Below are 115343 nucleotides of genomic sequence, written 5' to 3'. Positions count from 1 at the left end.
ATCTTGCTGTGGCTGGGGATTGTGCGGCCTGCCACACAGAGGAAGGCAAAGCGCCGTTCAGCGGCGGCCATGCCATCGGTAGCCCTTTAGGCATTATTTTTAGCACCAATATCACGCCCTCGAAAACAGCCGGTATTGGTCACTATACTGAAAAACAGTTTGCCGATGCGCTACGCAGAGGCATTCGTGCCGATGGCAGTCATTTGTATCCGGCTATGCCTTACACCGCCTATGCCAAAGTGAGTGATAGCGATGTGTCTGCGCTTTATGCTTACTTTATGCATGGTGTGAAAGCGGTCGATAGCCAGCCAGAAAAAACCGATTTGCCGTTTCCGTTTAATCTGCGCTTTAGTATGGCGGCGTGGAATTTCCTCTTCCTGGACACAAAACCCTTCAAGCCCGATCCCAGCCAGTCCGCGGAATGGAACAGGGGGGCTTACCTGGTCGAAGGGCTAACGCACTGCAGCACCTGCCATACGCCGCGCAATTTTTTGATGGCTGAGCAGCAGAGCAAATCGTTACAGGGCGCCTCTTTAGGGACGTGGTTTGCGCCTGACATCACCGCCAATACCTTACAGAGTGACGATCAGTGGTCACGGGAATCGCTGGCAGCTTATCTGGCGAGCGGTCACGCCGATAACGGTGCGACGGCAGCGGGGCCGATGCTTGAAGCGATAGACAAGAGTTTTTCGCGTATGACGCCGGAAGATCGGGCGGCCATAGCAACCTACCTGATGCCTGCCGCCGATCAGGAAGAAGGCGAGGCTGACGCGGATTCAGATGTTCAGGAACCGGCTAGCGGACTCACGCCGGTGACCGGAGATGATACGCCAGACATGCTGTCCGATTTAACGGATGGCGAGCGCGTATACCGCAACAACTGTGCCGCCTGCCATAACCTTGAGGGACAGGGCCTGAATGGTTTACCTGCCCTGAGTAAACATCCGATCCTGGAAAAGCCTACGGCCGATAACGTTGCCATGGCCGTGCTTGAAGGTGTCTGGCCCGCAAACGGTCAGGGCATGATTGGTTTTGCCCATACGCTGGATAATACGCAAATTGCCGACGTCACGAATTATGTCATGCAGGATATAGGCAACAGTGCCGTGCGCATTACCCCGGAACGGGTGAAATCACTGCGTCAGGGCGGCGAGCCGTCACTGCTTTTACCGATAGCCCGCGCAGGGTTGGCAGTAGTTGTGCTGATGATCGGACTGCTGCTGTTTTGGTGGTGGCGCCGCCGACGTTAACCTCTCCTTCTCCATGTCATGGATGACGTGGAGCGCTGCCTCGACATCTGCGCGTTCCCCGATACGCCCGACCGGTGAGGCTGGCACCATCAGCCTGCTATCAGAGCCTGCTGCCTGTACTCTGAACAGGCGCAAGGCGATGCCGGCGTTCCTGTCTTAATCTAAACTGAAAACGGCAGATATAAATGGCCTGTCAGGATGTTATTGATAACACGTTGTTTCTGATATGTTGCATTATCCCGTGGCGAGAGAAGGGTTAACCAGCATGGAATTACGTCGAAAAAAAGATGCGGCGATGATGCGCCTTTCACCACTGCTCAGAAGCATTACCCTGGCGGGAAGTTTATTGACGATTGGCGTTATTGTGATCAATGTCTGGACGCTTTACCAGGACTGGCAAAGAACGGTTCGTATCACTGAAGAACGCGCCATTGATCTTTCTTTGGCTCAGGCCCGTCAGGCCGAAGATACCTTTCTGCAAACGGAACTGTCGCTGCGTGAAGTCCAGCGTGAAATCGAGTCTCAGGCAGAGACGGGCGGAAATGTCTCAACCCTCAACGACATTATGCGGACGTTACAGAGCCGCCTGCCGCAGCTGGAGGGTATTTTCTATTACGATGCGCAGGGGCGATGGGTCGCCAGTTCGTTAATGCAGTCGTTTTCAGGAAATAACGCCGACCGGGAGTATTTCAGCTATCATCGCAACAATCCACGCAACAGCCTGCACGTGGGGCCTGCATTACGAAGCCGCAGTTCGGGCCGCTACGTTATTCCTGTTTCGCTGCGCGTCAGTGATACCTACCAGGGATTCCGTGGTGTACTCCTTGCCACGGTGAGCATCGATTACTTTCGTCACTACTACGATTATTTTGTTATTGGTCCCAAGGACTTACTGGCGCTGATGCTGGCAGACAGCACCGTGCTCTATGCTCGTCCTTTGTCGAACAGCTACATTGGTAAAAATCTCTCCTCCAGCCCGCTTTTTCACCAGCTGTTAGCCAATGCCGAACGCGGCAGCGGCCAGTGGAAAGCGAAGGTTGACGGCGTAACCCGCATTTTTGGTTTCGCCAGTTCAAGCCGTTACCCCTTGGTTGTCGCTGCAGGATTTGACAAAGAGGGGCTTTTGATTAGCTGGGCCGAAAGCCGGGTTCAGGGCGTAGTATTAAGCCTGGTGCTTCTGATGGCGATCATTCTGCTGTGGATGTTGATACGGCATGAGGCCAAACGTAGCTTACGCTATCAAATTGAATTAACCCATCTCAGGGATGAACTGACCGAAGCGAATCATTCACTGGAGAATCTGGCAAACGGCGATGGGCTTACGGGGCTGGCTAACCGCCGGTACTTTGACCACTTTCTGATAAAAAGCCTGCTGCACGGCCGCAGTAGCGGTGGGCCGGTATCATTAATCCTTTTCGATATCGATTATTTCAAACGCTACAACGATACCTACGGCCATGTCGCGGGTGACGCCTGTTTACAACAAGTAGGACGCTTACTGAAGACGTTTGCCCAGCGCCGCATCGATATCGCCGCACGCTATGGCGGAGAAGAATTTGCCATCGTGTTAGCCGACACCTGCGCCGCGGATGCGTTAAAAATAGCCTCAAGCGTGGTTGAGGCCGTCAGGAAGTTAGCGATACCGCACAGCTCGACAGGGCTGGAAACCGGGTGCGTCACGCTGAGTGCCGGCGTGGCAACAACGGTGGCAGGGGAAGGGCCAGAAAGGGCGGAACGATTAATTAAACGGGCGGATGAAGCGCTCTATCGTGCTAAACACGAGGGGCGAAACGGGGCAAGGGGTTAGCCTGTGAGAGTTGAGCCAGAGGGAAAGACATCGCCCGGGCATTGCCCGGACGAATGACGGTTATTTGTCGCTACCAAATCCCTGTTTGTGCAGTGCAGGCAGGACTTTTGGGAAATAGATGTGCTGATAGTATCCGCTCACGCTGTCGCTCCAGCTTTCGCCGTCAGCTCGCCCGGTGGCTTGCCAGTGCTGAACCATTTCGGCATTGTAAGCGGCGATCTGCTGTTCCAGACCTTCGGTGTGATAGCTTTCTTCGTGACGGAAGGTCTGCAGAGGCAGGCGCGGCTTCTGGAAAGCGGGCTGGTCGACGTAACCGATAACGACGCCCGCGACAGGGAAAGTATATTCCGGCAAATTAAGCAGTTCGATCATCGCGTCCGGATCGCGGCGAATTCCCCCGATGGGCACGATGCCTAAACCTTCCGCCCGCGCAGCGGCCATAATACTGCCTAGTGCAATGCCTACGTCAGTCGCGCCAGAAACAATACTTTCAATGCTGTCCTGAGCAACCTGCTCTTTGCCCACAGCCGCCATGGCGACCCGGGATTTATGCATATCGAGAACGACGGTAATAAAAACGGGCGCTTTGGCAATCCAGGGCTGTCCACCGGCAATCTCTGAAATGGCCTGACGTTGAGCGGCATCCCGCGTAACCACCAGTGAAACCTGTTGTGAGTTAACGGAGGTAGGGGCGCGATAGGCGGTGCTGATAATGCGATCAAGGATGGCATCGTCAACAGGTTTATCGGTAAAGCTGCGCTCACTTTTATGGCTGGTGAACAGATTAATAATATCGCTCATTATTGCTCCAAAAAGGGTAACCCAAGAATTCGTTTCCCAAGGATAGCAAATACAGACTGGCACCTCTTTAACCGCACTGGCTTTAAGCTGCCGATTAATAACAAATTTAACAGGTGAGTCAGGCTGTTCGTGGGTAACCAGCAAAGGTATTAAACAGATGCGCCTGGGTGGTGAGCGATGAACGATAGTGACGAGCAAGAAGCTGCTTCATCGGGCCTGTTTCGTTTTCGAATCCCGGAGACAACACAATCCACCCTGTGAAAACGGATCATTTCCTTTAGAATAGCCGCTCTGATTATTCCCTACCGAGGTCCAGGATGTTGATTTCAAGCCTTATGGCCATTGCTGCCGTTCTGATTATGGGGGTGATAAGCCCCGGCCCAAGCTTTATCTATGTTGCCAGAAATGCTGTTGTGCATTCTCGTCTTCACGGAATCGTGACCGCTTTAGGCACTGGCGTTGGTGCTGCGATTTTTGCCCTGGTCGCGATGCTTGGGCTACAGAGGCTGCTACTTTTGGTGCCGGAACTGTTTGTGGTTATGAAGGTGGCGGGCGGGTTTTACTTATTATGGCTGGCTTTTAACATCTTCAAAGGTGCATCTCAGCCTGTACACCTCGCGTTGAATGGACAAAATGGGCACAGCAAGACATGGCTAAAAACATTCAGAGATGGGTTATTAACACAACTGAGCAATCCCAAAACAGCCATTATCTTTGCCTCTATTTTTAGTGCCCTTTTGCCTAAAAATATCCCGTTACTGTTTTATGTCGTCATCCCTCTGATGAGCTTTTTGATCGATTTTGTCTGGTACTCCATCGTTTCTGTCGCGCTGTCTGCCGAGAAACCGCGTCAGGTATATTTACGTATCAAGACGTCAGTTGATCGCGTTTCCTCAGCGGTCCTGGGCATACTGGGTATCAAACTAATCTCCTCATCATTCACCAAATAAGCAGCCTGACTGTTTACCCTGGGCGCGCTTAATCATTCGTTCTTTCTCCTGTGGCTCGCCGGAAAGGGAAACCGTGGGTGAGAGGACACAGATGGGTTGATTTGAGGGTAACGACCCGTCCCGGCATAAAGCGGACATGCGTAACAGTCTAGAGCCGCGCTCAGCGAAAGGCTGACTTCACAGGATGGGGAGAGTCAACCGCCATATCTGTAGATCAAGGTATCGTCAGTCATTCCCATGCTGTCGAGGCGCTCGTTAACCAGTCTGGCTTCCAGTTTGAAACCGCATTTTAATGCAACGGACTGACTCCGCACATTACGTCCCGCGACACGAATTTCAATTCTCTTTGCGTGCAAAAAATCGGAGGCTATTTTAGTGGCCAGTTTGCACGCTTCGGGCATGATGCCTTTGCCCAGTGCATTGGTTGCAAGCCAGTAGCCGATTTCGACGTAAGAGATAGCCTGATTGCGGATGAACAAGCTTATGCAGCCTAAGAGTTCATCTGACTTGCGTTCAATGATTAAAAACTTATATTCGTCTCTGTCATTCAGGAAGTTATCTGCGGCATCTGCCATGTTTTTCTCAACTGAATCAATAGAGTGAAAACCCGGAGACCAGAGTAAGAACTCATGATGAAGTGAGCTGAACGCATTCAGTTTTCGTTGCATTTCTTCTGCACGGCCCAGGTCAGGCGCTGTCAGATAAAGCATGTCATGCTGCCGAAAAGAAGAAGGAATATCATCCAGATACATAAAAATCTCCTTAGTGCGGGTTATCTTTTTTATCATAAGCGATGAAAAGCTGCATTAGCCTAACTGAGTGAAAAGGGTGAGCCGTGCCCATTCAGGCAAAAAACAGCCAGCTTATTGCGCAATGTCCACATTCAGCAGAAAGCGAAACTTGAGCAGCCTTTCGCGGCTTTGTTAGCCCTGGGTTTTACGCGATATTCACGTTTATGTTCAGGCCCTGCACATTCTCACTCTACTCATCTCCATAACTCACCAGCCTCTCTCTAAAAAAATCAAGTTTTCGTTGATTTCGACGATTTACTAAGCGTTGGTTTTTTATTTTTTAAATACACACAGGGTGAGTTATGACAATTTCACAGCGACTTTATCTTACGTTTTCTATGCTCTCAGCTTCTCTCGTTTCTATGGTTATTATTTCCATCGTGGTCGTTACTGGCTTCCAGTATCGCTTTCACTATGTTCAGATTAACGCCATACCTTCGATCATCGACTTAAACGTACTGATTGATGAGAACAATGAACTTCTCATTAAGCTATACGACTATCAGGGCGCAAAAGACCCTGCCAGGCAGGGGCAAATTGAATCAGAAATGAACAAAACGGTTGAGCGCCTTAATACCCTCAATCAGCATTATCTTGAGAATGATATATCCAGCGACGAAGATCTGCGGCTGACCAAAGAGGCGTTCGTCATGATTAAAAACATTCATGACAGGCTGCTGCCTTTCCTGCAGACCAACAGGATTCCCCAGTCATCATCGACGGCGAACTCAGATGAAAGCAGTAAAAATCTGAGTGAAGCCATTCGCACGCTTACAAGCAGTTACCGTAAGCAACTGCAGATAAATATTGATATCGGCACTCAACTGGATGAAACCAATACCCATATCTACTATACGACTCTATGGGGACTGATTGCCGGCTCTGGCGCCGTCATCCTTGTATTGGGTTTTTTCACGATCAAAACCATCATGTCTATACGCCGTTAGTTGAACGGCATGCGTCAGACCATGGAAGAGGCCAGTGAAAAACTCGACCTGACTCTCAGGGTTGATGAGTCACGTCATGATGAAATCGGCCTGACGGCAAGGGCCTTCAACCATCTGATTGAGAATGTTTCAGATTCACTGTCTAAGGTGGAAGCTTCTGCTCAGTCGGTAAGCTCTGCTTCTGCACAGATTTCGGCGGGTAATGAAGACCTGTCCTCCCGTACGGAAGAGCAGGCGGCCTCCCTGGAGCAGACAGCAGCGAGTATGTCCGAGCTTAGCGAAACCGTCCGTCAGACCGCTGAAAATACGCGTCTTGCCAGTCAGTTGGCGAAAAACGCCCGGGATATCTCAGAAGACAGTGCTGGTCGTGTCCGCACACTACTGTCCACTATGAGTGACATCAGGGCAAGCTCAGCCAAAATCACTGACATCATTGCACTCATTGAAGGGATTGCCTTCCAGACCAACATCCTGGCGCTGAATGCCGCCGTTGAGGCTGCACGTGCTGGTGAGCAGGGGCGGGGATTTGCGGTCGTGGCGGGTGAGGTTCGTAATCTTGCACAGCGCTCATCCTCTTCAGCTCGTGAAATCAAGGAGTTGATTGAGTCATCAATGGGCTTTGTCGAGGCCGGTTCTGAGCAGGCGGAAGGGGTAGGCTCTAACATGTCACGCATGAATGATGCGGTGCGGCAGGTCACTGATCTGGTGGATGAAATATCCGTAGCCGCCGGAGAACAGTCGCAAGGCATCAGCCAGGTCCATCAGGCCGTAAATCAGATGAATGGAGCGACACAGCAAAACGCCGCACTGGTTGAGCAGGCCTCCGCAGCATCGCGTTCTCTGATAGATCAGGCCTCCACGCTGGGTCATTTAGTGGGTGCCTTCACGATTACGCTTGCGGGTCAGTTAGCCAGTAATAATCGGGAGCAAAACCGCGCCGCAGCGGTATCGTCGCCGGTTTTTAAGAAACCGCAGACCGCAGTGGTTGGCGGACAGGATCAAAACTGGGAGCAGTTCTGATAAAAGTAGGCCATAAAAGGTTCTGATAAGGATCGAAATCTGGCAGCTTTTAAACGCCTGATGCCCTGCAACAGGCGTTTTATATTTGATAAGGGCAGACCGAGAGGGCTGAGACATCGCTGCTGATGTTGGTAATGTCAGCCATGAGCAAAAAGCGAAAGGTATCGTCCCGCCTGAACCCTCGGAGACGCCAGGCAGGAGAACATTCGATTTCTCTGGTCCTGTCTTCATCGTACCCGGACTGACTATGCAGATTACCCTGGGGCCCTGTAAATCCTGGACGTTATTGTTGATACAGGCGCCACATGACACCTCTGCTCAGGTTCAGGGACGGAGTCAGTTATCATTCTCCAGGCGGGTTTTGCTTTCCTCAAGCTTAATGAGAGCGCCCGTGCGTATGTCGAGAGCCCAGAATGCATCGAAGGCCGCTTTTTCCTCCTTTTTCCTGCCCCCAGATTAAAGGTTATCAGCCCGGCGTTGGGCTGAAGGGGAGGCGCGCTTGCCCGCTGGAAAGGTGATCACACCCAGGCAGGCAATAATGAGTCCTACACCGGCCCAACCTGAAAGCGGCAGCCTTTCCCCGACAAGCAGAACGGCCAGCAGAGCGGCGACGACCGGCTCCAGCAGCGTGATCGTGGTTGCCATGCTGGCCGGGATGCGCGCCAGTCCGTAGCCATAGCAGAGATATCCCAGAAACATTGGAACCAGCGCCATATATATCCCGACGGCGGCATTATTCCAGGTTTCCAGAAGCGGTGCGCCGGTCATCAGAAGGACAGGGACAAGCAGGATACCGCCCGCTCCAAAGGTCGCCCCCATTGCCGCGCGTGGAGCTATGCCGCCCTGCATTAACCGCCGCGCAGACCACGAATAAAGGGCATAGGTAAAACCAGCCAGCAGCCCCAGCGTAATGCCCGTCATTGCAGAACCTTGTCCATTACTGTGCCCACCGCTTTCCGCAAGGCAAAGCAGGATCATGCCGGCAAGCCCTGTAGCGGCACCGCCTGCCCACTGCTTTGTGAGGCGTACGCCTTCAAGACGGTACTCAATGAGGGCTGACAGTAGCGGGGCAGAGCCGATGGAAATGACAGTGCCGACAGTGACCCCGGCATAGCGCATAGACGCATAAAAAGCGAGCGGATAAACCGTCACTGCGAGGGCACCCGTCAGCAGAAAAGGCCAATGCCGAAAAATCAGTCGCCGCTGTCGAATAAGCGGGGTTGCAGCGATAAGTCCCTGGAACAGTCCACCGATACCCATTGCCACCGAGCCCACGGCGAGCGGGCTTAAAGCCGGGGCAAAGGTGGCGGCTGTACCGGTCGTTCCCCAGAGCGCAGCCGCGATAATGACGGCCGTTGCGCCACCCGTTTGGTGTACGGATGCAGGCATCAGTATGCCTCCATCAGTTGTTCAGCAATCATACCGGCCTGACTCACGCAGTCGCTGTTACCTTCCAGCCCGGCTCGTGAAATGCTGCCTTCCAGTAGAAAAGCGAAGTGCCGTGCCATCTTGCGCGCGCTTTCTGCATCACCCATCATCAGGTCTGTCAGATGCGCGGTCAGAATCGCCTCCACTTCCTCCTTGTGCTCACGAACGGCCTGTCGTCCCGGCGCGCTGGCGGGCAACTCTGCTGCTGCGTTCAGCAGGCCACATCCGCGAAAACCGTTTTCATAGGCAAATTCAGCATGGTCCTCATAAGCCGCGAATACGGCCAGTACCCGTTCTTTCGGCGTCATGGCAAGGTCCAGACGATTTTTGTACAAGGCAAGCCATTCCTCGTGACGAACCCTGAGATAAATCGCGACCAGCTCATCTTTAGAGGCAAAGTTGTTATATAAGCTTTTTTTGGCGACCCCGGCCCGCTTTACGATGGCATCGATACCTGTCCCGTTAATGCCGTGGTTGTAAAACAGCACGCGCGCCGCACTGAGCAACTTATCATAAGCAGTTTCTGCGCTGGCAGATTGAGTTGGCATGACGATAACCTTTGTTAGTGGTATGTATACCAGTCTACCTACTAAGCGGAAATATTCAACCTGTGTCTGTTTCCGGCAGTGAACAGTCGTTGCAGCCCTTTCTCTGTGGCTGCAGCGAGGATTCCAAGACGTTGTGTGAGTCTCTGGCGCTTTGCATGCGTCTGGTCATTTCTTATAGCATCCGGGGTGCCGCCGAACGTATTACGTTAGCCCTGGCCCTGTCGTGCAGCAGAATCGCATGCAGTCTCGGCTGGTCAATCAAGACGTTCAACGTCACTTATGGGCAAAACAGGTTGTCAGGATGCCGCTTTCTGCGTTCATTCGCTGTCAGGAACAAGAGGAAAAGCTCGGTCGCGACGGCGGCCTGGTAAGGCAGGGAAGGATAAGCCCGCATGATTAATCAATGGGTGCATCTTTTTTCTGTCATTTTTCAGCCATAAATCGTTCATTTTTCTCGGCTAGCTTACTGCAATTCTTATTTGCAAAGCGGCGCATGTATGAGCCATCTGGCGCTTCATCACATCACCAAGAGCTGGGGCGAGAAAATCGCACTGGATAATATCCATTTTGACGCCGCCGAAGGGACGTTCGTTGCTCTGTTGGGGCCTTCAGGCTGTGGTAAATCGACGCTGCTGCGCACTATTGCCGGCCTGGAGACGGCCGACACGGGTTCGGTGAGTTTCAATCATGTGGATATCACCCATTTGCCCCCCTCCCAACGCAAGCTCTCCATGGTGTTTCAGTCTTATGCGCTTTTTCCTCACCTGAGCGTTAAAGAAAATTTGTTATTTGGCTTAAAAGCCCGCGGTGAAGATAAGCTCACGTTTGCCGATCGTCTGAGTCGGGTCAGTAAGTTGATGGAACTGGAGGCGTTGCTGGATCGCTTGCCGTCCCAGTTGTCCGGTGGTCAACAACAGCGTGTGGCACTGGGGCGAGCCGTTATCGCCAACAATACGCTCTGCCTGATGGATGAACCCCTTTCTAACCTTGATGCCAAGCTACGCCAAAGCATGCGCCGTGAGATCCGTGCCTTACAGAAGAAGTTGGGTCTGACAATGATCTATGTCACTCACGATCAGACGGAAGCCATGAGCATGGCGGACAGCATTATTTTGCTGAACGCGGGACGAATTGAGCAGCACGACACACCTGATAATCTCTACAACAACCCTGCCAGCGTGTTCGCGGCACAGTTTATTGGCGCACCGCCCATGAACATCCTGCCGCTCGCCTGCCACAACGCGAACCACTATCTGAGTCCGCTCAGGGAGCCTGTCGTCGAAGGTTTCACCGCCGGCGCACTCAGTCTGGGCATTCGGGCTGAAGATATTCAGCTTATTAACGCTGATGGCGCGGTGCTGACGGCCAGCGTGGTGAGTTACGAATATATGGGGGCTGATACCTTATTAATGTGCCAGCTTGCTCACAGCCACGAAACATTAACGGTGACGGTAGCAGGGATGAAACGGTTCAGTGAGGGAAGCCTGGTGGGGCTGCAATGGCCTGCTGATAAGCAATACCTGTTTTCCACCGATAACGGTAAACGCTGTTTGCATGCAGAACAGCTGATGTCTGTTTCGTCCAAAAAATACGCGGTTTAACGATCTTTTTACCTAAGGGAAAATCATGTCTGCTATTCGTCTGTCACATCTGCTTCCTGCATTGCTTATCGCAACCAGCGCGTCAGTTTTTGCTGCCGATCCGGTAAAACTGCAAATGTATTATCCCATCGCAGTGGGAGGCGAGATCAGCCACACCGTTGAAGCACTGGTTGCCGATTTCGAAAAAATTCATCCCGAAGTCAGTATTCAGCCGGTCTATACCGGTGACTACGCCACGACGGTGACCAAAGCATTGACCGCTTTTCGTGGCGGTAATGCGCCACAAATGGCCGTTATTGGCGATATCGAAGCTTATTCACTGATGGATGCGGGGGCGATTGTCGCGGCCAGCGATCTGGCCAAAGACGATGAGGGTAAGAAATGGATCGACAGTTTCTATCCTGCTTTCTTACGCCATATCAATGGAAAAGTCTGGGGCGTTCCTTTTCAGCGCTCGACCGTGGTGCTGTACTGGAATAAGCAGGCGTTTGAAAAAGCGGGTCTGGATGCTGATACGCCGCCTGCGAACTGGCAGCAGGTGGTGGACTTTGGCAAAAAGCTGGTCGTGAAAGACGGGCAAAACGTCAGCCAGTGGGGCATCGAAATTCCGACTACGCCAAATGGCTATTGGGTGTTTCAGGGGTTTGCTGCGACCAATGGCGCGCATCTTGATAATGGCAAGGGCACGGCCGTGTATTTTAATAAGCCCGGGAACATTGAAACGCTACAGTGGCTAACCGATCTCGGTCAGAAAGAGGGCGTTTCACCTAAAGGCGCCGTGGCATGGGGCACCACGCCACAAGATTTTTTGAGTGGCAAAACCGCGATGATGGTGACCACCACGGGTAATCTGAGCGTGGTGCGTAAAAATGCGACGTTCCCGTTTGGTGTCGCGATGCTTCCTGAAAAGACACAGCGCGGAAGCCCGACCGGTGGCGGTAATCTGTATGTCTTCAAAAATGCATCCCCGGCACAGCAGAAAGCCGCCATGGCGTTTATCCGTTGGGTCACCGCCCCTGAACAGGCTGCTCGCTGGAGTATTGCTACCGGTTATGTCGCGACTTCACCCGCCGCCTGGGAAACGCCAGCCATGAAAGACTATGTGAAACAGGTTCCGCAGGCGCTGGTGGCACGTGAGCAACTTAACTATGCCCAGCCAGAACTCTCGACCTATAACAGCGTGCAAATTCAGGAGGCGCTGAACCACGCCATTGAAGCCGCGATAACCCAGACGAAAACCCCGGCAGAAGCACTGGAAGCTGCCCAGAAGCAGGCCGATCGTTTGCTGAAGGCTTACCAGTAATACGATGGCGATGAACACACTTGCAACAGCATCCCCTGCTTTACGCTCAGGCGTCGGATCATTACAGCTGTGCGGCTATTTGCTGATCTTACCGGCACTGGGTTTTTTATTGCTGTTTACCCATTATCCTGCTCTGGCGACGGTGTGGGAAAGTCTGTTCAGCGCCTCACGTAACGGTCATCCGGCCCAGTTTGTTGGGCTGGATAACTACGCTGCGCTGCTGGATGACGATGTGTTTATCCGGTCGTTGTGGAACAATCTGCTCTATGCCCTGGTCACTATCCCTTTGGCGGTGATGCTGGCTCTGCTCATGGCATTGGCCGTTAACCGACGACTGGCGGCTAACGCCGTGATACGTGCGGCTTTTTTTATTCCCTCTCTTCTGCCAATGATTGCGATTGCTAACCTGTGGCTGTTTTTTTACACGCCACAGTTGGGCTTACTGAACAAACTTCTGTCGCTGTTTTCCATTGCTCCGGTTAACTGGCTTGGCGAGCCGGGCACCTCCCTGTGGTGCCTGATGGCGGTCTCCGTCTGGCGTGAGGCCGGTTTCTTTATGATTTTCTATCTTGCTGCCCTGCAGCAAATTGATCCGCGCGTGCGTGAAGCGGCGGAAATCGAAGGGGCATCAAAGGGCTATTTCTTCCGGCGCGTCCAGTGGCCATTGCTGATGCCGACCACGTTATTTGTCTTGATCAATGCATCTATGAATGCGTTTCGCATTGTCGATCAGGTTATTGCGATGACGAATGGCGGCCCGGACAACAGCAGTAGCCTGCTGCTGTTTTACATCTATCGCACAGCATTCAGTTACTGGGATTTACCGGCAGCCGCGGCCATGACCGTGGTGTTGCTGCTGATTTTGGCGGCGATTGCGCTAGTTAAATTTAAGTTGATGGATAAACGAGCCCACTATCAATGAAGCCTTCCTTTTCTGTTGGCCGCCTCGGCCTGAATCTGATTATCTGGTTAGCGGCGCTGCTATGGCTGCTCCCTATCCTGGTGGCGCTGTGGGTTGCGGTGCATCCCGCGGCAGAGCAGGGCAGCTTCAGGCTTTTTGCGCCGCTGACGCTGCAAAATTTTATTAACGCCTGGCATGCTGCCCCCTTTGCCCGTTACTTCATGAATACGATTTTGCTGGTGACGATGATCGTTACAGTCCAGCTGGTGTTGGCCACGATGGCGGCTTACGCACTGGTCCGTTTTCGCCTGAAGTATTCGGGCATGTTGTTTGCCCTTATCCTGTTGCAGCTCATGATCAGCCCCGATGTGCTGATCCTGAATAACTATAAAACCATTGGCGCACTGGGCCTGCGCGATACATTGACCGGCATTGCCTTACCGTATTTTGCGTCTGCCTTTGCCATCTTCCTGCTGCGCCAGACGTTTAAAAGCATCCCCTTAGTGCTGGAAGAGGCGGCGATCGTGGAAGGCGCCAGCCGGTTTTATATCTTACGTAAGATCTACATCCCGCTGGCCAGACCGATTTATATCGCCTTTGCGTTAGTCTCTGTCAGCTTTCACTGGAATGATTTTCTCTGGCCGCTGGTGATTACCGACTCGGTTAAGGTACGGCCCTTAACCGTCGGGCTGCAGCTATTTTCCGCGCCAGAGCAGGGCGTGCAGTGGGCGCTTATTGGTGCAGCAACATTGATGACAACGCTGCCGCTTTTGCTGCTCTTTCTGATATTTCAGCGTCAGTTTATTCAGTCTTTCATGCGTGCCGGTATACGTTAAGGTGAACGCCAATGTTAACGCCTCACTCGCTTAGTCTGCAGCAGCGCGAACTGCTGGCGGAGGTCGTACCGCTGTATCAACCGCCGTTGCTGCGTCCCTTACCTGCGCGGAACAACGTTGTTCGTTTTGGTTTGATCGCCGACCCGCAATATGCGGATATCGAACCGGATGTTGACAACCATCTTTACTATCGCAACGGACTACAAAAACTGCACCAGGCCATCACGGCGCTCAACGCTCAGCCGCTCGATTTTGTGGTGACCCTGGGCGATCTCGTCGATCGCGACTGGTACAGCTATGCTGCGGTATTGCCGGTATATCAAGAATTAAAGCATCCCCATGCCGTGGTGCTGGGTAATCATGATGCGCAGACGATTGCCACACGACTTGAAGGTAAGGTTCCCCTACCCAAGAGCTATTACGCTTTCCGTTTTAACGGCTGGCGCTTCATTGTCTACGATGGCAATGATATGAGTCTTTACTGCAATGCGCTCAACGGCACCGATCGCCAACAGGCGGCAGCGTTGCTGGCCCGGCTGCAACATGAGCATCAACCCCACGCGCAGCCCTGGAACGGTGCCGTGGGCGCGCAACAGTTGGTGTGGATAGAGCAGCAGTTACAGGCGGCACAGCAGTGCGGAGAAAGCATCGTGGTATTCGGGCATTATCCGCTGGCTCCCGGGAATACGCATATGTTAATGAACGCCGACGCGCTGGTGAATTTATTCACCCGCTACCGGGTGCGCGCCTGTTTTGCCGGACACGATCATCGCGGAGGCTATGCCCGTATTCTGGACACCGACTTTTTTATCATGAAGGGCATGCTCGACGGCCCTTCAGTTGTGCCCTTCGCGTGGGTGGAAGCAGACGGTGATACGCTCAGCGTAAAAGGCTATGGTGGAGAGATAAGCCGGGGGTAAACAGCATTGGCGATGGATGTCACAAAAGTGTGAGCACAGTATTTTTTGTAACGATTTTAGTTACAGCATACTGTAATTGGCCTTACTCAGGTGCCCGCGTCAAGATTAGCGCAGCAAGCAGGAGAGGTGCCAAAGCCGGGCCGGACAAAAAGCAGGGCGTTGTTTAAACGACCACAATCTGACAGCCCTGTGCTCAGCCTCAACCGCCAGAAATACCTGCCTGTCCGGTCATCGATTGATGCTGTCTATTGGCTGGATTTCTTCAGGCGCGGTAGTTGGCTTATGTGCCATGAAAGTGCGTTTTTATCATCTGGCAAAGCGAGGCTGCTGCGGCTGATACATTTTTTTCAGACTGATGCAGACAAACGCCAATCGCGCCAGTATCTGGCAATTTTTGCTGGTCAAATATCGCGAGTGATGACGGCATGCCCGTTTGTGTTCGCAACGTCATTCCGAGCCCGGCCGCCGCGGCCGCCCATATCCCGCTCAGGCTTCTGCTGGTAAACGCAATGCGCCAGGGGATATTCATGCTGTCCAGGGCCGCTGTCGCCGCGCTACGCATCAGACAGGGTGCTTCAAAAACCAGTAACGGCAGAGGTCGGTTCCGATCGATAAATGCGCCGATATCGAAATCTTTTGCGCCAATCCAGCAGAGTGGTAATGACCCGAGCGACTCGCTGTAAGCGGTGCTCTCGTCACCCTGCCAGCTCAGGGCAACATCAAGTTCATTGTGACGTATTGCATCCAGCAGAGGCTTGTTGCGGGTCACGGTCGCGGAGACCTGTACGTCGGGGTGCGCACGTGAAAATTGCCCAAGAAGAGAGGGGAGAAGTGATTCTCCAAAATCTTCCTGCAATCCCAGCCGAACCTCGCCACGGATGCCCACCGATTTCACCGCCTGGTAAGCTTCGTCGTTGAGACTCATCAGCCTGCGCGCATAGGCAAGCATCATTTCCCCCTGGGCAGTAAGGACCAGATGTCGTCCTGACTTTTGCACCAGTGCGGCGCCTGCCTGCTGCTCAAGCTTTTTAAGCTGAGCGCTTACCGCCGATGTTGAACGCCCCAGGCGCTCTGCAGCAGCAGCAAAACTTCCCAACTCAATACCGGTGACAAAGGTTCGTAATGTTTCAGCATCGAACGTAACGGGTCTTTTCGCCATTTTTCATCCCGTTTTATGGGATTCAGGGTCCCAATATTTCTGATTTTATAGATCGTCAAAGCATCCTATCTTTCTACCACATCCTCAAGGAGAAACAAAAATGAACACGATAAAGGTGAGTCGGGAAAATATGGCCGGAATAGCACCCAAGCTGGCACGTCTCAGTGAAGAGGTCTTATTTGGCGATATCTGGCAGCGGGACGGGCTTTCACCGCGTGACAGAAGTCTGATTACGGTCAGCGCCCTCATTGCACTGTATCGAAATGAACAGCTGGGCTGGCATCTGGAATTTGCTCGCCAAAATGGCATTTCAGACGATGAAATTATCGAAGTGATAACGCATCTTGCCTTTTATTGCGGCTGGCCCAACGCCGTTTCCGCGTTGACCGTCTTCAAAAACACACAGCCTGAGTGAGGGATACCGATGCCTGTAAGCCATATAGCCATCTCAACAGCGCGTTTTCAGCAGTGGAGAGAGAAAATTTCTGCTGCGTTACAGCAATCGCTTGAAGCTTCATTTTCCGTACCGCGCGGAGACTGCTTTCAGTTTTTTGATTGTTATGACGCGCACAGCCGGATTTTTGATCGGCATTATCTTTGTGGTGCTGAGGCGGGCCGCAGCAATGACTTTCTTCTGTTTACCATTACCGCAGGTAAAACGCGTAATACGCAGCAGAAACAGGCCTTTTATCAGGATCTGACCCGGCGTCTTGAAAAATCGATGGGTATAAAGCCCCATGATGTCATGATCGTTCTTCATTTCACTCAGCCAGAAGACTGGTCTTTTAGTCATGGGAAGATGTTTAACCTGGCGGATATTCCCCAACTTTAAGGAGAAAACCATGCTTGCTATGCAATACCGTTTTGTTCTTCCCGCCGATTACGACATGACGATTATTCAACGCCGGATTGATGACAACGGATATAAGATGGCGGGATTTCCTGGTCTCATATTCAAAGCCTGGCTTTATGCGTGCAAAGCCAAAGGTCCCACAAACACGGATGAAAATGTGTATGCGCCCTTTTATCTTTGGCAGGACGCAGAGAGCATGCACTGTTTTTTGTCTGGGGCAGGTTTTAAAAAGCTTACTGAGGATTTTGGCTGGCCGCAGGTGCATACCTTCCCGGTGTTATCGGCCAGGCTGTCGCCAGAGATGGTTCAAGCCGGTTTTGCTTCCCTGAACGTCAGCACCGTTCCTGCTTACGCCGATCTCGCCGGGTTAACACAGCCCCCAAAACAAGCCGGGGCGTTAGCACGCGTATCGGCTCTGGATACCTTTCACTGGCGCCACATAGATTTTTGTCTCTGGACAACGGCGCCCGCGCAAGATTCGGGCCATTTTCAGCGTTATCAGGTAGGGCATCTCTCTGTTCCCTGAATATTTACCGTCTGACACAAAATTATCGCCTAACCGCATATCTAAATGATCGGTTGTAAGACTATCTTACTGTAGATGCCAGACACGTTTGCATTAACGCTCTGGTGACGCTATCGCGTTATTCCATGACGCAAACTTTTTCATTTTTAGTGAATGAACCTAGTATTAACGTGCAAGGGGCACTTATGCCTGCTTGTCGACGGAGAAAAGAGAATGCGTATCAAGAATCACCTGAAAATGCTGACGGCTGCATCATTACTGGCACTGAGCCTTCCAATGACCTCCGCGTTCGCGGCACTGCCGGTGGGTGCAAAGGCGCCGGATTTCAAACTGGAAGCCGCACTGGCAGGTAAAGAAACCACCTTCTCTTTACAGCAGGCACTGCAAAAAGGCCCGGTCGTTCTTTATTTTTTCCCGGCGGCGTTTAGTGCAGGCTGTACCTTAGAGGCGCATGCCTTTGCAGAAGCGACAGATGACTTTAAAAAAGAGGGCGCAACGGTAATCGGCGTCACCGCAGGTAATACTGACCAGATTGAGAAATTTTCTAAACTTGAATGCCGCGATAAATTCACCGTTGCTGCCGATCCGGGTGCAAAAGTGGCTGCAGAATACAAAAGTACGATGGAGATGAAAGGTAAAACGCTTTCCGATCGTACGTCTTATGTTATTGCACCGGATGGCAAAATCCTGCTGAGTTATACGGATAAAAATCCAGAATCACACATTCAGAAAACGCTGGATGCCGTGAAAAAATACCGCCAGGCCAACCCGGCTTAATTCCCGATCTGGACAAATAAATCATGTTGACTGCTATCGCCGCCGCTTTTCTGGGCGGCATCATACTTAATCTCATGCCCTGTGTGTTCCCGGTCATTTCGCTCAAGGCGTTGAGTCTGATACGGCATCACGCCAGGCCCGCACAGGCTCGTGCAGAAGGGCTCGCTTTTCTGGCTGGCGTAGTGGTCACCATGATGTTACTGGTTGGTCTGCTGTTGCTGGCGAGATTCGGTGGGTCATCAGTGGGCTGGGGTTTTCAACTGCAGTCACCGCTGGTGATTGCGTTGCTGGTTCTGGTGATGCTGGCATCCGCACTTAATCTGTTTGGCCTGTTCGAGGTGGGATTATCACTTCAGCGGGCCGGCGAAGTCGGGGGCGAGCGGGGTGGATTGACCGGGTCCGCATTAACGGGGGCGCTGGCTATTGTTGTTGCTACCCCGTGCAGCGCGCCCTTTATGGCCAGCGCCATAGGTTATGCGCTTGTACAGCCCCCCGTTATCAGCTTTATTATCTTTCTTTCTCTGGCGTTGGGCTTTGCTGCGCCTTTCACCTTGATTTCCTTTTTCCCTGTCGTTGCCCGAATACTGCCGTCGCCGGGTGCCTGGATGATCACCCTAAAACATGGCCTGGCGTTTCCGATGCTGGGTGCGGCGGGTTGGTTAATCTGGGTGCTGGAACGGCAGGCTGGCTCGACGGCGCTGGCAGCGATACTGACCTGTTGCCTGCTGCTGGGTTTTGCCGCCTGGCTGTATGGCCTGGCTCAGAAGCGGCAGATGATGGGAAGGCGGCACTGGGCTCTGCACATCGCCACAGCTGTTGTAATTATCCTGTTGGTACCACCGTTATTTACGCTGAAAACCTCGACGGCAGCCCCTGATTCTTCGGATGTTGTGGCAGCGGCTGCGGTGGCATGGTCGCCCCAAAATGTGGACGCTATAAAAGGCCAGGGTAAACCGGTTCTGGTGAATTTTACCGCCTCCTGGTGCATTACCTGTCAGGTTAATGAACGTACCTCGCTGTCAACCCAGGCAGTAAAGACGGCTATGGCGCGCACCAACACCATTTATATGATTGCTGACTCAACAAAGTACAATCCTGACGTTGAGCAGGCACTCAGTGATTTTGGCCGTGGTGGTTTGCCGCTGTATGTGGTTTATCCTGCTGACGGCGGAAAACCCGTTGTCCTGCCTCAGGTGTTAACGCCGGGGATCGTCATCACGGCATTGCAGCAGGCGAGTGAAAAAGGCAATAAAACGTGATGGTAGATCCCTGCCGGGCATTGGATTTCCGCTGCCCGGCGGCGGTAAGGCTCTGGCGGTAACGGGTTAGCGCAACGCCTGAAAACACGCGGCTAACCCGTCATAATCCTTTCAGGCAACGCGCAGTTTTATTATCCTCGACAGGCTTTGGCAGTGATCTATTTCAAAGGAGAGTGATGAAAACAATCGGCCTTATAGGCGGCATGAGCTGGGAATCAACGCTCCCTTATTATCGGTTGATCAATGAGGGAATCAGAAGCAAATTAGGCGGTTTACACTCGGCAAAGCTGCTTCTGCACAGCGTGGATTTTCATGAAATTGAAGCCTGCCAGCGCAGTGGCGACTGGGATCGGGCTGGTGAACTACTGGCTAAGGCTGCCGTGGGTCTGGCGGGCGCCGGTGCAGACGCAATCGTCTTATGTACCAACACGATGCACAAGGTTGCCGGGGCGATTGAATCTCGCTGTCACTTGCCTTTTTTACATATCGCGGATGCGACGGGCAGGGCGATAACGAGCAAAGGCATGACCCGAGTAGCCTTGCTGGGCACGCGTTATACCATGGAGCAGGACTTCTATCTGGGCCGCCTGAATAAACAATTCTCAATTGCTACCCTGGTACCACCGGCAGAACAGCGTAACGTCATCAACCAAATCATTTTTGATGAACTCTGCATGGGGACATTTACGGAAGGCTCCCGCCAGTATTATCTTGAGGTGATACAGGAACTGGCTTCACAAGGTGCAGAAGGAGTCATATTTGGCTGCACGGAAATTGGTTTGCTGGTTTCAGAAGCACAAAGCGCGCTACCGGTATTCGATACAACGCGCATTCATGCGAACGATGCCGTCGATTTTATGCTGTCCTGATTCATCCTCAGTGGGATGAATCAGTGATCGAATTTTTACAGGGTGTCGAAAATCACATAAAGCTTGCGCATGGTGGTCTCCATGACCCATGTCCCTTCTGTATTCGCTTCAAAGAACAAGGTATCGCCAGGTTTGAAATGCTGTGGTGCTTCGCCATCCGCTGTGAAGGAACCCGTTCCTGACAGGAAATGCATCATCTCTGCTTGCTTAACGCCGCGACGATAACTGCCCGCCGTACATTCAAAAATGCCCATATCTGTATTCTCATGACCGGGGATCACCGTCTGCAGCCCTGCCAGTGCAATCTCGGGCGATCCCGGAAGGCCCTCAACGGTCCCCCATGATTCCAGCGTCTTGATTGAAGCGGGTTGATCAAGTTTTTGTACTTTCATTTCATGCTTCCTGAGCAGTCGTTAACGATGCAGCGTGGTCTGAATTGATACGTCAGCGTATACAAAAACAGAAAAACAAAGCGCGTCTTAAACGCTTCGGCATGAAAGTTATGCGCAGAATACATTGCGCTAAAAGCATGAAATTTCTGGCCGCGGCCTGCACAGGTTTTTGAGTATGGTGCTATCGATGCCAGGTTTAGACAGTTAGAGAGAAAGTGCAGCCAGTTACCGCTCATCCGCTCGTCATTGGTTAATGCTCTGCTCAGACAGGATTTGAAAAATGTGTAAGTAAGGGGGGATGTTGCAATATCAACGAACAGAATGAGGTAAATAAGATAATGATCTTAATCTTTATTATTTCCCTCCGCCTGGTGTTTTCTGTATCAGGCTGGCAAGGAGTAATCTGGTTTATCAGGTCCGTCTTAAAATGGAAATATATAGATTCTATTTTTACACTGCTGAGTTTGAATACAGCACAGAGCAGAACGGCTAACCGTTCTGTCCTTCCTGCGTAATCTCTAAAGGGCAAGTTATGAAAATGTTATCCGTAAAAGTGCCACTGCAAACAACGGCGTTCACCATCGCGACCTTGATTACCTTTCAGAATGCAGCACTGGCTGTATCTGTACATGAACAACAGTCAGCTTCTTCGCTGCAAAAGAACAATGCGGGCAGTGCGGGGAACATCAAACTTGCTGCTCATCAAAAGCCTTCAGGCGGTTTGCGCATTAATCCTGCCTGTTATGACACCGGCGAACCTTGCCCACACGATGAAACTCAGGATGATATGTCCTGAACCTGCTCGGTTTTACATCCTGAACTGATTGTTTAGCCTTTTAATTATGCTCAACCCCCTCAAAGAACTGCACCTCAAAAGCTGGACGTTTGACTGAGTAAGGTGCAGTTTTTTATATTCTCTTACATCTCCTTCCCGTCGTTATCGATAAGCGTTAAGGACTGAATATTGTGCTAAAAAGCGCCTGTTATGATATCGCTATCACTCCCGGAACGTTAAATGCTTAACGGCGGGTAAACGGTTTCAAGATTTACTGACTTCGGCCAGCAGAAGCGTCCTGACTAACTATGCTCAGTAGATATTAATGCGTATTCGCTATTTATCAGGGAGTCATTCGATGAAAAAATTGTCAGTTGTTCTTGTTACCGCGGGTCTGCTCATGGCGATGAGTTCACAAGCTGAAGCCAAAGGCTGTCTAAAGGGCGCGGCCGTGGGCGGCGTGGCAGGGCATCTTAAACATCACGGTGTCGCTGGGGCCGCAGCAGGCTGCGCTGTTGGACATCATATGGCCAAAAAGAAACAGAAAGAAGCGGCCAGTCAACAGCAAGGGCAACAGCAGCAGGGCGGTTAATTTTTCTCGCAGTCTCTGCACCCTTTCAAAGAGGGTGCAGCTTCCCGTCGCACAGGCTTTAAGCGGTAAATTCCCGTAACAGTCAATGCGCTTCTCTGCTGGCTATCGTCGCAGGCAGACTCTCAACTTAACAAACTGGCTGCCACATTCACGGACAGTCCCAGAATCGCCAGATTAAAAATAAAAGAGATAACCGACTGCAACAAGGCGATCTTGCGCATTTCTGTCGTGCCCGTCGCCACATCCGCCGTCTGGGATGCCACCGCGATGGTGAAAGAGAAGTAGAGAAAATCCCAGTAACCCGGATGCGTCGGTTTCTCCGGAAAGATCATCGGCGTGATACTGTTGCTGCGAAGCAGGTAATGCTGATGGGCATAATGCATGGCAAATGCGCTGGGTAGTAAGGCCCATGAGGCGATGAGCGTCATGGCAGTCAAAAGCAGATGCAGGGCCCGCGACGAGCCCGTCAGGCTTTTTAACGTGGGAAGCTCGCTCATGATGGCCACCATACTGATCATACAGGCCACGATGACCAGCCCCAGCACCAGCGCGGCACTTTGATCCTGCATCTGGGCGATTCGTTTAATCTCATCTGGCGCGGTACGCAACATGCGAAACCAGATAAACCACAGATAGAGCCATGCCAGCACGTTCCAACTGATTAACAGTCTCTGCATTTGCCCCAGATGCTCAGGCAGTAAAACATAGCAGACGAGACCTGCCACCACAGAGATCAGCAGGCGCAACCGGGCAAACAGATTTGAGCGAAGGGAAGAGGACATGGTCGTGTTTTTGCTGGTTACTGAGTCAGTTAACTGTAGTGCAGGCCGGATGACCCTGCTGCAAAAAACGCGCGACGTTTATGGTGGGTTAAAGAACCGGCAGAACGCAAAGCCAGTCTCTGTGTAGCACGCCACTGCCATACCCGCGTGCGGGCATCAACAGCAGTAATGGAGGGTCAACAAACGAGAAGTGCGGATGGTCACCGTTGAAAGCGTGTACGTTCCCTTAAACTACAAGGATGGCTATCGCCTAATAGTGGCTCCTTGGCCGCGCGACATGTACAGGATTAAAGCACCTCGCGCCATCAGCGGTATTGCGTCAGGCGTTATACCGTCACGCCTCGTCAGGATGGACACTACCGCTGCAACGTCGCCCAGAAACCGCGCTTATGCTTATGATGTAAGGACTGCACAGCATATTTCGTGTTCCAGTCAGCACTGATTATGTGCAATGCCCCTCGGTCACTCATCATTCTGGTGCTTCGTCACCAGGAATAATTATAAGTAACTGATTTTTATCGTCATTAATTCTGGCACGTCAATTGCAAAAACCTGATCGGTAAGCAGCGCAACACATAATCTGAATTAAATAGCTGGCTAGGGTTCCGGTTCACGCAGGTGAATGTCTGGTCCGAGAGCTGGCGACCTCTGAGAGGTTACACGGCGGGACAAAAGCCCGGGAGACAGCAGCACCGTCAGGTGTCGCGCTGCTCCTTTTTTGTGCCAACCAGAGGTTAACCATGAAAACAACGCCGTTCATCCGCACGCTTTTGCTGTCACTCACCTTGCTGATCAGCTTTTCTTCCTTCGCCACGGTTAAAAAAGAGTTCAACATCTGCTGGACGATCTATGCGGGCTGGATGCCCTGGGGCACCATCAGCAATGAAAAAATTATTGATAAATGGGCCAGCAAATACGGCATCAAAATCAATATTGTTCAACTCAACGACTACATCGAATCCATCAACCAATACACGGCAGGGCAGTTTGACGGCTGCACCATGACCAACATGGATGCGCTGACTATCCCGGCGGCAGGTGGGGTAGATTCGACAGCACTCATCACCGGCAGCTATTCCGATGGCAACGACGGCGTCGTGCTAAAAGGGATGAATAAAAAACTCAGCGATCTGAAAGGTATGTCGGTTTATCTGCCCGAACTCTCGGTATCGCACTATCTCCTGGTTCGCGGACTGGAAAAAGCCGGGCTGCAGGAAAAAGATGTGAAAGTGGTTAATACCTCCGATGCAGATATCGTCTCGGCCTTTGGCACCAGCAATGTGCGGGCAGCGGTAGCCTGGAACCCGCAGTTGTCCGTCATCAAAAAGACGCCACAAACCACCGAAGTGTTTAGCTCCACCCAAGTGCCCGGCGAACTCATCGACATGATGGTCGTGAACACCCAAACGCTGAAAGATAACCCCGCCCTCGGCAAAGCGCTGACCGGTGCGTGGTTTGAAATGATGGCAAAAATGCAGGCGGGTGATAAACAAGCGCTGAGTGCAATGGCGGCAGATTCCGGTACCGACCTCGCGGGCTATCAGGCTCAGCTTAAAACAACGCATCTGTTCTGGACGCCTGCTGAGACATTGGCCTTTATTTCTTCGCCTGATCTGCCAAAGACCATGCAACGCGTGGCGAACTTCTCGTTTGACAAAGGTCTGCTGGGTCAGGGCGCACAGAGCGCTGATTTTATCGGCATGACATTCCCGGGCAACGTCACCGTTGGCGATAGGGCTAACAGCAAACTGCGCTTTGACGACAGCTATCTTAAGCTGGCCGCTGCGGGCAAGTTGTAACCACTGACCACGGGAGTTCATGTCATGCGCTACATCAACCGCTATCCCCGCCAGGGCATGCGCCTGACGCTAATGCTGTTGCCCTTCGTGCTGATCATCGCCGCCTGGTTTATCGGATCAGCGGTGCGGCTGGAGGCCAATCCGCAGGACAAACTGCTGCCCGGACTGTCGCAGATGATTGAGGCGATTGATCGGATGGCCTTCACGCCAGATAAGCGCAGTGGTGAATACCTGCTGTGGGCCGATACGTTTATCAGCCTGAGTCGTCTGCTCATGGGGCTGGCGCTCTCCTCGCTGATTGGTCTGTGCCTCGGCATTGCCGCGGGCGTTTTTCCGATGTCCCGCGCCGCACTGTCACCCCTGATGACGGTTGTCTCAATGGTGCCGCCGCTGGCGATTCTGCCCGTGCTGTTTATTGTTTTCGGCCTGGATGAGCTGTCGAAGGTCATGCTCATCGTCATTGGCATTACGCCGATGCTGGCACGCGATCTTGAACAGCGGGCACGGGAAATTCCGGCGGAACTGTTAATCAAAGCGCAAACCCTGGGAGCCAATAGCTGGACGGTCGTGCTGCGGGTCGTGCTGCCGCAGCTGTTATCACGGCTTATCACCTCGGTACGGCTGCTTCTGGGATCGGCCTGGCTGTTTTTAATTTCCTCCGAAGCGATTTCGGCGACCGCCGGGCTGGGCTATCGCATTTTCCTTGTGCGTCGCTACATGGCGATGGATGTGATTATCCCCTATGTCATCTGGATCACGCTGCTGGCCTGGCTGATGGATCTGGGCCTGCGCAAGCTGCACAACGCCTGTTTCCCATGGGCGGAAGGAGGCCGGGAATGAGTTTTATCAGTATCAACAATATCTGGCAGGAGTACGGTGACCACGTGGTGCTGGAACGCATCAATTTGCAGGTTAAGGCGGGCGAGTTCTGCTCTATGGTCGGTGCATCGGGCTGCGGGAAGTCGACGTTTTTGCGCCTGCTGCTGGGGCAGGAAAAACCCACCCGGGGAGAGATCACCCTGGATGGTAAGGCACTGGCGACAGAACCCAACCGCAGCCGCGGCGTCGTGTTTCAACGCTATTCCGTGTTTCCCCATCTCAATGTACTGGATAACGTCGCGATAGGGCTCGAACTGCCTGCTTCGCCCTTGTCTGGTCGCCTGTTCGGTGCCCGAAAACGCGCGGCCCGGCAGCAGGCACGACAGATGCTGGACAAAGTGGGGCTGGGAAATGCGCTGGATAAATATCCGGCACAGCTCTCCGGCGGAATGCAGCAAAGGCTGGCAATTGCCCAGGCTTTTATCATGCAACCGCGAGTGCTGTTGTTGGATGAGCCCTTTGGCGCACTGGATCCCGGTATCCGCAAAGACATGCACGCGCTGCTGCTTCAACTGTGGAGTGAAACCCGAATGACGGTCTTTATGGTCACCCACGATCTTACCGAAGGCTTCAACCTGGGTACACGGCTACTGGTATTTGACAAAGTCCGCCACGATCCCCAAGCCCCTCATGCCTGGGGCGCGCGTATCACCTATGACATTCCGCTGAATGAGGCGCGAATGGCACAGCTGATGACAGACAGTAAAGACAACGTTTATGCATTAAGGAGACAGCAATGACGGCACGTTTTCACTCAGCGCCCAGCCTGCGCGAAGAGCGGCTTCCCGGCGGGGCGCACACCTCATTCATTCTGCGCAAAGGGCACATCCTGCGCCTGACCGATATTGATGGCGGCGCGAACGTCAGCATGATGATGCTCAATCCGCATGAGAAAAGTGAACGCCTTAATCTACCGGATACGCTGAAGGGCCAGCATACGGCCCGGCTCACTACCGGCCACTGTTTTTATTCCGATATGGGCCGCGTACTCGCCGGGATCGTGGCGGACAGTTGTGGCTGGCACGACCCGTTTGGTGGCGTACTTAACGCGGCGGAAACGCGCGAAAAATATGGCGCAGGGCGCTATCAGGAGCTGCGGAATGGGTTTTACCGCAATGGAGTCGATAATCTGCTGGTCGAGATGGGCAAATGGGATTTGGGTCTTGAAGATCTGCTCATGGTCGTTAACTTCTTTAGCAAAGTCACCGTCGATGAAGATGGCCGCTTCCGCTTCGATACCGAACATAGCCGCGCAGGGGATGTTGTTGAGCTGTTTGCCCCAATGGACGTGCTGATCGTCCTGACCGCGCTCCCCCATCCAATGGATCCTGCCCCTGACTATGCACCGCGTCCCATCCAGCTGAGCTGGTATCAGGCCGATGACGCACAGGCTACCACTGAAGCGCTGTTCATCCGCGATGAAAATCAGCGCGCAATACATAACACCCAACTTTTTGCCCTGTAAGGAGTCAGCGATGATGATTATTTCCAGTGACCGCCGTCCAGAAGATGCGGTTTACCGTCATGTGATTCCGGCGGGCGAACCCTGGCTGTTTGAGGTCAAACAAGGGCAAACATTGCGTCTGCTCGACCTGGAAGGGAATCAGGCGATCGATACGCTGTTCTACAACGCAGATAATCCGCGCGAGCGTTACGATCCCCAGCGTACGCTGCGCCGTCAGGGTAATGCTTACCTGACCACCGGCAGCGTACTTTACTCGAATATGGGCAATCCGCTACTGACCATTGTCGCCGATACCTGTGGCCGCCACGATACGTTGGGCGGTGCCTGCGCGCAGGAAAGTAACACGGTACGTTATGCTCACGACAAGCGCTATATGCACAGCTGCCGGGATAATTTTCTTTGTGCCTGCCTGCATGACGGTCGCCTGCGTAAACGCGATATCGGCGCCAACATCAACTTTTTTATGAACGTTCCCGTCACGCCGCAGGGTGGACTGACCTTTGAAGACGGTATTTCCGCCGCCGGCAAATATGTTGAACTGCGCGCCGAGTGTAATGCGGTGGTCTTAATCTCAAACTGTCCGCAGCTGAATAACCCCTGTAACGGCTGGAATCCCACGCCCGCCGAGGTATTGGTATGGAACTGAGCCTGGTGCGACTGAACAATACGCACGCCTGAAAAGGAGAAGCCCCGGGGACGGCCCCAGGGGACATGTCGACTTTCTGCGGGACGACCCGCTTTCCTGAGAGTTCCGCTTATGTTTGATACCTTACTGATTGCTAACCGCGGTGCGATCGCCTGCCGCATCTTGCGCACCCTGCGCGCCATGCAGGTCAAGGGGGTGGCTGTCTATGCCGAGGCCGATCTGGGCAGCCTGCATATTCGTGATGCCGATGAAGCGTTGTCCCTTGGCGACGGCCCGGCGGCACAAACGTATCTGGCCGCTGAAAAAATTATTGCCGCAGCGCAGCAAAGCGGTGCACAGGCGATTCACCCGGGCTACGGTTTTCTCTCTGAAAACGCCGGGTTCGCTGAGGCCTGCGAGGCCGCAGGGCTGATTTTTGTTGGCCCAACGCCACAGCAGTTGCGGACTTTTGGTCTGAAGCACACGGCCCGTGCTCTGGCGAAAGCTGAAGGTGTGCCCTTGCTGGAAGGCAGCGAATTACTGGCCGATGCCGCCGAAGCCTGCCGCGTCGCCGAGACCGTTGGTTATCCGGTGATGCTGAAAAGTACGGCGGGTGGCGGCGGGATTGGCATGCGCGTTTGTCGCGATGCGCATGAACTGACGGAAGCGTTTGATACCGTGCAGCGGCTGGGGCAGAACAACTTTAGTGATGCCGGCGTGTTTCTCGAGAACTATATCGAACGCGCACGTCATCTTGAGGTGCAAATCTTTGGTGACGGGCAAGGAGACGTTATCGCGCTGGGCGTGCGTGACTGCTCGGTGCAGCGGCGTAACCAGAAGGTCATCGAAGAAACACCTGCCCCCAATTTGCCTGAAGGCATGGCACAGGCGCTCTGCGAGGCGGCAGTTGCGCTGGGTAAAGCAGTGAACTATCGCAGCGCGGGCACCGTGGAGTTTGTCTATGACAGCCTGAACCAACAATTTTACTTCCTGGAGGTCAACACTCGCCTTCAGGTCGAGCATGGCGTAACAGAACAGGTCTGGGGCGTTGACCTGGTGAAATGGATGATTGAACTGGCTGCGGACACCTTGCCGCCCCTGCGCGAGCTGGCTGCCGGGCTTGCGCCACAAGGCCATGCTATCCAGGCACGCATTTTTGCGGAAGATCCGGGACGGCAGTTTCAGCCTTCACCGGGCCTGCTGACAGACGTTGCCTTTCCCGACCAACAGGATGCTCGCCTGCGCATTGATCACTGGATTGAAGCCGGTTGCGAAGTGCCGCCCTTTTTTGATCCGCTGCTGGCGAAAACGATCGCCTGGCGGCCCAGCCGCCCGGAGGCCATTGCCACACTGGCGCAGGCGCTGGCAGAAACGCGTTTATACGGTGTTGAAACCAACCGCCTCTATCTGCAGCAAATTTTAGCGTTTGCGCCCTTTGTTCAGGGAGAACCCTGGACCCGTTGTCTGGAACAGCTGAGCTATCAGGCAGCGACGGTTGAGGTGCTAGGCGCCGGTACGCAAACCAGCGTGCAGGATTATCCGGGCCGTCTGGGCTACTGGGCGGTCGGCGTACCGCCATCGGGGCCGATGGACGACCGCGCCCTGCGTTCAGGCAATCGGCTGCTGGGCAATGACGAGGGGGAAGCCGCACTGGAAATGACCCTCACCGGACCCACTCTGAAATTCAATACCGCCATCCAGGCCGTCATCTGCGGTGCACCACTGAGCGCTATCCTGGATGGCCAGCCCGTGCCGATGGATTGTGTTTTTACCATTCCCGCCGGGGCGACGTTAAAGCTGGGTGCTGTGAGTGGGGCGGGCGTGCGAAGCTATCTCTGCCTGAGCGGCGGCATTCAGGTGCCAACGTATTTAGGCAGTAAAAGCACCTTTACGCTTGGCCAGTTTGGCGGCCACGCTGGACGCGCACTGCGTAGCGGCGATGTGCTGCACCTGGCCCCACAGGCAGCAACGGAAGCTGGCGTGGCACTTCCTGAGGCATTGCGCACGGATCTCCCGCAGATCCGCACCCTACGGGTAATTTATGGTCCACACGGTGCGCCGGAGTTCTTCGCGCCGGACTATATCGCCACTTTTTTTGCCACGGAATGGGAAGTGCATTTTAACTCCAGCCGCACGGGCGTCCGCCTGATTGGGCCCAAGCCCATCTGGAGCCGAGACAGCGGGGGCGAAGCCGGACTGCATCCGTCAAACATTCACGACAATCCGTACGCGGTAGGTGCGGTTGATTTTACCGGCGATATGCCGGTGATTCTGGGCCCGGATGGACCCAGCCTCGGGGGATTCGTTTGTCCGGTCACAGTCATCGAAGCCGATCTCTGGCAGTTAGGGCAGTTGAAAGCCGGTGATAAAGTGCGCTTTACCTCGGTGGATTTAACCACCGCGCGCCAGTTGGCTAAAGCGCGAGGCCAGGAACTGGCAACGCTCTGTGGCCAGGCGACAGCCTGGCAACCTGCGCCGCTGACCTCGCCGATCGTGATGACCTGCGGTGAGGCCGATAAGCGCCTGGTCGCGCGACTTTCTGGCGATACGCATCTGCTACTCGAAGCCGGGGAGCCTGAGCTGGATCTGGTTCTGCGTTTTCGCATTCATGCCCTGATGCAGGCGCTGGAAGCGCATGCAAAAGACGGGGTGATTGATATCACGCCCGGGATTCGTTCGTTGCAGATCCATTTTCAGCCTGAAATCCTCACCCATGACGCGCTGCTGGACTGGGTACGCGGCGAGTGGCTCAGGGTTTGCCTGAGTGATGATCTGCAGGTGCCAACTCGCGTAGTACATCTGCCGCTTTCCTGGGACGATCCCGCCTGTCGCCAGGCGATTGAAAAGTACATGACGACGGTACGCCCTGATGCACCGTGGTGCCCCAGTAACCTTGAATTCATTCGCCGCATTAACGATCTGCCTGACGAACAGGCGGTCTGGGAGACGGTGTTTGAGGCCAGCTATCTGGTTATGGGGCTGGGCGATGTCTATCTGGGGGCGCCGGTTGCGACACCGCTGGATCCGCGCCATCGCCTGGTCACCACAAAATACAACCCGGCGCGCACCTGGACGGCAGAGAACTCGGTGGGTATCGGCGGCGCTTACCTCTGCGTTTACGGCATGGAAGGACCTGGCGGCTATCAGTTTGTGGGGCGCACGCTTCAGATGTGGAATCGCTATCGAGAGGTTGCTGATTTTGCGGGGAAACCCTGGCTGCTGCGCTTCTTTGATCAACTGCGGTTCTACCCTGTATCCGCCGAGGAACTGGTGCAAATCCGCCGCGATTTCCCGCTGGGGCGTTATCCGCTGCGCATTGAGCCCAGTACGCTGCGGTTGAGTGATTATCAGCAGTTTCTCGCTCATGAGGCGCAAAGCATCGCGGCGTTTCGTGACCACCAGCAACAGGCGTTCAATGCGGAACGCGATCGCTGGATCGCCAGTGGTCAGGCCCATTTCGACAGCCAGGAGAACGTGGCAGAAGAGGGCGGTGATGCACCGCTACAGCAGGGCGAGCAGGGTGTCGAAAGCCCGGTTTCCGGCAACCTTTGGCAAGTGCAAACCACGGTGGGAAGTCGGGTTCAGGCGGGGGATGTTCTGGTGGTGCTGGAATCCATGAAAATGGAGATTCCGTTGCTGGCACCCTGCGATGGGATCATCCAGCAGGTTAACGTACAGCCAGGCAGTGCCGTGCGCGCCGGACAGCGGGTTGCGGTGATTGTGGATGATAACACTTGATTTTGCGTTGGCACTGGCAGCGATAATCGCTGGGCCTGAGTGCTTATCGATCATGCCCGTTAGTGATCTTGAACGGGCAGGTGCGCGAGACTGACCTTCTCGTGCACCTGCACGCTGCGTCGGTAACACGCACCACAGTGTGACGTGCATGTTATCCGCATCAATGTTTCAGGGAACAATAACCATCTGTGAAGGAGCGCCTACGGCAACATAGTTCCCGGTAAAGCTGATGGCACCACTCGCTTTATCCACCCTGAAGCTGGTGATGTTATCGCTACGCTGATTCATCACGTAAATCATGCTGCCATCAGGGGATAATGTCAGCGTTCGGGGGTAATCCCCGCGCGTCCACACATCATCTTTATGCGTCAGTGTGCCGTTAGCATTGACCTCAAAGTGCGCAATGCTGTCATGCAGACGGTTGGCGACGTAAAGATTTTTCCCGCCCTTATCAATGACTAACCCGGCTGCAAAACTGGTGCCTTTATAACCGGAAGGCAGCGTAGAAACCGTGGCCTTTTCCTGCAAAGCACCGCTTTGCGGATTAATGAGGTAATGTGTGAGCGTGGAGGCTTCTTCATTCACTAACCAGAGCGCATGACCCTCAGCGCTAAGAACGAAATGGCGGGGGCCTGCACCGGCAGACGAGGCGTTTATCCATGCGGGTTTGCCGGGCGTCAGCGTACCGTCTTTATTCAGGTGGTATTGGTAAATGCGGTCCAGCCCCAAATCCGTCGAGTAAACAAACTGGCCCGTGGGATCGCTGGCGACCATATGTGCATGCGGACCATTGTGATCGCTGATGGCAAAGCTGCCGTCTACCGCTGCGGCCGGTTTGCCTGCGCCAGCCGGGCCGCTGTCCTGATGATGATCGACAGCCTCACTCAGCTTGCCTTCTGGCGTTACCGCAAACACTGTAATACTGCCGCTGACATAATTTGCGACCATCAGGTAACGCTGATCGGGTGTCAGGGACAGGTACACCGGTCCTTTGCCTTGCGTGTCGACCTGATTTAATGCCGTGAGCGAACCGTCCGTACCAATCTGATAAGCGGTGATGCTACCTTTCTCGGTCTCACTCGCCACATAAAGATGTTTACCATCCGCTGACGCCACCATCTGTGCCTGGTTGGGCAGTTGACTCACCAATGTTTTTCCCGACAGTTCACCCTGCGCATTGAGGATAAATCGATAAACCCCTTCGCCATTGGGATTATAGGTTCCCACATACGCGTAAGATGCCTGAGCCATCAGCGGCACAATGGCCGAAGCACTTGCAACGGCGGCTAGCGCCAGAATCGTTTTATTCATCATTTTTCCCTACTCGTCAGTGTCGTTAATTTTTACGGTCGCCTGAACATCCGGGCAATGAATACTTAGTAAGCAAAAGGGCAGAGCGTCGCGTTTCAGTAATACGTTCTTTCTTCACGTCGAAACGGTTGCCAGAAAAGGAAGATGAGCGGTATTCGTTTGCTGTTAGTCGTGTCGCTTTTTGAAATGTCAGAAACGGCCCCTCGTGGCACGAAGCCTTACGTTGATGCTGTTCGTTTTCTGATGCGTCCGTTAAGCGTTTGTCAGCTATGTTAAACCAGAGTCTGGACAAATTATCAGCAATGTCTGGCCGGATACAGAGAGTATTTTTCCAGTACTAAACGGAAATGTTTTGGCAGGGGGTGAGAGATGTCACAGGGGAGGCAAGTACTCCAACTACCCGTTAGCCAGTTGGCATGGATAAGTAATGTCTATATCCTGGGCCTGATGTTGGTCATACCGCTTAGCAGTTGGCTGGCAAGACGTATGGGGGCCAAACGTCTGTTCATGCTCTCAGCACTCCGAATCCTAAGCCGTCATCAGTTGCGTCCTCAGCCGGGAAACCCTGGAAAAAGGACGATAATGCGGACATCTCAATACAGCCAGAGGCGGACATCTGAATTTAGCCGTTACATTAAAGTGCGCATAATACTAATTATGTTAAATAAGGCATCCCGACACGTACCCGGTTACGCACCGGCACCTCACCTGCGTCCCCTCTGGACCTGAAGCCCGTAATCACCGGGCGCGCTACGTGAAAACTGGCGCACAGAACCCCTGCGGGTTATACAGAATTCACGTAGCGTTGCCTGCTTACCCCCTCACATCGGGGCATGCTCAGAATGTTGTCCAGTTTTCTTCCAGCGTTGTCTCTTTTGATCGCATGGAATTGTCATGCGTCGTCGGGGATGCGGTAACCGTTACGGGCGCAACAAGTGCTGTTTTAACGGCGGAGGATGAATGATCTGAAAGTGTAAAAACGGATACAGACTGCATTAGCAGATCGGCCTGTTCACGCAGGCTTGCTGCCGCAGAGGCAGACTCTTCCACAAGTGAAGCATTCTGCTGCGTGACGTCATCTATTTCTGTCACGGCTATGCTGACCTGTTCAATGCCGCGCGCCTGTTCAGCAGTAGCGGCGGTAATTTCCTCTACCCTGTCAGTGAGTTGGCCCACCGAAGAAACAACGGCAGACATCGTGCCAGCAGAACGCGCTACCAGCGTTGAGCCTTCACTGACGCGCTGAGCGTTGGCCTCAATGAGCTGACGAATCTCACCCGCAGCAGTCGCACTGCGCTGCGCCAGTGAACGAACTTCACCAGCGACAACGGCAAAGCCGCGACCCTGCTCACCCGCGCGGGCAGCTTCGACGGCGGCATTGAGCGCCAGAATGTTGGTCTGGAAAGCGATGCTGTCAATCACTGAAGTGATATCCGCAATGCGCCCTGAACTTTCGCCTATGCCCTTCATGGTATCGGTGATATCTGAAGTGATGTCATTACCCTGCCGGGCAACCTCACGTACCGTAACGGCCAGCGTGGCGGCCTGGCTGGCATTATCTGCGTTATTCCTGACCGTGACACCCAGTTCACCCATCGTGGCAGCGGTCTGTTCCAGCGCGCTGGCTTGTTCTTCAGTGCGCTGTGACAGATCGGTGTTTCCCTGAGCTATCTGAAGGCTTGCTGCGGCAACGCTTTCCGCATTCGCCCGAACGGCACTCACGGTTTGCACCAGGGAATGCTGCATGCCACGAATAGCTTCAAGCAGTTTCCCGGTTTCGTCCCGTCCGCTCACCGGCACCTCTGCAGTGAGATCACCTTCAGCAACCCTTACCGCCGCTTCAAGTGCGATATTGACGGGCCTGACGATACTGCGGGTAATAAACCAGGCGAGCGTTGCTGCCAGTACAATGGCAGCCAGGCTGAGTGAAACGAGTAACGTTACGGCGTTGCGCTGCTCTGACGCGGCTTTAGCTCCCGCGGTTTTCATCTGCTCCCCCTGGAAGTTGGCGAGGTCCGTGATAGCCGTTGTGTATTCGTCCTGAGCCTGATAAGCCGGCCCGGTGAGTAGTTGCGTCACCTCATCCCGCTTGCCTTCCATACCCAGTTTTACCGCCTGCTCAGAATAAGATAGATACTGTTTCCCTGCTTTTTTCATGACGTCAATCAGCTCGCGACTTCTGGGAGCGTGCAGTATGTGATCGACTTTGTTGAAAGCCGTTTCAAGCCGGGTGCGGGCCTGCTCATAATTTTGTTTCAGTCTTTCTTTTTGCGCCGGATCGTCGACAAGCGCGATGCTGCGAACCATACGACTCATATCAGTAACGTAAAAGCGAAGATTACTGGCAGCGGTAGCCTTGTCAAAACGATCGCCGGCCAGTTTATCCACGGTGTCGCCCAGTGAGTCGATACGCATTAAACCGGCCAGGGTAATAACGATGAGAAGAAGCAGGATAAAGCCAAATCCGGCACCGAGACGGACGCCGATTTTAATATTGTTCATTATCTTTCCTCGGTTAACACTCGAAAATGAAACAGTAAAGAAAACGGCTTCGTGCCGGGAGCCGATAATACGGGCGTTTGGCAAGATGGTGTTCTTAAATCAGTCCATAGCCCTGCTTAAGCATCTTGATGGCGTGTTCAGAGTGCTACTCCGCCCCACATCCCATGTTCAACCTGACATTTCCACCGCGACGAGAATCAGGGTTTTGCCCGCTTCTGGTTACAGAGCGGGACGAAATCGTGAGGAACTGCATCAGACAGCATCCAGTTCCTCAGCGTTTATTAGCGGAGCAGTGACAGCATGGTCTGTGGCACCTGGTTGGCCTGGGCCAGTACAGAAGAGCCCGCCTGCTGCAGGATCTGCGCGCGGGACATGTTCGACACTTCCGTCGCGTAATCCGCATCCTGAATACGGCTGCGGGCCGCGGTCAGGTTTGTCACGGTATTGTTCAGGTTGCTGATGGTGGACTCGAAACGGTTTTGCGAGGCACCCAGCAGGCTGCGCTGGTTATCGACCGCTTTGATGGCTTTATCAATGTCGGCCAGTGGCGTGGTACCTGACGCTGTGCCGCCTGAACCGCCGGTGACAGCCCCTTTCAGCACGTCGAAGCCGATGGCTGACGTGGTGCGGGCATTGCCGTTGACCGTCTGGCCTGTCGTAGAACTGGTATTCTGAGTGGTGCCTGTAGAAGCGTTGCCCGCTGCAGCCAGGTCAAAACCGTCGCTTGAGCTCAGCGCAATACCAATAGTTTCGCCGTCTTTTGCGCCCACCTGGAAATTGTAGGTGGTGCTGCCGGAGCCGGTGTTCAGCACTTTGATACCGTTGAAATCAGTCTGTTTCGTAACGCGGTCGATTTCCTGCATGCGCTGGTTAACTTCAGCCTGAATCGAGTCGACATCCGAGGCTGAGTTAGAGCTGTTCTGCGCCTGAACGGTCAGGTCACGAACTCGCTGCAGATTATTGTTAATTTCAGTCAGCGCGCCCTCGGCGGTCTGCGACAGCGAAATACCGTCGTTGGCATTGCGGGCGGCAACGGTCATCCCGTTGATGTTGGAGGTGAAACGGTTAGCGATGGCCTCACCGGCTGCATCATCTTTTGCACTGTTGATGCGCAGACCGGAAGACAGGCGCTCAATCGCCGTGCCTAGTGAAGACTGTGACTTTGTCAGGTTATTCTGCGTAACCAGTGACAGCGTATTTGTGTTGATAACGGCCATGTTGACTCCCTGTAGTCAAAGCGTGCAAATCACGCCCTAACGTTATCGTCACGATAGTTGCTTTCTTTAATTGTGACGCAGGTCGATCATTTATCACTGGAATCAATTTGACATACTGACGATGTGTCATGTTGACCATGCAACAGGCCTCTTTTTACTGACCACCTGTCAATCAGCCCAGATGGCCTGCGCCTCCTAAAAAGGGGCATTCATTTCACGTCAAGCCGGGATTGTCTGGTCACGGACTCAGGTAAGTAGAGTAATGGCACGGATTATCGCGGCTTTTCGATCGGGGAGAGATGTTTGTTGGAAAAGGATGTTTAGTCTCTCAATCAACTTATTGTGCGTGACGGATTTCTCATCATAAGGGTTTTCTGAAGGCAACCCCATCAGTGGGGCTGGACGTGACTGAGATGACAGATTCCGACGTCAGGCAAAGCCGTTGCGCAGGCAATTGAAGTACGCAGAAACAATTTTTTTCAGATTATTCTCAGTAATACTGGGGCGAAATAAGCACTAAATGCAAAAACCCATCTAGGATTAATCCGGTCGGACTGCTCTTGACGTCCGGCAAAGATTAACCAACACCAGAACGCCCTATATAACGAGAAAAGACATGAAAATATCGACTCGCCTTGCTGCAGGTTTCGGCCTGCTTATCTTCCTGTTCATCATCTGCACCGGTACTGCGCTGAATGCGCTCTATAAAGCCCGGGAAGGAATGGACAGGATCGTAAACATCAAAATGAAAAAGTACCAAATTGCGCAGGACATGCTCGGTGAACTGAGAGAGATGTCCATAGACGTCAGAACGCTTGGGCTGCTGAGCGATCCTGTGGCAATGAAACCCGTAGCAGAGCGCATGCAGAAAACTCAGGCGCAATATAGCGCTAACCGCCAGGCTCTTGGTGACTTGCTGAAGATCGATTCTCTTCCGGCAGGACGGAACGCTTTCAAGAGACTGACCGATACAGAGGCCTCTTTTTTTGCCATTTTTGCAAAGGCCAGTCAGCTTGGCCTGGCCAATCGCGATAAAGACTTCTTTGAGTGTCTGACAAAAGAGGTCCAGCCCGTGCAGGATAAAATGCTCAGCGATTTGCAGGTTGTGACAGGGATACAGCAGAAGACAAGCTTTGCTGAGGTGAAGGAGAACAGCACTTCAACTTCACGCTCATCTCTCATCCTGATCCTTCTGGCCGGTGCATCCATTTTCATCAGTGTCGGGGCCTGTGTATTGGTTGTCCGTGTACTAATGCGCCAGCTGGGCGGTGAGCCTGCCCAGGCGCAGGCACTGGCCGCCACCATTGCGGCCGGCGACCTCACATCGCCGGTCGTGCTTCGCCGCAACGACACGACCAGCCTGCTGGCGTCGCTTGACAGCATGCAGGCCAACCTGCGCGGCCTGGTGTCGCAGATTAAAGAGACCTCTGCCTCTGTGGCCCTCGCCTCGGACGAAATCGCGCAGGGTAATACTGAACTGTCATCCCGCACCGAACAGCAGGCGGCTGCGCTGCAGGAAACGGCCGCCAGCATGGAGCAGCTGACCGCCACGGTGAAGAGCAACGCGGCCAGTGCGCAGCAGACAGCAGAGTCCGCCCGTGGGACCGCGCAGCTGGCTCACGCAGGCGGGTCGGACGTACAGCGCATGTCAATGACCATGCAGGACATCTCAGCGAGTGCCGCAAAAGTCCGCGACATCACGTCAGTGATTGAGGGCATCGCGTTCCAGACCAACATTCTGGCACTGAACGCCGCGGTGGAAGCGGCCCGCGCAGGTGAAGAGGGACGCGGATTTGCCGTGGTAGCCGGAGAGGTGCGTACGCTGGCACAGCGCAGCGCGACGGCCGCAAAGGACATCAAGACGCTGATTGAGCAGGCCGTCGATCAGATTGAAAGCGGCGTCGGCGTAGCTTCATCGACCGGACAGAGTATCCAGAAGGTGGTCGGCCTGGTCGGTGAGCTCGCTGAGGCGATGGATAACATCTCCCTGGCGTCCGCAGAGCAGATGCAGGGCATTTCGCAGGTGAGTGTTGCCGTGAGTCAGATGGACGGCGTGACGCAGAACAACGCGGCGCTGGTCGAGGAGTCATCCTCGGCTTCGCAGTCACTGTCTGAGCAGGCGCATGCGCTGAGAGGTATGGTGGAAACGTTCCGTGTCTGATGAAAACCAGCCCACTTACGAGGAAAGACTGATTAAGGCCGTCAGGCTAATGAAAGCGGATGTTGACGCGATTTACACGCAACTGAGGGATGGAACCTATGCTGACCCGGACACCTTTATCAATAACTGGACACATCTGATGGACCGGGTAAAAAATATGAAGCCGGTCCTCAGCAAGCCCGGCGTCATGGAGACGCTGATGCGTATGGATGTCCAGCTCACGGCAGAGTTGCTGGCCATAACTTACTCTGTGCAGATAATAGAGAATTTTATAAGATGCCTGGAGCACCAGGCCAGAGAGAATGGCAGCAAGCCCCGATAAACTCTCCCTGCAGCTGAAATACGTCTTTCGCAGAATATTGGTTAACGTTACTCCGTTGTGATGTGTCTGTTGTCAGAAATATTTTCGTCGCCTCCGTGCTGGCCCGTCGCGTTCATGCTGACGGGCCTTTTTTTGTCCGACGACTGATGCCGGGTAAATGCATCATCCGGAAGCTGCACGGTTATCCTTCTCCGGACACGCTTTCCCCGTACCTGACGGGCCTCACGCACACGCGGCCATCCTTTCGGTCTGGTAGCGTGTCTTCAAAGAGAATGTCAGGAAAGTTTCTGTTTGAGCCTGTCGTTGACCGAATATAACCGGATTCAGACAGGGAACTGACAATGCTAAAGGCGCTTGTGACAGGAAAATTAAGTCTGCGAAAACATTCTGGGGATGGGGATTCGGCGGAACCGCGCTGATTGTGGCCATCAGCAAGGCGGGTGTATCTGCACGGTAACGTCATCAATCCGCTGTTTGCGCGTCATGCCCTTTCTTGAGGCGCTAAAAAGTCTCAGGAGTGACAGAATTGCTCCCGTCTCATCCTGTTCCGGACGCAGATGTTCCCAGAACCCGCCGTAGGAAATCTTGCGTGCGCGCCTCCTGAGGGCGCAACAGCACCTGTTCAGCGTGGCCCTGCTCCACAATTTGTCCGCTGTGCAGGAAACAGACGCGATCGGCGACCTCTCTTGCAAACTGCATCTCATGCGTGACCACGATCATGGTCATTCCCTGCTGTGCCAGGTTGCGCATGACCTGCAGAACCTCGCCGACTAACTCCGGATCCAGTGCTGATGTCGGTTCGTCGAAAAGAATGGCTTTCGGCTGCAATGCCAGCGTTCGGGCGATGGCCACGCGCTGCTGCTGACCACCGGAAAGCTGCGACGGCCAGGCGGAGACTTTGTCGGCCAGTCCTACTCTTTCCAGCAACTCTTTGGCTATCTTTTCGGCTTTACTGCGCGATTCACCGTTAACGTAAATCGGACCTTCCATCACGTTTTCCAGCACGCTACGGTGCGGAAAGAGGTTAAATCGTTGGAAAACCATTCCTATCTGGCGCCGAAGCGAATTGATATTTTTACTTTTACTGTCAACATGCTGGTCGAGCACGCGAATGGTGCCGCTTTCATAGGTTTCAAGCCCGTTAATACAGCGCAGCACAGTCGATTTTCCGGAACCGGAGGGCCCCACCAGGCATACCACTTCGCCCTCATCGACGCGGAAACTTACCCCTTTCAGCACTTCGACAGCACCGAACCGCTTATGGACATCACGAATTTCAATCATCTCAGGCTCCTTTTTTCTGACGATTTTCAAGGTGCTTAGTGAAAGCCAGCAGTGGCATGCACAACGTCAGATAAAGTAACGCCACCAGCGTATATACGGTGGTGTTATCAAAGGTTGAGGCGGCCAGAAGCTGTCCCTGCCGGGTCATTTCGGTAACCGCAATCGTTGATGCCAGCGCAGAATCTTTCAGCATCATCACCAGCGTATTGCTATACGGCGGCAGCGCGACATGAAAAGCCTGAGGCAGGATGACGCGCCGCATCGCTTTAAAGAAGCTCATGCCCATCGAGCGCGCCGCTTCAAGCTGACCACGATCGACCGATTCAATACCCGAGCGAAAAATCTCTGCGAGGAAGGTAGAAAAGCAGAAAGCGATACCGACCACGCTGGCCTGAAACGATGTCAGGGTAATGCCGATATCGGGGAAAACGAAATAGATATAAAACAGCACCACAATCATCGGTAAGGCACGCGTGATATTGATGATGACGCTCACGGGCCAGGAGATGATTTTAAAAGGACACATTTTTGCGGCAGCAAACACCAGACCTAACGGCGTGCTGATGAGCAAGGACAAGATCGTGATATAAATTGTCATTTCCGCCCCTTGCAAAAGAAAGGGAAGGTAAACGTGAATACTGCTCCAGTCCATTATGCGCTCCCGCCGGTGTTGAGTGTGAGGCTAAAATTCATTTTAATGAATATGGCTACCCGTAAATATTGTCAAACTTTTCATCGGATGACGTCATAGCATTAACTTATTCATGTAACAAAATGGATTGAAGGCTCACTTTGCCCCGAAATCAAAGGGTTTTATGTTAATTTGTGAGGCGCAGCATTTTTAAAAAGAAAAGATTGACAGGAGGGGATTTAATTTCATTATAGTGAAGTTAATTGTTCGCATGTTAATCAGGAGTGAGTGATGTCTATTCGGTCGCACGTTACTATGGCTTTATTGTCTGTTGCCCTCGGTGTCACTTACAGTGCGCACGCTGCCACACTAACGGCAGGCTCGCCGCCCTCCAGTGCGCCAACGACATTTCTGGATACGAAAACCGGTAAGATTGAAGGCTTCATGCCGGATGTGGCTGCCGAAGTGGCTAAACGTCAGCACCTGGATGTTAACTTTACGGCTGTGCCCTTCTCTACGCTGATTCAGTCTGTGATTGCTGGCAAAATTGACATGATCGTGGCCGGGATGACACCAACACCCGAGCGTGAAAAACGTATCTCGTTCTCACAGCCGGTCACCGCATTCGGACCCGGATTGGTTGTGCGTGATGACAACAAAAAAGTCTATCGCTCTCAGCAGGATCTGAAAGGTGACATCGTTGGCACCATGACAGGCACCGATTACACGCAGGCTCTGATCAAGAGCGGTATCCCGAAAGAGGTGAAAGTGTACGACAGTCCGGCAGACATGATGCGTGATCTGTCGCTGGGTCGTATCGCGGCGGGCATGAACGATTACCCGATCATGAAATATCAGGAAAAATCAGGCGCGTACAAAGGCATGCATGTGGTGGATGGTTATAAGCCCGAGCATATCGCGCCCATGGCCTTTGGTGTGAAAAAAGGCAACGATAAGCTGCTTGCCGATATCAATACCGCCCTGACGGCGATGAAAGCGGATGGCACTTTGCAAAAAATCAAAGCTAAGTGGGGAATGCCCTAATCGCGCTTTCATGCACGGAGGCACGAAACCTTAAGGAACATGGTGATGAAAACAGCGTTAATGCACTCTGAGGATCTGAGTGCCGTCGAGATCAATATTGGCGTACGGTTAAAATTAATACGCAAGTCTCGCAATATGACTATCAAAGAACTGGCGCAACAGGCCAATGTGTCGGCAGGGGCAATTAGCCAGATTGAACGTAATCTGGCTAACCCGACGGTACGGGTACTGGAGCAGCTTCGGGTGGTCTTGAATGTCCCCTTGACCGCTTTTCTTGAACAGCATGAGGTGATGCGGCCAGGTGCTGAACACTATGTTCGTCGCTGGCGTGAGCGACCGCATTTTCAGGTTGGCAAGCAGGGCATTAGCAAAGAGATGTTATCGCCGTCCGGCGAACACGATATCCAGTTCATGTATATCAGCATCCCTCCCCGCACGCGTTCTGAAGAGATGCTGACGGGGATAGGTGAAAAAGCAGGTGTGGTCATGGAGGGCCGGCTTGCGCTTGAGGTGAATGGTGAAACGACCTTCATCGAAGCGGGCGACAGCTTTCAGTTTAAAAGCCATCTGCCGCATAACATTTTTAACGACAGCGATACCGAAGCCCGTGTGTTGTGGATTATGCATATTCCGCCCCGACATCATATTTGAAACAAGGTTAACTCATGCGAATTAAGGTCGATAGCGTTAATGACAGCACCCTCTTCCCCACCTCCGTCGATGTTGTTGTAATAGGGGGCGGCGTTGTGGGGACGTCAACGGCATATGAACTGGCTAAACAAGGCGTATCTGTTGCGCTGTTTGAAAAAGGCGTGATTGCCGGTGAGCAGTCAGGTAGAAACTGGGGCTGGGTGCGCCAACAGAACCGTGATTTGCATGAGTTGCCGATGGCGATACGAAGCCTGCAGCGCTGGGATGAACTCAGTACTGAAATCGGAATGGATCTGGGCTTCAGGCGCAACGGCATCCTGTATGGCACGCTAAATGACGCTGACCTGGCGCGTTGGGAAAAATGGGGCCAGCAGGCAAAGCAGATTGGCTTTACCAGCCAGTTGTTGTCCGCGCGTGAGGCTCAGGAACGTATTGGTGACAAAACAGCCTGGCGTGGCGGCGTGTGGTCGCCGACGGATGGACGCGCAGAACCGTCACAGGCGGTACCGGCCATCGCAAAAGGTGCGCAAAATTTGGGTGCCAGCATTTTCCAGCGTTGCGCGGTACGGGCACTGGATATCAGCGCCGGACGCGTTTCTGGCGTCTGGACAGAGCGCGGGTTAGTCAAAGCCAGCCGGGTGATCTGTTGCGGCGGTGCATGGAGCTCGCGTTTTTGCAGACAATATGGCGTTGAACTCCCCGCCGCCAATATTTTGGGCACGGTGTTTAAAACAACCGCCGCCCCGGAAATTGTAAAAGGTTGTCTGAGCACGCCGCAACTCTGTGTTCGTCGCCGTCTGGATGGCAGTTATACCGTTGCCGTTCCGGGCCTGGGCCAGATCGATTTGGCGCCGCAGAACATCCGATATGCCGCAAAGTTTTATCCTATGTTCCGCAGTAAAGTGGCAAAGAAACTGAAAATCCGGCTGAATGGCTCATTCTTTTCAGGCCCTGAAGCCTCGGGGAGTTGGTCTCATGACACGCCTTCCCCTTTTGAAAAAATCCGGGTTCTCGATCCCACGCCGGATAAACGCATCGTTAATGATGGTCTGGCAGAATTAATCCGCTTGTTCCCCGCGCTGGAGGGAACAAAAGTCGATTATGCCTGGGCGGGCTGGATTGATACCACACCGGATTTGGTGCCGGTTATTGATGAAGTGAGCCAGATCCCGGGCATGTTTATTGCCTCTGGCTTTAGTGGTCATGGTTTTGCCATCGGGCCAGGTGCGGGACTGCTGTGTGCGCAGATGATGACGAACAAGCCCGTTTATACCGACCTTGCCCCCTACCGGCTCTCACGCTTTGATAAAGGTAACGTTATTCGCCAGCCACAAATGATGTAGCGGTGCAGACCACAGAGACAGGCTATGCGAAAGCGCATGGCCTGCATTGGCCTCTCTCGTCAACATAGCGACGATCTGTTAGTGATCTACCGGGCGGTTGCCCCCTTCTGAGCCAGCTTAATTTGCACAGTGTAAAAATCAGCCCTCATTCCCTGATTCTGATTAAGCCTTCTGTGGTAAGGCGTGAGAGAAAAGGTCATCGGTCATTATCGGAGAGAAAGGCGTAAAATCGCTGAACGCAGCGGCAAGCAGGCGAGTACGACAAAGGGGCACCCGACCTTTGTGCGGCTTCAACGGTGCTGATTATGGCCTGCTCTACAGGAAGGCGCTGGCATGCAAATACTGGGAAGGCATATTTTAAAGCCCGGCAGCAATTTTACATGTCACCGGGCACATCACTCATGGATGAGGCGTAAGCAATTCTCGCTCTATCCGCTCGCGGGTTTCCACGGCCTGATACTTCATTTTTTCCGGATAACCAAAAAGCGATGCGGCCACAATAGGCTCTCCCCCTACTTTGAACGTCTGCTCTGCAAACTTCATTTCACGCAACGTTCGGAACAGCGTGTCAAAATCTACTTCGCCTTCGCCGATGCCAACGTGCTGATGAATAGTGGCATCCACGCCTGGTGGGTTAACGATGTAACGGCAATGCTTCGTGTGGTTCATGGTATCGGCAATAAGAACATGGGACAGATCGTGTCCGGCATGACGGAGCATCTTCTCTACGTCGCCTTTTCCTTTATCATAGAAAAAGGTATGAGGAACGCTGTAGACATATTTAACGTTATCACTCCTGAACGACTTGACCATATTGACAGTCTCATCGCTCTCTTCACAGAAGTCCCACGGGTGCGCCTGAATTTCAACACGGATACCCTCACGTTCGAACAGCGGAAGCAGCGTTTCCATTGAGCGGTAAAACATTTCATCGCAGATTTCGGGTTGATTAGGATCGCCCGCCAGTTCGGTATTGATGACCTGTACGCCCATTTCGACGGCGATCTCCACCATACGTTTCCAGTTTTTAACGGCCGCCTGTCGGCGCAGTTCATCGGGACCAGACCAGCGATAAACACAGATAAACGATGAAATTTCCACTCCTGTTTCGCGCAGCGCCTTTTTATACTCAGCCATGATCTCGCGGCTGGCACGAGGATGCTTATAGAAAGGGTTAATTTCCGGATGTGGAGACTGCTCAATGTAGTTGTATCCCCATTCCGACACCTGTTGGACCATTTTGGTGATGCCCAGATCTTTGATTACATCTACATCGAAAGCGATTTTCATTGATGCCACCTTTGCGTTGTCTCTTGCTGCCTGAGTCGGGTTCAGGCAGCGAAAATCTTTAAACGGATCGAATGTCAGGCGTTGTCAACCCTGTGTGACAGGCTGAGTCCGGTTCTCACGACCAGGACCTCAGCATTCCACCCACACCGAGCCGGAGTCGGCTGAACGGACACAGTTTTCCACCCATCTGACGCCAGCCAGGCCGGCATGGACATCGGGATACCAGAAGTTTTTCAGGAATGCGTCGTCGCCCCGATCGGTTGCATCCATTGCCAGCGCGAAACGTCGGTAGAGATTCGACCAGGCTTCGAAAAGTCCTTCCGGATGACCGCCGCCTATCCGGTCATCTTCACGAGCAGCCGGGTGCAGATAGTCCATGCCTCTTTCCAGAATGCGCACCGGCTCACCCTGAATTTCGAAACGCAGCTGGTTTGGCTGCTCATCCCACCACTCAAAACTGGCTCTGGAGCCAACGATGCGGACTTTCTGCCCATGCATTGATCCGCAGTTGACGGCTGAGGCCCACAGATTTCCCACTGCGCCGTTCTCGTATTCCATCAGAACAAATGCGTTGTCTTCGAGAGGCGCCCGACTTTTCACAAAGCTCTGGCGTGAGCAAAGCAGCCGTCTGATTTTCAGTTCGGGTGCCATGGTTTCAGCGATACACAGCGGATGGGTCGCCAAATCACCCAGAACATAACTGGGTCCGACAAAGCGCGGGTCGACGCGCCAGCTGGTGCTGGCGTTATTCTGTTCAACGGCTTCGTGATGAAAACCGTGTGCAAACTGCATGTTGACGATGCGGATGTCACCCAGTAATCCCTGCGCGATCATCTCCCTGGCCTGAAGGATGAGCTGATGACCGGTGTAACCGTAAGTCACGCCGACGATCTTCTTTTTCTCCAGGCTCAGCTTCGCCAGATGTTCAGCTTCTTCCACCGTAAAGCACAGCGGTTTCTCACATATCACATGGAGACCGGCTTCAAGCGCTGCGCAGCAGACCGCAAAGTGCGTGTTGTTGGGTGTGGCGATCGAGACAGCCTGAATGCCATCATCGCGTTTTGCTTCTGATGCAAACAGGGTTTCATAGTCGGCATAGCACCGGTCCGGGGAAAGGCCCAGAGCTTCACCAAAGGCGCGGCCACGTGCCGCATCAATATCGAACGCCCCGGCAACTAAGGTAAATGTGTTATCGCGGAGTGCTGATGAACGGTGAATGTAGCCAATCTGACTGGTACCGCCGCCGCCCACCATGCCCCACCGCAGTGAATTTTTAAGCGGTTTAATGCCGTTAATCATGACCTTTCTCCTTAAAAACCGACTGAGTGCAGATAGTGCAGACTTGCTGTGACGTCACGCAGGCTGGTGTCCGCATCACGCGGATCCCTTTCCTGTTCAATAGTGATCCAGCCCTGATAATGGCGCTGGCGCAGAAATGCGTGGACATCGGGATAGTTGATAGCGCCGCTGCCAAGTGGGCACATGACGCCCTGGGCACAGGCGGTGAAAAAATCCAGCCCTTGTTTGATGGCCTGACGCCAGACAACCTCGTTGACGTCTTTGAAATGAAGGTAATCAATCCGGTCCCAGTAACGTTCCAGCGCAGCAACAGGATCCATGCCGGCGTAATACAAATGGCCGGTATCCAGACAAAGGCCGGCAACGCTATGAGGAATATCGCGAACCAGCCTTTCCAGTTCATCGGCAAACTCAATGCAGCCGCCTGCATGGGGATGAATGACCGGTCTGACACCGTACTCTTTCCAGGCGATCTCACTCAGAACGGTGATATGTCTCATCATGGTCTGCCAGTCGCTGTCGTTCAGTCGTGGCGCTTTTTCAGACTGGCCCGCGGTGGCTGCCCGTTCAGGATCGCCGAAATCGATGATGACGAGATAAGGTGTAGGTTTGCCCTGTTCGGAAAGGAAGCTCAGGTTGTGACAGATTTTATGGGTCAGCGCGATCATGGCCGGAAAGTTCTCTTCACTCACCAAATCGTCGAAAAGGGTGCCAGCAACGATCGACAGCTGGAATTCGGCAAGCGCAGCTTTTAGCGCATCCGGCTGGACGGGCAAATATCCCCACGGCCCCAGTTCCAGGCTTTTATAACCTGCAAGCGCGGCTTCTTTAAGCACGCTCTGCCAGGGGGGAAGAAAAGGATTCTTCGGGTCATCCACTCCCCAGCTGCAGGGCGCAGTCGCGATGGAAATCGTCATGATGTTTTTTCTCCGGATGCGGCAACACTGATGAACACTGAGCGCCCCGACGGCAATCGTCTGGCTCAATGCGCGCAGTATTGCGCCGGTTTTTTAATACCGGCAACCCTTCGAAGTGAGTTATTTGATAGCGATCATGATTTTTTTATATCATTTATTTGATTGTTTTACATCAAATGCAGGCTGCGTAAGCCTTCGGCAGAAGCCGGAGTGATTCAGATATTTTCCCGAGTGATGAGATCGAAAGGCAGGGTAACGTAAACCGGATTGCGATCGTTCTCTTGATATCTGCTGATAAAAACAGAGACGATCTTTTCAGCCACGGCATCAATGCGGTGACGTATCATGATGTCGATCTGTCCCTCAATCAGCGCCATTTCATCGCCGATAAACGGACCATGACAGAGAATTTTTATATCATCCCGCGGGCTTTCAGAAACGGCTTTAATCACCCCTTCCACACCACCACATGGCGCATAAATTATTGTAATGAATGGGTTGTCTTTCAGCAGCTGCGTCGCGGCCAGATAGCCCCCATTGATACATTCAAGCGTCTGGAGAGGCTCCAGAACCACGGCATCTTTTCTGTTTTCACGCAGGTATGAACGAAAGCTTATTTCACAGCTTTCCTGGCAGTTGAAACGGTGGTCACCCAGTAGCACGCCAATCACACTTTCTTTTTCTGTCATGCGTTCAGCAAACCATCCCGCCGTACGTCCTGCTTTGAGGTTATCCAGCCCGATATAGCCCGCCTGACCACAGGGAGAGAGATCAGAAAACAACGTGAAAATTTGCACACCTGAGGCGGAAAGCTGCTTAATCGTATGTCGTATAAGGGGATGATCCAGAGCAACAAGCCCGATGATATCAACACGTTCTGCCAGCGCTTCCAGAGACGATACGACGTTCTCCACATCGTGAATATCGGCCCACATAAACGCCGGTTTCGTCGCCAGTTTTCCCTCTGCGCATCGACTGATTTCTTCTGAAAGTACCTGATAAAAAGAATAATTATTGGGCAGCAGAATGAACCCGATGCGCACGGGGATGTTGGCCGCTGTCGCGTCCGGCGTCATGACCTTAATGAGGTCTTCACGGTAGCCTAAGGCTTCAGCGGCGCGCAGGACCCGTTGCCGGGTTTCCTGTTTAACAGAAGCTCTGTTGTTAAGCACGCGATCCACGGTAGCGACGCCCACGCCGGCTGCTCGTGCCACCGCTGACATAGAGATTTTTTTCATTACTCAGCCTGGTGATGATAGATTTCTATCAATCTAAACACATAAACAGGATAGCGGCAAAAGGCTTCCGCGCTTTTTGCGGGATGATAACCGTATTGGTGAGATCGGTGCCTCCAGAATGCGTACAGCAGATAGCGCTGTTTGGATTTGCATTAAGTCACTTGCGGCAGACTTTTAAAAAATTAATTGTGCGTGAAACGACTGACTCTACAGCGAAAAGCGAACGCTGCTAAGTCCCGTGTGCATTATGATTGGGCTGGTCCAGACAGGTGGCGTAATATGGCCTCTAACTAAATTTTTACAAATTTTTGTCTCTGTTTCTGGCTAACGGCGCCGATAATCGTTTTTAACGCCAGATCATCTCCGAACAGGTCGATGAACTCATCAAGGATAGCCACATGAAATCCGTAACCAATGACCAACTGGGGGCCGCCGTGGCCAGAACGTCTCTTTGTGCGATATATCTGCTGTCTTCCACCGGAGAAGTGATGAGCTGGAATCTTGGATGCCGTGAGATCAAGGGATGGGATAGCCGCGATATCCGAGGGCAGCATATTTCGGTTTTTTATGATGAAGATGAGCAGGCCAGGAATATCCCTGAGGCGAACCTGAGGGAGGCCCGTGAGCGCGGCAAGTTCACAGGAGAGGGCTGGCGCCTGCGCAAAAACGGCAGCGCGTTTCGGGCATCAGTTGAAATAGAATTTCTCAATCCGTCCGATGAAGATAATGCGGCCTTTATCAAAATCGTGCGTGACGTTTCACAAGGCTATCAGGAAAGGGCGGCGCTCCGCATCGCTCAAAAAGTTATCCTGAAAAGGGAAACCGAGTTATCAGACACAAATAAGGTGCTCGACGCCGTATTCAGCCACACGCCTTGCGCGCTCATCCTGTGTGACGTTGCATCGGGGGACATCATACGCGCGAACCCGACGGCCATGAATTTGTCCTGTCTGCAAGAACGGGTACGCAGTGGGAATACCCGAACCGCCCTGCCTGCGGGCCTGCCAGACAATCTCGCGGCTGTGTTCAGGCAGGCATTTGACCTCCTTCCCGACCAGGGCTTTAGTGAAACGGTTTCTTCGGGCGATAATGAGCCGGAATTTTCATTACGGATTTCCGCCGAAAGGCTGAATTCGGGCGGCGGAGATGACTATCTCCTGTATACCATACTGGACGTCACGGCGGAGTATCAGGCTGCGGTCAGAGCGAACCATCTGGCCCTTCATGATCCGCTGACAGGGCTTCTCAACCGCCGTGGCCTGATGCCTGAGCTTGAAACGCTTCTGGACGGTGACGAACCCTTTGCGGTCATGGTGTCTGACATCGACCGGTTTAAAAGCGTCAACGACGTTCTGGGTCACGCGGCGGGCGATACCTTGCTCATTGAGGTTTCAGCACGGCTGCTGTCAGTCCTGCGCCCGGGCGACATTCTGGCCCGCACGGGCGGTGACGAGTTCGTTGCCGTTTTGCCCGGCATTAGCTCGGCAGAAGACGCAAGCGAAACAGCATCGCGCCTGACGATGGTCCTGAAGGAGCCCTTCATGCTGAAAGGGCGGAAAGTCACCTCGGGTTGCAGCTTCGGGGTTTGCCTCTTTCCGGGCTATGCGCGAGATGCCGAAAGCATGTTATCGGCAGCCGATATCGCCCTCTACGCTGCCAAGTCAGCCGGGCGCAAAGGCTGGGTAATTTTTACCGATGAGCTAGCCAGTTCGGCGGCAGAGCGCTTTAGCCTGGAAAATGACCTGCGTGGCGCGCTCGAGAACGGTGAGCTGCAGATTTTTTATCAGCCCGTCGTCTGCAGCATCAGTGAGGAAGTGGTTTCCTATGAAGCCCTGCTGCGCTGGAATCATCCTGTAAGGGGAAATGTTTCGCCTGACGTGTTCATCCCGCTCGCTGAAAAAACCGGGCTTATTCATGATATTGGCGCATTCGCGCTTGAGCGAGCCTGCAACGATATGGCGGAGTGGTCAGGGCACGAACGCGTGGCAGTTAATATCTCGCCCCGTCAGTTTCGTGATCCACAGCTGGCCAACAGGGTGAAAACGGTTCTTATTGAGAGTGGGCTGCACCCAAACCGGCTGGAGCTCGAAATCACCGAGTCGGCGCTGTTCGACAACCCCGAAGGCAGTTATGAAATGATTCGCAGGTTCAGGGATACCGGAATTCATATCGTACTGGATGATTTTGGTACGGGCTTTTCTTCACTGAACCACCTCAGTTCCGGACTGTTCAGCAGGATAAAAATAGACAGGTCGTTTATCAACGATCTGCACCTGGACTCCGGAGCGGCAGCCATCGTCAGCTCCGTTCTTTCACTCTGCCGTCAACTCCAGGTTGAAGTGACCGCAGAGGGCGTGGAAACGCCTGCCCAGGCGGAGTGGCTAAAGACGAATGAGTGTCCGTTACTTCAGGGATACCTCTTTGGCAGGCCGGGCCCTTGCTGGATTCAGAAGTAAAGTGTGTGCCCTTCTCAGTCCCTGCCGGAACAACTGACGGGGACAGAAAGCGCCGGATGTCTTTAAAAGAAATAAGTATCCCTGACTGCACCGGGACGACCAGAACAGGTTTCAAAAGGCAAAACAGTGACGCAAACCTTTGCCGATAGCAGGTGTACCACCAGATTCACCAGAAGCCGTTTTTAGCTTGCTTTCTCAACCAGAAACTGTGCTTCGCACTGTCGGGCAATCTCCCACAGCCTGTTACGTATTACCTGCTTAAGTTGCAGGGTGGACTGTGACTGGGGTTTATCACGACGGCTGATCAGCATCACTTCAAACGGCAACGGTTGCGCGACGGGGAGCAATTTTAGCTGGTCGGCATAGCGGCATGCCGTGAACAGATCCACGACGCCCACGCCGCCGCCTGCCAGGACCATATCCGCAATCACCGAATAGGTTTTAATCGACAGTGACACAGCGGGATTCAGCTTTTTATCGCGCAGCGCGCGGTGTAATACGCGCCCAAGCGGATCCTGGGTCTGCATCATCAGCAGATTATTGCTGCATAACCACTCCAGCGAAACGGGTTCATGCTGGGGATGATTGAGCGGCAGCAGCGCCACCATGGAAGACTGGAACAGCGGTTCAGCCAAAAGGTCTGCATCCACCTGTTGACCAAACACCAGGGCGAAATCAAGCTGATTTTCCAGAATCATTTGGCACAAAGTCTTGAAGTGCTCCGTGACCAGTTCGACACTGACCGAGGCCACCTGTTGTCGCCAGGTGACCAATGCGGGTGCCAGCACCATTTGACCGAACGCGTGAGCCGCACCCACGCGGACTATCTGCCCTTCGCCGCGTCGAAGTTGTTCGGTGAGTTGAGTAATGGATTGCAAACGTTGATAAAGATCTTCTACTTCGGGCAGCAGGCGTCGTCCTTCCGCCGTGACGCTCATTCCCTGTATCCGTCGCTCAAACAGTGCAAAACCCAATTGCTGTTCCGCATGATTCAGCACGCGGCTGATATTCGGCTGGGACACATTCAGCAAGCGCGCTGCAGCGCTGATGCTACCGGTCTGTACGATGGCCTGAAATACCTCTATGTGACGGAGCCGCATTATTATTCACCTTAACTGGATTCACCTGACCGCAGGCCGTTGTCACCACCCTTTTACAGCAGTGCCTGCATGAGACTGCCAACACCGCAACTTTACGGGAAAGCCTGCAACCGCTTTCTGGCAGAGCCCAAACCCTGGGTTATTACATGGCAATCCCTGCTCTCTTGCAAAATTTGTACCGTAAAGCTGACGGTGGCTGAGTCGCCGACCTTCATCTGGCTATCGGTATGAGTCGATGACTGCGTCTGAAGAGAGGAGATGAAATGGGCTCTGCCGCGCTGTTTTTTGCACCTCCGGGCCGGACAGAATGGAAACGCTGTCCGGACAGGCGTTCGCCCCATCGTGGTGCAACGGAAGCGACATCGCTGGATGGCCAGCCGCGCGGTTGGCCGATGGGTAATCCTGTATGGCAGCGGTGTTTCAGGGCAGCAGAACAGGCGCGCTAACGTTGCCGCTGCCGATACGCACATCCTCTTATGACGATTGGGTACTCGCCAGATAGGAAAAGGCACTGAGCAAGCCGATCAACGTACCCATCCGCTCCGCCTGATACTCCACGGTAACCGCATCAATGCGCGTGACACCAGGAATCAGGCTAAACAGATCGGCCAGCACGGGTTTGCTGGCCTGGAGCTGCATGCGATAAGGCGCGGCCAGGCGAGTCGTGCTTGCCTGATGTGAATGCTGCAGTGCGGCGCTTGCCGCGGCGCATATTGCACGCTGCGCCGCTTTGGGGCTGATGGATTCCGCGCAGGTGTGGGAAATGGCGCGTTTTACACAGACGTAATCAACCGTGGGATAATATTCTGCTATCCAGCTCTGGAGCTGATCGTCGCCGGTGACCAACAACAGAGGCGTACCCTGTTCAGCGGCAGCGGCGGCATAAATGTCGGTTTCCCCCATCACAAGGCCATTGATATGGATACGCCAGAATGCGCGGCCGTTAATGGTGTGCGCCAGTACGCCAGGTTCGCCTGCTGCGCTGTGATAGCCCACCAGAAATAATCCGTCGAACGTCTGCTGCTCGATCCCTTCAACCATAGACAGACCGCGAGGTTTACCCTGCACCAGTCGGGCGCGTGGATCAATATTTTCCGCACGTAAATTGGTCATTTGCGCATGGCTGTCGGCGACCACCACCTCCGTTGCGCCCCCCGCGAACGCCCCCTCAATCGCGGCATTGACTTCCTGTTCCATCAGCCCCCGGGCCATCTGATATTCCGGGTTGCCTGGTGTGCAGTGCTCCGGACGCATGACGCCCGCGATACCTTCAATATCGGCAGAGATAAAAATTTTCATACGGTTAATTTGTCCAGAATCTGAGTCAGTGAGGGCCGATGGTGACCACGAAAGCCGGTGACGGCCTCCGCGCTCAACAAGGCATCCAGAACAGCCTGTTCGGTTGCATCTGCCGCGGCGGCAAGCAGCGGCTCCAGCTGGTCATCCTGAGGGGGTTGCGGCAGGGGTTGCGTTGAGAACGCCACGGCAATATCGCCTGAACCGTGGCCCCAGTAGCTGCCCAGCCGTCCAAGGCCGGCGCCGGCACGCCTTGCGATGCGTTTCAACTGACGCGCATCCAGTGGCGCATCCGTGGCCATCACGATGATGACAGAGCCGGCATCACGCTGCGGCGGTTGCCCGGCCAGCAGCGGCGCTATCATGTCGCCGAGTCGCACACCGTCAAGCGTTAGTGCGCTTAGCGAACCAAAATTTGCCAGCACCAGCACCCCGAGCGTGGCGTTGAGCGAGGGAATAACACGAGAAGCCGTGCCGATCCCGCCCTTCAGGCTAAAACAGCTCATCCCGCGCCCTGCCCCGACGCTGCCGCGTGCAAAATCGCCGGCGGCCGTGCGCAATGCCGCCTGCGCCATCGCCTCGCTGATGGACAACGACTGGATATCATTAAGCCAGCCATCGTTGCACTCTAGTGCCAGCGGATTTACCGTGGGCAATGTCCGCCCCAGCTCCGGATTACGACGGATGGCATCCCGGACTAGCGTGGTAAACAGCGTGCCCACCGCCAGCGTGTTGCTGAGCAGAATCGGCGTCTGTAACACGCCAAGCTCTTCGACCTGTACCAGCCCGACCGGTTTTGCAAAGCCATTGAGGACTTCCGCGCCACACGGCAGCGGCGTGAGAAACACATTGTCGCCCGGCGGAACGATAGCGGTGACGCCAGTCTGCCTTTCTCCATCATTCAGCGTGTAATGTCCGACGCGCACGCCGGCAACATCGCTGATTCGATTGCCGGGCCCGCAAGCGCCGCGCGGCTGTCCCAACGTACGCGCGTGACGCCAGTGGTTTAGCAGCAGATCGCGCTGCAATTGTTGAAAATCCATGGTCAGCTCTTCAGTTTCGGGTCGAGCGTATCGCGCAGCGCGTCGCCGAGCAGGTTGAACGCCAGCACCGTGATAAAAATCGCCAGCCCCGGAAACACGCTCATGTGCCATGCGCCAGCCATCATCATGCTCCGGCTCATCGCCAGAATATTACCCCATTCAGGCACATCCGGCTCCGGCCCCAGGCCAATAAAGCTTAAGCCCGCTGCGGTGAGAATACTGGTGCCGATGCGCATAGTGAAGTAGACAATCACGCTGGAAAGCGTACCGGGCAAAATATGTCGCAGGATAATGATGCGATCGGGTGCACCGGCACAGCGAACGGCTTCCACATAGGCGGCCTGTCTCAATGACAGCGTCGAGGCGCGCACAATACGGGCAAAAACGGGTACGCTGAACACCGCGACCGCGATGATCACATTGTTCAGGCCGGTTCCAAGTAGCGCGACAACCGCAATGGCCAGTAACATGCCGGGAAAAGCGAATAACACGTCGGCGCCGCGCATGATCAGCATATCGACCCAGCCGCCGTAATAGCCTGCCAGTAAACCCAACACCACACCGACAATCATGCCGAGCGTTACGGACAGCACGCCGACATAGAGCGAGATACGCGCGCCATAGATAATGCGACTGAGCAGATCACGCCCCAGCTCGTCGGTTCCCATCCAGTGTGCCGCGCTGGGCGGTGACGACAACGCCATCCAGTCTGGTGCCATCGGATCCCAGGGGGCTAGCCAGGGCGCAAAGATCGCCACCACGATCAACAACAGTACAAATCCGCCTGAGACCAGCGCCAGAGGATTACGCACAAAGGCATGCAGGAAATCGCGCCACGGCGAACGGATGACCTGAGGCGGGTTTTCAGTCAGCGATTGAATACTCATCTCGGCTCCTGTCGCAGACGAATCGCCGGATTGACGACCGCGTAAAGCAGATCGACCAGCAGATTAATGACAATAAATTCAAACACGAACAGCATCACCAGCGCCTGAATAACCGGCTGATCCTGCGCTTTTATCGACTCAATCAACAACCAGCCTAATCCCGGCCAGTTGAAGACGCTCTCCACGACGATGGAGCCGCCCAGCAGAAAACCGAACTGCAAACCGAGCATGGTAATCACCGGAATGAGTGCATTACGCATCACATGTTTCCACGTCACGAGGCGGTTACGCAGTCCTTTGGCTTTCGCGGTCCGCACGTAATCTTCCTGCGCCACCTCCAGGAAGGCTGAGCGGGTAAACCGAGCCATCACTGCCGCCACTGACGAACCCAGCGTGATGGCGGGCAGGACAATATCACCGGCTTTGTTGAAACCGCTGACTGAGAACAGCCCAAAAGGCATCGCGACGAACTGGATCAGCAACAGACCCAGCCAGAAAGCAGGCATTGAGATACCGCCCACCGCCATGCTCATCAGCGTCCAGTCTTGCCATTTTCCTCGCTTCAGTGCCGCGAGAACGCCAAGTACGAGGCCGAGAATCACGGACCAGGCAAACCCCGCTAAGGCGAGCCAAAGCGTTGGCATGAAGCCCTGTTTAATCACCTGCAGCACCGGTTGCTGGGTGCGGTAGGTGGTGCCAAGATCGCCGTGTAACAGGCTATCGATCCAGTGGACGTACTGCTGTGGCAGCGAATCGTTAAGCCCAAGGTGCTGACGCGCCGCTTCAACCGCCTCAATGGGCGCATCCGGTCCAGCATAGATGCGCGCCGGGTCGCCCGGCAGCAGCTTGATAAAACCGAAAACCAGCAGCGAGACCACCAGCAAAACCGGGATCATCTCCAGTAATCGGCGAAGGATGTATGCAAACATGCCATTCCTTGAAATGCACTGTGACGGGTGCCCTCACGTCCTTTTGCCCTGCGAGAGAAAGGGACGTGAGAGCAATCCGCGTCTTATTTAAACGACGCCTGAGTGAAGAGCAAATTGCCATCAGGCAGCATGGAAACACCATTCAGGGTGCGGCGTTTGCCAACGAGATTGTCTGGCGTACCAAGGAATGCCACCGGTGAATCCTGCCATATGAGTTTCTGTGCTTGCGCATAGGCGATACCACGCTTTGCCGGATCGGCCGTTGCCAGCCCGGCGGCAATGGCTTTGTCTACATCAGGATTGCTGAAATAGGAGACATTGTAGGAGGTGGGTACCCAGGATTCGGTGGCAAACAGCGGACGCAGCGCCCAGTCGGCATCGCCTGTGGACGTCGACCAGCCACCATAGTACAGGTCAAATTCCGCCTTTTTCGGGTCCTGTACGCCCCATAACTTAGCGTTGCGCGTGCCGGAATCCATCGGAGTTACCGTGGCACGAATGCCCACCGTGCCCAGCTGCGCTTTCAGTACCTGAGCGGCGCGCACGCTGGCCGTTGCATTCGTAACCCAGAGTTTGAGATCCAGACCATTCGGATAGCCCGCCGCTTTCAGCAGCGCTTTGGCTTTATCCGGCGCATAGTGATAATCAGGATCGTTTTGTTTCTGATAAAACTGGACACCTTCGGGCATGGCGGATGTGGCAGGTTTACCTAAACCGGCAAAAGCCACCTTCAGCCACAGATTACGGTCAATCGCATAGTTGATTGCCTGACGCACGCGAACATCTGCCAGTGGCTTGTGCTGCGTATTAATCGCCATGTAATAAAGATAAATGCTGGGATCGCGCTGAACAGAGAGGTTGCTGTCTTGCTTCACGGCAGCAATCAGATCCGAAGGCAATGGCCAGATTGCGTCAACCTGACCCGACTTCAACGCGGCTACGCGTGTTGCATCTTCCGGGCTGGGTGAGAAGATAACATGATCGACTTTTGGCCATCCCTGCTGCCAGTAACCGTCATACTTCGCCAGCGTGACCGCTTTGCCCGGTGTCCAGTCAACAAATTTAAACGGACCGGTACCCACAGGATGCAACCGGAGTTGGGCTTCGTCTGGATATTGCTTGAGAATGGACGGGCTCCACATCACTGCGGAAGGATGTGCCAGCGTGTTAATAAAGGCACCAAACGACTGGTTAAGATCGATTTTTACCTGATCGGGTGCCAGCACCGTAACCTTATCGATCATTTTGTACAGGCTGTTACGCTTTAGCCCTTTTTTCTGGTCTGCCAGGCGATCAAGGTTGGCTTTGACGGCTTCCGCATCAAAAGGTGTGCCATCCTGGAAGGTGACGCCTTTGCGCAACGTCAGCGTAAACTCCGTTGCATTTTCATTTGAGGTATAACCGGTGGCCAGCCAGGGCTGGAGCTTCATGTGTGGATCGAACTGAAACAGTCGTTCAAAGATACCACTCTGCACCGAATAGCTGACATTGTCTGAGGTATCGTGCGGATCCAGCCCCGTAATATCGGCATACATTGAAATACGCAGATCCTGTGCCTGTGCAGTCATGACCAGCGTCGTCGTCAATGCGAGGGCGAGTGAAGTACGGCGAAACAGCGTTTTCATAAAAATCTCCTGGTCGTTGAATTATCGCAATGCAATGCCGTCAGCGACCCAGTGCTGAGGCGCAACCTGTCGATAACGGGGTTTAGTGACCGTTTCGCCCACTTTTCTTAACGGCGAAGGGATTTCGCTGTCATCGATAATACGGGGCTGACGGTTCTCGGGATCCGCCACCGGCACGGAGGCCAGCAGGCGTTGGGTATAAGGATGTTGCGGCTGATTAAATACCGACTGACGCGGCCCAAGCTCCACAATCTGGCCGAGGTACATCACCGCCACACGGTTGGCAATGCGCTCGACGACCGCCATATCGTGAGAGATGAAAATCCACGCCACGCCCGTTTGCTGCTGCAGATCCATCATCAGGTTCACCACCTGCGCCTGAATGGAGACGTCAAGGGCCGATACCGCTTCATCAGCAATAATCACTTTGGGCTTCAGGGCCATGGCGCGGGCAATGGCAATACGCTGGCGCTGACCACCTGAAAATTCATGTGGATACCGACGCGCGTGCTCGGGCAGCAGACCAACGCTCTTCAGCAACGCATCTATCTGTGGCGAAGCCTGTTCCAGTGAGGACACCATGCCATGTAACAGCAAGGGCTCGGCAATGGTGAAACCCACGGTAAGCCGAGGGTTCAGTGAGGCGTAGGGATCCTGAAACACCATCTGAATTTCACGGCGGAGCGGCTGGAATGCTGCCTCTTTCAGGTGAGAGATTTCTTTCCCTTCGAAGTGAATGCTTTCGGCGTCACTGTTGATCAGGCGCATCAGCGCACGGCCGGTCGTCGATTTGCCGCAGCCGCTTTCGCCCACGATCGCCAGGGTTTCACCTGGCCACAGACTGAAATCAATATGCTCAACCGCATGGACATGATGCGTGAGCGTCGAAAAGATGCCGCTGCGGATGGGATAGTAGACTTTCAACCCACGCACATCGAGCAACGGCGCGGTGTCGTAGCGCGCGGTATGCTGTTCATTTTCGACGGTATTCTGTGTGCCGAGCAGCGGAAAGCGTTGCGGCCACGCATATTCGCGCATGTCGCCCAGTCTCGGCACCGCCGCCAGCAAAGCCTGGGTATACGGGTGCTGCGGGGCGGCAAAAACCGCTGCGACGCTGCCCTGTTCGACGACTTCGCCACGCAGCATGACCACGACACGATCGGCGATTTCAGCCACGACGCCCATATCGTGAGTGATAAACAGCACCGCCATCTGTTTCTCGCGTTGCAGCTCACGCAGAATGTGCAGAATGCGCGCCTGCACGGTAACATCCAGCGCCGTTGTAGGTTCGTCAGCAATCAGAAGTTGCGGATCACAGGCCAGCGCCTGCGCAATCATCACCCGCTGGCGCATACCGCCTGAGAGCGCGTGCGGATAGCTTTTCATGACACGATCCACATCGGCAATACGCACCTGTCGAAGCAATTCACGCACGCGCGCATGCGCTTCTTTCTTGTCGCACTGTTGATGATCGCGTAACGCTTCAGTGAGCTGGTCATCGACGCGCAGCACCGGATTCAGCGAGGTCATGGGCTCCTGAAAGATCATCGCCATTTCACGACCACGCAACGTGCGGCGCTGATTTTCATCCAGTGTTTCCAGCGCATGTACTTTTCCGCCACGATCGCGAAACTGCATGCTGCCGCGATCGATACGGCCGCTGTTCGCCAGTAAGCCCATTACGGCCAAAGAAGTGACTGATTTCCCTGAGCCACTCTCACCCACTACGGCGACAATTTCGCCCGGATTAATGGCAAAACTGATGCCTTTTAGTGCCTGATTCTCGCCGCTGCGCCCACGAAATGAGACGCTGAGATCCCGAATATCAAGCACGGGTGATGAACCGGCGGCACTGTTGGCAGAAGAAGTGAGTCGTGTGTCCGTCATCGTCGCCTCGTAGAGTTATAGCCAGATACGGCCTTCGGAGTAGGTCAAAAAAGGAGAACTGTCGGCAGCAAGCCAGATAGGGCCATCTAAATCGACGTGCTCTGCGTTAACCGCCACCGGCAATGCGGCTTCCATCGCCAGTGATGAGCCCAGCATGCAGCCGACCATGATGCGCATATTCTGCTTTTGTGCTTCTTCTACCATCGCCAGCGCTTCCGTCAGGCCACCGCACTTATCCAGCTTGATGTTGATCATCTCGTAGCGGTTCCGCAGTCCGGCAATATCCTCGCGCGTATGGCAACTCTCATCAGCACAAACGGGAACCGGATGATGAAAACGTTGCAGGTCCTGATCCTGACCGGCGGGAAGCGGTTGCTCGACCATAGCAATGTTATAGCCCTGAAGTGCGGCCAGCAGGCTTTCCAGGTCCATTCCCGACCAGGCCTCATTAGCGTCGATAATCAGCGTGGCGCGCGGTGCCGCAGCGCGAATGGCCGCCACCTTTTCCAGAACTGCATCACGATTGAGCTTAATTTTGAGCAGGATGGCGCCACGCGATACGGCATCCGCCGCCGCCAGCGCCATATTTTCCAGCGTATCGAGGCTGAGGGTTTCCGCCGTGATCACCGAGCGTGGCTGAGGACGTGCACTTTTCTGCCATAGCGTTTGACTGGCGCGGGCGGCATCCAGTCGCCACAGCGCACAGTCCAGCACGTTGCGCGCGGAACCGGCGGGTAAGCGGTGTTGCAGATCATGACGGCTCAGGCCGGCTTCAACGTCAGCACGCACTGCCTCAAGCTCGGCCTGAACGCTGTCTGGCGTTTCATCGTAGCGCGCCGTGGGCGTACATTCGCCTCGCCCAATGAAACCGTTTTGCTCCAGCGTGACCCGGATAACCGTGACGGCGGTACGCGTACCGCGCGAAATAGCAAAGGGCCGTGCCAGCGGCAGTTCCACCACGTCAATCTGCAACTGTCTCATTTCACCCCCGCGCCTGAAGCAGTGCGGCGATCTCGTCGATGCCAAAACGCACAGGATCCGTAGCCGGTAAACCAAACTCTGCGCTGACTTCGGCGCAATAGGCGCGCGCTTCGTCTTCCGTGTAATTTGAGGTGTTAATGGCAAACCCCGCCAGCTGGACGGACGCGCTGGTCACCTGGGCAGCGCGCAGATTGGCTTCAACGCAGTCTTTCAGGCTGACCATTGGCTGATGAGGTAAATGGCGCATATGGGGGCGCCCCATTTCATGGCACATCACCAACCAGTGAGGTTGCGCACCGTGCATGAGCCCCATACTGACGCCTGCGTAAGAGGGGTGGAACAGTGACCCCTGCCCTTCAACGATGTCCCAGTGATCCTCATCATTCGCGGGTGACAGCGCTTCGGCGGCACCGGCAATAAAATCCGCGATGACCGCATCCACGGCAATCCCTTCGCCCGCCACCAGAATCCCTGTCTGACCTGTAGCGCGAAAATCCGCTTTCATTCCGCGCTCACGCATCGCCGCTTCCAGCGCCAGTGAGGTGTACATCTTGCCCACGGAGCAGTCGGTGCCAACAGTCAGTATCCGTTTGCCTGTCCGCTTCTTACCACTGCCAACGCTCAGCGTCGGACGCATATGGCGTAAGTCAAAAAGCTCAACACCAAACGTCTGGGCAAGCGTCACCAGTTCGGGCTCGTCCACCAGACGGTGATGCAGTCCGCTGGCAACGTTCATGCCTGCTTTGATGGCACTTTTCACCGTATCCAGCCAGTGTTCTGGCAGATAGCCCCCTGCGTTAGCAGTACCGAGCACCAGCGTTTTCGCGCCGCGTGCTTTGGCGCTGATGATGTCAAGTTCATCCAGACCCAGGCTGACAGTACAGCCCGGGAGTTTAATTTCGCCCACGCACTGCTCCGGCCGCCAGATATGAATACCTCGCGCCGTTTTCGCCGCGAGTGGATCGGTGACATCGCCAAGAAAAAGTAAATAGGGTTGTGGAATTAGCATGATATTTCTCGTTTCAGACAAAGGTAAGTTTCTGAACCCACTATTTCATGCGCTTCAAAAGGTGACGAATGCTTGTTTAGTTGGAGGATATAACCGCAGGCTATAGTCAGATGAAAAGGTTATGGCACCCACGTTAATTCAGGGATCAGGGCGAAAATCAGCCCAGTTTGCGGGGGAATGCATAGGAAAAGATAATATGTCAGGCGCAAAAAGGCGGTGAAAAATGCCTGGTTAGTGTTGTGAAACGATCACCAGGCACCCTTAACACCCACTGACGACAGACGAAGCAATAAAAGGTTACGGCTCTCTCAGCGCCGCTTCTGTGGCTGCCTCAATCTCAGCCGGCGTCTTTGCCATTTTGCTGCGGCTCAGGAAAGCATTGAGTAAAATCGCCCCAAAGGTCGCGGTGCCGATGCCGCCCATGCTGAAGCCGCCCAGGCTCAGGGTGAAGTTGCCCGCGCCCAGTACCAGCGTAACTGCCACCATGATGAGATTGCCATTCAGGCCCAAATCAACGTGGTTTTGTACCCAAATGCGGGCGCCAGCTACGGCAATCAAGCCAAATACCACGATGGATGCTCCACCGAGCACCGGGCCAGGAATGGTGTGGATCAAGGCACCAAATTTAGGCGAAAAACCCAACACAATGGCCATGATTGCGGCGGCGACAAAAATCAGCGTGGAGTAAATTTTAGTGACGGCCATGACGCCGATATTTTCGGCATAGGTTGTCACGCCGGTGCCGCCCGCCGAAGCCGAAAGCAAGGTCGCCAGGCCATCCCCGATAAAGGCGCGGCCCATGTAGGGATCGAGATTTTTACCGGTCATCCCCGCCACGGCTTTAATATGGCCAAGGTTTTCCGCAACCAGGATCACCGCCACCGGCGCAATCATCAGCATAGCGTGCGTGCTGAATACCGGCGTAGTGACGGTGGGCACGCCGAACCAGGGCGCCTGCGCCACGGCGCTGAAATTCACCGGCGTGCCCAGCCCGAGGCCGTTGGTGATCGCCATATAAATCAGGTACGCCGCCACCAGACCCAGCAACAGTAACAGTCGCTGTACCAGACCGCGTGTAAACACCGCCACCGATCCGATACACAGCACCGTCATCACCGCCATCCAGCTGTCAAACGATGAAGCGGATACGCTGTTTATGGCAATCGGCGCCAGATTGAGTCCAATCGCCATCACTATCGCGCCGGTCACCACCGGCGGCATCAGGCGCTCAATCCAGCGCGTGCCGACCGCCATGACGACAAAACCGATCAGCATGTAAATCAGGCCACAGGCGATAATCCCGCCCAGCGCGACGCCGATATTCGGGTTCGTGCCGTGGCCGCTGTAGCCGGTCACGGCAATCACTAACCCGACAAATGCAGCACTGGAACCGAGATAACTCGGCACGCGCCCGCCTACGACCAGGAAGAACAGCAGCGTGCCGATGCCCGACATCAGGATCGCCATATTGGCGTCAAACCCCATCAGCAATGGCATGAGTACCGTGGCACCAAACATCGCCACCGTGTGTTGCAGTCCCATGATCACCGTCGCGCCAAACGGTAGCCGTTCATCCGGCGCGATCACCGCGCCATCCAGATTACCTTCTCTTTTACGCCATTGCGGAAACCAGGAATGTGCCATGTACGATCCTTACTAAGTTGAATGCGGATTGAGTTAACAGGCTATCTGACGCATCAGCGGATGATAGCGTCGGTCGAAATACGCCAGTCCGTGGCAGTCATCGTTGCAACGGAGTGCAACAACTTCACAAAACATAATATCGTGGGTACCGACCCGGGTGATCTGCGTGACCTTGCAGTCAAATGACACCAGCGCGTTAGTGAGGATCGGGGAGCCGGTGGCGAGATCTGTCCATTCGGCGGCGTCGAAGCGTTGTTCCATCGGCGTTTTTCCGCCGAATAAATTAGAAAGTGATTCGTGGCTGTCGGCCAGCGTGTTTACGCACAGCACCTGATTTTGTATAAACGCCGGATGTACCGACGCAGAACGGTTCAGGCACACCAGCAGTGTCGGTGGCGTATCGGTGACGCTGCACACAGCAGAGGCGGTGAAACCTGCCCGACCGCCGGGGCCGTCAGTGGTGATGATGTTGACGGCAGAGCCGAGGCGCGCCATGGCATTGCGGTATTCCTGTTTCTCAACGGCAGCCTCTTTTTCAGCAAGGGGCATGTCGGTCGCGGGCAGTGTGGCGTTCAGGGTTGATTGCATGCTCGTGTCCTCAGTCATGATCGGTGATGCTTACAGCACGCGACAGGCGCGGTCAAAGTCCAGGCGCGGTGCGCGCGGATAGACTTTGCTGCTGTCGCCGTAACCAATGTTAATCAGAAAATTCGATTTCCAGCCTTCCTGCGCCAGAAAGGTTTCATCAACTTTGGCATTGTCGAAACCGGACATCGGTCCGGTATCCAGGCCGATCGCGCGACAGGCCATAATCAGATACGCAGCCTGTAAACTGCTGTTGCGGAACGCGGTATCCTGTGCCAGCTGTGGGCTGGAGGTGAACCATGAACGGGCATCGCCGGACGGAAACAGTTCAGGCAGCAGCTCATAGAATTCCGGATCCCAGGCAATAATCGCCGTCACCGGAGCGGTCATCGTTTTCTTCAGATTGCCACTGGAAAGTGCCGGCGCCAGTTGTTGTTTCGCTTCCTGGCTCTGAATAAATACGATGCGCACCGGGCTGCAGTTCGCCGAGGTCGGCCCCATGCGCGCCAGTTCGTAAATCGTTTTCAGTTGTTCGCCTGTTACCGGTTTATTCAGCCAGCCGTTATGGGTGCGGGCTTCGGTGAACAACGTGGCCAGCGCGCTGGCGGTTAATGCTTCGGTCATGGCATCTCCACAGGTATGAAATCAGACGGTGTTCCGGATGGATGCGAAGCCTGCCGCTGCAGCCAGTCCAGTAAAATCGGGTTAAACGTATCGGGGTCCGTTACGCTCATGGCATGTCCGCCGTAGCCCATTTGCAGGTGCTCGCCATGGGGAAGGCGCGAGGCGAGATCGGCTGAACAGGACCAGGGCACCAGCAAATCATCTTTAGCGCTCAACGCCAGGGTCGGCGCGATGACGCCTTTGAGCGAGGTGGTCAGATCGGAGTCCATCAGCGCCTGCAGGCGATGCAGCAGGTTTTCCATCCCCTGAAAGTTCGCCACCTGATGCTGGCGCTCTTCCTGCAGGAAAGCTTCATGTTCAGAAAGCCAGTCACCCGGGTACAGAAACAGCGGCTGCGCCTGCACGTAGGCATCTACGCCGCTGTTAAGCAGCAGGTTCCGACGGACGTCGAAGCAGCGGCGCGTCTGGCTGTTAAGGACTGTCCAGCCATTAATTACCACCAGACTTTGCAGCAGCGCGGGATAACGCAGGGCAAGATGCAGACCCATAATGCCGCCCAGTGCGTGACCGACCAGATGACAGCGGCTGATATTCAGCGCGTTAAGTAAGCCTGCCAGCTCATCGGCCATATCCTCCATCCGGTAACCGGCGGGTACGCTACCCTGACTGGCGCCGGTGCCGTACTGGTCATAGACCACCACCCGAAAATGCGCCGAGAGCATCGCCAGCTGAGGCTGCCAGAATCCCCCGGAGCCGCCGAGACCCGAGGAGAGCACGACGGTTTCTGCATCAGCGTTTTGCTGACCCAATACCTTGTAATACATACTGTTTCCTCAGATGAAATACATCACCGAACAGATTATTTGCCAAGGTGGGCAATCGATGCGATTTCGATCAACGCATCCGGTTTCACCAGCCCACACTGAATGCAGAACCTTGCCGGTTTTTCACCCGGGAAATACTCCGCATAGACCTGATTCACTGCCCCGTAATTCGCCCAGTCGGTGATAAAAATCGAGTTCATGGTGACGTCATCCATGCTGCCGCCTGCGGTTTCGATCACGCTTTTGATGATCTCCAGTACATGGCGGGTTTGTGCTGCCGCATCGCCCACATGTACGACGTTGTTGTCTTTATCAAAAGGCAAAGTACCGGAAACGTACAGGACCCCATCGGCAAGCGTACCGGGAACAAATGGCGCCAGCGGAACACCGCTGCCGGCTGGAATAATGGCGCGTTTAGGCATCGTTCATTGTCCTTTTCACAAGCGGTCAGGCCGCGTTTTGTTCAGTTTTGTAACCCACCGCGTCGCAGAAGTGGCTTACGCTGGAGACCCAACCAAAAAACGTTTCGATGTTATAAATCGCGGCTTTTTGCGCAAACTCGGGGCCCGCCTGGTGTGTCGCGTCTTCCAGTACGACGCCAAAATATTCCAAAAAGAAGCCGTCACGCAGGGTGGATTCGACGCACACGTTGGTGGCGATGCCGGTGAAAACCAGATGATGAATGCCGTAGCTGCGCAGCAGGCTATCCAACTGGGTATTAAAGAAGCCGCTGTAGCGTGGTTTTGGCAGCACAATATCGCCCGGCTGGGGTTGCAGTTCATCGACCAGATCGTAATCCCAGTCCCCTTTCGCCAGCAGTTTGCCCATCAGCTCGGGACGTTTGCGCATTGTTTTCAGCGCATTGGATTTATGGAAGTTGGGCGAGCCCGCCCCCCCGGCTTCGACATACTGATTGTCCCAGCCGTTCTGGAAAAAAATCACCTTAATGCCTGCCGCGCGAGCAGCGGCAATCGCCACTTTGATATTGGCAATGACCGGCGCGGTGGCAGACACGTCAAAGCCTGCAAGATCAAGATAACCGCCCTGCGAGGCGTAAGCGTTTTGCATATCCACCACAATAAGCGCCGTCTGCTGCGGGGTGAAACCAATGGCTTCAGGACGCGCGGCCAGCACCCTTTCCTCGCCAGCATTATCGGGCGCGCGGCGAACCACGGTTTGATTTTCAACAATGTTCATCATGCGACCTCTTTCTGCTCAATGCCGATGTGCTGGCGCGTTTTCATTAACGGCTGGATGTAACGACCAAAGTTTTCAATACCTTCGACGAAATCGTCAAAAGTCAGCAATACGCCGCCCGCACCGGGAACCGTATCGATCTCATCAAGCATTCTGGCGACGCTGGCCCAGGAGCCGACCAGCGTCCCCATGTTGATGTTGACCGCTGACGTGGGATCGGCCATCTGGCGAACATTGGTATCGCTGCCGGAGCGGGTATCTTTACTGCTCTGGTCGGTGAGCCATGACAGGGCTTCCGCATCAGCACCGGCTTTGTACAGCTCCCATTTGGCGCGCGCGGCCTCGTCGGTTTCATCGGCAATCACCATGAACAACACGTAAGAGGACACGTCACGGTTTTCAGCGTCAGCCGCTGTTTTCATGCGGGCTGCGGTAGGTGCAAAAGCGGTTGGCGTGTTGACGCCTTTGCCAAAGCAGAAGTTAAAATCGGCGTGTTTGGCGGAAAACGCCATGCCGGCGTCACTTTGTCCGGCGCAGATGACTTTCATTTCGCTTTGCGGGCGTGGACTGACGCGACAGTCATCCATTTTGAAAAATTCGCCGTCAAGCGTGCAGTGCCCTGTTCCCCACAGATCGCGCAGTACGCTGACATATTCGGTCAGGTAATCGTAGCGGCGGGAAAAATAGTCATCGCCAGGCCACATGCCCATTTGTTCGTATTCCGGTTTCTGCCAGCCGGTTACCACGTTCACGCCGAACCGGCCGTTGGAGATGGAGTCAATTGTGGCAGCCATGCGCGCAACGATTGCCGGTGGCATGACCAGGGTGGCGGCGGTGGCGTAGAGCTGAATGCGGGACGTTACGGCGGCCAGACCGGCCATCAACGTGAATGACTCCATGTTGTGTTCCCAGAATTCCGTTTTACCGCCGAAGCCGCGCAGTTTGATCATCGAGAGCGCGAAGTCGAAATGGTAGTGCTCTGCTTTCTGCACAATAGTTTTATTCAGTTCGAAGGTTGGCTTGTACTGCGGCGCAGTTTCTGAAATTAGCCAACCGTTGTTACCGATAGGAATAAAGACACCGATTTTCATAGCTCACCTCGATTGAAAATAATTGGGACGACAACAAGGGCTTGCGAAAATCTCTGCGCGGCTTAAGTGCGTCCTGCGGGTTCCTGTTGCACCGTGCTGAAATCTCCTGACGTAAGGACATTTGCAAAGCGGATGCCAGTTTTTAAAAAGTCATTTAAAACAGAATGTTATAGGATTATGTAGATTTATAATGGAGTAAATGGTCTAAAACAGACCATTTACTCAAAAATAACTGCACGTTAATCAGGCAGAGTTGAGCGCAAATGGTGCAGTTTTGTTAAATATTGGTTGTGCTGGGTTGTTATCAAGTTGTGTTTATAAATAACGCGTATGACGATAGTCGCCTTAATGCCTATTTGTTATGCTTTTGGCCTTGTTGTGTGTATCAGGGAAATGTTGTGAAGCCATTGTCCGAAAACCCGGGTTCTGACGCCGGAGAAAACCTCGCCGCGAAAACGCCATCGAAATCTTTGACGCGACGTTCGCGAGCGGTTGCTGCCAAACGTGGCGCTATCATGGCCGCTGCACTGGAATTCTTCTCACTGTATGGCTTTCACGGCACCCGTCTTGAGCAGGTTGCTGAACGCGCGGATGTCTCGAAAACCAATCTGTTCTACTACTTTCCCTCGAAAGAAGATTTATACATTGCGGTGCTCAAAGGGCTGCTGGATATCTGGCTGGCACCGCTTAAAGCACTGCAGTCCGATCAGCATCCTCTGGAAGCAATACGGGAATATATTCGTCTGAAGCTTTGCGTCTCCCGTGACCATCCTCAGGCCTCAAGATTATTTTGTCTGGAGATGGTTCAGGGCGCACCGCTGCTGAAACAGGAGCTTGGCGGCAGCCTGAAAACGCTGGTGGAGGATAAATCGGACGTGATTCGCGGCTGGATTAAAGATGAGTTGATCGCACCCATCGATCCGATGCAGTTGATTTTTATGCTGTGGGCCACCACTCAGCATTACGCAGATTTTGGGGTACAGGTTGAGGCGATTACCGGTAAAACACTCAGCGATCCTGTGTTTTTTGAACAAACGGTGAAGAGTGTCCAGCACATCATCACCGAAGGGATTCAGATTCGGGCGTAAAAATGGCGGGCAGAACGCTACTGTTCCAGGCCGTTTACACCACAGGCTAAACTGGCCTCGCATCTCTCCCGGCGTCATTGCCGTAATGCGTGCGCAAAAAACTTCACGCCGTCAGGCCAGGCGCCCGGGTGGCCCGCAAACGCAGTGGCTGCATTGCCGACAAGCAGGTTATGGGTTCCGGCCTGGGTGATGTAAGGCCCCTCTGCGCGCAATCTCGCCAGCGTAATTAATGAAGGTCGGACAATAACGATATGGCCAGGCCTGTGCTTATCGGGGCTTTCATAGGAAATCACGACCAGCATTCCCTGGTTAGCAAACTGCTGTGCATGTAGTGCATCGGCCGCCCTAATCCAGCCCGCCTGACGACCTTCCTGACTGTCGAACCAGCGTGTCTGCGCGCTTGCCAGCAATATCTGGCTGTGCTGTGGTGGCCTGAGCATATACACACCCAGCCGGGCCCCCATGGCCGCCGCAAACGCACTGCAGTGAGTATGATTGCCGGGGCCTGAGTAGTCATCCGGCTTGTCAGGCTGACCGGTTTCCCAGTTGACGTGATGATGATTGAGCCATAAATGCTCAACGTCCGACCGATCAAGCACGGTGAGGATCGCCTGAGCGGCAGGCGTGACGGGACCACAGCAGGGTTGCTCAGCGGAGCGTGCGGACGAGGGAATGTTTTCGGCGGCAACCGTTATTCCTGTCAGTGCAACGAGTACCACAGCCATGCGGGTGACTAAACTTAAAAAAACGCGGATAAGCGATTTTTTCATCGTTACCTCACTGCGTAGACAGAAAGATCAGCCTGCAGGGATAATACTGGCAGCCAGCAACAGGCAGACCCGAATGTGTCTGGTTATCCCTGCCACGTCAATGCCCTGAAAAAGGTGACGGCGGTCAATGTTTTCAGGGCTTCAGCAATGCGCTTAGGCATCACTCTTTTGATACATGGAGAAGAAACGGTTGTCGATACTTTCGCGGAAAAAAGCGTCCTGATCGAGGGCAGCACAGAATCCCTGATAGGTATGAGCAGGCACGGCAAGCCAGCGACGGCAGGTGCCATTGCGGTATTCAAGTTCCAGTACGCCTGACGTCGGGTCGAATCCCGCACTGCGGAAAAGAGAGGAAGAATTAATATCGTGTCGTTTCATAACGGATAGTCCCTATCGGTTGAGCCCAGTACCTGCGTTTAAGAGCGGCAATATAACACAGTCATCGATAAGAGTTGCCTTAGGTAAAAATCTTGCCATGTTAAAAAATGATGCCCTGTCTGTAGAAGCCACACTGGCTATGGTGTACCTGTAATGACGTCCAGCCAAATGCGTCGTTCGTAGCCGTTTTTCCTTTGTTTTCAGTCACGCTTTTACGTTTTCTTGTCAGACCCGGCGCTGACCGTCAAGGCGGTATAACTTCGTTTCTCTGTCTGCAGCCAGAGAAATGATAAAACGACTTTATTTTCTTATGATGACAGTGCATCAATAACTGATTGAACGATATCACCATTTGGCTATAATAGAACAACCAAATGGAGGTGATGATGAAACAGTTCACTTTACCCGTATCCGCTGCAGAACCGGATCGTCTATGGCAATTTGCTGGCCTGAGCAGTGCTGACGGCGTGATGCTGATGGATCAAATCGATGATGGTCTGGACGGCACGGTAGCCAGTCGCATTGTCACCTGGGCGCAAATCTCTCAGGCAGAACTGCGCCGTATGACCGGCATTGCGGGCTCAACCTTCACCCGCGGCGTTAAAAGCCGCTTTACTGCGGAGCAGAGCGAACGGCTGGTGCGTTTTATTCGCGTGATGGATCGTGCGGTTGAGCTGTTTGAGGGCGATAAAGAAAAGGCACGGCAGTGGCTCAATGAGCCTGCGCGCGCCTTAGGCAATAAAAAACCGGCTGATCTGGTCGCGTCAGAAACCGGGGCTTATGAAGTGCTGAAACTCATTACCCGGCTTGAACACGGTGTGTATTCTTGAAGCTCTATCGCATGACCAAAACGCGCTATCTGGGGTCGGCCTGGAGCGGTTTTGGTGCCCGTGAAGGCGGCGGACGCTGGAACAGCGTCGGCGTATCGATGGTCTACGCTTCTGAAACTGCTTCCCTCACCATGCTGGAGACGCTTATCCATCTGCAAAGCGCCAGCGTACTGGACTTTTTTACCCTCATGAGCATTGACGTTCCCGACAGGCTGATTGAATGGATTGATATCAAGCAACTGCCTGACGACTGGGCCGCACCGGAAGCGCCTGCAGCGCTGCGTTTATTTGGTGATGCCTGGATACAAAGCGGGGGATCGGTCGCACTGCGCGTGCCCAGTGCCCTTTCGCCCGTGGAATCGAATTATCTTCTCAATCCGGAGCATCCTGAATTCAGTGCGATCGTCAGACAGGCGGTAAATATCCCCTTCCTTTTTGATGCACGCTTTTCCCGACAGGCATAAGGCCGACGGATCAACATGCACCTCTTCACGTAGCCCTGCGCCCCTGACATCGGGTTGGGCTCCGCTCTGCGGTATGTGCTTCAGCGTGCACCTTTGTTAACGTTTCGATCGCTGCCGTAAATGGATGTAACAATCGTAAACTTAACGCGCAGCGAAAATATTTTTTACCGAAAACAGTGAAGAATACGCAATAAAAAGCAGTCATCCACCTTTCTGGCCCGGTTGTAAACGCATTGATTAGCGACGGATATTTTCAGGACACTGCATAATTTGCATTAAGTATTTTTCCGTTTTTTGCATCAATTTGTCGTCGATCGTCGTTAAAACAGGATAAGCAGAGTGAATAACTGAGCTATGATGATTAGGAAAAATGAATTTGGCTTAAGGTAGAGGATGCTGGCTAAATGACTGATTAATCGCTGATGTGTTTGCAGACGGCACCGATGTATATTATTCAAAAGCCAAATTAACCGCCCCGGAAGAATTTCAAATTGTTATTGCGTTAACAATTTTTTACCTCCTTAACAGAAAATTGATAGTTAAGTAATGACAATAAACCGATTTGCAACAACATTTAAAATCAGAAAAACCCCTGATTAATGCATTGTATTTTTAATTCTGGTGTCACTTCATCAGGACAAGAATATGGCAAGCATAAGCACACTTGGCGCTGGTACTAACCTCGACCTCAACACGTTATATGATAATTTACAGTCAGCTGAGCAGGCGCAACTGACACCGATTACTAATCAGCAGGCGTCTTATAATGCGCAGCTGACGGCCTGGGGCGTGGTTCAGAGTTCAATGTCGAAATTGCAAACGGCCGCCTCTGCGCTGGAAAATGCCTCGAGCATTGCCACAACCAAAGTCACCAGCTCAAATACCGCCTTTACTGCCACGCTTGCCAGCGGTGCCGCAGCCGGAAACTATTCCGTTGAGGTCGATCAGCTCGCCGCCGCGCAGTCTCTGCTTTCTAAGTCCGCCAGCAGCGAAAGTACCGATCTCGGTGACAGCAGCATGGCATCACGTACGATTACCATCAGCCAGTCTGGGCAGAAATCGCCGCTGACCGTGACCTTAAACCAGGATCAGACCAGCCTGACAGATATCCGTGATGCAATTAACAAGCAGCAAGGTAGTGTTAATGCCAGCGTGATTATGGCAAACGATAACACCTACTATTTGTCCCTGACCGCACGTGATAGCGGTACCGCGAATGCGATGACCGTCAGCACCAATGACTCGACGCTGTCACAGTATATCAGTTACAGCAGTGGCGGCAGTAATAACGGCATGACACAGCAGGTTGCTGCTCAGGATGCTCAGTTGAAGATAAACGGTTTGGCTATCACGCGCAGCAGCAACATCGTCACCGATGCCCCTGAAGGGGTCACACTGAATCTGAATAAAGTTAACAGCGGTTCCCCTGAAACCTTATCTATCGCCACGGATACCACGCCTATGGCGACGGCGATTCAGACGTACGTTGATGCCTATAATTCCCTGCAAAAAACCATTGCAGATCAGACAAATTATACACCCGTGCAGGAAGGCCAGGCGCCAAGTACCGATAATGGCGATCTGCTGGGGGATAATACGTTAATGAATATCCAGACCAGCCTGCGCAGCCAGTTTTCCGATCCTCAGGGTAGCGGAAGCATTCAGGTACTCTCACAACTCGGCATTACCCAGGACGATAAAGGTGACCTGACGGTAGACAGCACCAAGCTGAATGCCGCCTTAACCAATCAGCCTGCAGATGTTTTAAGTTTTCTGACCGGTGATGGCAAAACTACGGGGTTCGCGACGCAGGTGACCAACAGACTCAATGATATGTTAGCCAGCAACGGCACGGTATCAAACGCGACGACAGGGATTAATACCTCGCTAAAACAGTTGTCTGATCAATATAACAACGTTAATGATCAGATCACCGCGGTCATGGCGCAGTATAAAACGGAGTTCACCAATCTGAGTACGCTGGTGTCTTCAATGACGCAGACGGGGGATTACCTCTCTGCACAGTTCGCAAAAATGTAATTCTGGTTTAGCCGAAATTTTTATCTTCCGCGCTGATGGTACACCTTGCCATCAGCGCGCCGCCGTTTGATGTTGTCCTTTCCCAGACCGGTTCCCCGTTCGTCCCTTCTCGGCTTAAGCTGAACACGAGAAACCCGTTCAACATTATTACCCGTCCGCTAACCGATGTCCCCGGGCATGAGAGCCAAGGCTGAACTCCCGTCGTTTTTCATGACAAACTGGTTTTAACGCTGCCAGCAATTTTCTTGACTACGGACGTCTGTCTTTCTTGTGGGGAAATGTAAAAAAATAATTATTATCATCGTAATGCCGGATAATGATATATCTTACTTTTTAATTAGGGAGAGTTAATGTAATTTCCTTAATGAGAGGCTGTGTTACAGAAAAAACATGACTCATCATACCATGCGGCTAATAATGTAAATATTTAATCATCTGTGCTTTTTGATGATAAATGCTGTAACAAAAGGTTTTTAACCTTTAAAAAGTTATTCTTCTGATTGAGGTTTGTGTGTGCTTATAATAACTTTTTTCTGAGTTGTTTCTGTATTTACAACTTCACCGCCCTGTAAAAAAAACCATTCACTAATTAATCTTAACTGGCGTCTTTTCATTAAAGTTTGGCGTGGTCAGCTCGATAATAATAATGCGTAAATAATACGTTTCTATAAGAAGGAATTTACCATGTCAGTGATCAACACAAACGTTCTGTCGTTAATTACTCAAAACAACCTGAATAAGTCACAGTCATCATTGGGTACGGCTATCGAGCGCCTGTCATCAGGCCTGCGTATCAACAGCGCCAAAGATGACGCGGCCGGTGAAGCGATTGCTAACCGTTTCACATCGAATATTGACGGCCTGACGGTTGCCGCACGTAACGCCAATGACGGTATTTCATTGTCTCAGACGGCTGAAGGTGCACTGGATGAAATAAACAACAACCTGCAGCGTGTCCGTGACCTGACTGTTCAGGCTCAGAACAGCTCCAACTCAGCATCTGATATTGACTCAATCCAGGCTGAAGTTAACCAGCGTATGCAGGAGATCGACCGCGATACCAAGCAGACAGATTTCAACGGTCTGAAAGTCCTCAACACGGGATCGGGTAGCAGCACTTACAATTTTCAGGTCGGTGCGCAGGATGGCCAGACTATCGGTATCACTCTGAGTTCCAGTGACAGCTTCGATCTTGCTGCGGCCGGTAACGCCTCGTCAGGCACCGTGCAGAATACCAGCGTGACCACTGGCCAGACAGTTAACGGAACCGCCCGTAGCACTGCGGCTATTGGTTTTGACGTGCTGAAGGGTGCCGTAACCGGCGGTAGTGGTGGCACCGCATCAGGCAGCACCCCACTGGCGGATATCGATAAAGCCATCAAGGCCGTCGACAGTCAGCGCAGCCTGCTGGGTGCATCTCAGAACCGCTTTGAGTCTACAATCAGTAACCTGAATAACACCGTGACTAACCTGACTGCAGCACGAAGCCGTATCCAGGATGCGGACTATGCGACGGAAGTGTCGAACATGTCACGCGCGCAGATTCTGCAGCAGGCGGGCTCGTCGGTACTGGCCCAGGCCAATCAGGTACCTCAGACTATGCTGTCTTTACTTCGTTAATCGACAATTTAAGAACCACGCTTTTTGCAGAGCGTGGTTCTTCTCAGAGGATTAACTTAAATCACCCCTCGCTTACCCTGCGAATAAAATCACTGAACGCGGCTAACTGTTTTGCCAGATGTTCCAGCGTGCCCTGCTCAATCACCTTCCCGGCCTGCTCATCGACTTTATTCTGGATCGCCCCACCCATAAATTCCGGCTTGTTCAGCACCATGGCATCGAGAAATACCAGAATCTGACGCAGGTGATACTGACAACGTGCTCCACCAATAGCGCCCATGGAGCTGGTTTGAATCGCCACCGGTTTTCCCGCCAAAGGTTGATTCGGTACGCGAGATAACCAGTCAATGGCATTCTTTAAACCGCCAGGCACGGAGTAGTTATATTCGGGTGTGACGATAATAACGCCATCAGCCTCGCGAATACGTGCAGCCAGCGTGTCAACCGTGGCGGGGAATCCCTCTTCTTGCTGAAGATCCGCATCGTACAGTGGAATATCCCGAATGGATGGCAGTGCATCTATGGTCATCCCCTCTGGCGCCAGCTGTGGGAGTGCACGCGCGATCATGGCGTTGTACGAGCCTTGCCTCAGGCTTCCCAGCAGCGTGACGATTTTTAACGGTTTGTCAGACATCATCCTTCTCCTTTTGAGTGGCTATAATGATTTACCCGATAAATCCGGATAGCATGTGAATGCGCTCTTCAACAACAAGCAGGTTATATGAGAACCTTTTTACCGATTTTACTCTCTCTGCTGCTCTCTGGCTGTCTGTCCTCACCCTCACCCTCACCGCGTGAAACATCGACATCACAGCTGGCTAATCCTGCATCCCAACATTGCCTTGCTGTCGGCGGCAAAATTGACAGCGTGAAAACAGCGGCTGGCGAAGAGGGATACTGTACCTTGCCTTCGGGAGAGCGCATAGATGAGTGGGCATTGTACCGCCGCAATACCCCGTAGAACCGGACGGCGGCATCATCTTTAAGGGAGTATCGCATTATGCCTACCCCGGATAACTATCTCGTCCGGCAAGCAACGACGCATGACCTGGCAGGCATCACGGCACTGCTTCAGGAAAACGCAGCGGGCAATGACGGCGCGCTGAATGGCGATTTCCCCGCCGAAAAAGTTGCCGGCATGCTGAATCACCCTGGCGCCATAGTGGCAGTCGCGCAGTGTGCGGCAGGGATTGCCGGCGTGTTATTTAGCACCTCATCATTCCGGCAAGGCCCGGAGATGGTGAACGCCATGTTGCGCGCCTGGCCGCCCGGGAAGCAGTGCTGGATTTATGGCCCGGCCTGCATCAGCACCCGTGCCCGCGGTCAGGGCCTGCTGCTGCGTCTGTACGATGAACTGCGCAGTCACTACGGTACTAAGGCCCCGGTGCTGTTTATCCAGGCTGATAATCGTCGATCAATTCAGGCGCACGAGCGTCTTGGCATGACCCAGGTGGCGCAGTTTTACATCAACAACGTCCATTTTTTGGTCTACAGCCATTAATTGTCCTTCACGCCCTATGGCACAAATTGAAACCTGCACCTGATACAGGCTCTAAAATTAATCTGAAAGGGTTAAGGGAGAACGCAGGATGATCAAAATTTGCCTCACGTGCGGCACGTCATATCAACAGCAGGATGTTCACATTGACCGCTGTAAAATCTGTGAGGACGAACGTCAGTATGTCCCGGCAACAGGACAACAGTGGATTTCACCTGAGGCGTTGCATGCGGCCCACAGTAATAAATGGTCCCTGCTGGAAAAGGGATTATTCAGCCTGCAAACGGTTCCTGAATTTGCTATTGGCCAGCGGGCCTTTCTTGTAAAGGGCGCGCAGGGCAACGTACTTTGGGACTGCATTCCTGATCTTGACGATGCCACGATTGACATCGTTCGCGCCCTGGGCGGCATCAGCGCGATTGCGGTTTCTCATCCTCATTACTACAGCACCATGCAAGACTGGGCAGCGGTCTTTGATGCGCCGATTTACCTGCACGCCAGTGACAGCGAGTGGATTATGCGTGACAGCCCCTATCTGCGGTTATGGGAAGGTGAGACAAAAACCCTCATGCCTGATGTGACACTGTTACGTCTGGGAGGACACTTTGAAGGTGGAACCGTGCTGCACTGGGCAAAGGAGGATGGCATCGTGCTGTCTGGTGATATCGTGCAGGTTAGCGCAGGGTCAAACGCAGTCTCTTTTATGTGGAGTTATCCCAATATGCTTCCTTTACCCGCCGCGACAATCACTGCGATCGTCAATCGACTTCAACCCTATGATTTCAGGAAACTTTACAGCGCATTTGAAGGGCGCGATATTATTGCCGATGCCAGCAGTGTGGTGAAGCAGTCGGCGCAAAAATATATCGATTGTTTACGCTAACCGCGGCGGACAGATCCAGCGCTGTCAGCCATCAAGCTCACCGACCAGTTCTACCTGCAAAGGCTTTGGCGTTTTGAGCGCTTCGATATGCGCCAGCGCGCGCCTCAAGCAAGGCTTCCGCCTGAGGTGTCAATCGATTCATCGGCCTGGCGAGTGATGAGTCCGGCGTCCTGCAGGCGGCTAATCAGCCCAGACGCGCTGTGCGGTTTTAAAATCAGCCGCTCTGCAACCTAACCCACCATTGCCGTTGCTTCTCGCGCTACCCAAATAGTCAGCAGCACCTGATGTTGCTGTGGCGTCAATCCCACATTGCGAGCCTGATTATCACTAAAGGCAATAAATCTGCGTAGTTTCATGCGGAAGTTGGCCAGCAAGATGTAATCAGCATCTGTCATTTTCGGCTGTGACATACAGTCACCTTTAGTGATGGGGTTTATCTCGTAACACGATGTAAGTTTTCTGCTTTTAGACATTGCAAAAAAAGACATTACGCAGGGGCGCACTGTCGATTTACCTGCCAGGCTCAACGTAGCTGGCCACAGGGTATCTCACGCTGCCTTGCCCGATCGGGCCTTGTACATTAGATATCTGACCTACCCTGCTATCACGTCCGCTACGGGCACAAAGCGATCGTTGAGCCAGACCTTTAGCCTGACCAGGACTACAGCGATAAGTGCAAAGATGCGGCTCAGCGCCGTACGCCCGACGTAGTCGGGCAAAGCCCTTTAAATGATGTGATTTCATGCGTTTAGCTGAAAATCCAGGCGGGAGAGCGGTGCTATCAGGACGCACGTTCTTGCGCTGCCGGGCATCAGTCGGGTTCGTCTGAAGCAAGGCGCATCGTCGCCCTGGCTACCCAGAAGGATTACCCGATGGGGCGCGGGTTTAGTGTCCGCGCGATGAAGGGGAGCGGGTCGCGGCGGTTTATGAGTCAGTGAGAAAGACGTTCATGTGCGGATGAAGGTGAGCGGCGAAAAGTCGTCTTGTCGTGAATAATTTTCGGTGTTGCTGCGCTGATAGGGATGGTTGATTCAACACACTATCAGCGCTATATAAATCTTGGAGTTTGGTTCTACATTGCTCAGGCGCAAGGTGAACCGGGTTGCCCCGGGACAGAAAAGCCGCCGCATGAAGCCAGGATTTACTCCGCAACGTCGTCGTCTAGATTTTTTACGCAGACCGCCAAGGTATCCTAAAAATGTCAAACGCTGACAGCGACGCCTTCCCGTTGCAAACGTGCATGAAGCATGACGACCCGCCATTACGTGCAGGCGTTGACGCCGCCCCGGGAAGGCCAGGAATTGAAGCCCGATGGACATCGAGTGCCAAGAGCGGAATCGGCACGGCCCTTTCATCAGACTCGCGCGTCTGGTTCACCTTGAGCCACGGCGTTCTCAACGAAATCTATTATCCACGCGTTGACAGCGCCTGTACCCGCGATTGCGTCTTCGTTATCACGGGGCCTGAAGGTTATTTCTCCGAAGAAAAGCGCGACTGCCTGACCGAAACCCGAACCCACTCGCCAGGCATTCCGGCCTTCACCATCACCAACACGGCGCGTAACGGCCTCTACAGGCTTGAGAAGGACATCATTACGGATCCGGCCCGTGACTGTGTGCTGCAGCGGGTCCGCTTCACCGCGTTGAAGGGGAACGTTGAGGATTACACCGTCACCGCACTGCTCGCTCCCCATCTGGTGAATGCCGGACAAATGAACGCCGCCTGGATCGGCGAATTTAACGATAAGCCAGTGCTTTTCGCCACCGGCCGCTCCCGCTATCTGGCGCTCGTCTGCGACATCCCCTGGACGGCAATGAGCGCCGGGTTTGTCGGTCTGTCAGACGGCTGGCAGCAGCTTAAAGAACAGGGACGCCTTGTGAACCAATACCGGCGGGCAGACGATGGCAATGTCGCGCTTGCCGGAGAGCTGGCGTTCACCAGCGCCTGCAGTGAAGCCACGCTGGCTATTGGTTTCGGCCAAACGGAATCCGAGGCCGCAGCGGCGGCAACGGCCAGTCTTAACGCGGGCTTTGATAAAGCGCGCGATGAGTATATTCGCAACTGGCAAGCGTGGCAGGACAGGCTCATTCCACTCGATCAAGAAGCGCGAAACGGCGTCAATACATACCGGGTTTCAACGGCGGTACTGGCCTCGCACAGAGCCGCTGATTGTCCCGGCGCCGTTGTCGCGAGCCTGACGATACCCTGGGGATTTTCGAAGGGCGATGACGATCTTGGCGGCTATCATCTGGTCTGGCCGCGAGACCTGGTCGAAACGGCAGGGGGTTTCCTGGCCGCAGGCGATGCCGACCAGGCACTCGCCATTCTGGAATATCTCCGTCGTGTTCAGGAGCCCTCCGGGAGGTGGCCACAGAACCTGTGGCTGGATGGAAAACCCTACTGGCCAGGCATCCAGATGGATGAGTGTGCATTCCCCCTCCTGCTTATGGATATGCTGCGCAGACTCGGCTATCTCGACAATAAAGCGCAGAAACGCTTTATGCCTATGCTACGCCGCGCGGCCTGCTACATTTTGACCAACGGCCCGGCGACCGCGGAGGACCGCTGGGAGGAAGACTCAGGCTACAGTCCGTTTACCCTGGCGGTCGAGATCGCTGCACTGCTTGCCGCCGCGGATCTGCTTTCGATAGACGGAGATGAAGCGGCGGCAAACCACCTGCGAGAAACCGCAGACTGCTGGAATGAGCAGATTGAAAAATGGACCTTTGCCGGGGATCCCCATTTTTGCACCTCGATTGGCATTTCCGGTCACTATGTCCGCATCGCGCCGTCGGGCGCAACGGATGAGGTCAGCGCATCCGGCAATACCGAGATTCGCAACCAGACACCGGATCGGGCGCTTCTGCCGACCGCTGATGTGCTGAGCCCGGATGCCCTGGCACTGGTGCGTTTCGGCCTGCGTGCAGCGGACGACCCGCATATCCTTGATACGATAAAGGCTATTGACCACAGTCTTCGGGTCGATTTACCCCAGGGGCCATTGTGGTATCGGTACACCGGTGATGGCTATGGCGAACACGCAGACGGCGCGCCGTTCGACGGTATCGGCCAGGGGCGTCCCTGGCCTCTGCTGGCGGGCGAACGCGCGCATTACGAGCTGGCAGCGGGCAGGCACGACGCGGCTGAGGCGCTCCTGGCCACGCTGGAAAAATCGGCAGGCTCGGGCGGGCTGTTACCGGAACAGGTATGGGACGGCCCCGATATTCCCGATAAGGCGCTGTTCTTCGGGCGTCCTTCCGGTAGCGCCATGCCGCTTGTCTGGGCACATTCCGAACACATTAAACTGCTGCGATCGCTTCGCGATGGCGCGGTCTTCGATATGCCACCCCAAGGCGTTGAACGCTATATCAGGAATCAGACCGGATCGCATTTGCGCATATGGCGCTTTAACAACCGCGTGTCCTCCCTTCCTGTCGGGAAGCAACTGAGGCTGGAAACGGAAGCGAACGCCCTGGTGCACTGGAGTACGGATGACTGGGCTACCGTTTCTGACTCCCCGGCGCGCTCATCGGGGCTTGGAACCTATTACGTGGACCTGCCTGTACAGCACGAAACCGCAGGAACCCGTGTTGTCTTTACCTTTTACTGGCCTGACGTTGAACATTGGGAAAACACCGATTTTACCGTTCACGTCGTAAATGAACCGAACGATCAAACCCGCATTGGCAATGGAGAATGATATGCAGATTGGAATGGTAGGTCTCGGCCGCATGGGCGCCAACATGGTACGTCGGCTTCTTAAACAGGGCCACGAATGCGTCGTTTACGACGTGAACGCCGATAACGTTGACGCACTGGTTAAAGAAGGCGCAACCGGCGCGTTATCCCCTGGCGATCTGATTGCGAAGCTGGAGGTGCCGCGCGCGGTCTGGCTCATGCTCCCCGCGGCGATAACACCAAAGATTGCGCGGGAGTTCGCAGCAGCGCTGAATAAGGGCGACGCTATTATCGATGGGGGCAACTCCTTTTACCGTGAAGCTATCGACCTCGCCGGGGAATTTTCACCTCTCGGAATCGACTATATCGACGTCGGCACATCGGGTGGCGTTTGGGGCCTCGAGCGTGGCTACTCCCTGATGATTGGCGGCCCGCAGGCGGCTGTGAAGCGCCTGGACCCGATTTTTGCGTCGCTTGCGCCCGGTGCCGGTCAGAACATTGCGGAAGATGCGGCCCTGGGCACGGCGCCGAGAGGTTATCTTCATTGCGGGCCAGCAGGCGCCGGACACTTCGTCAAGATGGTACATAATGGCATTGAATATGGTGTCATGGCCGCCTATGCCGAAGGCCTGAACATATTAAAAGCGGCCAATAGCGGAACCGGCGAGCGGGAGGCTGATGCGGAAACCGCGCCCCTTTCCAGTCCGCAATATTATCGTTTTGATATCAATCTTCCCGCCGTTACAGAGGTATGGCGACATGGCTCGGTGATCGGCTCCTGGCTGCTGGATCTGACAGCCGAGGCGTTGAAACAGGACCCGAATCTTAACCATTATGATGGCCGCGTGTCTGATTCCGGTGAAGGGCGCTGGACATTGCAGGCGGCTGTCGACACGGGCGTTCCTGCTCCGGTTCTCGCGTCTGCTCTTTTCGGGCGTTTCTCTTCTCGTGGCGAAGCACTGTTTGCCGAAAAAGTCCTCTCAGCCATGCGGCATGCCTTCGGCGGCCATTTGGAAAAAACCAGGTAACGCGGAGGTACACAGCGATGGCGCAGCAACGATCAGATGTGCTGGTAGTGTTCGGTGTCACCGGCGATCTTGCCTACAAGATGATATTCCCTTCTCTCTATGCAATGGTGAAGCGTAAAACGCTCAGTACGCCCATTATCGGTGTTGCATTTGAAGACTGGACGCGTGACCAGTTGATCGCGCGTGCAAAAGAGGCGGTTGAAAAACATGTCGATGTGGTCGATCAGGCGGTCTTTGCCGCACTGGCGGACAGGCTTTCCTACGTTTCAGGCGATTATCGATCTCAGTCAACATTCGACGGGCTGCGCGAGGCGCTTGCCGGTCATCATAACCCGCTCTACTACCTTGCCATTCCCCCCTCCCTGTTCGAAACGGTTGCGGGGGGGCTGGCAGAGGCCGGTATCGCGAAAAACGCCCGACTTATGGTGGAAAAGCCGTTTGGCCGCGATCTCGCTTCGGCAAAACAGCTGAACGAGGTGCTGCACAAGGTTTTCGATGAGGACGCGATTTTCCGCATCGACCACTTTCTGGGCAAGGAGGCTATCCAGAACCTCCTCTACTTTCGCTTTGCGAACAGCTTCCTTGAACCCATATGGAATCGTGAACATATCGAAAGCGTTCAGATCACCATGGCTGAGGACTTCGGCATCAAGGGACGCGGCAAATTCTATGACGAAGTTGGCTGCATCCGTGACGTGATTCAGAATCACCTGGTTAATGTGCTTCTGTTACTTGCCATGGAACCGCCCTCCTCCGGCGCATCCGACGATCTGGTTGATGAGAAAGTCCAGGTGTTAAAGGCCATGCCGCCGCTGTCAGACGATGACGTGGTTCGGGGTCAGTTTGAAGGCTATACCGATGAACCGGGTGTCGCCGCGTCTTCTCCGACGGAGACCTTCGCTGCGGTTCGCTTTCAGATTACAACGTGGCGCTGGAGTGGCGTTCCCTTCTATATCCGTGCTGGGAAAAATTTACCCGCGCATGCCACGGAAGTGGTTGTGCGCTTCAGGCGACCGCCGGTTACCCTTTTTGATGAAATTACCGACGAGCCCGCCAACTATATCCGCTTTCGCCTCGGCCCGGATATTACGATCGGCATCGGCGCGAGACGCAAGGCGTCCGGCGAAAAGATGCGGGGTGAAGCGGTCGAACTCACCGCGCTTGACGATGGTCTGGGCGATATGGCGCCCTACGAGCGGCTGATTGGCGATGCCATGGCGGGCGATCGTCAGCTTTTCACCAGGCAGGATGCAGCAGAACTGGCCTGGAAAATCGTCGAACCCGTACTGAAGGATAAAATCGTTCCACCTGCCTACAAACCAGGAACCTGGGGGCCTGCCGCTATGGCGGACTTTATGCCCCCCGGCGGCTGGGTCGATCCCGTTTGAGCCTATGGAGAATTACCAATGACGCGGCAAACTAAAAAAAAGAAAGATCATGTTGTTTTGTCCATCGACATCGGCGGAAGCCATGTGAAGATCCTCTCCAGCACTGGCGGGGTAAAAAAGAAGGCAGATAGTGGAAAAAACATGTCGGCCGCAGACATGGTTGCCGCGGTTAAGACCCTGGCGGAAGGCATGTCCTATGATGTGATTGCGATGGGATTTCCGGGTCCCGTCGCGGACAATAAACCCATTCGGGAGCCCGCCAACCTCGGTGAGGGCTGGGTGGGGTTTGACTATGCAGGCGCCTTTGGCTGCCCTGTTCGTATCGTCAACGACGCCCTGATGCAGGCGCTGGGTTCCTATCAGGGCGGACGCATGCTGTTCCTCGGTCTTGGCACGGGACTAGGGGCTGCGATGATCATCGAAAACGTCGCTCAGCCCATGGAGATCGCTCACTTACCTTATCGCAAAGGCAATAGCTACGAACACTACGTAGGTGAAGCCTACCGGGTAAAAAAGGGGAACAAAAAATGGCAGGCGCGGGTTTTTGACGTGGTGGAAATGCTGACCACCGCGTTGCAGCCTGACTACGTGGTTTTAGGCGGAGGAAACGTAGATGAACTCGACTCACTCCCGCCAAAGTGCCGGAAAGGCGACAACACACTGGCATTCGAGGGAGGATTTCGTCTCTGGAACGATCCGAGATTAATTACTTGATTTCAAGCGTTGATTCGATGGGAAATATTTTCCTGAATCACGAATAGCCTTTTTTCTGGCGGAGCAGCAGCAACCATCATGGTTCAGCCCGCCTGAAAAAAATGCCCCCATCCTCCTCCACAGACGCGCATTTTATCTACACAACAGAAGCAAAAAAGCGAGGGCGCTATGCGCGCCATAACTCCATCATGCGTTCCCCCTTGCCAAACCCTTATAGACATGGGGATTCGTATTGAGCGGGAGCCAAACCCAAACGTCATTGTCAGGCTCATCACCCGGCTTCATCACGCCCTGATGACATCTCCCGAGCTCATTGACAGACCAGGTGTGCGCCGGAAAACGTCGGAGACCTGCGCCAGCGCTATCCTTTCAGCGGCCTCCTTAGCCCTGAAACCGGCAAGGTGTTTGAATTTATGTTCGACGGGATCAATACCTTTACACCCCGCCATCTGGTGTTTTTTACCTCCGACCTCCATTCTGCATTTCAGACGGCGTTAGCCGGGAAAGCGGGTGTGGACAGTGAACGCCTTCGCGCAGCCATTGATGAATCACGTGAATACCTTTTTTCGGCAGCAGGGTATGAGCCAGACATCTTTGCGGAAAAATTCCTGCCGCTGGTGCAGGCAAACTAACTGAGATGAACAGCATGAGCGCGATTTATTACGTACTGGCTTTTGCAGCAGGTCTGGGTATTACCCTGCAGACAACATTGAACAGTCAGCTTGCAAAAGGGCTCGGGGGCGACCCGGTCACCGCCGCGTTATTTTCCTTCACGGCCTCGGCGTTGAGCCTCGGCGTTTACTCGCTGCTACGTGGAGGGGTTTTCACCGCCCTTGCTGCCATCCCTTCACAGCCTCTGTGGAGTCTGGCGAGCGGACAGATCGGTGCCTGTGCGTTATTCAGCTATGTGGTACTTGCACCAAAAATCGGTTTTTCAGCCCCGCTCGGGTTGGCGATTGTCGGACAGTTGCTCTCATCACAGGTGATCGACCATTTTGGTCTGTTGGGCACCATAAGACAGCCGGTTTCGCTCATCAAGATGGGCGGCGTGTTGGTCATGCTGACCGGGCTCGGCATCATGCTTTTTGGCGACCGGCTTACCGAGCATTTTCTGTATTAACCAAGCGACACTGCTGGTTAGGGACGTATGTCCAGTCGCAGACGTCCCTGACCTTCGGTTCGTTCACCCTCGCAACTTTTATCCTCCTGGAGAAATAACATATTTTCAGTAGCAGCCCATGTCAGCAATTTGCTGGGCGAGTGCCCCTCTGGTCCCAAAGAACATGCAGACTTTACTGGACAGATATTGATGCTTGCCTTTCAGGAAGAGACCGGCGAAGTCATGCGCTGGCCTCTGCCTGAACGCCTCGGATGGATTGTCCACAACTGATTTATATGTTGCGCTCTCAAGGGGGCTGAATCTGTTACGATCTTCTTCGGTCGTGATGAGTTCTCACTATAATAACTCTCCATAGACTGCCCCTAAACGATCGAACCTTAGTGTTTATAAGGTCCGCTTCTGGCACAGAGCGGACGGTCAGCGCTGAATAATATCGACATTGTGATTTTGTCCATCATCCCGCAAAGGAATGCTGTCATCCGGCAGGAGCGTGCCATCCATAGTCACTCGAGGTTCACCGTCGTGACGAGAAATCCTAATGTAATACTGACTGCCCCCGTGTTGATAGGTCAGGCTGATCGAAGGCCAGTCATCAGGTAAGTGAGTGCGAATAACCAGCGTCTCTCCGTGCCGTTTTATTCCGAGTAACTCTTCAGTCACCAGACGGTAGGCCCAGCCTGCGGAACCGGTGTACCAGCTCCACCCGGCACGGCCGGTATGAGGTGCAACGCTGTATACATCTGCACTCATCACATAGGGCTCCGCCTTGTAGATGTTAACGCCTTCAGTCTGCAGCGTGTGGTTTACCGGATTGATCATTGACCATAGTTGCCACGCTCGCGCTTTTTGTCCCATCCGGGCAAACGCCATGACCGCCCAGATGGCGCCATGCGTGTACTGCCCGCCGTTTTCCCTCACACCCGGAAGATAACCCTGTATGTAACCGGGATTAGGACCATGACCATCAAACGGTGGCGTTAGCAACTTGATCAATCCTGCATCGTTATCCACCAGATAGCTGTCGAGTGACTGCATAGCCTGCGCACTGCGCACTGGATCAGCTGCGCCGGACAAAACGGACCAGCTTTGTGCAATCGCATCGATCCAGCACGCCTGCGATTCTCTTGTCCCCAGCGGCGTACCATCGTCAAAGTAGCCGCGGAGATACCATGCACCATCCCAGGCGTAAGATTCGAGATTTTTTTGCAGGCTCAGCGCTTCTGAATAGCACAATGCTGCCACGCGTTCATCCTGGCGCTGTTCAGCCAGCGCCGCAAAGCGTTGCAAAATATCGTAGAGGAAAAAGCCGAGCCAGACGCTTTCACCTTTGCCTTCAATACCGACCAGATTCATCCCGTCATTCCAGTCACCTGCCCCCATTAGCGGCAGGCCGTGCTGGCCGAAGTTTAGCCCCCGCTCAATCGCTTTTACGCAGTGCTGCCACAACGTCTCTTCGAGGTGGCTGATAACCGGCGTATCATAAACTGATTCTTCGCCGGGCTTGAGCGGACGCCCTTCAAGATAGGGAATCTGCTGCGCCAGCACGCCAGTATCTCCCGTTGTATCCACATAGTGACAAGCCGCAAGCGGAAGCCACAGGTAGTCATCCGAACAGCGGGTTCGCACGCCATTACCCTGCGGAGGATGCCACCAGTGTTGCACATCCCCCTCAATAAACTGCCGTGAGGCACACAGCAGGATCTGGCTGCGCAGTCGCTCCGGTGCAACGTGGCTCAGCGCCAGCGTATCCTGCAACTGATCGCGGAAACCAAATGCCCCACCGGACTGATAGTAGCCGCTGCGCGCCATGATGCGACAGGCTAATGTCTGGTACAGCAGCCAGCCGTTTACCAGCAAATCAACGCTGCTGTCGGGCGTCTGCACAACGACCTTATCAAGCACGTTGTGCCAGAAATGGTGAACCTGATTCAGCGCCTGACGCGCATTATCCTCATGCAGAAAACGGGCAAGCGTTTCCTGTGCCTGTGCCGGGTTATCGGCCACGCCGAGGACAAAAACATAGGTTTTCTGGTCACCGTCAATAAGGGAGGTTGTCGACTGTAACGCGGCACAGGGATCAAGCCCGGCTCCCGTTTTACCCGAGAGTCTGCGAAGCGTCATGGCGGCCGGGGCGCGCAGTGAACCATTACGCCCGATAAACTCGCGGCGGTCGCCCGTTACCGTACTCTGAGGATCGTTAACGGCGAAAAAGGCGGTGCGTTCCCCGCCATTAGCACCGTAGAAGTTATTGGCCATGACCGCACTTCCCCCCGCGAGGCCGGGCGAATGCGTGATGATATGTGCAGCAGAGTGGTTGCGCGTTGCCCCAAGTGTCCATTCCACGTAGCCGGTGACAGACAATTTGCGTGTACGGCCCGAATGGTTGCTGAGCTTCAGTATTGCAAGCTTAACCGGCGCCTGCTCGTCCACCAGGACTGTCAGTTCGCTGTCCAGTCCATTTTCACGGTGGGCAAACACGCTGTAACCAAAACCGTGGCGGGTAAGATAATCGCCCTGACCGCGCACGGGCAGGGTCATGGGTGACCAGCATGCGCCGCTTTCTTCATCACGCAGATAGAATGCCTCCCCGCTACGATCGCTTACCGGATCGTTTTCCCACGGCGTTAAGCGATATTCGTGCGCATTTTCGAACCAGCTGTAGGCCTGGCCTGCTTCAGAAATCACGCTGCCAAAGTTCTCGTTTGCCAGCACGTTTGACCAGGGCGCTGGCGTCGGTTGGTTTTCTCTCAGCAGGATCTGATACTCGCGACCATCCTGAGAAAAGCCACCGTATCCATTGAAATGGCGCAACAGGTGAGTTTCCGGTATCCAGTCGGCGTGATGATTGCTCTCTGACGTCACCGAGGGCACAAAAGGCCTGACGCGTTTTTTTGTTGCGTGAATACGCTGGTTAAGTTGTTCATTGATGCCGTCAGCGCGATCGTCCAGGCTCAGACAGGCCACGCTCATCAGCAACTGCTTGTCTTCGGCAGACAAATGCTCACCGTTACGGACAAAAATCCCCCCGGGTTTATCTAACAGGCTGGCTTCAGAACCGGCATAGATTAAATCCATAATCTGCGTCTGCAGCGCCTGCTGGTAGCCTCCAGGGCTGTTATTAAGAATCACCAGATCCACCTCCAGCCCTTTCAGTCGCCAGTAGCGATGTGCCTGAATCAGCGTGGTGACAGAAGCAATTTTTTCCTCGCTGGTCAGGCTGATCAGCACAATCGGCAAATCACCTGAGATCCCCCAACCCCACAGGCCCGACTGACCACGTCGGTTTCGGCTAATGGCCTGTTCGTCACCGCGCAGTTCCTGACAGGGATAAAGTACCGCGCTGGCGAGGCGGTTGAACAAAGTTGCGTCATCTTCGCTGGCATTCATCTGCCGTAACACAACCAGACTGTGGGACCAGGCCAGTTCAAACACGCGATCGGCAATAGGATGATCGCGGTATTTTTCCATCAGCGCGAGGCTTTGCTGACGGTTTTCGCTGACGCCAAAAACGATATCAATGGTCACCGGCTGTCCGGGCTGGAGTGTAATCGCGTGGCGTATCGACAGTATCGGATCCAGCACGGCGCCGGACGTGTTACTGAGCGGCCCGTTCATGCTGACCGCCTGGGCATCAGCCGGGCTTTTACCCCTGCCGATGAATCCCGCTCTGTCGGTGTCGAATGAAACGTTCTCTGAACAATCGCCATGCACCACCATCATATGAAACAGATACGGGCTCTGTTCATCCGGCGAGCGTGCACGCCGGTGGCACAAAACGGCATCATGCCTGGGATCGGCTTCCGTCTGAATAAACAGGTTGCTGAACGCCGGGTGTGCCTGATCGCTGATGTCCGAGGCAAGCACCACTTCAGCATAGGTCGTCAGCTCGAGTGTTCGTGGGCTTCGGCCTCGATGCATCAGGGTGACACGACGCAGTTCGATGTCATCTTCCGGTGAGACCACAACCCGGGTTTTCACGCTGAGCGAGCCGAGCACGCGCCTGAACTCGGCCCCCGCATCGGTAAAGATGATTTCATCGCTGATGTCCGCACTGGCCCCCAGAGGGTGACAGGTATTGCTCCACACCTCGTCAGTGAGCGGATCCCGGATATAGCAGAACGTTCCCCAGTTATCACGGGTGCTGTCGCTGCGCCAGCGTGTCAATGCGATGTTGTTCCAGCGACTGTATCCCCCACCGCCTGGCGTTATCATTAGATGGTAATGCCCGTTGGACAATAATTGTATCTCGGGGGTCGGCGTATCCGCATGCGTGAAGATTCGCGGTTCATAGCGCACAGGCTTAATTCTTCCCTCATGGGACTCAAAATGACGACGCGGGCTGTAGAGTTCAACCTCATCGGGTACGCGCTCCTGTAACAGCAGGCTGGCCGATCTGAACGCCGGACTCGACATGAATCGCCCGGCCATAGGGGCATCAAGCAGCAGATGCCCCAGCGCCTGGAAAGCCATGCCCTGATGGTGCGCCATCCAGGATTGAACAACCAGGAAAAGCTGCCCGGTTGCCAGTCGCGATGGCGTATAGTCCAACGCTTCATAAAAACCATATTCGCCGCGCGCGCCGTTTTCCTGCAGCCTGAGCAGATTGTCGCAGGCCTTTTGCGGTGAAACCAACAGCGCCAGCAGCGTGGCATAAGGGGCTACCACCATATCGTCGGCGAGTCCGCGCCGGAGACCAAGGCCGGGTACGCCAAATGCCTGATACTGATAATTATGTTGAACATCAAACGCATGGTAGCCAGACTCAGAGACGCCCCACGGCACGCCACGCTCTTTGCCCCAGTTTATCTGCCTGATTACCGCAGATTTGCTCATCTCATCCAGCAGACTGCCGTGCCAGGTTGGCATCACCAGATTCGGCATCAGATATTCAAACATTGAACCGCTCCAGGACATCAGGGCAGTTTCACGATCGATGGTGGTAAACAGTCGGCCAAGTGCATACCAGCTTTTAAGCGGCAGCTGATTCGTCGCAATAGCGACAAAACTGGTCAGGCGGATTTCTGAAGGCAAAAGATCGTAGTGGCTTTTATCCAGCGTGTTGGTATCGCAGTTGTAGCCCACACTTAGCATGCTGGTAGCCGTGTTATACAGAAACGTAAAATCCATTCGCGCATGGTCGGCGAGACGTTGTTCAAGTTCGCTGATAATCGCCAGTCGCCGCCGGGCCTGGGTCATAACGGCTGCCGGCGCGATAACCGCTTCAAGGGTGATTCCGCCAGCCAGCTCACTCAGCGTAGGCAGGGCCTGTGCATGATATGTCACCGGTAGCCAGCCAAGCAGCGTCGTCCATTCATCACAGAGCTGCTGCAGTTGACTGACCAGATGCGCCGTCCAGCGCACCACCACGCGACTTTCCTCCTGAGACAGCCGGGCCAGTTCGTTGCCGTGCACCTGCATTTTTTCGAGTTCGCTTAACCACTGCCCTGAAGGTAACGATGCAGCATTAAGGCACTGCGTGCGCAGCACGCCCAGGCTGGCTGGCGCGTTATGGCCCCAATATTTTTCCAGCACATGCAGAGTATCATTCAGCCCCTCCAGTAGGCGTACGTCGTTGAAAACGGGCTGATGACGCATGGCTGACAGCCCTTCGCGCAGTGTCAGTAAGTGGCCGGCCATATTGCCGCTGTCAACGCTGGAAACATAACGCGGGCTGAGTGGCGCAAGCGTGCGGGTGTCATACCAGTTATACAAATGTCCCCGGTAATGCTCCATCTTATCCAGCGTGTCGAGCGTCTGCGTGATGCGCTGCAGGACATCCGCGCCAGAGAGATAACCGAAATCCCAGGCCGTAAGGTTCGCCAGCAAGGACAGTCCGATATTGGTGGGTGACGTGCGATGCGCGATTTTTGGCTCCGGGATTTCCTGATAATTGTCCGGGGGAAGCCAGTTTTCCTGCGCCGTCGCGAAGGTCTCGAAAAACGCCCAGATTTCTCTGCTGGTCTGACGCAGAAGTCGTTTCTGTTGCGGGTCAGGCAGAAACGCCTTACGCGCTGGCGGGCGGCTCAGTCCACTCAATAATAGCGGTGCCAGGCACCATGACAGGCTGATGATCAGGGCCAGGGTCAGCCATTGTGGCGCCAGTAGCAGCGTCAGGAGCGTGAGTGCCGCACCACAAGCCACATTCAGCCACATTACCCGATAAAAACGAAAGGCAGAAAGTTGGGACTGAAGGCTGTCCGGACTGTGGCTGGACCATTGCGTCAGGTTGCGCTGGCTGATGCCAAGGCGCCAGAGCGTTACGGCGATCGCATACAGCGAATAGCCCGCCTCATGGGGCAATAAAATAAAATTGAGTCCGATCCGAGAAAGTCGCTTCAGTGCCCCCGCCGTAACCAGCACCAGATGTTGCCTCAGAGGACGACGATGCGGCTTGTTGGCAAGATCGATAAGGATACAGAGCACAGCAGGCAGCAGCCAGACCAGGGCCAGAACGCCCAGCCAGTATCCCGGATTCGGCACCCACAGCAGCGCGCTAAACTGCAGCACCAGTAGTGCGGGGGCGACCAGGCTGCGGCGCAGGTTATCAAACAGTTTCCAGCGAGAGAGCGCCGACAATGGGTTTTTATCCCGCGTCCCATCCGCTTTTCGGACCCGCAGCTTAAGCCAGTTAAGCAGTTGCCAGTCGCCACGGATCCAGCGCGTACGGCGTGCGACGTCGGACAGATAGTTGTTCGGGTACTGCTCGTAGAGTAAGACCTCGCTCAGCAGCCCGGCGCGGGCATAGCATCCTTCCAGAAGATCGTGACTGAGCACCAGATTTTCCGGGCAGGTGTTGGCCGTGGCCTGGACAAAAATATCCACGTCGTAAATTCCCTTGCCGACGAAGGAGCCTTCTTCAAACAGATCCTGATAGATATCTGAAGACATCATGGAATAAGGGTTATTACCCGGTACGCTGCTGCGCATCGCGGCATAGCGGCCCTGACCGTTACGGGGCATCTCTTCTGCCAGCCCCGGTTGTAAAATACCGTATCCTTTGACGACCCGCTGACATCGCGGATCGTATTCCGGCTTGTTCAACGGATGCGCCATCGTTGCGACTAGCTTATGCGCGGTATCACGTGGCAGGAGCGTGTCGCTGTCCAGCGTGATGACATACTTAATCTGTCCGGGTAAGCGGTTCGCGGGCATGCCCGCAACGCTGGAAAATTGCGTGTCTGGATGACGTAACCAGCTGTTCAGCAACGCCAGCTTGCCCCGTTTGCGTTCATAACCCATCCAGATCCCCTGCGATGCATTCCATTCAGGCGAGCGGTGGAGCAAATAAAAGCGCTGATGGCGGCAAGGATAGCGCAGGTTAAGCCGGTGCATTTCTGACATCGCCTGACTAAACAGTGCGCGTTGTTCATCCGTACTTTCAGTCGCCGCGTCAGCAAAATCGGTAAGAAGCGCGAAACAGAGGTTATCGTCCTGGTTGCCAAGCCAGCACACTTCAAGGCTTGTGAGGAGCGTGCTGAAGCCGGCGTGACTCGTCAGCATGCAGGGGATCGCCACCAGCGTGGAGGATGTCACCGGAATCCCGTCAGAAAAGTCCATTCGTGGCAGTGGTCGGGGAGTCCGAAAGCGGGTCGTCGCTTCACTGAGTATATCGCTGACCAACTGACTCAACGCCACAATCAAAGGTAAAGCCAGCAGTAACAACCACCAGGCCATGCCCAGACTCGCTGTGTCATACAATATTGCGGCGGTGGCCGCCGTGGTTAACAGGCTCATGCTCCCAAGCCAGGATAACAGAGGATATCTGTTGAGACTGTGCCGTAAGCGTTTGAGGCCAGAGCTCGCCACCGACAAATGGTGATCTAACTGACGCCGCCCTTCTCCCATCAGATAATATCCAATGTGATGAGAGGGCATGCCCGGTTGGGTTGTTGCTGACAACGCCAGTATGCGGCTTGCCACGTCGGGCTCACTGAGCTGACTTTCCCGGGCCAGAATCTCAATCACATGGCGATAATGATCGCGGGTATCAAAATGCATACAGGAATATATGCCCGCCGGATCGCGACGTAACGTCTGCTCAACCACACTAATGTTCTCGGCGAAATCAGCCCAGTTGGTTTCATTGAGCAGGCGTAACCCGGCAATACTGTTGCTGACGGAAAGTTGACTGGCCGCAAGCTGTTGGTTGAAGCGATGGATCAGTAACTCGGTTGTGAGGCCTTGCTCGGCAAGGCGTTGTTCTACCCAGCCCAAGGGTAATGCCAGCGCATTCCCCTGCCCGTGCAGACGACGAACCATTTCCGCGACAAAGGCACTGCTCAGTGGCGGCCGGGAACGCGCCATGTCGGCGATCACCAGAATGAGGTCAGCTGGCGCATGTTCGGCGCAGTCGGTCATCCGCGTTATCCAGCTGTCAGCAAGGCTGCGTTCCTGCTGAGCCTGAACCACCTCAATACTGACCCGACGCAGATTTTCAATCAGCGCCAGTCGCAACATACCGGGCAACGCCCAGACTTCCCCTAACGTCAGCGGCGTGACCTGCTGGTAGGCGCCGATGTAGCTGGTCAGACTGGCGGTGTCCCAGCGTCCGTCACCATGCGCAACCGCCTCGGTAGCAATATAATAGATACGCGGACAAGGGTGCGGAGACGCGAGTGAAGGAAGACCTTTGCCAAAGCTGGTCGGCAAGTGCTGGCGGACGTTGCGAATTTGCTCCTCAATCAGGTAGTAGTTGTCCAGCAACCACTCCCCAGCGGGCATAATGCTGGTTTTTTTACCGGCGTTAAGGGTGTAACAGTTTTGTGTAATAACGGCTTCGTTATCACTTAATCGTTTTAGCAGGTAGTACGGCATCTTGTCCGGCGACAATTTATGCGTATGCGCCAGCTTTTGACCATAACGCTCAAGCTGAGGCGTTGAGAACAGTTCCGGGCGCGGAGTGTTTTCCCCCATAGGGTCATTGGAAGAAAACGATGCGCGCCCTGGCGCTTTTGTCATGATACGGGCGCGGCGAAACCATGCCCCAGGATTTATTTTCATAGTCTTGCTCTCATGCGACATTAACGCGCAGGAGCAGTTGAGAAATCAGTTCAGAAACGTTCTCTCAGGATGGGCGTAAGGCATCAGGGATTTATCAGCTGCAGGTCCAGGTCTTTACGGTATAACAGGGAAGATCGTCGGATCTGAAAGTCAGGTGCTAACGTGGAGAGACAAAGAGAGATTTACATCCCGGACAAAGCATAGCCTGTTTCAGGCGAATCTTTGAGGCAGGCTGGGAGGAACTTAAACCGCAGGCAGGACAGACTACCGTGGACGGAGCACTCATGAACTTCCTGGCGTAATCGAGAAGAGACATGGTGGTTACCCTTTAGAGGAATGAAACTCATACTATCACAGTTGATTAATTTCCAATCGATTTGTTTCGTTGTTACCTGCCTGCAAGTGAGCAGTTACATAAAGTGGGAGGATTATTTAATTTTGCCCCTGGAAAAAGGCGTCACTTTCATACTTTTTCTAAAAAAATATTATTGCTAAAAACCTCAGTTTTTTACTCACTGTCAAAAAAAAGTGCTTGCGACGGTTATTTATGCCCTGTTTTTAAGCGCTTCCGAGAGTATCAACGCTCTAAACAATCAGGGGTGAGGCTCCTTTAAGAACTGATGACCCGCCACACCCGGTTTACTGTAGCAGCAGACATCCAGATTTACTTCTGCGATCCTCAATCCCCTGGCAATGTGGCTGAAATGAAAACACGAACAGGTTGCTCAGACAATATTTTCCAAAGGGAACTAACTTATCGGTTCACAGCCAGCAAAGACTAAACAGTGTTGCCAGGCAGCTCAACGAAAGACCGAGAAAAACGCCAGACTATGAATCACCCGCAGAAGGGTTCAATAAATGTGTTGCATCTATCGGTTGAACTCACAGCACAAAGCGGACGTTTTAATCTGAATTAACCCCTGCAGTGAGAGCCGTGTTTCGAATGGCGCTTAAGCGGCATGACGGCGCCAAAGGACGTAAAAGATGGCGCAGATGATGAACGGCCCCTTACGCCCGACGTAGTCGGCTACAGCCATATAAATCGTGACATTCCCTACCTTTCTTTAAACAGCCCTGCAGGCTTTCAGCAATGAAGAAACGCAGGTAACCCGGATGAGCGTGCTTTCACCGCGAAAGGCGCAATTGCCGGGTTACGAAGCGTCAACTTCCTGCTGACGCTTCGGGGAGTTAAGGATTCTTAGAGTAAAAATTGCGGTACCCGTTAAGGTAGATAACCTGTCACGTTGCAAACGTATGAGAAGACGTTCAAGGATGTTGGACGTGCATTCCGCCGCGCGCGGCGGACCGTTATTTTTTGAGCCGAATGTGCTCCAGCCCCAGCAAAACGTTATTGATGTCGTTATCACTCAGATGCTGGACATTTAGCTGCTGATGTAGCTGAGCTAAATCGCCTTTGGTAAAACCACCCTGTGACAGCTGCTGGTTGATGGCTTGCAAAATCTGTCCGTCTAACAGATTAATCTGCTGGCGCAACTCTGCCAGATCTTTCGCGGGTGGGACGGCATGCGGAGCACTCAACCAGTCTGCCAGATAACGATACTGAATCGCTTTACTTGCATCCATCAGTCCCTGAAAAAAAGCGGTCACAGACTGTGGATCGAGGCCAGCTTTTGCCGATTTCTCTTTGGCTTCGGCTAACACATCCTGTTCCCGAGCCAGGTCTTCAATCGGCTTATTGTGCGTTTTTTTGAAGGCTGCAACATCCTTCATTAACAGCATTCTCTCATGCAGTGCCCGAGAGAGTAGTGAAACGGGTTCTGACGCTGGCGCGGCGGCGGCAGAGCCGCAGAAAATTAATGCAGCAAGAAGAAAGGTCATATATTGCATGTTTGGTTAGCCTGTTTCCAAATAGTTGAAAAAGATTAATCAGATTAAACGTACCTCTCAGGGAGCGAGTTTCATAGAAATATCATTTAATCTCTGTAATTAACTAATACAAATTATAACTAGAATGTTAATCACTAAGCTGGCGATGTTAAGAGAAAGTAACGTATTTTTTCTGCACATTTAAGTTTCAGGGGTGATTATCAAATCTTTAAGATGTTAATAAATACCCGCCGGAAGGCAGATCAACCAACCTATTGATTTTAAAATCTTTTATTCTTGGTAAAGATTTTTAAATTTTATATTTTTTCTGGTTTCAAATGAAAAAAAAAGTCAGCAAAAAACCTGCTTAAATTATTCGCCCCCTAACTATTATGGGCTTAACTGTTAATACTAAACCATAAAAAAGTCGTAAAACAGCGCTTAAACAGACTGATGTCACAGTTGTGAATTTATATTTCAAATTGTCTTTAAAGTTTTCATGGTGGTAGTCGATAAGTTTCATTAAGCAGTGTGGGGTTAATACAGGCTGCAAAACACGCTTTCTTTTTCCTTCCTGTCAGGGTGAAATTATGTTTATTACACGTACGTTTTCCGATATGAAAATAGGAAAAAAGCTGGGGTTGAGTTTTGGCGTGCTTATCGTTGCGACCCTCGCGATAGCGCTTCTGGCCTTTAAAGGTTTCCAAAGCATTAAAGAGAATTCAGCAAAACAAGACGTTACCGTCAACATGGTCAATACACTCAGTAAAGCGCGCATGAACCGTTTACTGTATCAGTACACGAAAGACGAGCAGTATGCTCAGGTCAACGCCCGCGCACTCAACGAATTAAGCGCCCATTTTGACACGTTAAAGAAATTTGACTGGAACGCTCAGGGTGAACAACAGCTTGACGTTCTGGGGAGCGCGTTACAAAGCTATCAAACCCTGCGCCAGGCATTCTATCTCGCCTCCAAAAAGACCTTTGCGGCTTCTGCGGTTATTCAGGGTAACGATCTGCTCACGCTTGGGCAAAGTCTTGATGGGGTGAATATTCCCGCTCAGCCAGAGGTAATGCTGCAGGTATTACGCTTAGCCTCATTACTGAAGGAGGTCGCCGGTGACGTCGAGCGCTTTATTGACAAGCCCACTGAAGCCAGTAAAGTCGAAATTTACGGTAATATTACGTCCATTGAGCAGATCCGAACTCAGCTTTCGGCGCTCGCCATTCCTGAGATCCAGACGGTCCTTAATACGCAAAAAACGGATCTGACGCAATTAAAGCAGGCTTTCACGGACTATATGACTGCCGTGGGTGCAGAGGCCGCTGCCTCTTCACAACTCAGTGCAGTGGCCGAAAAGTTAAATACATCTGTGGCTGAGCTCTTTGACTACCAGGCATCTGAATCTACCAGCGCTCTACTTAACGCTGAACGTCAGATCGCCGTCGTTGCCGCATTGTGTATCCTGCTCAGCCTGTTGGTTGCCTGGCGTATTACGCGCGCCATTACGGTACCGCTGAAAGAAACGTTGAGCGTGGCTCAGCGCATCTCTGAAGGCGACCTTACCGCCACGCTTTCAACCACGCGGCGCGACGAACTGGGCCAGTTGATGCAGGCGGTCAGCGTGATGAACGAAAGTCTGCAAAACATCATCACCAACGTGCGCGACGGAGTGAACAGTGTGGCGCGTGCCTCTTCTGAGATCGCCGCCGGTAATATGGACTTGTCATCGCGCACTGAACAGCAGTCTGCCGCCGTGGTGCAAACCGCTGCCAGTATGGAAGAATTAACTTCCACCGTTAAGCAAAATGCTGAAAACGCGCACCATGCCAGCCAGCTTGCAACGGAAGCATCGGCGAATGCCGGACGGGGCGGTGACATCATTCGTAACGTAGTCACCACCATGCAAGGCATTACAACCAGCTCAGGTAAAATTGGCGAAATCATCAGCGTAATCAATGGAATATCTTTCCAGACAAATATTCTGGCGTTGAACGCAGCTGTTGAAGCGGCACGGGCGGGCGAGCAAGGTCGGGGTTTTGCAGTTGTCGCCGGCGAAGTCAGAAATCTTGCGCAGCGCAGTTCTGTGGCGGCGAAGGAAATCGAGACGCTGATCCGTGACTCACTGCATCGTGTTAACGAAGGGTCCACGCTGGTCGATCAGGCGGGATCGACGATGGATGAAATAGTCTTGTCCGTCACGCAGGTGAAGGACATCATGAGCGAAATCGCGGCGGCTTCCGATGAGCAAAACCGCGGCATATCACAAATTGCTCAGGCAATGACAGAAATGGATACCACAACACAACAAAACGCCGCACTGGTTGAAGAGTCTTCAGCCGCCGCCAGCTCGCTGGAGTCTCAGGCAGAAGAGCTGGAAAAAACGGTCGCCGTGTTCCGTTTGCCCGCGAACAAGAGTGGAATGGCCGTTAGCCACAACACAGCAAAATCTGTGACCAAAGCGCCTGTCTCTCTTCGTCAGCCCAGTCCAGCTGAGGGTAACTGGGAAACGTTCTGACTGTGATGATAAAAAACGCCGGCATAATGCCGGCGTTTGTGTTTGATACGCATCAACGCGGTTCGCCAACCCTGCCCCTGCTCTTTCGGCATAGCCAGACGTTAACTGCCTGACATGGCTCAGAGCGAAACCGTGCTTTCAGCTCGTTTTTCCTGGCTTGACGCACAGACAAAGTAAACCCACCAGGATCAGAAATACCCCCGCCATCGCGCCCGCATGGAACGGCTCTGCAAACAGCGGAAGGCTGATCGCCAGCAACCACACCAGCACGTAGCTGATGCTCAGTAGCGGATAAGCCCGGCTCAGCGGCAGGTGGCGCAATGCTAAAAACCAACTCACCATCGAGCAGGCATACGCCGTTAAACCGCCACACAGCACCAGCAGCGGTAGCCAGTAAAGCGCGTATTGCGTTATTAACATCGGCAGCGCGGGCAACTGGTGCATTGCCCAGCGCAGCATCAGCTGGGCCAGCGTCACCAGTAAGACGCTGCACAGTGCCAGCAGGTAGCCTCTCATGCGTAACTCCCTATGATGGCCACGCCCACCACAATCAGTACGGTGCCCATCCACTGCCAGCGGGTCATTCTTTCCTGCCAGACAAAGCGCGCGGCCAGCGCGACCAGGATGAAATTAATACTCAGCATTGGATAAGCCAGGCTGACGGGCAACCGCTGCAGCACCAACAGCCAGACGACCATCCCCAGCGCCAGCAGCGCCAGGCTGGCAACCAGCCAGCCTGTAAGTCGTGCCCGGTTGGTCTGACGCGCCGCCTGCTTTTGGCAGAGCTGACCGGCACAGGTAAGCAGACTGGTCAGCAGGACCAACAACAAACTCATCACTCATCAGCCTGGTTATAGTGCAGCAAAAGCATCCGACCGTTACGGTAAACAGCATCCGCAGGCGGTAAGTCTGTTGGCGTCGCTTCTCCACGATCCAGCATTAAAATCAATGAGACATTGCCCGCTTTACGATGTGCCTTAAGCCACTGCGGGAAATCTTCGCTGCTGACATAGGAGGAATGCGCATCAGGGAAGCTGAGGCCATATTGCAGTTCGCCTTTTTGACTGTATGCAATGATATCGCTACGCTGCAACGTCCAGGCAATCGCAGAAGAGACGCCTGAATTATCGCTTAATATGTAGCGGCTATTGGCAAGGCTGCTTTCAATGCTGCGAATAAACACCTGAGGTTGCTTCGTGTTTTCAACGCCTTCAGGAATGGCCGAACCCACACAGAGTGCCAGAGCCAGCGGGCTTAGTGCCGCTGCCAGCCAACGACTTTGTGGCGATTTCAGGCTGAAAAGCCCCGCAATTGCCCAGCCAGCAAAGGACAACACGGCCATAGACAGCGCCAGCAACTGATGCGGTCCATAGAGCGGTCGATGACTCAAACCCCAGGGCGCAAATACGGCTAATAACGCAATAATACAGGCCGTACCGAATACGATATTTATCCACGCATTGATGGTAAAGACTCGCGTGTTCTGGCGGGCTTTTTGCCAGGCATAGCTGGCCATCAGCAAGGCCAACGGCGCAAAGCAGGGCAGGATATACGTTGGCAGTTTGCCCTTTGCGATACTGAAAAACAGCAGCGGAATGACCACCCAGCTCAGGAGATAAAGCGCACCGGGAGACTGTTTGCGTTCGCGCCAGCCCGACCGCAATGCGCCAGGCAGCAGCGCCAGCCAGGGAAGCGCACCGGCGATCAGGACGGGCACGTAATACCAGAAAGGCGCTTTGTGTTGGGCATTCTCTTCTGCAAAACGCTGAATATGCTCGACCCAGAAAAAGTAATGCCAGAAGTCAGGTTGCTGCTGCTGAATCGCGATCGCCCAGGGCGCACTGATTAATGCCGCGCTGACGATGGCAAGCGGGCCAAAAATAACCAGCTCGCGGAAACGCTGGTGCCAGATGGCCCAGGGCAGGATCGCTATCACCGGTACGGCAAGAGCCAGAAAACCTTTGGTCATAAAGCCCATACCGCAGGCCAGCCCTAACAGCAGATAACGCACGACCCTTTGCGGGTTAGTTTGTGCCTCACTGGCATACCAGTAGCTGCACATGGCGGCCACCATCCACAATGTCAGCATCGGGTCCAGCACCGCGTAACTTCCGACGCCGTAAACCAGCAGCGAGGTTAAAAAGATCACGCTGGCCGTTAGCGCCACGCTGCGCTGCGAAAAAATACGGCAGCCCAGCCAGAAAATCAGCACTGCGCTCATCAACGTTGAAAAGACCGAACCAATTCTGACCGCAAAGTTATTGTGGCCAAAAATGGCCTGACCTACGGTGTTGAACCAGTATCCGGCTATCGGTTTTTCAAAATAACGCAGACCGAAGAAATGCGGCGTAATCCAGTTACCGTTTTGCAGCATTTCCCGGCTGATTTCGGCATAACGTGTTTCGTCAGGTTGCCAGAGATTACGGAACTCCAGAGGGACTAAATAATAGAGGATAAAAAGTGAAACCAGTAATAGGGTCTTTTTGGTGGCAGTCATGGTGCTTACCTTGTTAAATTCTCACAACCCAACCAGCCTTCCCGGCCAGCGATATGACCACGAACCACTTTACCCACCGGTAAGGTTTCGAGGTCTGCAGGTAAGAGTTCGCTCAGCGGGCAAAACTGTATTCCCTGCTCACGGGCGCGCTGCAACAACGTATCAAACGCACTAAGCTGGCTGATACCTTCCACTTCGGCATGGATGGTATAAACCGGCGTGCCCTGGTCAGCCTGAATTTTTTCCAGAATGTAGTCGTTGAAACGTTCGGCGCTGAGCGTGGGTCCGACGACCTCGTCCCATGTCGGTAAGGTGACAGGGATCTGAACCGTACCCAGCTCGCCATTTCTTAACTGTGGGCGAAACGGCCTGGTACCACGGCAGTCGCTGTTGTACTGAAAGCCAAACGTTTCTTTTGCCTGGATTACGCGACCATCAGCGCGCCATCCGGCCACCGCTGAGCAGGTCACCGGTTGTCCTGTTATGGCTTCCAGTGCGTCGCGCCCTAACGCTATCTGTTGAATGAGCTGCGGCGCTTTCCAGACGCCCGCCCAGGTTTGCCAGGCAAAATGATCCCAGGCATGCAGACCGACCTCATGGCGATCGGCGGTTGAGCGAATGATATCGCTCATCCCTGCCCCGATCCGCTTTCCTGGCCAGGCCGTTCCGGCTAACAGAATGTCCCAGCCATAAAGGGATGCTGCGCGTGAGCGCAGCATTTTCCACAGAAAGCGTGGTTTCATCAGACGCCATAAATGGCGTCCCATGTTGTCGGGTCCGACACTAAAGAAAAACGACGCCTGGAGATCATGTTTATTGAACAGATCCAGAAGCGCGGGGACGCCAAGTTTTGTCCCGCGCCAGGTATCTACATCAACACGCAGACCAACCTTTCTCATTCCTTGTCGTCCTGAAGCTCAACGGTACGCAGGAAGAAGTCGAGCGTATTATCAATCGTGGTGTTCATTTCCACGGTAGGCGTCCAGCCGAGCAGACGTTTAGCATTACGGATTGATGGCTTACGGTGTTCAACATCCTGATAGCCCTTGCCGTAGTAGCTGCTGCTCTCCACTTCGCGGAAGCCGGCAAACGGTGGGAAGCTGGCACGCAGCGGATGACGTTCAAAGCTTTCCAGCAGACGCTCAGCCAGCTCTTTGATACTGGCTTCGTTATCCGGGTTACCGATGTTGATGATTTGTCCGTCGCAATTATTGTTTTTGTTTTCAATAATTTTAAACAGCGCTTCGACACCGTCGCTGATATCGGTAAAACAACGCTTCTGGCGACCACCATCAAACAGCTTGATGGGCGATCCTTCCACCAGGTTTAAGATCAGCTGAGTGATCGCACGTGAACTCCCAATACGCGCCGCGTTCAGGTTGTCTAAGCGCGGGCCCATCCAGTTGAAAGGACGGAACAGGGTAAAGCGCAGCCCTTCTTTTTCCCCGTAAGCCCAGATAACGCGATCCAGCAGTTGCTTGGAAACGGAATAAATCCAGCGCTGTTTGTTAATCGGACCCACGACCAGATTTGAGTGATCCTCATCGAAATTCGCATCGGTACACATGCCGTACACTTCAGACGTCGAGGGGAAGATAATGCGTTTGCCGTATTTAACGCAGTCGCGAACAATTTTGAGGTTTTCTTCAAAATCCAGTTCGAAAACGCGCAGCGGATTACGGGTATATTCAATCGGTGTTGCGATGGCCACCAGGGGCAGGATCACATCACATTTTTTGATGTGATACTCAATCCACTCAGAGTGAATACTGATGTCGCCTTCAACAAACTGGAAGCGTGGATGTCCGACAAACCGGCTAATCGCATCAGAACCAATATCCAGACCAAAGACTTCGAAATTGTCATCCTGCAGCAAACGTTCGGTCAGATGGTTACCGATAAATCCGTTCACACCCAGGATTAAGACACGGGTACGGCGTTTTACGGCTGCAACGGCCTGTGAATAAAGCAGTGCGCCATTCACCATGCCCAGATGCTGAGCCAGCTGAACACCGTTCATGTACACGCTGTTTGCGGTCTGGCCGGTCTGAATCTCCAGGGCGCCTTCTCCACAGGCCACGACAAATGGCTCTGCAGACAGCACGGTGCCGGGCCTGACGTTATGCGGGGTGGAGAGTACTTTTGCTTTCCAGACCACGAATTTGGTGGTGCCGGCAAAGGCAAACGCGCCCGGCCACGGATCGGTCACCGCACGCACCAGATTATTAATTTGGCTGGCAGGCAGCGCCCAGTTAATCCGGCCATCTTCTGGCGTACGACGACCCACTACCGTGGCGTCCGCTTCATTTTGCGGGGTGCCAACGATGTTGCCCTGTTTCATGGCAGGTAAAGCACTTTCAAGAAGCGCGCTGGCGCAGTCAACCAGCTTGCGGTGCAGCGTCAGTGCGTTATCTTCATCGGCGATGGCGACACGCTGCTGAGCAATGATATCGCCCGCGTCCGCTTTTTTAACCATGCGGTGTAAAGTGACACCGGTTTCGGTTTCTCCGTTGACCAGCGCCCAGTTTAATGGTGCGCGTCCGCGATATTTTGGCAGCAGTGAGCCGTGAAGGTTAAAGGCACCCTGCTTCGCACTGTTCAGAATCTGATCGCACAGCAGGTTACGGTAATAGAAAGAGAAAATCACATCGGGTTCAGCCGATTTGATGCGATCGATCCACAGAGGATGGTTAACTTCATCCGGAGCATAAACCGGGATAGAATTTTCAGCCGCGATTCGCGCCACTGAGCCAAAAAAGTGATTTTCTGACGCCGTGTCGGCATGGGTATAGATCGCGCTGATGGTAAAGCCCGCTTTTAACAGCGCATTGATGCCCGCACAACCCATGTCGTGATAAGCGAAGACGATAGTTTTCATTACTCGGTTTCCTGTACAGAACGGTCTTTCTGAGGATTGATAACACGTTGAATAAAATAGCGAGGTCTGGCACGAACATCGTTGTAAATACGGCCGATATACTCGCCAAGCAGCCCCATACCAATAAACTGCGCGCCGATGAAAATAAACAGCACGGCAAATAACACGAAGACGCCATCACCGGCCCAGGCTGCTCCGAAACACAGTCGCAGAAGAATCAACACCACGGAGAAGGCAAAACCAGTCAGCGCAATAAGGCTGCCGAGCACGCTCAGCATGCGTAACGGGGTCGTGGTAAGGCAGGTCACCAGGTCATACATCAGGTTGATTAAGCGCATGAAGCTGTATTTTGAACTGCCGTGCTCACGTTCAGCATGAGTGACGGGCAATTCGATCGTGCGTCGTGCAAAGGTATTCGCCAGAATAGGAATAAACGTGCTGCGCTCGTGGCAGTTCAGCATGGCATCAATGATGTGGCGACGGTAAGCCCGCAGCATGCAACCATAATCACCCATCGATTTTCCGGTCACGCGCTGAATCATCTGGTTGATGGTGCGTGATGCCTGACGGCGGAACCAGCTGTCCTGGCGATTCTGGCGAACGGTGCCCACAACGTCATAGCCTTCCTGGGCGGCAGCCACCAGACGCGGGATCTCTTCAGGTGGATTTTGCAAGTCTGCATCCAGCGTGATAATCAAATCTCCACTGACGTGACTGAAGCCCGCCATGATCGCGGAGTGCTGGCCATAATTACGGTTAAGTAGCACAGCCACAATATGGCTGTCCGGCAGCGAGGCGGCGTCAGCAATCATTACGGCTGATGCATCCTGGCTCCCGTCGTCAACCAACAGGATCTCATAGTCCAGATTAAGACTTTTACAGGCATCATTCGTGCGCTGAATTAATGCCGGTAAACTTTCCTGCTCGTTATAGACCGGGATCACTACCGATACTTTTTCAATCTCTTTATCGTCGAACATTTAAACCCCAGTCAGTTCACGTAGTGCGCTGATAACGCGTTCAACGTCATCATCTGTCATGTCGGGAAACAGCGGAATCGAACAAATGCGTTCGCTGTTCCACTCAGTCGCGGGCAACGATAATTGCGGATAGTGCTCGCGGTAATATTTGTGTGTGTGGGCCGCGCGGAAATGCAGGCCGGTTCCGATATCCTGCTCTTTAAGCTTCTGCATCAGCGCATCGCGAGAGAAACCACATGCCTGCTCATCCACACGGATGATGAAGAGATGCCACGCATGCTGGTGCGACCAGGCGGGCGGAACCAGCGGCTTGAAGGGCGTATCTTTCAGCGCCTCCAGATAGCGTTGCGCAATGGCCGCGCGGCGCTGGTTGATTTCAGGCAACTTTTCAAGTTGGACCAGCGCAATGGCCGCGCTGATATCAGGCAGGTTGTATTTAAAGCCGGGCATGATGACTTCCGCCTGCGGCTGACGGCCATGGGTTTGTCTGTCAAAGGCATCGACGCCAAGGCCATGAAATTTGAGGCTACGGATGCGATCGGCAAGGGCAGCATCGTCGGTCACGACCAGACCACCCTCGGCGCAGGTCATATTTTTGATAGCGTGGAATGAAAAAATAGCATTTCCATGCCCGCCAACATGCTTGCCCTTGTAATACGTGCCGGCCGCATGTGCCGCATCTTCGATGACCGGAATGCCATGGCGTTTGCCAATAGCATAAATGGCATCGATATCGGCGGGTGCGCCAGCGTAGTGGACAGGGATGATCGCTTTGGTATTTGGGGTGATTGCCGCTTCAATGGCTTCAGGCGTGACCATCAGGTTATCGACGTCAATATCGATCATGACCGGTGTGGCACCCAGTAAAGTGATGATGTTGAGTGTGGAAACCCAGGTCAGTGAAGGGGTAATAACCTCATCCCCTGCCTTAATGCCCAGCGCCATCAACATGACGTGCATACCGGCGGTGGCGGAAGTCACGGCGATAGCGTGTTGATTTCCGGTCAGCTGGCAAAATGCACGCTCAAGTTCTGCACATTTTGGCCCAGTAGTAATCCATCCCGATGCAAACACATCACGTACTGCAGACAGTTCAGTTTCACCCAGAGATGGGCGGGAAAACGGAAGAAACGCCATCAAGTAATATCCTTAAACTGTTTTGCCGTTTTTCTAAAAACTGAGATGAATTTTGAAATGCAAAAGTGAGAAAAATGCAATTGAACGTTCATCAAACGTCGTCAAAATCGGCAAAAAACAGGCAAAATCACAAAAATCTGGCAAGAGAAATAAAACATTAGAAAAATATTTATTTCACACCGGTCTCAGATCATACGCCCGGAACCTTAACCAAACATTAAACACCTTGAGAAATTAACAAATTGACATGATATTTCTCACTTTTACCAGACTAATCACATTAAATAAACAGATATGTTTGACAGTTGCGTGAAGGTACTAAAAAGACAGTTTGGCGTTCAAAAAAGGCTGAGGACAAAATTGACAGAATCGCTACGATCGGGGAAAGTCACAGAGGTGAATCGCGTTATTTATTAGTCGTCTGGCCCGCTTTATTCGACAGAAAATTTCGCTTAACCACAATTTTATTGAAATTCAGGGTGTTACCCGTAACCATGCGTCCCAATGAAACCTCAGCCACTCAATACTGGAACCCGATGGTGCCTGAACTTGCCGTGACGGATTTTGCGGCATCCTGGGCTTTTTACGTGGAGGCGATCGGTTTTAAGGTGAGAATCAGGCGCGAGAATCCTGACTTTGCCTATCTCTGTTATGGTCAAGTACAGCTAATGATTGAACAGGTACACGAAGGCGGTTGGCTCACCGCTGAAATGGCCTATCCTCTGGGACGAGGAATAAACTTACAGATTGACGTTCCGGACATCGAGACGCTCTACAGTCGTCTGCTCAGATTGAGTACGCCCCTCTTTCGGCCGCTACGCGAAAATTGTTACGACACGGGGGAACGCGTCGAATGTCAAAAAGAGTTCCTGGTTCAGGACCCCGACGGCTATCTTCTCCGCTTTTGTCAGCCTGTCGGCTGATTTCATCAACCGGCAGGCGCACCGATATTGAGCATTTACAGCGGCACGATTTCGCTCACCTGATGCTGGAAAACATAGGGGTCAGAGACTAAGGCAAAGGCCTTATCATCCGGCCAGGTCACGGCGACGTGGTAATTTTCACCCGCAAACTTTTTCACTGCAGTTAAATCCTCCCAGTACGTCGCCAGAAAAAAATGCTGCCACTCTCCCTGCGTTTCCTGATGCACGAAAGCGGCTTTATTCCCTGGCGTCGCCAGGGCGTGCTCAACACCCGTCTTTTGTAGATGGCGGGCAAACCCTTCGGCATGTTCTCGCGGAACGCATCCGTGCCATGTCCTGACAATCATTTTTTCTCCTTAAGACCAGTCTGCATTAGAGGGTAATACCTTGATTTTACACATCACTCTTGAAAAATACGGAAAAATTTTGCCTCGCACTGGCACAAATCCTAATTTGTTCTACATTTACTGGCCCGACCAGGGATAACGACATTAATCACAGCAATAACTTAACGGTAACAAACATGGAATTGAGCAAATTTGAGGTCAGAACTGGCCTGTGGCCACACATGCATTTCACCGACATCGAATACGATCAGCGCGGCAGCAGCTACGAAATTTATGCCACTGATGTGACGCATCAGACCAAGAGTAAGCTGTTTATTTGCCGGACGGTTGATGAACAACAGGCGAGACTGCTGGCTGAGCAGTTCAGGATTTGGCTGCCTAAGATCAACAGCAAAAAGCGCAAAGCAGCCGCAAAGAAATCGCCAACAGGCTATGACCGGATTGCATGCCATAAAGGCTAAGCGCTGACAGACCTGTTTTGGGGGTTGGCTTAACCCTCACAGGAACTCAGCGCCCGTAGCCGCCAGACAATCCTGTTGGTCTGGCCTGTCAGAATGAGTAGGTGATTGCCGCCGTCACGGAGGCCCCCCCGCGGCGGAAGACAATTGGACTGTCCGCCGCGTTTTTATCCAGCCAGTTGTAATCGCCGATTAAACTGGTTCCCCATCCTGAAGCAAACTGATGGCTCCATGTCACACTGGCATCCGTCCCATAGAAGCCGCCATGGGTGGTGTAATCGGCGTACCCGCTTCGGACATGCTGCTCCCTGCTTACCCCGTAAAACGTGTTGATATAGCGCGCATCCCCAAACAGTCCTGCTATCTGCAATGCTACAGTGTCACTTTTCGTCTGCCATGGAATGAGGGTGACCGATGTCTGATACTGAACACCCTGGCTGTCGCTTAGCGGAAGCGTCGCTTTTCCTTCCACGATAAACCAGGGCGTTACCGACCAGCCGAGAGCCAGGGCGGTATTGACAACCGGATCGATATTCCCCATGCCTTTCAGGCTGTCGTCCCCTGCTCGCCACGACGAATCACGGTCTGAGCGACCCAGACTCAATCCCAGTGTATGCTCCAGGTAAAGGCCGTTTTCAGCCTGTAAGTCGTAACCTATCCCTTTCTGAGAATCAAAAAATATCGGCCCCTCGCGCCACTGAATAACCGGAACGGCTTGCCAGTGATGCTGTTTCGCCCCGCTGTAACGTGGTGCATTGTTTGCCGCCAAACCCACTGTCAGGCTGTTTTCTGGCGCAGAACTGTCATCTGCCCTGGCATTCAGGGCACTTAGCGTCAGCATTAAACTGACCATGTGAAGCGCATGTTTTCCGGTTATTATCACTTTGCTTGATCTCATCAGGTGGTGTCATGAAGGCGACATTGTCGCGACCAGGCTGGAGTATAAAAACAGCGTGTCAACAAAAGCCCAGGAAACGATGGAGAAACGGTCAAGGTGGCCCAAATGAAAACAAAACGCGTATTGATTATTGAAGATGACGCTGATGCCGCCAGCGTACTGGAAGCCTATCTGAAACGTGATGGCTATGACGTGATGGTCGCCAGTAACGGCATGACGGGGCTGGAACAGGTCGGGCGTTGGCAACCTGACCTGATATTGCTGGACGTCATGCTGCCGGTGATGAATGGCACCGAAGTGCTGGCCGCGATCAGACGCAGCGGTGACACGCCCGTTATTATGGTAACCGCGATGGGAGACGCGCCAGACAGAATCGGCGCGTTGCGCTATGGCGCAGATGACTATGTCGTTAAACCCTACCATCCCGGCGAGGTGGTCGCGCGTGTTCAGGCCGTACTGCGCCGCGCGCGGCAAGCGAAAGTGGCGGATGATAAGCTCTGCTGGGCAGGGCTGGAGGTCGATCCTGACTCCCTGACCGCGGTGGTTAACAATGCACAAGGCACTCACCGACTCGATCTGACGCCAACGGAATTTTCCATTCTGGTGACCTTAATGCGCGCACCCACTCGCCCGTTCAGCCGACTGTTTTTGCTCGAGAACTGTCTGCCAGAGAGTGATGCGCTTGAACGCGTCGTTGATACGCACGTCTACAATCTCCGCCGCAAGCTTGAGGCCGCAGGGATGACGAATATTTTACCCGCAGTGCGCAGCGTGGGTTACAGGTTCAGACAACCATGAAGCCAGACAGCAACGATTCAATGTGGCGCTGGATCTGTATCCGCATACTGATTCTCGGCTTAGGCGGCGTGATTCTTATCGCCTTTTGCATGTGGCTGAGATTTGCCCTGCAAATACTCTGGGTTTACTACCGTATGCCCGCCGCACTCTGGGCAGAGTTTTCCCAACTGCGCCTGCATCCGGAGCAGGATCCGGCTCGCTTTCATCAGATCGTCGATCAATGGTGGGGCGTTGGCTTTTCCGACCCTTCTATTGCGTCTTCGGACTGGATTACCGTAGCCGTGCTGGTCGCTTTCATTATTCCCTTTTTTGTGGTGATGGGATTGCGCTTTGCCTTACCGCTGGCAAAACAATTCAGCCAGTTGGCGCACGCGGCGCGTGATGTCGCACGGGGAAAATTCAGCACCTCGGTCGGTCAGGTAAAAGGCGCGCCGCAGGAGTTAGTGCGGTTCACCGATGACTTTAACCTGATGACCCAGCAGCTGGCGCGCTATGAGCGTGAACTCAAAGCCTCACATGTTGCGATTGCTCATGAACTCCGCTCGCCCTTAACCGCGGCCATGGGGCGACTACAGGGCATTGTGGACGGCGTGTTTGAACCCGAACCTCGGCAGTTTTCCATGATTATGAAGCAGCTGACGCAACTGAGCCGGCTGACAGACGAGCTCCATCTGCTGTCGCTAGCCGATGCCGGTCAGCTGAGCCTGAATCTGTCCCGGTTTAATCTTGCTGACCTGATGCGGGAAAGGGCTTCCTGGCTGGCGCTACAGGCGGAGGCTGAGCAGGTGGAAATAGATGTTCAGTCACCAACATCGCTGCCTTATACGGGCGATGCTTTCCGCTTCGGTCAGGTGATCACGATTTTAATGGAGAATGCATTGCGCTATGCGGCCGAAGGCAAGCGAATTTCCATTGATGCGCACGCCTCAGACTCCGCCATCACCCTGCAGTTTCGTGATTATGGTCCGGGTGTCGATCCTCAGTTCTTAAGCATTATCTTTGACCGTTTCACCCGGGCAGACTCCTCCCGGGCCCGTCATTCTGGCGGGAGCGGTTTGGGATTGTCTATTGCGAAAGCCATCGTTGAGGCTCACGGCGGTGCTATCCGTGCCAGCCTGCCGCCTGAAGGAGGATTACACATCATGATTACGCTGCCCATAATAGAAAGCCTGCCAGCAGAGTAGGACCGGCAAAAGTGAAGCCTGCGCGCCCTGCGCCAGGCATTTTTGCTGACCTTGACCATTTCTTGATGATTCATAAAAGGATTCTGGACATAAGCCACGTTAAATGAGGCTGTCTCATTTAAGGAATCCGGCTATGACAGATTTTATTCCTTGTTTTGCTCGCCAGGCGCTGCGCCACCTCACCCTCTTCAACGCTGCTGTACCGCCACTGTTCGTGGTGGGCATCTTGATACTTGCAGGGTGTAGAGATGAAAAGCCTGCCCAGCGGGACACGCTACGTCCCGTCCGTACCCTGACGGTACCGCCCTTTTCCAGTGGCGGTCTTATGACGCAAACGGGTGAGATCCGGGCGCACGAAGAAATAGCGTTAGCGTTCAGACTGGAGGGTCGGGTAACCGCCCGAACGACCGATATGGGTCAGCACGTTACCGCAGGTCAGGTGCTTGCGACATTAGAGAGTAACGCTGCCCAAAATCAGCTCAGCAGCGCGACGGCCGATCTCAACAGTGCACGGGCATCGGAGCGCGTTGCCGCTCTCACGCTTCACCGTATGAAGCTGCTCATGCCGGGCGGTGCCATCTCCCGCGCGCAGTTAGATAGCGCGCAAGGTGACTGGCAGGTCGCCGTTTCCCGCCGTCAAAGCAGTGAGGCTGCGCTTAAAAATGCGCGCGATAATATGGCCTGGACACAGCTCACCGCACCGCGTGACGGCGTGATCACCTCGATAAACGTTCAGCCCGGGCAGGTGGTGAGTGCGGCGCAGACGGTCATGACGCTGGCAGCCGACGGCAAGCGCGATGCCGTGTTTGACCTCGCCGAACCTACACTCACAGAAAAGGCGACAACCACGCCGATCCGGATCGCGCTGTTATCCAATCCTGCGCTGAAGGCGGACGGGCAGTTTCGTGATATCAGCCCGCAGGCCGATTCACAAACCCGCACCTGGCGGCTTCGCGTGACGCTGACCAATCCGCCAGCCGATATGGCACTGGGTTCAACGGTACTGGGCACTTTTCCCGGAAAAGTGGACCAGGTCATTGCGCTGCCAGCCAGTGCACTCACGCGAGCCGGGGAGCGGCCTGCCGTCTTCGTCGTTAACAGCAAAACCCAGCAGATTCAGGTCAGGCCCATCCAACTGACGCGGTTTGATGCACAGCAGATCTATCTCAGCGCTGGCGTGCAGCCGGGCGAGCGCGTGGTCACCGCAGGCGTAAAAACATTGCTGCCAGGCGAGCGCGTCAGGCTTGAGGAGAACGACAAATGAAACCGGACAGCACTCTGCACGGCGTTAACCTGTCCGCCTGGGCGCTAGCGCACCAGCAGCTGGTGATCTTCTTTATGCTGTTAGTGATGACGACGGGTGTTCTCAGCTACATCGATCTGCCGCGTAATGAAGATCCCGCCTTTACGATTAAAACGGCGGTGGTGTCGGCACAGTGGCCTGGCGCCACGGTCGAAGACACCATGCAGTTGGTCACCGATACGTTGGAAAAAAAGCTTCAGGAAACGCCTTCGCTGGATTTTATTGAAAGTGAAACGCGGGCTGGCAAGACGGTGATATTTGTTAATCTGCGCGATGATACGCCCCCGGCACAGGTTCCAACCATCTGGTACCAGATCCGGAAAAAAATGCAGGATATCGCCCCAAGCCTGCCGCAAGGCGTTCAGGGCCCAGGCGTCAATGATGAGTTTGGTGATACGTTTGGCACCATTTATGGTTTTACCGCCGATGGCTTCAGCCCACGCGAACTGCGCGATAAGGTCGATAATATTCGTCGTGACCTGATGGATGTGCCTGATACGGGCAAAATTACCCTGTTGGGTGAACAGGAGGAGCAGATTGTTATCGCCTTCTCACCCAGGAAGCTGGATGGTATGGGCCTTACGCTTCAGCAAGTCAGCGATGCATTAACGGCGCAGAATGCCGTGGCGCCCGCGGGGGAAATACGCACCGATAAAGAGAATATTGCGCTTCGTGTCAGCGGTGCGCTGACGACGGTGGCAAACCTGGAGGCGGTTACACTGCGCATTGGTCAGCGCTTTATCCCGCTGTCGGATATTGCGACGATCTCGCTTCAGCCCTCACAGCCACCCTCTTCCACCTTTCGTGTCAATGGTGAGCCCGCCATTGGGCTGGCGGTTTCCATGGCCCCTTCTGGCAACATGCTCAGATTTGGCCAGGCACTCAATCAGCGGATGGCAATTATCGCCAGCCAGTTACCGCATGGTATCAATATGATAAAAGTCGCCGATCAATCCACCGTCGTCAAAACGGCGGTTAGCGGATTTGTTCAGGTGCTGGCGGAAGCCGTCATCATTGTCCTGGCGATATCCTTTTTTTCACTGGGTTTTCGGGCAGGGCTGGTGGTCGCGGCGGCGATCCCGTTGGTGCTGGCCATGACGTTTGTCGGAATGACGTTTGCAGGGATAGGTTTGCAACGTATTTCACTGGGCGCCTTAATTATTGCACTCGGGCTGCTGGTTGATGATGCGATGATCACGGTGGAAACCATGGTGTCACGCATTGAAGCAGGCGACAGCAAATGGCAGGCGGCAACATTTGCGTTTAAAACCACGGCCTTCCCTATGCTGACGGGCACGCTGGTGATGATAGCCGGTTTTATCCCGGTGGGCTTTGCCGCCTCCAGCGCGGGCGAATATTGTTACTCGCTTTTTGCGGTTGTCTTGATTTCTCTGCTCTGCTCCTGGGTGGTGGCTATTCTGTTTTCACCCGTGACAGGCACCTGGCTGCTGACAGATAGCGCCCACGCAACGCACAAACAGCCGGGGCTGATGGGCCGATTTTATCGCCGCCTGCTCGATCAAACGCTTAGGTATCGCTGGACGACGGTCACTCTCGCCCTCCTGCTGCTGGGCATGGGGATCTTCGGCACAACGCTGATGCAGGGGGAATTTTTCCCCGCTTCAGACCGCCCTGAGCTGTTAGTGAACCTGACATTGCCCGCGAATGCCTCTCAAACCGAAACCACCCGGCGAACCGGACAACTGGAAAACCTGATACGCAGCGATAACGACATCGATCATTTCTCCAGTTATGTCGGCTCTGGCGCGGTACGTTTCTATTTGCCGATGGAGGTCTTGCTGGACAATGAAAATACTGCCCAGCTGGTGGTGGTTGCGAAGAGCCTTGACGCTCGTGAAAGAGTACGCAACAAGCTGGATCACATCCTGGCACGTGACTTTAGTGATATCACCTCGCGCGTTTCGCCCCTTGAACTGGGGCCACCGATTGGCTGGCCGCTAAAGTACCGCGTTACAGGCCCCGACTACAGGCAGGTTCGTGAAATTGCGGAAAAACTGGCCTTACAGCTGTCACGATCGCCAAATACGCGTGAGGTGAATATGACAGCAGGTGAACCCGAGCGGGTTATCAGACTTGATGTCAATCAGACGGCAGCGCGTGCGGTTGGTGTCTCTTCTGAAAGCATTGCCTCCATGCTGAATACTGTGACGTCAGGCAGTACGGTAACCACGATCCGTGATCGTAACCGACTGATTGATGTGGTGCTCAGGGGAAACGATGAGGAACGGCAAAATACCGATATCCTCAACGGTCTGATGCTGGATACCGCCTCTGGACAGAAAATCCCACTGGGTCAGGTTGCGACATTGAAATGGCAGCTTGAGGATCCGGTTATCTGGCGACGTCAGCGCCAGCCTTACATTACGGTGCAAACCGATATTGCCCCTACGGCGCGTGCTGAAAACGTTTCAGATCAGCTGAAGCCCGAACTGGATACATTCCGCGCGTCCTTGCCTGCCGGCTATCATATTGAAGAAGGCGGTACCGTCGCCGAATCGGATAAAGGTAACCGATCGGTGTTTGCGGTGTTGCCGGTCACGCTGAGTGTGATGCTTATCCTGTTGATGCTGCAGTTGAAACGCTTCTCAAGAATGTTGCTGGCGCTGCTGATGGCCCCTTTCGGCTTACCCGGCATCGTTATCGCCATGTTGCCGAGTGGAACGCCAATGGGATTTGTTGCGCTGTTAGGGATTATCGCGCTGGCAGGCATGATCATCCGTAACGCGGTGATCATGATCAGTGAGGTGGACAGTAATACTCAGGCAGGCATGATGCACAACGAGGCGATTTATCACGCGGCTATTCATCGCGCCCGACCAATATTACTGACGGCTTGTGCGGCGATATTCGGCATGTTGCCCATCTCCCGGCAGGTGTTCTGGGGGCCAATGGCGTACGCCATTATCGGCGGTCTGGTCACCGGAACGCTGGTCACGTTAACGCTGTTACCGGCCTCGCTCAGCCTGGTCATGCAAAGAGAAGGACGCCGTCAGAATCAGGTGCAAGATCAGTGAGTGATAACCGGCAGTAACAGGGGGCCTGATCAGGCCTGCCTGTTACCCAGGACAACAAGCGACACGCTCACCCGCTTTA

The 115343-nt window shown here is 53.8% G+C and carries 97 protein-coding genes, 3 pseudogenes and 1 riboswitch (1 of these 101 only partly in view); of the genes and pseudogenes, 52 read left to right on the top strand and 48 right to left on the bottom strand.

From position 1 onward, the window contains the following. Both DFO57_RS15645 and DFO57_RS15640 read left to right on the top strand, forming a co-directional pair. On the top strand, window positions 1–1250 hold the 3' portion of the coding sequence (locus DFO57_RS15645; protein ID WP_110015508.1) for a cytochrome c. The gene continues 109 nt to the left of window position 1, outside the view; 1250 of the gene's 1359 nt are visible here — the last part of the coding sequence; its start codon lies off the left edge, out of view; the stop codon is at window positions 1248–1250. Window positions 1251–1515: 265 nt separating this feature from the next. Next, window positions 1516–3057 (top strand): sensor domain-containing diguanylate cyclase, encoded by a 1542-nt coding sequence (locus DFO57_RS15640; RefSeq protein WP_194761662.1) that lies wholly within the window; start codon window positions 1516–1518, stop codon window positions 3055–3057. A gap of 60 nt (window positions 3058–3117) precedes the next feature. Here DFO57_RS15640 and DFO57_RS15635 read toward each other — a convergent pair whose 3' ends face one another. Next, window positions 3118–3858, bottom strand: coding sequence for a nitroreductase family protein (locus tag DFO57_RS15635; protein ID WP_029569646.1), 741 nt, complete (start codon window positions 3856–3858; stop codon window positions 3118–3120). 317 nt (window positions 3859–4175) lie between these two features. Here DFO57_RS15635 and DFO57_RS15630 point away from each other — a divergent pair, with 317 nt between their 5' ends. Then, window positions 4176–4808: a LysE family translocator gene (locus tag DFO57_RS15630; RefSeq protein ID WP_013027933.1), complete on the top strand. Its 633-nt coding sequence runs from the start codon at window positions 4176–4178 to the stop codon at window positions 4806–4808. 194 nt (window positions 4809–5002) lie between these two features. Here DFO57_RS15630 and DFO57_RS15625 read toward each other — a convergent pair whose 3' ends face one another. Then, window positions 5003–5560, bottom strand: a complete 558-nt coding sequence (locus DFO57_RS15625; RefSeq protein ID WP_110015506.1) for a GNAT family N-acetyltransferase — start codon at window positions 5558–5560, stop codon at window positions 5003–5005. A 341-nt stretch (window positions 5561–5901) separates the two neighbouring features. Between DFO57_RS15625 and DFO57_RS15620 the strand changes: the two are divergent. Continuing rightward, window positions 5902–7566 (top strand): annotated as a pseudogene (locus DFO57_RS15620) (methyl-accepting chemotaxis protein). 456 nt (window positions 7567–8022) lie between these two features. Here DFO57_RS15620 and DFO57_RS15610 read toward each other — a convergent pair. Together DFO57_RS15610 and DFO57_RS15605 are read right to left on the bottom strand one after the other, a co-directional pair. Beyond that, the gene (locus DFO57_RS15610; RefSeq protein WP_110015505.1) at window positions 8023–8955 is read right to left on the bottom strand and encodes a DMT family transporter; all 933 of its coding nucleotides are present in this window, start codon (window positions 8953–8955) and stop codon (window positions 8023–8025) included. Continuing rightward, window positions 8955–9542, bottom strand: a complete 588-nt coding sequence (locus DFO57_RS15605; protein ID WP_013027929.1) for a TetR/AcrR family transcriptional regulator — start codon at window positions 9540–9542, stop codon at window positions 8955–8957. Before DFO57_RS15605 ends, DFO57_RS15610 begins: the two co-directional genes overlap by 1 nt. Window positions 9543–10039: 497 nt before the next feature. On the opposite strand from DFO57_RS15605, the gene DFO57_RS15600 reads away from it, so the two are divergent. Genes DFO57_RS15600 through DFO57_RS15580 form a run of 5 tightly spaced genes read left to right on the top strand, consistent with a single transcriptional unit; the run spans window position 10040 to window position 15103 of the window. Continuing rightward, window positions 10040–11143 (top strand): ABC transporter ATP-binding protein, encoded by a 1104-nt coding sequence (locus tag DFO57_RS15600; RefSeq protein ID WP_014598293.1) that lies wholly within the window; start codon window positions 10040–10042, stop codon window positions 11141–11143. A 25-nt stretch (window positions 11144–11168) separates the two neighbouring features. After that, window positions 11169–12446, top strand: a complete 1278-nt coding sequence (locus tag DFO57_RS15595) for an ABC transporter substrate-binding protein (protein ID WP_014598294.1) — start codon at window positions 11169–11171, stop codon at window positions 12444–12446. 4 nt (window positions 12447–12450) lie between these two features. After that, window positions 12451–13368 (top strand): carbohydrate ABC transporter permease, encoded by a 918-nt coding sequence (locus DFO57_RS15590; RefSeq protein ID WP_014598295.1) that lies wholly within the window; start codon window positions 12451–12453, stop codon window positions 13366–13368. Beyond that, window positions 13365–14183, top strand: coding sequence for a carbohydrate ABC transporter permease (locus DFO57_RS15585; protein ID WP_014598296.1), 819 nt, complete (start codon window positions 13365–13367; stop codon window positions 14181–14183). The genes DFO57_RS15590 and DFO57_RS15585 overlap by 4 nt, the downstream gene beginning before the upstream one ends. 11 nt (window positions 14184–14194) lie before the next feature. After that, window positions 14195–15103: a metallophosphoesterase gene (locus tag DFO57_RS15580; RefSeq protein WP_014333205.1), complete on the top strand. Its 909-nt coding sequence runs from the start codon at window positions 14195–14197 to the stop codon at window positions 15101–15103. 280 nt (window positions 15104–15383) lie between these two features. On the opposite strand, the gene DFO57_RS15575 is transcribed toward DFO57_RS15580, so the two are convergent. Further along, window positions 15384–16262 (bottom strand): LysR substrate-binding domain-containing protein, encoded by an 879-nt coding sequence (locus DFO57_RS15575; RefSeq protein ID WP_029571373.1) that lies wholly within the window; start codon window positions 16260–16262, stop codon window positions 15384–15386. 100 nt (window positions 16263–16362) lie between these two features. On the opposite strand from DFO57_RS15575, the gene DFO57_RS15570 reads away from it, so the two are divergent. The 6 genes from DFO57_RS15570 to DFO57_RS15545 all read left to right on the top strand — a co-directional run bounded on the left by DFO57_RS15570 (window position 16363) and on the right by DFO57_RS15545 (window position 20546). Further along, on the top strand, window positions 16363–16677 hold the full coding sequence (locus tag DFO57_RS15570; protein ID WP_028716082.1) for a carboxymuconolactone decarboxylase family protein: 315 nt from the start codon (window positions 16363–16365) through the stop codon (window positions 16675–16677). A 9-nt stretch (window positions 16678–16686) separates the two neighbouring features. Next, complete coding sequence (locus DFO57_RS15565; protein WP_019105923.1) at window positions 16687–17094, top strand: tautomerase family protein; 408 nt, start codon at window positions 16687–16689, stop codon at window positions 17092–17094. A gap of 10 nt (window positions 17095–17104) precedes the next feature. Further along, on the top strand, window positions 17105–17641 hold the full coding sequence (locus DFO57_RS15560) for a DUF4865 family protein (protein ID WP_041457898.1): 537 nt from the start codon (window positions 17105–17107) through the stop codon (window positions 17639–17641). A 213-nt stretch (window positions 17642–17854) separates the two neighbouring features. Next, a complete protein-coding gene (locus DFO57_RS15555) occupies window positions 17855–18418 on the top strand; it encodes a peroxiredoxin (RefSeq protein ID WP_014333199.1) in 564 nt (187 codons plus the stop codon). A 23-nt stretch (window positions 18419–18441) separates the two neighbouring features. Next, the gene (locus tag DFO57_RS15550; protein WP_013027917.1) at window positions 18442–19677 is read left to right on the top strand and encodes a protein-disulfide reductase DsbD; all 1236 of its coding nucleotides are present in this window, start codon (window positions 18442–18444) and stop codon (window positions 19675–19677) included. Window positions 19678–19853: 176 nt separating this feature from the next. Continuing rightward, window positions 19854–20546: an aspartate/glutamate racemase gene (locus DFO57_RS15545; RefSeq protein WP_110015504.1), complete on the top strand. Its 693-nt coding sequence runs from the start codon at window positions 19854–19856 to the stop codon at window positions 20544–20546. A 35-nt stretch (window positions 20547–20581) separates the two neighbouring features. Here DFO57_RS15545 and DFO57_RS15540 read toward each other — a convergent pair whose 3' ends face one another. Further along, on the bottom strand, window positions 20582–20938 hold the full coding sequence (locus DFO57_RS15540) for a cupin domain-containing protein (RefSeq protein ID WP_013027915.1): 357 nt from the start codon (window positions 20936–20938) through the stop codon (window positions 20582–20584). A gap of 532 nt (window positions 20939–21470) precedes the next feature. Between DFO57_RS15540 and DFO57_RS15530 the strand changes: the two genes are divergently transcribed. Both DFO57_RS15530 and DFO57_RS15525 read left to right on the top strand, forming a co-directional pair. Beyond that, window positions 21471–21734, top strand: a complete 264-nt coding sequence (locus tag DFO57_RS15530; protein ID WP_110015502.1) for a hypothetical protein — start codon at window positions 21471–21473, stop codon at window positions 21732–21734. A 337-nt stretch (window positions 21735–22071) separates the two neighbouring features. After that, window positions 22072–22305, top strand: coding sequence for a hypothetical protein (locus DFO57_RS15525; protein WP_014604649.1), 234 nt, complete (start codon window positions 22072–22074; stop codon window positions 22303–22305). A gap of 122 nt (window positions 22306–22427) precedes the next feature. Here DFO57_RS15525 and DFO57_RS15520 read toward each other — a convergent pair whose 3' ends face one another. Further along, the gene (locus tag DFO57_RS15520) at window positions 22428–23087 is read right to left on the bottom strand and encodes a DUF1345 domain-containing protein (protein WP_013027911.1); all 660 of its coding nucleotides are present in this window, start codon (window positions 23085–23087) and stop codon (window positions 22428–22430) included. A 586-nt stretch (window positions 23088–23673) separates the two neighbouring features. After that, a riboswitch (guanidine-I (ykkC/yxkD leader) is annotated at window positions 23674–23772 on the top strand. A 55-nt stretch (window positions 23773–23827) separates the two neighbouring features. On the opposite strand from DFO57_RS15520, the gene DFO57_RS15515 reads away from it, so the two are divergent. The 6 genes from DFO57_RS15515 to uca all read left to right on the top strand — a co-directional run bounded on the left by DFO57_RS15515 (window position 23828) and on the right by uca (window position 31593). Then, window positions 23828–24886 carry a putative urea ABC transporter substrate-binding protein gene (locus DFO57_RS15515; RefSeq protein WP_014604647.1) on the top strand — a complete coding sequence of 353 codons (1059 nt, stop codon included), beginning with the start codon at window positions 23828–23830 and terminating at the stop codon, window positions 24884–24886. A gap of 24 nt (window positions 24887–24910) precedes the next feature. After that, on the top strand, window positions 24911–25726 hold the full coding sequence (locus DFO57_RS15510; protein ID WP_013027909.1) for an ABC transporter permease: 816 nt from the start codon (window positions 24911–24913) through the stop codon (window positions 25724–25726). Beyond that, a complete protein-coding gene (locus tag DFO57_RS15505) occupies window positions 25723–26505 on the top strand; it encodes an ABC transporter ATP-binding protein (protein ID WP_041457892.1) in 783 nt (260 codons plus the stop codon). The genes DFO57_RS15510 and DFO57_RS15505 overlap by 4 nt, the downstream gene beginning before the upstream one ends. Next, entirely contained in the window at window positions 26502–27230 is a 729-nt protein-coding gene (locus tag DFO57_RS15500) for an urea amidolyase associated protein UAAP1 (protein WP_013027907.1), read from the top strand. The genes DFO57_RS15505 and DFO57_RS15500 overlap by 4 nt, the downstream gene beginning before the upstream one ends. A gap of 10 nt (window positions 27231–27240) precedes the next feature. After that, complete coding sequence (locus DFO57_RS15495) at window positions 27241–27876, top strand: urea amidolyase associated protein UAAP2 (protein ID WP_110015501.1); 636 nt, start codon at window positions 27241–27243, stop codon at window positions 27874–27876. Window positions 27877–27987: 111 nt separating this feature from the next. After that, window positions 27988–31593 (top strand): urea carboxylase, encoded by a 3606-nt coding sequence (gene uca, locus DFO57_RS15490; RefSeq protein WP_110015500.1) that lies wholly within the window; start codon window positions 27988–27990, stop codon window positions 31591–31593. Window positions 31594–31761: 168 nt separating this feature from the next. Here uca and DFO57_RS15485 read toward each other — a convergent pair whose 3' ends face one another. Then, on the bottom strand, window positions 31762–32907 hold the full coding sequence (locus tag DFO57_RS15485; RefSeq protein WP_110015499.1) for a lactonase family protein: 1146 nt from the start codon (window positions 32905–32907) through the stop codon (window positions 31762–31764). Between the two features lie 366 nt (window positions 32908–33273). On the opposite strand from DFO57_RS15485, the pseudogene DFO57_RS22920 reads away from it, so the two are divergent. Continuing rightward, window positions 33274–33420: pseudogene (locus DFO57_RS22920) on the top strand (hypothetical protein); the annotation flags it as partial. 321 nt (window positions 33421–33741) lie between these two features. On the opposite strand, the gene DFO57_RS15470 reads toward DFO57_RS22920, so the two are convergent. Together DFO57_RS15470 and DFO57_RS15465 are read right to left on the bottom strand one after the other, a co-directional pair. Further along, window positions 33742–35406, bottom strand: coding sequence for a methyl-accepting chemotaxis protein (locus DFO57_RS15470; RefSeq protein ID WP_064374336.1), 1665 nt, complete (start codon window positions 35404–35406; stop codon window positions 33742–33744). Between the two features lie 281 nt (window positions 35407–35687). Next, entirely contained in the window at window positions 35688–36623 is a 936-nt protein-coding gene (locus tag DFO57_RS15465) for a flagellin (RefSeq protein ID WP_013027894.1), read from the bottom strand. Between the two features lie 616 nt (window positions 36624–37239). Here DFO57_RS15465 and DFO57_RS15460 point away from each other — a divergent pair. Together DFO57_RS15460 and DFO57_RS15455 are read left to right on the top strand one after the other, a co-directional pair. After that, complete coding sequence (locus DFO57_RS15460; protein WP_110015498.1) at window positions 37240–38784, top strand: methyl-accepting chemotaxis protein; 1545 nt, start codon at window positions 37240–37242, stop codon at window positions 38782–38784. Then, window positions 38777–39106, top strand: coding sequence for a hypothetical protein (locus DFO57_RS15455; protein ID WP_013027892.1), 330 nt, complete (start codon window positions 38777–38779; stop codon window positions 39104–39106). The genes DFO57_RS15460 and DFO57_RS15455 overlap by 8 nt, the downstream gene beginning before the upstream one ends. Before the next feature lie 537 nt (window positions 39107–39643). Here DFO57_RS15455 and DFO57_RS15450 read toward each other — a convergent pair. Both DFO57_RS15450 and DFO57_RS15445 read right to left on the bottom strand, forming a co-directional pair. Continuing rightward, window positions 39644–40390 (bottom strand): amino acid ABC transporter ATP-binding protein, encoded by a 747-nt coding sequence (locus DFO57_RS15450; protein ID WP_014333167.1) that lies wholly within the window; start codon window positions 40388–40390, stop codon window positions 39644–39646. Between the two features lies 1 nt (window position 40391). After that, window positions 40392–41042 (bottom strand): amino acid ABC transporter permease, encoded by a 651-nt coding sequence (locus DFO57_RS15445; RefSeq protein WP_013027890.1) that lies wholly within the window; start codon window positions 41040–41042, stop codon window positions 40392–40394. Between the two features lie 270 nt (window positions 41043–41312). On the opposite strand from DFO57_RS15445, the gene DFO57_RS15440 reads away from it, so the two are divergent. Genes DFO57_RS15440 through DFO57_RS15430 form a run of 3 tightly spaced genes read left to right on the top strand, consistent with a single transcriptional unit; the run spans window position 41313 to window position 44059 of the window. Next, complete coding sequence (locus DFO57_RS15440; RefSeq protein ID WP_014333166.1) at window positions 41313–42065, top strand: ABC transporter substrate-binding protein; 753 nt, start codon at window positions 41313–41315, stop codon at window positions 42063–42065. A gap of 45 nt (window positions 42066–42110) precedes the next feature. Further along, the gene (locus DFO57_RS15435; RefSeq protein ID WP_014604642.1) at window positions 42111–42716 is read left to right on the top strand and encodes a cupin domain-containing protein; all 606 of its coding nucleotides are present in this window, start codon (window positions 42111–42113) and stop codon (window positions 42714–42716) included. Window positions 42717–42730: 14 nt separating this feature from the next. After that, entirely contained in the window at window positions 42731–44059 is a 1329-nt protein-coding gene (locus tag DFO57_RS15430) for an FAD-binding oxidoreductase (protein WP_064374337.1), read from the top strand. A gap of 399 nt (window positions 44060–44458) precedes the next feature. On the opposite strand, the gene DFO57_RS15425 is transcribed toward DFO57_RS15430, so the two are convergent. From DFO57_RS15425 to DFO57_RS15410, 4 genes are all read right to left on the bottom strand, one after another. Further along, complete coding sequence (locus DFO57_RS15425; protein ID WP_014333163.1) at window positions 44459–45349, bottom strand: sugar phosphate isomerase/epimerase family protein; 891 nt, start codon at window positions 45347–45349, stop codon at window positions 44459–44461. Between the two features lie 129 nt (window positions 45350–45478). Then, window positions 45479–46648: a Gfo/Idh/MocA family protein gene (locus tag DFO57_RS15420; protein ID WP_064374338.1), complete on the bottom strand. Its 1170-nt coding sequence runs from the start codon at window positions 46646–46648 to the stop codon at window positions 45479–45481. Window positions 46649–46659: 11 nt separating this feature from the next. After that, complete coding sequence (locus tag DFO57_RS15415) at window positions 46660–47565, bottom strand: TIM barrel protein (protein WP_014604639.1); 906 nt, start codon at window positions 47563–47565, stop codon at window positions 46660–46662. Between the two features lie 215 nt (window positions 47566–47780). Continuing rightward, entirely contained in the window at window positions 47781–48803 is a 1023-nt protein-coding gene (locus DFO57_RS15410) for a LacI family DNA-binding transcriptional regulator (RefSeq protein ID WP_064374339.1), read from the bottom strand. Between the two features lie 398 nt (window positions 48804–49201). Here DFO57_RS15410 and DFO57_RS15405 point away from each other — a divergent pair, with 398 nt between their 5' ends. Continuing rightward, window positions 49202–51259, top strand: a complete 2058-nt coding sequence (locus DFO57_RS15405) for a bifunctional diguanylate cyclase/phosphodiesterase (protein WP_013027882.1) — start codon at window positions 49202–49204, stop codon at window positions 51257–51259. Between the two features lie 182 nt (window positions 51260–51441). Here the strand turns inward: DFO57_RS15405 and DFO57_RS15400 are convergent, their stop codons facing one another. The 16 genes from DFO57_RS15400 to rutA all read right to left on the bottom strand — a co-directional run bounded on the left by DFO57_RS15400 (window position 51442) and on the right by rutA (window position 67981). Beyond that, window positions 51442–52359: a LysR family transcriptional regulator gene (locus tag DFO57_RS15400; RefSeq protein WP_014333158.1), complete on the bottom strand. Its 918-nt coding sequence runs from the start codon at window positions 52357–52359 to the stop codon at window positions 51442–51444. A 474-nt stretch (window positions 52360–52833) separates the two neighbouring features. Further along, the gene (locus DFO57_RS15390; RefSeq protein WP_013027880.1) at window positions 52834–53658 is read right to left on the bottom strand and encodes a M55 family metallopeptidase; all 825 of its coding nucleotides are present in this window, start codon (window positions 53656–53658) and stop codon (window positions 52834–52836) included. Beyond that, window positions 53655–54698 (bottom strand): P1 family peptidase, encoded by a 1044-nt coding sequence (locus DFO57_RS15385; protein WP_110015497.1) that lies wholly within the window; start codon window positions 54696–54698, stop codon window positions 53655–53657. Before DFO57_RS15385 ends, DFO57_RS15390 begins: the two co-directional genes overlap by 4 nt. A 2-nt stretch (window positions 54699–54700) precedes the next feature. Then, a complete protein-coding gene (locus DFO57_RS15380; protein ID WP_013027878.1) occupies window positions 54701–55585 on the bottom strand; it encodes an ABC transporter permease subunit in 885 nt (294 codons plus the stop codon). Further along, a complete protein-coding gene (locus DFO57_RS15375; protein WP_014333154.1) occupies window positions 55582–56514 on the bottom strand; it encodes an ABC transporter permease in 933 nt (310 codons plus the stop codon). Before DFO57_RS15375 ends, DFO57_RS15380 begins: the two co-directional genes overlap by 4 nt. Window positions 56515–56597: 83 nt before the next feature. Then, entirely contained in the window at window positions 56598–58139 is a 1542-nt protein-coding gene (locus tag DFO57_RS15370) for a glutathione ABC transporter substrate-binding protein (RefSeq protein ID WP_014333153.1), read from the bottom strand. A 21-nt stretch (window positions 58140–58160) separates the two neighbouring features. Continuing rightward, a complete protein-coding gene (locus DFO57_RS15365; RefSeq protein ID WP_110015496.1) occupies window positions 58161–60026 on the bottom strand; it encodes an ABC transporter ATP-binding protein in 1866 nt (621 codons plus the stop codon). A gap of 15 nt (window positions 60027–60041) precedes the next feature. After that, window positions 60042–61007 (bottom strand): N-acetyl-D-Glu racemase DgcA, encoded by a 966-nt coding sequence (dgcA, locus tag DFO57_RS15360; protein ID WP_014333152.1) that lies wholly within the window; start codon window positions 61005–61007, stop codon window positions 60042–60044. 1 nt (window position 61008) lies between these two features. After that, window positions 61009–62016 carry an N-acetyltransferase DgcN gene (gene dgcN, locus DFO57_RS15355; protein WP_014333151.1) on the bottom strand — a complete coding sequence of 336 codons (1008 nt, stop codon included), beginning with the start codon at window positions 62014–62016 and terminating at the stop codon, window positions 61009–61011. Window positions 62017–62313: 297 nt separating this feature from the next. Further along, window positions 62314–63660, bottom strand: a complete 1347-nt coding sequence (rutG, locus tag DFO57_RS15350; protein WP_110015495.1) for a pyrimidine utilization transport protein G — start codon at window positions 63658–63660, stop codon at window positions 62314–62316. A 33-nt stretch (window positions 63661–63693) separates the two neighbouring features. Further along, window positions 63694–64209 (bottom strand): NADH-dependent FMN reductase RutF, encoded by a 516-nt coding sequence (gene rutF / locus DFO57_RS15345; protein WP_088900766.1) that lies wholly within the window; start codon window positions 64207–64209, stop codon window positions 63694–63696. Between the two features lie 69 nt (window positions 64210–64278). Continuing rightward, on the bottom strand, window positions 64279–64869 hold the full coding sequence (locus DFO57_RS15340; protein WP_013027870.1) for a malonic semialdehyde reductase: 591 nt from the start codon (window positions 64867–64869) through the stop codon (window positions 64279–64281). Beyond that, the gene (gene rutD / locus DFO57_RS15335) at window positions 64866–65693 is read right to left on the bottom strand and encodes a pyrimidine utilization protein D (RefSeq protein WP_013027869.1); all 828 of its coding nucleotides are present in this window, start codon (window positions 65691–65693) and stop codon (window positions 64866–64868) included. The genes DFO57_RS15340 and rutD overlap by 4 nt, the downstream gene beginning before the upstream one ends. Before the next feature lie 35 nt (window positions 65694–65728). Beyond that, window positions 65729–66115 (bottom strand): pyrimidine utilization protein C, encoded by a 387-nt coding sequence (gene rutC / locus DFO57_RS15330; protein ID WP_013027868.1) that lies wholly within the window; start codon window positions 66113–66115, stop codon window positions 65729–65731. Between the two features lie 25 nt (window positions 66116–66140). Then, complete coding sequence (gene rutB / locus DFO57_RS15325; RefSeq protein ID WP_014333147.1) at window positions 66141–66890, bottom strand: pyrimidine utilization protein B; 750 nt, start codon at window positions 66888–66890, stop codon at window positions 66141–66143. After that, window positions 66890–67981, bottom strand: a complete 1092-nt coding sequence (gene rutA, locus DFO57_RS15320) for a pyrimidine utilization protein A (RefSeq protein ID WP_014604632.1) — start codon at window positions 67979–67981, stop codon at window positions 66890–66892. The genes rutB and rutA overlap by 1 nt, the downstream gene beginning before the upstream one ends. A 398-nt stretch (window positions 67982–68379) precedes the next feature. On the opposite strand from rutA, the gene rutR reads away from it, so the two are divergent. After that, window positions 68380–69069, top strand: a complete 690-nt coding sequence (rutR, locus tag DFO57_RS15315) for an HTH-type transcriptional regulator RutR (protein WP_019105825.1) — start codon at window positions 68380–68382, stop codon at window positions 69067–69069. A gap of 74 nt (window positions 69070–69143) precedes the next feature. Here rutR and DFO57_RS15310 read toward each other — a convergent pair whose 3' ends face one another. Together DFO57_RS15310 and DFO57_RS15305 are read right to left on the bottom strand one after the other, a co-directional pair. After that, window positions 69144–69839, bottom strand: a complete 696-nt coding sequence (locus DFO57_RS15310; protein ID WP_064374342.1) for a hypothetical protein — start codon at window positions 69837–69839, stop codon at window positions 69144–69146. Between the two features lie 153 nt (window positions 69840–69992). Further along, a complete protein-coding gene (locus DFO57_RS15305) occupies window positions 69993–70217 on the bottom strand; it encodes a KTSC domain-containing protein (RefSeq protein WP_013027863.1) in 225 nt (74 codons plus the stop codon). 386 nt (window positions 70218–70603) lie between these two features. On the opposite strand from DFO57_RS15305, the gene DFO57_RS15300 reads away from it, so the two are divergent. From DFO57_RS15300 to DFO57_RS15285, 4 genes are all read left to right on the top strand, one after another. Next, window positions 70604–71047, top strand: coding sequence for an antitoxin Xre/MbcA/ParS toxin-binding domain-containing protein (locus DFO57_RS15300; protein WP_014598335.1), 444 nt, complete (start codon window positions 70604–70606; stop codon window positions 71045–71047). After that, the gene (locus DFO57_RS15295) at window positions 71044–71511 is read left to right on the top strand and encodes an RES family NAD+ phosphorylase (protein ID WP_022622882.1); all 468 of its coding nucleotides are present in this window, start codon (window positions 71044–71046) and stop codon (window positions 71509–71511) included. Before DFO57_RS15300 ends, DFO57_RS15295 begins: the two co-directional genes overlap by 4 nt. 645 nt (window positions 71512–72156) lie before the next feature. Continuing rightward, a complete protein-coding gene (gene fliD / locus DFO57_RS15290) occupies window positions 72157–73551 on the top strand; it encodes a flagellar filament capping protein FliD (RefSeq protein WP_014333136.1) in 1395 nt (464 codons plus the stop codon). A gap of 684 nt (window positions 73552–74235) precedes the next feature. After that, entirely contained in the window at window positions 74236–75171 is a 936-nt protein-coding gene (locus DFO57_RS15285) for a flagellin (RefSeq protein ID WP_013027859.1), read from the top strand. Between the two features lie 61 nt (window positions 75172–75232). On the opposite strand, the gene DFO57_RS15280 is transcribed toward DFO57_RS15285, so the two are convergent. After that, window positions 75233–75805 carry an NADPH-dependent FMN reductase gene (locus tag DFO57_RS15280; RefSeq protein WP_014598338.1) on the bottom strand — a complete coding sequence of 191 codons (573 nt, stop codon included), beginning with the start codon at window positions 75803–75805 and terminating at the stop codon, window positions 75233–75235. Between the two features lie 87 nt (window positions 75806–75892). On the opposite strand from DFO57_RS15280, the gene DFO57_RS15275 reads away from it, so the two are divergent. From DFO57_RS15275 to DFO57_RS15265, 3 genes are all read left to right on the top strand, one after another. Then, the gene (locus DFO57_RS15275; protein ID WP_110015494.1) at window positions 75893–76132 is read left to right on the top strand and encodes a DUF333 domain-containing protein; all 240 of its coding nucleotides are present in this window, start codon (window positions 75893–75895) and stop codon (window positions 76130–76132) included. Between the two features lie 39 nt (window positions 76133–76171). Next, window positions 76172–76672 (top strand): GNAT family N-acetyltransferase, encoded by a 501-nt coding sequence (locus tag DFO57_RS15270; RefSeq protein WP_072139150.1) that lies wholly within the window; start codon window positions 76172–76174, stop codon window positions 76670–76672. Window positions 76673–76760: 88 nt separating this feature from the next. Continuing rightward, the gene (locus DFO57_RS15265; protein WP_110015493.1) at window positions 76761–77552 is read left to right on the top strand and encodes an MBL fold metallo-hydrolase; all 792 of its coding nucleotides are present in this window, start codon (window positions 76761–76763) and stop codon (window positions 77550–77552) included. A 230-nt stretch (window positions 77553–77782) separates the two neighbouring features. Here DFO57_RS15265 and DFO57_RS22915 read toward each other — a convergent pair whose 3' ends face one another. Further along, a complete protein-coding gene (locus DFO57_RS22915; protein ID WP_218054861.1) occupies window positions 77783–77962 on the bottom strand; it encodes a hypothetical protein in 180 nt (59 codons plus the stop codon). 788 nt (window positions 77963–78750) lie between these two features. Between DFO57_RS22915 and DFO57_RS15255 the strand changes: the two genes are divergently transcribed. From DFO57_RS15255 to DFO57_RS15230, 6 genes are all read left to right on the top strand, one after another. Next, window positions 78751–81252: a glucan 1,4-alpha-glucosidase gene (locus DFO57_RS15255; RefSeq protein WP_110015492.1), complete on the top strand. Its 2502-nt coding sequence runs from the start codon at window positions 78751–78753 to the stop codon at window positions 81250–81252. A 1-nt stretch (window position 81253) separates the two neighbouring features. Next, window positions 81254–82258 carry a phosphogluconate dehydrogenase (NAD(+)-dependent, decarboxylating) gene (gene gnd, locus DFO57_RS15250; RefSeq protein WP_110015491.1) on the top strand — a complete coding sequence of 335 codons (1005 nt, stop codon included), beginning with the start codon at window positions 81254–81256 and terminating at the stop codon, window positions 82256–82258. Between the two features lie 17 nt (window positions 82259–82275). After that, a complete protein-coding gene (gene zwf / locus DFO57_RS15245; RefSeq protein ID WP_013027851.1) occupies window positions 82276–83646 on the top strand; it encodes a glucose-6-phosphate dehydrogenase in 1371 nt (456 codons plus the stop codon). 18 nt (window positions 83647–83664) lie between these two features. Then, a complete protein-coding gene (locus DFO57_RS15240) occupies window positions 83665–84360 on the top strand; it encodes an ROK family protein (RefSeq protein WP_013027850.1) in 696 nt (231 codons plus the stop codon). Window positions 84361–84773: 413 nt separating this feature from the next. After that, entirely contained in the window at window positions 84774–84992 is a 219-nt protein-coding gene (locus DFO57_RS15235) for a hypothetical protein (protein ID WP_014604621.1), read from the top strand. 14 nt (window positions 84993–85006) lie between these two features. Beyond that, window positions 85007–85480, top strand: a complete 474-nt coding sequence (locus DFO57_RS15230) for a DMT family transporter (RefSeq protein ID WP_029569538.1) — start codon at window positions 85007–85009, stop codon at window positions 85478–85480. Between the two features lie 417 nt (window positions 85481–85897). On the opposite strand, the gene DFO57_RS15220 is transcribed toward DFO57_RS15230, so the two are convergent. Further along, window positions 85898–94480, bottom strand: a complete 8583-nt coding sequence (locus DFO57_RS15220) for a GH36-type glycosyl hydrolase domain-containing protein (RefSeq protein ID WP_110015490.1) — start codon at window positions 94478–94480, stop codon at window positions 85898–85900. A 157-nt stretch (window positions 94481–94637) separates the two neighbouring features. Further along, window positions 94638–94796, bottom strand: coding sequence for a YnfU family zinc-binding protein (locus DFO57_RS22910; protein WP_217267919.1), 159 nt, complete (start codon window positions 94794–94796; stop codon window positions 94638–94640). A gap of 304 nt (window positions 94797–95100) precedes the next feature. On the opposite strand from DFO57_RS22910, the pseudogene DFO57_RS15215 reads away from it, so the two are divergent. Continuing rightward, window positions 95101–95360, top strand: a pseudogene (locus DFO57_RS15215) (IS30 family transposase); the annotation flags it as partial. Window positions 95361–95788: 428 nt separating this feature from the next. On the opposite strand, the gene DFO57_RS15210 reads toward DFO57_RS15215, so the two are convergent. Next, window positions 95789–96328 carry a chorismate mutase gene (locus DFO57_RS15210; protein ID WP_013027843.1) on the bottom strand — a complete coding sequence of 180 codons (540 nt, stop codon included), beginning with the start codon at window positions 96326–96328 and terminating at the stop codon, window positions 95789–95791. A 569-nt stretch (window positions 96329–96897) separates the two neighbouring features. Between DFO57_RS15210 and DFO57_RS15205 the strand changes: the two genes are divergently transcribed. Further along, window positions 96898–98826 (top strand): methyl-accepting chemotaxis protein, encoded by a 1929-nt coding sequence (locus tag DFO57_RS15205; RefSeq protein ID WP_110015489.1) that lies wholly within the window; start codon window positions 96898–96900, stop codon window positions 98824–98826. A gap of 138 nt (window positions 98827–98964) precedes the next feature. Here the strand turns inward: DFO57_RS15205 and arnF are convergent, their stop codons facing one another. Genes arnF through arnB form a run of 7 tightly spaced genes read right to left on the bottom strand, consistent with a single transcriptional unit; the run spans window position 98965 to window position 106318 of the window. Beyond that, complete coding sequence (arnF, locus tag DFO57_RS15200) at window positions 98965–99342, bottom strand: 4-amino-4-deoxy-L-arabinose-phosphoundecaprenol flippase subunit ArnF (RefSeq protein ID WP_013027841.1); 378 nt, start codon at window positions 99340–99342, stop codon at window positions 98965–98967. After that, a complete protein-coding gene (arnE, locus tag DFO57_RS15195; RefSeq protein WP_014333104.1) occupies window positions 99339–99662 on the bottom strand; it encodes a 4-amino-4-deoxy-L-arabinose-phosphoundecaprenol flippase subunit ArnE in 324 nt (107 codons plus the stop codon). Before arnE ends, arnF begins: the two co-directional genes overlap by 4 nt. Continuing rightward, window positions 99662–101323 carry a lipid IV(A) 4-amino-4-deoxy-L-arabinosyltransferase gene (arnT, locus tag DFO57_RS15190; RefSeq protein ID WP_110015488.1) on the bottom strand — a complete coding sequence of 554 codons (1662 nt, stop codon included), beginning with the start codon at window positions 101321–101323 and terminating at the stop codon, window positions 99662–99664. Before arnT ends, arnE begins: the two co-directional genes overlap by 1 nt. 5 nt (window positions 101324–101328) lie before the next feature. Further along, window positions 101329–102222, bottom strand: coding sequence for a 4-deoxy-4-formamido-L-arabinose-phosphoundecaprenol deformylase (gene arnD, locus DFO57_RS15185; protein ID WP_013027838.1), 894 nt, complete (start codon window positions 102220–102222; stop codon window positions 101329–101331). Further along, window positions 102219–104201, bottom strand: coding sequence for a bifunctional UDP-4-amino-4-deoxy-L-arabinose formyltransferase/UDP-glucuronic acid oxidase ArnA (arnA, locus tag DFO57_RS15180; RefSeq protein WP_019105840.1), 1983 nt, complete (start codon window positions 104199–104201; stop codon window positions 102219–102221). The genes arnD and arnA overlap by 4 nt, the downstream gene beginning before the upstream one ends. Then, complete coding sequence (gene arnC, locus DFO57_RS15175; protein WP_013027836.1) at window positions 104201–105181, bottom strand: undecaprenyl-phosphate 4-deoxy-4-formamido-L-arabinose transferase; 981 nt, start codon at window positions 105179–105181, stop codon at window positions 104201–104203. Before arnC ends, arnA begins: the two co-directional genes overlap by 1 nt. Beyond that, complete coding sequence (gene arnB, locus DFO57_RS15170) at window positions 105182–106318, bottom strand: UDP-4-amino-4-deoxy-L-arabinose aminotransferase (protein WP_014333101.1); 1137 nt, start codon at window positions 106316–106318, stop codon at window positions 105182–105184. It abuts the gene before it with no gap. Window positions 106319–106854: 536 nt separating this feature from the next. Between arnB and DFO57_RS15165 the strand changes: the two genes are divergently transcribed. Further along, window positions 106855–107241 (top strand): VOC family protein, encoded by a 387-nt coding sequence (locus DFO57_RS15165; protein ID WP_014604616.1) that lies wholly within the window; start codon window positions 106855–106857, stop codon window positions 107239–107241. A 35-nt stretch (window positions 107242–107276) separates the two neighbouring features. Here the strand turns inward: DFO57_RS15165 and DFO57_RS15160 are convergent, their stop codons facing one another. Further along, window positions 107277–107588: a hypothetical protein gene (locus DFO57_RS15160; RefSeq protein WP_014333098.1), complete on the bottom strand. Its 312-nt coding sequence runs from the start codon at window positions 107586–107588 to the stop codon at window positions 107277–107279. A 59-nt stretch (window positions 107589–107647) separates the two neighbouring features. Between DFO57_RS15160 and DFO57_RS15155 the strand changes: the two genes are divergently transcribed. Continuing rightward, window positions 107648–108049, top strand: a complete 402-nt coding sequence (locus DFO57_RS15155; protein ID WP_227008748.1) for a hypothetical protein — start codon at window positions 107648–107650, stop codon at window positions 108047–108049. A gap of 88 nt (window positions 108050–108137) precedes the next feature. On the opposite strand, the gene DFO57_RS15150 is transcribed toward DFO57_RS15155, so the two are convergent. Further along, window positions 108138–108944 (bottom strand): MipA/OmpV family protein, encoded by an 807-nt coding sequence (locus DFO57_RS15150; protein WP_081091697.1) that lies wholly within the window; start codon window positions 108942–108944, stop codon window positions 108138–108140. Between the two features lie 105 nt (window positions 108945–109049). Between DFO57_RS15150 and DFO57_RS15145 the strand changes: the two genes are divergently transcribed. The 4 genes from DFO57_RS15145 (at window position 109050) to DFO57_RS15130 (ending at window position 115264) form a co-directional block, all read left to right on the top strand. After that, on the top strand, window positions 109050–109742 hold the full coding sequence (locus DFO57_RS15145; protein WP_064374350.1) for a response regulator: 693 nt from the start codon (window positions 109050–109052) through the stop codon (window positions 109740–109742). Continuing rightward, on the top strand, window positions 109739–110926 hold the full coding sequence (locus DFO57_RS15140; RefSeq protein ID WP_064374351.1) for a cell wall metabolism sensor histidine kinase WalK: 1188 nt from the start codon (window positions 109739–109741) through the stop codon (window positions 110924–110926). The genes DFO57_RS15145 and DFO57_RS15140 overlap by 4 nt, the downstream gene beginning before the upstream one ends. Before the next feature lie 133 nt (window positions 110927–111059). Then, window positions 111060–112190, top strand: a complete 1131-nt coding sequence (locus DFO57_RS15135; protein WP_014604610.1) for an efflux RND transporter periplasmic adaptor subunit — start codon at window positions 111060–111062, stop codon at window positions 112188–112190. Continuing rightward, a complete protein-coding gene (locus DFO57_RS15130) occupies window positions 112187–115264 on the top strand; it encodes an efflux RND transporter permease subunit (protein ID WP_110015487.1) in 3078 nt (1025 codons plus the stop codon). Before DFO57_RS15135 ends, DFO57_RS15130 begins: the two co-directional genes overlap by 4 nt. Window positions 115265–115343: the final 79 nt, after the last annotated feature.

Origin of the sequence: Pantoea sp. AG702, from assembly GCF_003182295.1 — a bacterium.
GTDB classification, from domain to species: Bacteria; Pseudomonadota; Gammaproteobacteria; order Enterobacterales; family Enterobacteriaceae; genus Pantoea; species Pantoea ananatis.
Note: the sequence above shows the minus strand (reverse complement) of the source record. Positions and strands in the feature narration are given on the sequence as shown.

Excerpts from the sequence above, each read along its gene's own strand:
- DFO57_RS15640 (WP_194761662.1), top strand. The coding sequence starts at position 1,516 with ATGGAATTACGTCGAAAAAAAGATGCGGCGATGATGCGCCTTTCACCA.
- DFO57_RS15635 (WP_029569646.1), bottom strand. The coding sequence starts at position 3,858 with ATGAGCGATATTATTAATCTGTTCACCAGCCATAAAAGTGAGCGCAGC.
- DFO57_RS15630 (WP_013027933.1), top strand. The coding sequence starts at position 4,176 with ATGTTGATTTCAAGCCTTATGGCCATTGCTGCCGTTCTGATTATGGGG.
- DFO57_RS15625 (WP_110015506.1), bottom strand. The coding sequence starts at position 5,560 with ATGTATCTGGATGATATTCCTTCTTCTTTTCGGCAGCATGACATGCTT.
- DFO57_RS15610 (WP_110015505.1), bottom strand. The coding sequence starts at position 8,955 with ATGCCTGCATCCGTACACCAAACGGGTGGCGCAACGGCCGTCATTATC.
- DFO57_RS15605 (WP_013027929.1), bottom strand. The coding sequence starts at position 9,542 with ATGCCAACTCAATCTGCCAGCGCAGAAACTGCTTATGATAAGTTGCTC.
- DFO57_RS15600 (WP_014598293.1), top strand. The coding sequence starts at position 10,040 with ATGAGCCATCTGGCGCTTCATCACATCACCAAGAGCTGGGGCGAGAAA.
- DFO57_RS15595 (WP_014598294.1), top strand. The coding sequence starts at position 11,169 with ATGTCTGCTATTCGTCTGTCACATCTGCTTCCTGCATTGCTTATCGCA.
- DFO57_RS15590 (WP_014598295.1), top strand. The coding sequence starts at position 12,451 with ATGGCGATGAACACACTTGCAACAGCATCCCCTGCTTTACGCTCAGGC.
- DFO57_RS15585 (WP_014598296.1), top strand. The coding sequence starts at position 13,365 with ATGAAGCCTTCCTTTTCTGTTGGCCGCCTCGGCCTGAATCTGATTATC.
- DFO57_RS15580 (WP_014333205.1), top strand. The coding sequence starts at position 14,195 with ATGTTAACGCCTCACTCGCTTAGTCTGCAGCAGCGCGAACTGCTGGCG.
- DFO57_RS15575 (WP_029571373.1), bottom strand. The coding sequence starts at position 16,262 with ATGGCGAAAAGACCCGTTACGTTCGATGCTGAAACATTACGAACCTTT.
- DFO57_RS15570 (WP_028716082.1), top strand. The coding sequence starts at position 16,363 with ATGAACACGATAAAGGTGAGTCGGGAAAATATGGCCGGAATAGCACCC.
- DFO57_RS15565 (WP_019105923.1), top strand. The coding sequence starts at position 16,687 with ATGCCTGTAAGCCATATAGCCATCTCAACAGCGCGTTTTCAGCAGTGG.
- DFO57_RS15560 (WP_041457898.1), top strand. The coding sequence starts at position 17,105 with ATGCTTGCTATGCAATACCGTTTTGTTCTTCCCGCCGATTACGACATG.
- DFO57_RS15555 (WP_014333199.1), top strand. The coding sequence starts at position 17,855 with ATGCGTATCAAGAATCACCTGAAAATGCTGACGGCTGCATCATTACTG.
- DFO57_RS15550 (WP_013027917.1), top strand. The coding sequence starts at position 18,442 with ATGTTGACTGCTATCGCCGCCGCTTTTCTGGGCGGCATCATACTTAAT.
- DFO57_RS15545 (WP_110015504.1), top strand. The coding sequence starts at position 19,854 with ATGAAAACAATCGGCCTTATAGGCGGCATGAGCTGGGAATCAACGCTC.
- DFO57_RS15540 (WP_013027915.1), bottom strand. The coding sequence starts at position 20,938 with ATGAAAGTACAAAAACTTGATCAACCCGCTTCAATCAAGACGCTGGAA.
- DFO57_RS15530 (WP_110015502.1), top strand. The coding sequence starts at position 21,471 with ATGAAAATGTTATCCGTAAAAGTGCCACTGCAAACAACGGCGTTCACC.
- DFO57_RS15525 (WP_014604649.1), top strand. The coding sequence starts at position 22,072 with ATGAAAAAATTGTCAGTTGTTCTTGTTACCGCGGGTCTGCTCATGGCG.
- DFO57_RS15520 (WP_013027911.1), bottom strand. The coding sequence starts at position 23,087 with ATGTCCTCTTCCCTTCGCTCAAATCTGTTTGCCCGGTTGCGCCTGCTG.
- DFO57_RS15515 (WP_014604647.1), top strand. The coding sequence starts at position 23,828 with ATGAAAACAACGCCGTTCATCCGCACGCTTTTGCTGTCACTCACCTTG.
- DFO57_RS15510 (WP_013027909.1), top strand. The coding sequence starts at position 24,911 with ATGCGCTACATCAACCGCTATCCCCGCCAGGGCATGCGCCTGACGCTA.
- DFO57_RS15505 (WP_041457892.1), top strand. The coding sequence starts at position 25,723 with ATGAGTTTTATCAGTATCAACAATATCTGGCAGGAGTACGGTGACCAC.
- DFO57_RS15500 (WP_013027907.1), top strand. The coding sequence starts at position 26,502 with ATGACGGCACGTTTTCACTCAGCGCCCAGCCTGCGCGAAGAGCGGCTT.
- DFO57_RS15495 (WP_110015501.1), top strand. The coding sequence starts at position 27,241 with ATGATGATTATTTCCAGTGACCGCCGTCCAGAAGATGCGGTTTACCGT.
- uca (WP_110015500.1), top strand. The coding sequence starts at position 27,988 with ATGTTTGATACCTTACTGATTGCTAACCGCGGTGCGATCGCCTGCCGC.
- DFO57_RS15485 (WP_110015499.1), bottom strand. The coding sequence starts at position 32,907 with ATGATGAATAAAACGATTCTGGCGCTAGCCGCCGTTGCAAGTGCTTCG.
- DFO57_RS15470 (WP_064374336.1), bottom strand. The coding sequence starts at position 35,406 with ATGAACAATATTAAAATCGGCGTCCGTCTCGGTGCCGGATTTGGCTTT.
- DFO57_RS15465 (WP_013027894.1), bottom strand. The coding sequence starts at position 36,623 with ATGGCCGTTATCAACACAAATACGCTGTCACTGGTTACGCAGAATAAC.
- DFO57_RS15460 (WP_110015498.1), top strand. The coding sequence starts at position 37,240 with ATGAAAATATCGACTCGCCTTGCTGCAGGTTTCGGCCTGCTTATCTTC.
- DFO57_RS15450 (WP_014333167.1), bottom strand. The coding sequence starts at position 40,390 with ATGATTGAAATTCGTGATGTCCATAAGCGGTTCGGTGCTGTCGAAGTG.
- DFO57_RS15445 (WP_013027890.1), bottom strand. The coding sequence starts at position 41,042 with ATGGACTGGAGCAGTATTCACGTTTACCTTCCCTTTCTTTTGCAAGGG.
- DFO57_RS15440 (WP_014333166.1), top strand. The coding sequence starts at position 41,313 with ATGTCTATTCGGTCGCACGTTACTATGGCTTTATTGTCTGTTGCCCTC.
- DFO57_RS15435 (WP_014604642.1), top strand. The coding sequence starts at position 42,111 with ATGAAAACAGCGTTAATGCACTCTGAGGATCTGAGTGCCGTCGAGATC.
- DFO57_RS15430 (WP_064374337.1), top strand. The coding sequence starts at position 42,731 with ATGCGAATTAAGGTCGATAGCGTTAATGACAGCACCCTCTTCCCCACC.
- DFO57_RS15425 (WP_014333163.1), bottom strand. The coding sequence starts at position 45,349 with ATGAAAATCGCTTTCGATGTAGATGTAATCAAAGATCTGGGCATCACC.
- DFO57_RS15420 (WP_064374338.1), bottom strand. The coding sequence starts at position 46,648 with ATGATTAACGGCATTAAACCGCTTAAAAATTCACTGCGGTGGGGCATG.
- DFO57_RS15415 (WP_014604639.1), bottom strand. The coding sequence starts at position 47,565 with ATGACGATTTCCATCGCGACTGCGCCCTGCAGCTGGGGAGTGGATGAC.
- DFO57_RS15410 (WP_064374339.1), bottom strand. The coding sequence starts at position 48,803 with ATGAAAAAAATCTCTATGTCAGCGGTGGCACGAGCAGCCGGCGTGGGC.
- DFO57_RS15405 (WP_013027882.1), top strand. The coding sequence starts at position 49,202 with ATGAAATCCGTAACCAATGACCAACTGGGGGCCGCCGTGGCCAGAACG.
- DFO57_RS15400 (WP_014333158.1), bottom strand. The coding sequence starts at position 52,359 with ATGCGGCTCCGTCACATAGAGGTATTTCAGGCCATCGTACAGACCGGT.
- DFO57_RS15390 (WP_013027880.1), bottom strand. The coding sequence starts at position 53,658 with ATGAAAATTTTTATCTCTGCCGATATTGAAGGTATCGCGGGCGTCATG.
- DFO57_RS15385 (WP_110015497.1), bottom strand. The coding sequence starts at position 54,698 with ATGGATTTTCAACAATTGCAGCGCGATCTGCTGCTAAACCACTGGCGT.
- DFO57_RS15380 (WP_013027878.1), bottom strand. The coding sequence starts at position 55,585 with ATGAGTATTCAATCGCTGACTGAAAACCCGCCTCAGGTCATCCGTTCG.
- DFO57_RS15375 (WP_014333154.1), bottom strand. The coding sequence starts at position 56,514 with ATGTTTGCATACATCCTTCGCCGATTACTGGAGATGATCCCGGTTTTG.
- DFO57_RS15370 (WP_014333153.1), bottom strand. The coding sequence starts at position 58,139 with ATGAAAACGCTGTTTCGCCGTACTTCACTCGCCCTCGCATTGACGACG.
- DFO57_RS15365 (WP_110015496.1), bottom strand. The coding sequence starts at position 60,026 with ATGACGGACACACGACTCACTTCTTCTGCCAACAGTGCCGCCGGTTCA.
- dgcA (WP_014333152.1), bottom strand. The coding sequence starts at position 61,007 with ATGAGACAGTTGCAGATTGACGTGGTGGAACTGCCGCTGGCACGGCCC.
- dgcN (WP_014333151.1), bottom strand. The coding sequence starts at position 62,016 with ATGCTAATTCCACAACCCTATTTACTTTTTCTTGGCGATGTCACCGAT.
- rutG (WP_110015495.1), bottom strand. The coding sequence starts at position 63,660 with ATGGCACATTCCTGGTTTCCGCAATGGCGTAAAAGAGAAGGTAATCTG.
- rutF (WP_088900766.1), bottom strand. The coding sequence starts at position 64,209 with ATGCCCCTTGCTGAAAAAGAGGCTGCCGTTGAGAAACAGGAATACCGC.
- DFO57_RS15340 (WP_013027870.1), bottom strand. The coding sequence starts at position 64,869 with ATGACCGAAGCATTAACCGCCAGCGCGCTGGCCACGTTGTTCACCGAA.
- rutD (WP_013027869.1), bottom strand. The coding sequence starts at position 65,693 with ATGTATTACAAGGTATTGGGTCAGCAAAACGCTGATGCAGAAACCGTC.
- rutC (WP_013027868.1), bottom strand. The coding sequence starts at position 66,115 with ATGCCTAAACGCGCCATTATTCCAGCCGGCAGCGGTGTTCCGCTGGCG.
- rutB (WP_014333147.1), bottom strand. The coding sequence starts at position 66,890 with ATGAACATTGTTGAAAATCAAACCGTGGTTCGCCGCGCGCCCGATAAT.
- rutA (WP_014604632.1), bottom strand. The coding sequence starts at position 67,981 with ATGAAAATCGGTGTCTTTATTCCTATCGGTAACAACGGTTGGCTAATT.
- DFO57_RS15310 (WP_064374342.1), bottom strand. The coding sequence starts at position 69,839 with ATGAAAAAATCGCTTATCCGCGTTTTTTTAAGTTTAGTCACCCGCATG.
- DFO57_RS15305 (WP_013027863.1), bottom strand. The coding sequence starts at position 70,217 with ATGAAACGACACGATATTAATTCTTCCTCTCTTTTCCGCAGTGCGGGA.
- DFO57_RS15300 (WP_014598335.1), top strand. The coding sequence starts at position 70,604 with ATGAAACAGTTCACTTTACCCGTATCCGCTGCAGAACCGGATCGTCTA.
- fliD (WP_014333136.1), top strand. The coding sequence starts at position 72,157 with ATGGCAAGCATAAGCACACTTGGCGCTGGTACTAACCTCGACCTCAAC.
- DFO57_RS15285 (WP_013027859.1), top strand. The coding sequence starts at position 74,236 with ATGTCAGTGATCAACACAAACGTTCTGTCGTTAATTACTCAAAACAAC.
- DFO57_RS15280 (WP_014598338.1), bottom strand. The coding sequence starts at position 75,805 with ATGTCTGACAAACCGTTAAAAATCGTCACGCTGCTGGGAAGCCTGAGG.
- DFO57_RS15275 (WP_110015494.1), top strand. The coding sequence starts at position 75,893 with ATGAGAACCTTTTTACCGATTTTACTCTCTCTGCTGCTCTCTGGCTGT.
- DFO57_RS15270 (WP_072139150.1), top strand. The coding sequence starts at position 76,172 with ATGCCTACCCCGGATAACTATCTCGTCCGGCAAGCAACGACGCATGAC.
- DFO57_RS15265 (WP_110015493.1), top strand. The coding sequence starts at position 76,761 with ATGATCAAAATTTGCCTCACGTGCGGCACGTCATATCAACAGCAGGAT.
- DFO57_RS22915 (WP_218054861.1), bottom strand. The coding sequence starts at position 77,962 with ATGTCACAGCCGAAAATGACAGATGCTGATTACATCTTGCTGGCCAAC.
- DFO57_RS15255 (WP_110015492.1), top strand. The coding sequence starts at position 78,751 with ATGTCAAACGCTGACAGCGACGCCTTCCCGTTGCAAACGTGCATGAAG.
- gnd (WP_110015491.1), top strand. The coding sequence starts at position 81,254 with ATGCAGATTGGAATGGTAGGTCTCGGCCGCATGGGCGCCAACATGGTA.
- zwf (WP_013027851.1), top strand. The coding sequence starts at position 82,276 with ATGGCGCAGCAACGATCAGATGTGCTGGTAGTGTTCGGTGTCACCGGC.
- DFO57_RS15240 (WP_013027850.1), top strand. The coding sequence starts at position 83,665 with ATGACGCGGCAAACTAAAAAAAAGAAAGATCATGTTGTTTTGTCCATC.
- DFO57_RS15235 (WP_014604621.1), top strand. The coding sequence starts at position 84,774 with ATGTTCGACGGGATCAATACCTTTACACCCCGCCATCTGGTGTTTTTT.
- DFO57_RS15230 (WP_029569538.1), top strand. The coding sequence starts at position 85,007 with ATGAGCGCGATTTATTACGTACTGGCTTTTGCAGCAGGTCTGGGTATT.
- DFO57_RS15220 (WP_110015490.1), bottom strand. The coding sequence starts at position 94,480 with ATGAAAATAAATCCTGGGGCATGGTTTCGCCGCGCCCGTATCATGACA.
- DFO57_RS22910 (WP_217267919.1), bottom strand. The coding sequence starts at position 94,796 with ATGTCTCTTCTCGATTACGCCAGGAAGTTCATGAGTGCTCCGTCCACG.
- DFO57_RS15210 (WP_013027843.1), bottom strand. The coding sequence starts at position 96,328 with ATGCAATATATGACCTTTCTTCTTGCTGCATTAATTTTCTGCGGCTCT.
- DFO57_RS15205 (WP_110015489.1), top strand. The coding sequence starts at position 96,898 with ATGTTTATTACACGTACGTTTTCCGATATGAAAATAGGAAAAAAGCTG.
- arnF (WP_013027841.1), bottom strand. The coding sequence starts at position 99,342 with ATGAGAGGCTACCTGCTGGCACTGTGCAGCGTCTTACTGGTGACGCTG.
- arnE (WP_014333104.1), bottom strand. The coding sequence starts at position 99,662 with ATGAGTTTGTTGTTGGTCCTGCTGACCAGTCTGCTTACCTGTGCCGGT.
- arnT (WP_110015488.1), bottom strand. The coding sequence starts at position 101,323 with ATGACTGCCACCAAAAAGACCCTATTACTGGTTTCACTTTTTATCCTC.
- arnD (WP_013027838.1), bottom strand. The coding sequence starts at position 102,222 with ATGAGAAAGGTTGGTCTGCGTGTTGATGTAGATACCTGGCGCGGGACA.
- arnA (WP_019105840.1), bottom strand. The coding sequence starts at position 104,201 with ATGAAAACTATCGTCTTCGCTTATCACGACATGGGTTGTGCGGGCATC.
- arnC (WP_013027836.1), bottom strand. The coding sequence starts at position 105,181 with ATGTTCGACGATAAAGAGATTGAAAAAGTATCGGTAGTGATCCCGGTC.
- arnB (WP_014333101.1), bottom strand. The coding sequence starts at position 106,318 with ATGGCGTTTCTTCCGTTTTCCCGCCCATCTCTGGGTGAAACTGAACTG.
- DFO57_RS15165 (WP_014604616.1), top strand. The coding sequence starts at position 106,855 with ATGGTGCCTGAACTTGCCGTGACGGATTTTGCGGCATCCTGGGCTTTT.
- DFO57_RS15160 (WP_014333098.1), bottom strand. The coding sequence starts at position 107,588 with ATGATTGTCAGGACATGGCACGGATGCGTTCCGCGAGAACATGCCGAA.
- DFO57_RS15150 (WP_081091697.1), bottom strand. The coding sequence starts at position 108,944 with ATGAGATCAAGCAAAGTGATAATAACCGGAAAACATGCGCTTCACATG.
- DFO57_RS15145 (WP_064374350.1), top strand. The coding sequence starts at position 109,050 with ATGAAAACAAAACGCGTATTGATTATTGAAGATGACGCTGATGCCGCC.
- DFO57_RS15140 (WP_064374351.1), top strand. The coding sequence starts at position 109,739 with ATGAAGCCAGACAGCAACGATTCAATGTGGCGCTGGATCTGTATCCGC.
- DFO57_RS15135 (WP_014604610.1), top strand. The coding sequence starts at position 111,060 with ATGACAGATTTTATTCCTTGTTTTGCTCGCCAGGCGCTGCGCCACCTC.
- DFO57_RS15130 (WP_110015487.1), top strand. The coding sequence starts at position 112,187 with ATGAAACCGGACAGCACTCTGCACGGCGTTAACCTGTCCGCCTGGGCG.